Raw genomic sequence first — 110,809 nt, forward strand, 5'->3', positions numbered from 1 at the left:
GCGTCAGCGGTCAGGATTTCGCCGTTGAGCTTCGGTGGGGTCAGCGTCAGGCTGAAGTTGCCCTGGCTATCGGCAACAACTGTACCAAGGGTGACGTCGCCTTCACGGATGGTCACCGTGCTGCCTGCTTCCGCGATGCCGCTGATGGTACCGCCATCATTCGACACCACGAGGTTTCCAGGGGCAGACGGCGGCGTGGTGTCCACTACCAGTGTGAACGGGCTGGAGATACTGGTATTGCCGGCGGCATCCGTGGCGTGAACCGTCAGCGAATGCGGGCCGTCGGTGAGTGGGGTCGTTGGCGTAAAGTTCCAGCCGCCGCTACCGTCGAGGGTGGCGGTGCCGAGCAGGGTTTCGCCGTCATAGACGGTGATAACCGCATCAGCTGGCGCGGAGCCCTGTAGCAGCGGCTGGGTATCGTCCGTGGTATCACCGCTGCTGAGCGGCCCCTGAACGCCGCCGACATCATCGGTCACGGTAGCGATAGTCGCTGCTGGTGGCGGAGTGGTATCAACGGTAAAGGTGAAGCCCCCCGACGGGAGGCTTGTGTTACCCGCCGTGTCGGAGGCAACGGCGGTAAAGGTGTGAGCGCCCTCGACAAGCGGCGTGGTGGGAGTATAAGACCACAGACCGTTGCTGTTGGTTAGCACTGTGCCAATATCAGTACCGTCCAGGCGGATAGTAACGGTTGAACCTGGTTCAGCGGTGCCGGTGAGCGTCGGCGTCGTGTCGTTAGTGAGGCCATTCTGGCCCACGGTCCCGATGGTGGCCTGCACGTCATCAATAACCGCAACGATGACCGGCGCCTGTGGTGGAGTAAGATCCGGCGCTATGGCGGGTGCTGTCGGCCCCGTGTTGCCTGCCGCGTCGGTAGCGTCAGCGGTCAGGATTTCGCCGTTGAGCTTCGGTGGGGTCAGCGTCAGGCTGAAGTTGCCCTGGCTATCGGCAACAACTGTACCAAGGGTGACGTCGCCTTCACGGATGGTCACCGTGCTGCCTGCTTCCGCGATGCCACTGATGGTACTGCCATCATTCGACACCACGAGGTTTCCAGGGGCTGACGGCGGCGTGGTGTCCACGGTGAAGATGACAGGCTCTGAGGCCGTGCTCTGGTTTCCGGCGGCATCGGTTTCAATGACGGTTATCGAATGCGCTCCGTCCGGAAGCGGGCCGTTCGGCGTTACGCTCCAGGTGCCGTTGGGCTGCACCGTCGTGGTGCCAACCACCACGCCGTTATCGTAAATGGTGATGGTTCCGCCGGGCTCGCCGGTTCCCGCCAGGATCGGCAGTGAGGCATCGGTAGACATGCCCGACGTAATGGTTCCTCTAATTTGGCCCGTGTCGTCGGCTAGCACAATCGCGGAGGGTACTACCGGCGGGGTAACGTCGACCGTAAGGGTAAACACCGGTGAGGCTGGCCCGGTGTTGCCAGCGGCGTCGGTTGCCCGCACGGTAATCTGGTGAGTGCTTTCACTCAGGTCAACTGACGGGGTAAAGGTCCAGGTGCCGTTGCTGGCGACGACCGCCGTACCAATAGCGACTCCGCCGTCATAAATCGTCACGGTCGAGCCCGCTTCGCCGGTGCCGGTGAGCTGCGGGCGCTGATCGTTGGTGCTGCCGCCGTTGCTGACTGCCCCGGTCTGCGGGGCAATATCGTCCGTTACGTTGGTGATTGCTGGCGCATCGGGCGCGGTGGTGTCCGGTGCGGTAAGATTCGTGCCCGGGCTGGTATTCCCGGCGTTATCCGTCGCGGTGGCAGTCACCTGCTCGCCGTTGGTCAACGGTGTGCCGAGAGAGACGGTAAAGTTGCCGTCGCTGCCCGTTTTTCCTGTGCCAACGACATTGCCGTTCGCGTCTTTCAGCGTGATAGTACTGCCGGGTTCGGCGGTACCGGTGACCGTTTTGCCATCTGAAGAGAACTGAAGGCCGGAAGGCGCATTCGGCGGTGTTGTATCCGGATCGGCAGGATCGGCAGGATCGGCGGGTATGTTGGGGTTGGTGCTATTGTTATTGCCGCCATCACCGCCGCCACCGCCGCCGCCACCACCGGTGCTTGCCGCCGCCGCGATGCCGCCCGCTGCGACAATACCGCCCAGGGCCCATGGCCAGATGGCGGCGGCACCGGTGTCACTCCCGGAGGCTGCCAGCAGCACGTCCGTAGACGCGATAGATTCGTACGTGGCGGCTCCGGTCGGATCTTCAATCCACCATAATGCGCCGTTGCTGTCCTGCAGTACCAGCTGGCTCACGCCCTGCGCGTCCGTGACGTAGAAATTTTTAAGGGTGATCACCTCGCCAGAGTGCAGCGTAACCAGCAGATCGTTACCACTTCGCGCGAAGTGGGAGACGCTCGCTCGCTCGACATGAAGCTCAACGATTGAGGAATGGCTCAGCGTAACCTGTGTGCCTTCCGTGGTCGTTTCCACGCCAGTAAGTTTCGATATAACAGAGATTTGGCTCATTTAGGTATTACTCCAGCAGATGTATCATGAACGGCGAGCAAGACGAGCCATCTCTGCAGAAGGTAAAGGGCGCCCGGCGCAGTCGCTGTTATAACGCAGCACTGACCGTTGTTTTTAGCGCGCACGATGCCCGCCAGGATTCAGAGTGGCAACATCAGAGCGAATCTAATTTCTTATGAAAGAGAACCGTTTTTATTCGTGTTTTATGTCTTGTAAAACCCTGTAATTAATGGAGGAATCTGTTTTTGAGGATATAAAAATGATATAGACAGAAAACACGGGTTGTGCAAATTAAGCTTCCGTAAATAAGTGCGGAAACAATGAAGAGGACATTAATATATTGATGTTGTTAATAATTTGATTTGTATAACTATCTGTTTTGTATTGTTTTTATTTTTCCTTGTGATGTTGTTTTTTAATGTGGTTTACGCAGTATGATAATTGGTAGGGGGCACTATCAATATAATGTAAAACGTTATTGTTTAAGTGTGCTTAATATGCATTTAAGTTAGGGTAACGTTTTTGATATAAGATATATTATGTCGCTTGCGCAATAAAATATATTCTTATGCGGGGTTGAAATTCTGCTATCACGCGAATTAATAACGTTAAGGCAAGGATAAAATAACCTGATTCATTTCCATTGGGGCTACGACGTCAGCATGATTTTGGGACAGCAAAAAATTCACGGGGAGAATGAATAAAAATCGTCAGTCGGGCGTTTACTGACGTCACTCCCTTCTTACCCTGGAGCTTTATATGAGCACGACCTCGTTTCGTTTGATCCCGGTGCTGATTTTTTCCCTGCTGTCCCCTCTGGCGCTGGCAATGGGCAATAATAGTACCGAGAGCAAAACGCCCGATTGTCCTTCCGGACAGGTGTATGACAGCGCCACCCAGAAATGCGTGCCGGACAAGAGCAGCAGCCTCAGCGATCAGGATAAAACCAACTATGCGTACCATCTCGCGAAGAAAGGGGAATACCAGGCGGCGCTGAATCTGCTTGATTCGCTGAAAAATGGCAATACGGCTGAAGCGTGGAACTATCGCGGGTTCGCCACGCGCAAACTTGGCCGCACGGACGAAGGCATTGGTTATTACCAGCGCGCGCTGGCTATCGCACCGGATTATGCCAAAGCCCGGGAATATCTCGGTGAAGCGTGGATGGTAAAAGGACGTCCTGACCTCGCTAAAGAACAGCTGAAGGTGATTGCCGGTATTTGTGGCCAGTCCTGCGAGGAGTATCGCGACCTGCAGGCCGCCATCAACGGGCATCCGGAATCCTGATTTTCTCGTGGAGGGAAAACTCATCGCTACCAGTGAGGTTCGTCAACAGTTAGCCGCACACCTGTCGCGTCTCTGGCGCTATGGGCTGGTGTTGTCGCGAAACAGGGATGTCGCCGAAGAGCTGGTTCAGTCCACCTGCGTGCGTGCGCTTGAAAGGAGCAGCCAGTATACGCCTGGCACACGCATCGACAGGTGGCTGTTCGCGATACTGCACTCCATCTGGATCTCTGAGCTTCGGGCGCGACACGTGCGTCAGGGGCAGGGATTTGTGGCCAGCGACGATCTTCTGGCGCCGGACACCCGCGAACAGGATGAGACGCGCCTGCATTATCTGAAGGTGATGCAGCGTGTTAACGCGCTGCCTGAAGCCCAGCGCAACGCGGTATTTTTGGTTTATGTCGAAGGCTTTACCTACCAGGAAGCGGCGGAGACCCTGGCGGTGCCAATCGGTACCGTGATGAGCCGGCTGGCGACGGCACGGGCTCGGCTTGCCAGGTCTGCTGACGCACTGCCTCCGGTAAAGGAGAAACGCTCTTGAACTCGTACCGTTTTGCACCGCCCTATAACGACGACGCTATCGTGGCATGGATAGATGGCGAGATGTGCCGCGCCGACGCGCTGCATTTTGAAGAACAGTTGAAAAGTGATGAACGCCTCTCCGGGCGAACCGCCGAACTGATGAAAAGCAGCCAGGATTTCGCCGGGGCGTTTGCTTCTCTGCTGGATGACGCGCCTCTTCAGACAATGCAGGCGCGTCTGGCGGCGCTTCCCGATCCACAAGCCTCCACGCCGATCGGCGTCAGCAGGCGGGCGCTGATTGCCGCGTCGGTGAGTTTTTTGATGGTCGGCTCCGGGCTGGGCTACCTGCTGCGGCCCGCTTCCGCGCCAGCGGATGAGAACGCCCATATTCGCGACCTCGAAGCGCAATATATGTCCCTGTACAGCGTCGAGACGCTGCTGGATATGGACAGCGCAACGCCGGTCCTGCAGCGCGGGCTGGAACGAGCCGCGCAGGATATCGGCATGAAGCTGCACATGTCGCAGCTTGTCCTGCAGGGGGCTGAGCTGAAAATGGTGCGAATGCTGCGCTATGAAACTACCTCGATTGCGCAGATTGCCTGGATAAACGCCGACTACGGCCCGATGGCGCTCTGTATCTCTCCTGTTGATGAGAAGACGACGGCCTCTCTTCGCCAGGAGCAGCGGCACAGCATGAACCTGGTGTGGTGGCAGGATGCGGGCTACCAGTTTGTCCTGATTGGTCGCAATCCGCCGTCTCACCTGCGGGGAAACGCGGAGCAGCTACAGCGGCTCATCTCAGGATGACGGCACGTCGTTGGTCTTAATCGCAATGGCGATCGCAATACGATCGTCCACGACCAGCGCAAACTTATCCATCCCGTAGGCCGCGCGCGAGATCGCCGTCGTGGCATCCAGCGTGAGGGCCTGCGCGTGCGGGTCTTTCACGATGGCCTCCAGGATCACCGGGCGGGCAATGTTTCGCACGGTCAGCGTGCCAAACACCCTGAACCGCCCGTCGCCCTGGGCGACTACGCGAGAGCTGATGAACTCGATAGTCGGGTAGCGCTCAGATTCAAAAAACATATCGCTTTTCAGCTGCCAGGTGAGCAGCTTGTTTGAGGCCACGAGAGTCGCTACGGGAATGGTGACGTGAATATGGTCGTCGACGTCGTTTTCCGGGTTGAGCGTCACGGCGCCCGTCACGCCGCTGAATGTTGCCCAGGAGAGGATGCCGCCGAAGGCATGCCACGATAGTCGAATGGCGGTGTTATCGGTGTTGATGATGTAGCTCTTCGGGGCAGCCATCACCCACGGACAAACCAAAACAAGCACTATCACCAGGCGTCGCAGCATCTCAGGATCTCTTTTAGGGGGGCAGGGAGTAAACGCGTCAGCCCCGGGATCTATTCGGCTTTGTTGACTTTATTTCAACCGGAGCGCGATGACCGGACCTGGTGACAAGTGTAGCCTTGAGAGCGCAGAACAGGGGGGAATAAAAAAGGCCGCGTCTGCGGCCTTTCGAAGGGATTACTCAGTGACTTTCTTTTCCAGCTCGCTGGCACCTTCTTTGGTTTTGTTCCAGCCTTTCTCAGCGCCTTCTTTGGTGGCATCCCACCCTTTCTCGGTGCCTTGTTTGGTTTTATGCCAGGCCTTCTGGGAATCTTCGCTGACCTTGCTGCCCAGGCTCTCGCTTTTACCTTCCGCAGCATGCTTTTGTTTCAGCTTCAGCTCTTCACCTTTGTTCTGCTCTTCATGCAGTTTTTGCTTCGCCTCGTTGGCGTTTGCGTTCGCCGTAGCGACGGTATCGTCAGTTGCATGTGTGGTCGCAGCAAATACTGGGGAAGCCAGCAGAACGGCAGATAATGCGATAATTGTTTTTTTCATAATATCCTCATTTAACGTTATCGGTTATGAGCGTGATTCAGCATGGCACAGACGAAGCGGGGTGGCTTTAGGAAAAAACTGTAATGAGATCAATGTGCCTTGATGAGGGGAATTTCGGCTGAGGATTATCCAAAGGATAAAAAGCCTATTTCAGCAAGGGCAGCGAGGGTCAGGAGAATGAAGATTATGACGGTTATGGGTTTGTACATGGTGGGGTTCCTTCCGGGTTGGGGCGGCTAATCCGTAGCGCTGGGTGGTGTGGGTAATTTTGCACAGGAGGGGGGAGAGGGTGTTGATGTTTGTCAAAGCCAGGGGGTAACACTATAAACTACTGGCCTGTTGGTCGGTTTTTTTACAAAGATCGCGGTATACTGGCTTTGATTAGAAGGAGGGGAATGACATAGCGATAACGGAAGAAGCGTTGCTTAGATCTGGTTTCACAAAAGAAGAGCTGCAAAAACTTAAACGCTATGTGGATACTCAGTGTTCGACGCTGGATATTTTACTTCCTGCGCTTTCAAATCGGTTTAAAGGGACTGTTATACTTTCAGTCGTACTCACTGTTCTGTTCATACTGGCGGTATGCTTCGCTTCCCGAGAAAATATTATCTCATCAGGCGTTGCTGTGCTGTTTATCTTTGGCATCTTCTGTTGGATGACTCCTCTCAAATTAACGTATAAAGCCTGGCGTTTTAAGAGGGGCTATTATCAATAGACAGTAAGTCAAAAACAATTTTTGCGTTTATGCCATATCCGATGATTTTCATAGTAAGTTTTGGCCGACTCATTGAGTCCATTTTTCTGTAAAAATCTGAGCGCATAAAATAAAACAAACGCAAGGAGCCAGGTTTGCGAAGTAAACCAAATACGCTGTAAGCATTGGCAGCAAGGCTTACCGTTTTATACGCAGCCAGACCAGTCTCACCGCGAAATCCCATAAACCAGAGGGCCGTGTCATAATCTCATAAAGACTGCTTTATTGCCTTTACTGGTACGACTATGTCAGTCAGATATCGGAGTAATCGACGATGGCCAGAAATTTCTCCGAATTTACAGGACAATATAACGCATCGGGAGAACCCTCTTAGAACATTATTGTTCCTGCAAAAAATATCTAGCCTGCCTATACACGGCGCGATACTCTGTAATGCTTTGTCTTTTTTGTGAACAGGAAAAAGTATGCTTAGTACGTTACCCGATTTACACAGAAGTTTTGCAGAGCAACTCAAGCTGAAATTTCAGGCTGATTCGCGGATTCACTCCCTTCTCGCTGGCGGTTCGCTTGTTCATGGCGGGTTCGATAAATACTCCGACCTCGATTTTGTCGTTGTGGTAGACCCTCTCTACTATGACGAAATCCTGGCACAGCGTATTGTGCTCGCCGGAACACTGGGCCATCTGCTCCATGCTTTCACCGGAGAACATGTAGGAGAGCCTCGTCTGCTTATCTGCCTGTATGGCCCCGAACTATTCTTCCGGGAACAAGTGCTGGGACCTATGCTGTTCCGTCGTGCAAATCTTCCGCAACGTGGGGTTCGCCGCATTGAATTCCTCAGCATTGATCCTGATGGTCTGCTGACTTCCACGCTGGCAACGCACGATCGTGACTCCGTCAGCATGGCCATCAGAAAGGCTGTTGACGCTTATATCACTCTGCGGGCTGATGCGCTGCCGGAAAATATCGCAGACGATGAGGCACATTGGGCGGTCCTTGCCATGCTGAAAGCTGGAACCCGACCCTGAAAGGTTTTGGTCTGCTCCGCCCCCGCGTTCAGACGACCTTTGCTAAAAAATGGTCGTCTGAATTTCGGTTGTGAGGTTCTTACTCAATGCTTAGATTCATTTTCAATCTATCGAGAGGATATGAATATGAACTTTGCAGAACTCCATTATCAGCATGAGCCTCTTCTTATCGCCAACGTCTGGGATGCCGCCATTGCTGTCGCAGCGCAAAAAGCAGGCTATCAGGTACTGGGAACATCCAGTGCAGCTATAGCGTCCACACTGGGATATGAAGACGGGCAGGGAGTGCCGTTTGATGAGTTATTTTATATGGTCACTCGGATTCGGGCTGTCAGCAACCTGCCATTGAGCGTTGACATGGAAGCAGGATATGGTGATTCAGCCGAAGAGATAACAGCCAATTTGAGGCGCCTTGCTCAGACAGGCGTCGCAGGCGTTAACCTCGAAGACAGCAGAGCCATAAACGGGGTGCGTCAGCTCGACGATGTCTCTGATTTTTCCCGTAACCTGAGAACAGTATGCGATGCGCTGAGAAGCGAAAGTTACAGCCTGTTTCTGAACATCCGGACTGACACGTACCTTCTCGGGCATGAAGATGCGTTGCAGGAGACGATATTACGGGGTCAAAGATATAAAGCTGCAGGTGCTGACGGCCTTTTTGTTCCCTGCCTGACGTCAGAGAGAGACATCAGCCTCATTGCAGAGGCAACGGGTCTGCCTCTGAATGTCGTGTGTATGCCTAATCTTCCGTCATTCAGCAGGCTGAAATTGGCCGGGGCAAGCCGCATTTCAATGGGCAATTTTGTTCATTCAGCCATGCAGTCAACGCTGACTGATGTCATGCATGCGATCCGATCTCGTCAGACGTTTGAAGGACTTTTTGGTGATGAAAATAACCGATAAGAATTTGTGTGATATCTGGTATCAGGCATTACTTGAACGTGCTTCAGAATATACTGGCGTGTTTTTTGTGGGCGTCAAAACCACTGGCGTATTCTGCATTTCGGTATGCCGGGCGCGAAAGCCCAAACGCGAAAATGTAGAATTTTATAAAGATGCCAAATCTGCCCTGGCGGACGGCTTTCGTCCCTGTAAGGTCTGCAGACCTGCGGAAAATGCGCACAGCGCGCCATTATTCGTTGAGCAGGCGCTTGCGCTTGTCAGGCGCGATATCAAATCCCGTGTTGCAGACGCGGAGCTTCGTCAGCATGGAATCAGCCCGGAGCGGGTAAGACGCTGGTTTCAGCAACATCATGGCATCACTTTTCAGGCTTTCCAGCGAATGCAGCGGGTGAACGTTGCCCTGCAGGAGTTGAAAAGCGGACGAGCGGCGACTGACGTTGCGCTGGACAATGGCTATGAATCCCTGAGTGGATTTGGTTACACCTACAAGCGGCTTACTGGCGCAGCGCCGACTCAGGCAACTCAGGTGATAGTCATTCACCGGTTTACCACGACGCTTGGGCCTATGTTTGTCTGTGCGACAGAGCGGGGAGTCTGCCTGCTGGAGTTTACCGATCGCCGGATGTTAGAAACAGAATTTCGCGATATCCAGCGTTTATTTAACGCCAGAATTGTCACCGGAGAAAACAGCCATACCCGGCAGACAGTAAAAGAGATCAGCGAGTATTTTGCCGGAACGCGCCGACAGTTTGGCCTCTCTTTAGATGCTCCGGGCAGTGATTTTCAACAATCCGTCTGGCATGAGTTGCGTGCTGTTCCCTATGGACAGACCACACACTATCAGGCCATTTCACTACGGATTAATAAGCCAAATGCTGTACGCGCCGTCGCTGCTGCTAATGGTGCAAACCGGATTGCGATTGTGATCCCCTGTCACAGGATAATTGGAAAAGATGGCGCGATGACGGGTTACGGAGGGGGGATTTCTCGAAAAGAATGGCTCATTGAGCATGAGAGAAATAATGTTTAATGGCGTGATGCTCAACTGTAGCCGGAAAATTATACGGACTTCGCAGGACGTGTTGAGGGCACAAAAAAGCCCGCAGGGCTTACACCGTGCGGGCTTTCAGGACTTCATCGGATGACTCTGGTAATCACCGATGGAGAATTTTGGTGGCTGGCGTCCCTGTAACTGGTTTCTTATTTAATTGATTTATATTGTTATTTAATGTTTATTTTCAATTGAGGGTTCTATTTGGGGTTCAATGATGAAACCATTAAACGAAGCAGCTGAACACTTGACGTCAAACTGTGCCAAAAGATAACACATCAGCCAGTTCAGCTACCAACTCGAAGTTGAACTCACATCATCCGTGTCAGCTTTTCTTCCTTTAACCAGCCGAATGCGTTAGCGTCATTGAAACAGTTTCTCATGGTCATTGATGGAGAAGGTATGAAGGATAGGATCGTCGAAATACTACAATACACCCTGAAAAAAGATTCTGGTGAGGAGTTTCATCAGATCATGCATGAAGTCAGTGTTCCACTTCATACCCGGAACGGTATCGATGTGGTTGCGTACGGAAATTCTCTGCACGATGCTGACAGCTACTACCTCATACGAGCTTTTGAAAGTGAAGAACAGATGAAAAGCGTTCTTGAGGATTTCTACGCAAGTGCGGGTTGGCGCAATGGCCCACGAGAAGCAATCATCAGTCGAATTGAACTCAGTTTAAAATCAGTTCTATCACTACCACAAAGCGGTATTGATGGATTGAGATAAAGTGAGCAAAGGGGGATGCGCTGTTAAGTGGGTATCCTCCGCAGTACAGAATTTAAACTGAGTTATCATAATTGATTGATAAATATATATATTTTTAAAATCCTTTTTCCTCTACTAAAAATAGCACTTTTTGCTAAATCCCTCTAAGTCCCGTCTTGTAACAGCATTCAGACTATCCCTTTCTGATTTGTACAAAAAACATTCATTTACGCAATAATTCCGAAAAAACAGGTGTTGATTGTCATAAGCGATATTCGAATAATGACCTCATCAAAACAACGACGAGGAAATATATGAACGAAAGAAAAAGATTTATCCGTTTACCTGAAGTACTAAACAGAACTGGCCTTTGTAAGGCTTGGATTTATCGCCTGATTAGTCGCAATGAGTTCCCGGCCCAAGTAAAACTTGGTGAAAGAACAATAGCATTCTTAGAGAGTGATATTGATAAGTGGATTGATGAAAAGATTTCTTTATCACGTAATAAAGTAGCATAAAAATCATAATGGTTTCGGTACAGCTGGTTTATCTATTAACTAAAAATATAAATGTGGGAGGTTTTATGTAAATACAATCGCACTTAGCATCAGAATAAAAACAAAAAAATAACCCGCTCTCAAAATAATGCATGAAAATGTAGAGGGCTATACATCAAAAAAATATGGAGTAACTATATGAATACTGAAGAACTAAATAACATTAAGGACTCATCGACTAAAGTTTTTGCTGCTATGGCGAAGAATCTTTATATCACAGGAATACGTATATATAAAGAACAAGAAGAATATGAGGTATTGGCAGCCATAATGTTAGATAGTGATAGAACGGAGTCATATATTTTGCATGTTAAAGAATATCTGGCAAAACGCTTTGATGAACATATGGAAGAAGTGGGTAAAAGAGAAAGGCTTATCTATGTTGATATGGATAAAGTCATGTGTGAAATGAGATATGTTCATACTCAAGCATTACTTTTTAGTATGAGTTAACAACAGCGTATTCGGCCCCGAAAGGGGCTAATGAAAAAACACAATGAATTAAATAAGCATTTAACTATGAGGATATAAATATGTCTAAAGAAAAGATAGGTATTAATAAATCAACCGAACTGTTCTATGACCTTGCTTGTAGGTCGTTTACAGCAAGTTGGGAGATGTTCATGGAAGTCAATGGTGATGGAGACGCAAATGATTATCTGGATGATCCCGCTTTCATGAATCTATTTAATGTTTATATTATTGACCATATCCAGAACAACTTTGAAAGATTCACTGTCCAAGAAGGAAACAGTGGTGATATTAATCAAGTTGACTTTGAACTAGTCGCTGCCATGTTAGTTGAGTATTCAGGAAGCTTTAGAAAATAAGAACCAATCTTGCCCCGTAAGGGGCTAAACAAAAATATAAAAGGGAAATATAAATGACAAATAAAATATCTGTAGCAGTAAGTATGTTGTGCGAAGAAACCCCGAAAGTAATGAATATTATTCAAGAAAGCTTTGATATATTTGTTGCTCTAAGTGGGTATTCAGTAGAAGAAATCATAGAAGATAAAAACTTAGTTGATGCATTGAATCGACATGTTAATAACGATTTAGTCGATGAGTTAGATCTGGAATATGGCTCTGTAATCCTCAAGCTTGTTTATAAGAACCAATGCATTCCTAAATATTAACATAATAAGAGGATTAAAGATGAAAGAGATTATATTTAATAAAAGTGAAAAAGAAAAAACGAACTTATTGCTAACATCTTACAAGGATACTGTGATGAGATATATTCCATTTATGAAAAACATCCTGAAACAGCAATCGATATTTTTAATGATGGGTTCCTTTCAGGCATCACATATAATTTTTTGATTGCTCTTGAGATGAAGAAATACTCTATCAAAAATGATGTGTCTGATATCAATAGAAGAGATTTAAAAGCCACAATATTGTATTGGCATCAAGAACACATCATCGAACATGTTATGAAAAATATAAAACCTGATAAAAATCAAGATCCCATTTATTGGAGGTTAAAGTTCACATTGATTTGATATTAAAATATGATGAATATTCCCTCGTGCAGAGGGAAATAATCCTGTAAAGAATCGGAGATAAGCAATATGATTGATGAATTCCATGTTATGTATATGTACAAAAAAATCCAAGCTGAAGCGGCTACTACTGACATCAAAACACTGGAACAGCTTTTGAATAAGTTCCGTAAAGTTGTTGCGGAGCGCCGGGAAGAATACTATCAGGAGATTGGTGAGAAAAAGGCTCAGAAATTGAGAGCCAAGAGGTTACAACAGTTGCTTGAGAAAATGGGACATGATCGTATTTCACCAAAAGATTTATACAGATGATCATCAAATCTATATGGCGATATATTGTCCATATTAAATGTTTAATGAAATATTTTCTATTACTATACCAATGCTCATTCCTTAAATAAAATCTAGCTAATATGTAAGTCTGCATACAATAACTAAACTAAGATTATTCCTAATTATAGGTTATGGATAACTAACTGTTTTCGCGTGATAATATGAAGGAATATAATCAAACTGTTTCAGTAATTTTAACTCGATGATGATAAAGCGGCATTCAGTTGCCTGACGCGGGAGGGACTTTGCGATCCAATCGAACAAAACCACATATATTTCGGCTGACAAGTTCAGTTGGGGCTTGTGGTGCCAACGAAGTAAAAGAAGTTAAAAATCTACAGTTAATGTTAGATGCTGCAGGTTATACCTTGAGTACTGGGCGGCCTTTACCTGTGACGGGGCACTGTTCTGCTGATACTATTGAAGCCATACGCTGGTATCAATCGCTACTAAGAATGTCTCCAACAGGGCTTGTACAACCCACTGACATCTGGTTTATGGAGGCAATGCGCAATGCCTCAAGCACCGAATGGCGACCTAAGCATAGTGGAGGTATATTGACAGTTAAGGAAGGTCAGTTGACCTTTGACTACGAAGGTGTTGATTATATCACTGCAGTTGAACCTTTTCGACAACCATCCCGTATGCCGTGGTTCTCCCGCATTTTGCATCATCCTACCAATGATTCAGGTGTAACGTTGGGACGTGGTTTTGATATGAAGAAGCGAAGTGCCGGGGAAATACTCTCTTTGCTAAGACAGGCCGGGATTAAAGAGTATAAAGCACAGCTTTGTGCGCTGGCATCACATCTGTCAGGACACGAGGCTGATATTTTTATTGAAGTTTATGGCCCACTGGTAGGGGAGATTAGCCATTATCAACAGGTCAGGCTTTTTGAGTTATCCTATGCTGAAAAAGTCAGTTACGCTAAACACCTGTATCTAAAATTTTCAGCAAAAGTGCCATCACCTGTATCATGGGATAATATAGACCAGAAAATTAAAGATACTTTTGTTGATACCCTTTTTCAGGGGAATGTTACAGCCAGTGATATGGTAGCAATAATTGCTAAAAATGGCAGTAAACAAGATGTTATCACATATCTTAATAATGATATTTATCAGAAAAGAGATCCTCGCAGGTTAACTTTACGGTTGAATTATTTAAAATGAAAAAAATATTTTTTTTGATATCGTTACTTGCACTCCAGTTTAATGCAGTTGCTGACTCATTTCCAATGTTGAAAAATAAAGCTGTTGAAGATTGTGTCGCAAAATATAGTGAAGAGGACGATGAATGTCTTGGCTCTCTGAATGAGAAGACAAATGCTGAACTACAAAAAAGCTATAATGAAAAGTTTCATGAGTTAGAGGAAATGGATTATTCAAAGTGGTGGATGGGAAGTAAGGAACAAAAACAGAGTATGTTATCTGCTTTCAAAAAAAGCCAAGATGGGTGGGTTCAATATAGAGATAATTATTGCCAAGTTCTTACAACAAGTGAACAGGGGGGACATGCCTTTGGTGAGGTAATGCTGAGTTGCTTGATTAATATGAATAATAATAGAATTGCAGAGATAAAAATGACTAATCCGTAGTTGATTTATTTGTATTAGCTCTGGCATGAATTAATACAAATTATTGTCTCCGGGTTTGTTGTAACGATGGCAACTAAACCCGGATAACAGAGGCTATACATCTACAAATAGTTAGATCTCAAAGTCTTCAAGTTTTTTACCAGCCTCGATAGCTGCTGCTATCGATTTAGGCGTGGGTCCCTGACCCGTCCAAGTCTGCTCATTACCGTTTTAATCTGTATATTTGTATTTTGCCGGACGTGAAGTGCGTACCGATTTGGCTTTAGGTTGAGATGAACCAACTGCTGCGAGTAGTTCAGCAAGGTCAATACCATCTTCTAACAGTTTCTGGAGGAAGGCTTCCAATGATTCCTGTTCCAGCAATGTGATTGTTTTGGACAATCACTCAGTGCTGCTGTTGGGGATATAGTTTTACTATGCGTGTAAAAGAACATTCTATATCCTTGATGATCTTCTAATTAATATATAGAGAAAGGGCGAAGCCATGAGCGAAAGCTCATAAGAAAAGATCTGTTTTTCAATATGAAGTTTTAATTAAGCATAGGACAAAGTTTGTGTATAAAATGTCTTAAAAACTAAACCGCACATGAAGTGACAAGTAAGATCAATCATACCATTATTTCTTCATCGGCTATTGCCGATTTTTTTTTTGGATAAAATCATCCCTAACAGAGATGAACCCTGTTCCAGCAATGTGATTGCTTTGAGCAATCATGAAGTGCTGCTTCTTTAAATATATTTTTTCTATACATTTAAGAGCAAATGCTATATTTTTTAGTGCTAATACTGTTATAACATATAGGCTCATATATATCTTATTATGATTAAAAGAACAGAGATTGTTCCTTTTGGCTTTCCTCTAAAACATAGCAAATATCATTGTTAAAGTGTTAAATATATTTTACAGCGTTAGGGCGTAGCCGTGCGTCAGCACATGAGCTTCAGCTCATAGATGGTGGTGATTTTCAAAAAAAGATGTTAGTGAAATAGAAAGAGATGCTTCGCAATAAAAATAAATATTGCACTCAAAAAACTAATCATTTAAAATGTTGAAACCCTGTATGGCGATTATAAAAATCGCCCGGTTTCTTTTAATCCTATTAAGTATTATCTCTTACTTCTTGCAAAATTAAATTAAGAAAAAAACGGCCTGTAGCCCTTACGGCATAAGGTTTAGAACGAAAATATACGACTGACCGTACAGTCAGTGTTCCTGACTCTATAGTCAGTATTCCTGACTGCACGGTGAGCTTTCCTGACTTTGCAGTCAGTTTCTATGTCATTTTTAGCTTAAAAACGACAGTGCTTTAAAGTATCGTCACTGGAATAGTTGCGATTTTGAAAATATTTTCGCAAAAAAATATGCAAAAAACTTGATATCTTTTTTGTGCATGGTATTTAATTTATTATAAATAAAATAACAAGAGGTAATAATAAAATGAATGAAATAGACGTTGACTTGGATTTAGGATTAAATCCTTTTTGCTTTGAGACAGAGCTAAAGATTGAAACACGAAAGAAAAATCTGACCGTTTCAAGAGGCACAGAACTTATCGAAAAGAAAGACACTGGTAAAAGCTACTTCGCCAATATCGTCCATACACAAGAGGTCGATAAAGAAGAGTTCATTAAACTCTATACCTCTCAGATAAAAGCATACTTTGATCTCACGAAAACAGCATACAAAGTGTTTTTCATATTTTTACGAATATATCAGGATGCGATAGGCAAAGATCATTTCTACCTGAGCTGTAAAAAGGCAATGTCTCTTGCTGAAAAAATAGATCACTTTGTCTTGTCTGAATCTATCTTTTACAGAGGGATCAAAGAACTCATCGAAAAACGCATTATTGCTAAAACCAATGAGAAAAACTGGTATTTCATAAACCCTGCTATTGTCTTCAATGGTGATCGTGCTCGCTTTGTTTCAGAGATTATAAAAAAGAAAGAAGCAATGGAAGAACAACCCGAAAGCATAGTTGTCAATGGCGGCGGCAATAGCAAACTTAAAGACAAAAACAGGTCAATTGAAGCAGTCATGCAAGAAGTTAATAACCAAGAAGACATAGATTTGTTAATCGCAAGATTGCAGGCTAAAAAGTCTCAAGGGTTAGTGAAGAGTGAAAGTATAAATAAAATCCCTTCTGTAGAGAACACAAGTCTTGTGCCACCAGAAGAACCGTTAGATTGGGATAATATTTAGTGATCCATTAACGCGACTTCTCTGAACTTTTTATACACATATATTCATATTTTAAACGTTGGGATGTGCAAGATGAAATCCTTATTAAATTAAAAGAAGCCAGATAAACTGGCCTCTTCAGAGTATTGTAATAAATTTTTCGGAGTAATCATTTATTTACTTTTAAACAGTAATCAAAAATAAAGTCATTGTCAAATTAAATTATCGTTCTCTTGATTAATTCTATTTTATTTAATATATATTAATAAGGCATTGTATTTTTATTTAATCAGAAGAAGAAAATATGGTGAATAAAATGTAATAAATCAAAGGAGTATCACATGAATAAACTTAATAAAAACAAATGGCGAACAAATGTCTGTGTCCGCATTTTCAAAATAATCCTTCCCGCAACAATGTTAATTTCAGCAACCACAGCTAACGCAGCAGTCTGTAGCCCGGATGTCAGCTCATCATTAAAACAAGCGCAATATAACGCCATGAAGCAGGATGCGGCTCAGTTAGAGCCGGTAGCGAAGAATTTCATGGATAACATCAATCAGTCACTTGAGACGATTGGTTGTACGGACGCTTGGCCTGTGGGAAACCTCGGCATCAACCTGCCATCTGTGGATTCAATAATTAAAAAAACGAAGGAAGCAGCAATAAGTAAAGCCTGTTCGATTGCGAGAGAAAAAGTCACTCAACTGACCGGAAGTATATCCGAGAGTATTTCTATTGATATGCCCGTGATTGGGAATATCGCAAATGGAAGTGTTTCTACAGGAACTGGCTCTTCATCAGGATCGGGAGCAACCGTCAATGGAACCGATGTCTGGAGCAGCATCAGTAATTCAATGAAGTAAGAGACAAAGGAATGTAATGATGATAAATATAAATAAAAAAGAAGTATCGATATTATTAGCAATATTAGCTTTCCTGTTATTAACTCAGTCAGCTTATGCCGCAGATTTATTTACCGTCCCGGAGACAGACAAATCAAAGCTGTGGTTTCTGGATATCTTATTCCCGGAGAATTTAGCGGAAAGCCCCTTAGCCAGCACAATGACGATCCTCAACAGCGCTGTTTTACTGGTTGGTGGCATTTTAGCTGCCTACACACTGATTGCCGGAACCATGTCAACGGCACATGACGGAGAAATGCTGGGTAAGAAATGGTCTTCCATGTGGTTGCCCGTAAGAACTGCATTAGGCACGGCAATGATACTTCCGGCAGCAGGTGGTTTCTGTGCCGCTCAGGTTATGGTGCTGTGGATGATTAATCAGGGAGTCGGTCTGGCGGATACCGTCTGGAATACTTATGCCTCCAACCCCTCAGATGGAGCAGTTATCACAACATCAGCGTCTTATCAGGAACTTGACCGTATAGCGAAAACTGCTTTTATCAATAACGTCTGTATGTTGAAGGCAAGTGAGCTATGGAAGAAATCAGCAGCAGCCGATCCTTTTCCCCACGTTACGCCTGAGTTTGATATGACACTGGAGAAAGGTGCCTATTTATACACATACAGTTATGGAGCCAGCAATGCCGGTAATGATATGAATAAAAATTTACTGGTATCAAAGGCTGCCTGTGGAAGCATCACGCTTACAGACCCCAAGGCCAAAGCTTCTTATGATGAACGGGCTAAAGCTCAGGCTACCATTGCTGCTGGCGGCATGTATATGGCCTACATGCCACAGGATATAAAGACGAATATTTCAGATGTTATTGAGGCACACAATGCCGCATTCATCGGCCTTAATAACAGTATGAAAACGCTGGCTGAACAGTATGTCGCTGATAATAACATAGATATCCAGACCGGGATAAACAGCGCAACAGCCTCATATGTATCCATTATTGATACTGCAGTACGAACAGTTTTTTCCACTGGCGACCAGTGGGATGATTTCAAAGAGAATGTCCAGAAAGACGGATGGTTTATGGCTGGCGCATGGAGTATGAAACTGATCCGTGTGCAGGATGCGATTAATGGAGCTGCTCATAATCTTCCTGTAGCTGGACAAGCGACAATGGAATACGGCGATATATTCGATAACAGTCTGAACGCAATTATGGCAAAAGTGGCTCAGGATATGGCGAAATCAACGACAGCTTCAAGATATGCGAATGGTATTGATGCGCAAAACCGAACAGAAGCGAATACCAGTGGTAAAAGTGGCGCAGGTCCTAAAACGGATGATGCCGGGAAGATTGTTTCCTCTCTTCAGAGTGAAGCCAATAAGAGCATTTCTGGTGCAATGGCGGGTTTTCTCAGTTCCAGCGTTATTAATGGAAGAAAGCAAGGGAAAATTGTTTCATTTTCAACCGACACAACCGCTGCCAATTTACAGGCGATAAACCCGTTATTAGCCGTTAAAGGGCTTGGGGATACAATCAGTGCCGCTGGCTGGACGTTATTAGGAAGTTCTGCGGTTGTTGGCGCAGGTCTTGGCGCATGGACATCAGCGACTGCAAGCTGGGTATCAGGTGCATTTGGCGCTATGGGGATTGTTATGCCACTGGTTATCCCATTATGGATAGCTGGCGATACTTTAGCCGTCGTTATTCCTATGTTGCCTTACGTCATGTGGTTTGGTGTTTGTGTCGGCTGGATGATCCTGTGCCTTGAAGCAATGGTCGCAGCACCATTATGGGTAATAACACATTTACATCCAGACGGTGATGGCGTAGTGGGTCGTGGTGGCGCTGGTTATGGTCTGGTTTTATCGTTAACCATGCGTCCAGCGCTAATGATAACAGGATTAATAGCAGCCTATACGATGCTCCCTATCCTTGGTGGGATCGTCAATGAAACATTTTCCGGCGCGTTTGGCATGATGTCAGCCAATGCCGGGATAGGTATCATCGAGTCACTGGCGCTCATTGCTGTTTATATTGCGATGATGTTCACGGTAGTGAAGAAATCACTTTCACTGATTCACATCATCCCTGATGAAATTATGAAGTGGCTTGGTGTTCATGGTGGCCAGAGCATGTCGGGTTACGCACAGTCGGCATCAAAAAGTGTTGAAGGTGCTATGTTTACCAAAACCGTGTTGGATCAGGTTTCTCACGCCTCAAATGCGATGAGTAATCAGCTCAGGAATGCGCAAATCAACAAAGACCGTGAACAGCAACGTGAGCTTCAGCAGCATCAACAAGCTCAACAGGGGAAAGCACAGGCAGCTAATAAAGCCAATGATACGGGATCTGCATTCAGAACTCATATGAGTAATGCTGGCCCACTGGATCAGCAGGATGAATATCAGTCTCTTGAAAGTGCTAACTCGGCTTACAATGCGGCTGAGGCCGCAGATGCTGTTGGTGATACAGCAGGCGCAGCGGGTTATATGAATGTAGCTCAAAAGGCTGCTAACAGGGCTGTATCATTTGGTGAGCAGAACAGACCGTTACTGCCTATAAGTCTACAGGCCCAAGCTTCACCGATTGAAAGCTTTAAGGCTCCAGATAAAGGGAATGGTGGCGGATCTTCCGGTGGTAGTTCATCATCAAAAGAAGGTAATGATGGAATGTGATATTAAGAGGACTTCGGTCCTCTTTTTAATTGTTATCCTCTATACCATTTTTCCTACTGTCTTTTTCTAAATGAATGCCAGTGTTATCGAAATAGAAATGTTTAGAATGAATCGCTAACCAAAATTGTATATCTATGGAGATTGAGTTTGTAAGCATCTTTGATAGTATTTTTCTGATTATTGTATATGGTAATTTTGAATTTTGATCATAGATACAATCATAATACTTTAATCCTCCATAGCGGAAGAACCAATAATCCCTTATGCTACGTTTAGCCAATTTAATCGCATCGCAATTCCACCATGTATCCCAACGATATATCCATTCATCATTTAGTGCCCAACCATTAAAAAGATGATAGGTATGAGTGCTAAATGGCTTTGGGCTAATATTTTCTTTATTCATGACAAGACAATTTTTGAACGAATACTTCTCTATAGTGAACATGATACCTCCATCATTGGTGCTGATAACATTAATTTGGGGGATATTTGTTAAATGAACAACTATAGGAGTTTTATTTATATCTTCTAAACTAATCTCTTGTTGGAATCTGATCCCACATCCTTCGGCTTCAAATATTAATCTGAATGCAGAAATGTTGGATTTTTTCGTGCGAAAGGCGATTTTGGAACCTCCAGAAAAATTATCTGTTGAAGTGGAAAGGTATAATGAATATTCAATGTGTTCGTCTAAGGAATACCAATGAGTCCCCAGTAAGTGATCTTTAAGCCAAAGATCATGTGAGAACTGATATGTTCTTAACAAAAATAACCTAGTAATTATATTCCATAAGGGTTTAACGAGTTTTAAAAAACCTCCGACCAATGATATGCTAATCGACATATTAATCTCTCTGGACCGAATTATTAGCCCTTATCATACACAGAAAAAAAGCAAGATCAATTAGATATTTAAATAACACGTAATATTAATAGGATGCGATCCTCTTTTCTTGGATTGATATTTGACAGTCTATTATAAATTGATTATCTCCATAATGATATAACAAAAGGAGATGATAGATGAAGTTAGAATTTAGAGTTGGAGATAAAATACTGCTAGAACCAAAGTTTGATTTATATTCTTACAACGACCAACCAGACTTACTTATAGTGGATATTAAGGGGGTAAGTAGTGATAGGAAGACTGAATTTGAAGATTGTATAGATAGTAAAGACTATATTATAGCCATTGAAAATGGAGTTGTGGGTCTTCAGTTGGAAGATGTCATATATAGTTTTGATATGAAAAATTATATAATGGATTTTGTCTGTAAGCAGAAAGAAGATTTTTTCCATATATCATTTGTTTTTTTAGAACATGATGATAAGGTACGTAATGGTGAAATGACAATGATAAGGATGAAATCAGCATGAAGGTTGTTGGAAGAGGTATTCCGGCATTCAATACATTTATTGAGAAAAAAGATGGGGGCCAAAAGAAAAAATTTGATGAGAATAAGTTAGTTAAACTTAATATTAATGAGTCCACAAATACAAATGAATTATTAGATATTTTAAATGGTAATAGTAATATCATTTTTCCGAGTATAGATAAAACATTACCAATCATATTCTATGATTTTTCTGTATGGACTAAATTTAAAAGTCTACCTAATAAGTTTTTAGGAGGATTGGATACATCATATAAATCTAACAAAGAGTGTATCTACATCCTTGATAAAACATTCACAGCAGAACATGATTTTTATGATGGGCTAAATAAATATACAGAAAAGCCCATCGATATCAATATTGCTGCCAACATCACTTTGCTACATGAACTTGGTCATGCTGTTCACCATCAGACAGAAAAATTAAACGGTAGCTATCTTCATGAGGGAACAGAAGAGGCTAAGTTTATCAATGAATTAATGTCATTTGAAGAGTTGGTTATATCTCAGCATGAGTTCTCTGGGAAAATAGTAGAAACAGAAATGATCGCACGACAAGCTACACGCGAAGGTTATGCCGATCTATATTGTTGTATTCTTCTTGATAAATTATATGGAAGAGATAAAGCAGGATTCATTATCGAGGCTATTTCTGACTACATAGAAGCTATGAATGTGACAGAGCGATACTACACGCATGATAGCATTAATGCGTATTTAACATCTAAAAATAGCTTGTGTTTTAAAATTTTCAACGAAATTCATGGCTATATTTCAGATATTGTAAGTAAATGTGCAATTAAGAGTATAAATTCAGATTCTAGGAATTTTGTTTCGCATAGTAACTTTCTTGGCGTAATCAACAGTGTTTTTGGTATCAATGAAAATGATGTTAAACTAGCAGCTAAAAAGATAGAAGATAGATTTCCATTTATATGGGGGTATCGTGATAAACTTGTTCCTTGGCGTTTTGAGCACGGATACGAAGACGGAGAAAAATGGTTAGCTAACAGGGGCTTAAATAAAATGCAACGTGGTGTAAGGGCTGTAAAAGCAGTCATGGGAAATAAAGTGAATAACATAATTAATAATCATTATAGAAAAACTTCATTGATGATTTTATAAATCTGCGCTGTTTGATTTTTTTAATAACTACACACCTAAAAATCTATTCCAAATAATTAATTGTTTAAGCCAGTTTCTATTTTAATTATTTAACATTCTTTGGCATAATTGACAAGTTATTTTAAATTGATTAATTAGTAAATTGGGTGGTAACTAAAAGGAATGGTGATGAAAGTTAATAAATTTAAAGTCAATAAAGTAGAGGGGATATGTATAATATGTTTCACCATGTTATATGTAAACCCAGCAGCGGCTGTTTATCCAGTCACAAACTATACTCTGGATCCTTATTTAATGGGGCGTTCACCTCAATCTATGGGAAATGGTCTAATAGAGACACTGGTCTCTATGAATGATAAGCTGGCACAAGCAACCATAACAGCCAATGAGAATCAGAAGAATGCGGTTGTCAGTAATGCCAGTCAGGCTATCCAAGAACAGCGTATGAAAAATATCTTAAACAGAATACCTGATGCCAGCGCCTGTGAAGAAGTCACGAGCGCAGGTGGTCGTGGTGCAGCAGGATCGAATACAAGCTCAGCGAAAGAGGCTTTATCTGAAAACAGCGTTAAGATGTTTACGCAAGCAAATACCGGAATAAATGAGGCCAAGAAAAACATCATGGGCAGAGTATCAATAAATGTTTGCTCTGAAGATGATGTGAAATATAACAGAGGTGGGTGCAATACTATAGGTCAGTATCCTGATAAAGATAAGTCGGCATCAAGCCTAATTACACCACCATTATCTAAATCCGATGCATTGTCTAATAAGGTTTCGAATCAGTCCTATTCTGTTGAGCAGATTGAGGTTGCTGAAGCAGCAAAAAGAAATCTTATAGGGAACTTGCCCGTTGAACCATTGAAGAACAAAGGATTAGAAGACACAAATGAAGGTCGAGAATATTTATCTGCCTTTTCGAGCTTTGTCTCCAGAAGCACTGCTGGAACAAACGCCATTGATTCCGTACTGGCAATGAAAAAAGCAAGTAATGTATCAGTGAACTCCAGAGGAGCCAAAATAGGATCCACATTAGGTTCTACGCAGGGAGCAAACCTTGCTTGGTCAGATGCTTCCGTAAAAAACAAGTATGCGACCTTATTTCCCGGCACAACATTCCCGGATAATCCTTCAGAGTGGGAAATGTTAAGATATGAGATCTATTCACGCTATGCAGATACAACAGGCGCTGACGCTTGGCAGGTAAAAATCAGTAGTGCTGATGAAAAAGAAACTGCGCATGAGCAGGCAAGAATGCAGGCACTTGATTTAAGATTACAAATGCTTCAAATCGAAAGAACAGAAGACACAAATATTTTGCTTGCGGCTCTGTTAGGACAGCAACTGCAACCGGTTGATAAGCAAATGCTGAATAATTTAAAAACTAATGCTACAAGAGCGACTCAGGCAACAAAATAATTGAAAGTCATGGTAAAACCGCCAGCGATGGGCCAGCGGATTTGGTAGACATATGGTATGAAGATTACTTGATCTCGAAATCTTCCAGCGTCTTACCGGTTTCGAGCGCAGCAGCGATAGCACGAGGAGTTCGGCCCTGACCTGTCCATGTCTTTTCCGAACCATCGGTATCAACATATTTATACTTAGCAGGACGTGGGGCGCGTTTCGCTCCTGTCTTGGAAGAGGATGGGCTAACAGTTGAAAGCAACTCTGCCGGGTCTATGCCATCTTCCAACAACTTCTGACGGAATGCTTCCAGCTTGGCCTGTTTCTCTTCCTGCTGTTTTAGAAATGAGGCCTCTTCTTCACGACGTTCTTCTACAACGATAGTGAGTTTTTCTAACATCTCTTCCAAGGCTTCGAGTGTCAGTTCACGAGCCTGAGCGCGGAGAGTACGAATATTGTTGATGATCTTTAAAGCATCAGACATGCGATTTCCCTAATGTTTGTGGTAAAGAATACAAGCAATAACATCATAGTTTTAATCGTTCCTGTGCACAAAATCAATACATTATATGGTATAGACATTAGTTCCATCCTGAGTTCAAATTTTTTATTTGGGTTTGTGATTATCTTTAGCCGAGCGGGTTTCTTCAGGTGATATATTATCAATGCGATTTTTAAATTTCCTTGAAAATCTGTTTTTCTCAATGCATTTTTTCTCGGCCTCTTCCTGATTATTAATGTAGTATTCGATTGTATTGCCGTTATCCAAGTCATAAATGATAGAAATCAAGATATTAATATTCTCATCTCTACTGTCATGTGTAATGTCAAACTTAGATATTAGCTTTGATACAACAACGTAATTTGGATGCAAAGTAGTTGTCATGATGAGTATTCCATAAAATGGATGATTGATGTGTAGGCGTGTTTTTAGGAGATACAGCAGGTTAGTGTATTAATAAAATAAGTATAATGTAATGAACGAATAGTTAAATTCTTATTATGGTTTGTTTTTTACCTCTCTATTCGGAAATGGAAACTCAAGATAATCGTCAGCAAGATTATTATCTTTTATGGCATTCCACCATCTTTCTCTATAATCCTGTTGATTACATAAAATTCTTTGTCTTTGCATTTCATCAAGGATGAATTCCTTTTTATCCGGCCATTCCTCCTGAAGTCTGCGAACCGTTCTGAAGAGAATGTTTTTATGTAAAGCTACACGAAAGAAATTTTGTTTATATTCTTCAAGACGTTGCTCATAATCAGCCACAACCTTCTTATGGCTGTTGATTGTGTTATTCAACTGCATCTGTATTCTGCTAACCCTATCATTAGCCATAGATGCTTCAAACTGAGCCTGCTGAGAATCCAGCCTTGCCTCATTTGCTTGTCGGTAAGAATCTGCAATTTCTCTATTACGTTGTGCCGCATTGTAATCATAATTCCAAAATGGATTTTTTCCAGACATAAATGTACCTCGATATTAAATATTATATGTGTATATAATTAAACATTAATTCACTAAAAAGCAAATAATTCTATTAATTAATATCATTAGTCAGATATTTAATTTCCTTTTGTTTAATACTTCGTTTATGGGCCAAAGAAAATATGGTTATTAAATACTTCCACCCATTGCTCGCAAATATAATGTGCATGAGATGGAACCCTGAACGTCCAGACTGGTTTTAATACATCATCAGTCATAATACAGATCTCGGCATCATCGGATCTGCAATCAGGCAGCGAGTAGTTGATTTCCCTGATGTTGCTATATGGATATATAAATGTACTGTTCATATTTTTACGCAATGTCGAAGACATTACGTTTTTCTTTATATTATGGTTAAAGAGAAGAACCGAGCGTTGCATTAAATTAATGGTGAAGCCCGCCTGTTCGTATTCGTAAGACAAAGCAGCATTGCTGAACGAGTCAACAAAAGCGATTTTTTGATCTTTTTCGAAGATTTCCATGCTCATCCCTCGCTGTTTTACTGCTTTATCTCAGCCCAGCATAGTCGCCAGTGCCAGCATACTCAAGCAAAATGATCTGTAAAATCGATCGATAAATTTATATTGATAGTTTTTGTCGATTAAAAGCGAGCTATCGATCGATCTTTTAATTGATTTAATCGATCGATGTGTTAATTATGATAGCTTGTAACTATCATTTGTTTTGTATCGATCGATTTAAACGATGTGACGAACACTAAAAATAATTCAATTCTATCAATTGATTAGACGATAACTCCTGATCTATAGGTCAGTGCGCCGGGATTGGGGTATACGAATCTGACTAAATCCTTGAGGAATAAATGAAAGGACATAACTTCTTACCACTGGCGGTCTCTCTGGTGTTTCTTTCTGGCTGCCAGCAGCTCAACGATGGCGTGAATACAGTTAATGGGGCAATCAGTTCTTCGTTGTCTACAGTAGGTAAAGCGCTGGGGGGAACCGCCTCCACTCAAAGCCTTGGCCCGGAATCACCTGTGTCTGGCCTTGGCCCTGTCTGCAAAGACTATGAAGAAAACGCAATGGCAGCAGAGAAAAAATGGACGGGCAAAAGGATCGCTATCACCAATGCCACTGTTCTGGAAGTTACGAAGGGCAGAAGTGCCAGCGATATGATGACGGGAATGCCCAAATCTAACCCTAACTATTATCTGCTCTTTAAAACAGCCGATACAAGCTACTGCGGCGGGATGGTCTGGCTGGATTACTACTCTGGTATTGATGATGCAGTTCTTACCTATAAGAAAGGGCAGAAAGTCAGCGTCACTGGAACGGTAAACAATTTCGAAGTCCGTGGGTTCGCTACCGTCAACAACGCAGATATGCCAGTCCGTCTGGTTGTTCTAAGAAACGGTACGATTAACCATTAACTCTGGGATAACACGATGCGTAAATTTTTACTCGTGGCAGGTCTTGCTGCTCTTTTATCGGGATGCGGTGATAAAAGCGATTTTGAGAAAGCGATCAACGAGAAAATATCACAAGCAAAGCTTTGCTACTCGCTGCAGGACAATGACTTTGCATTCAATAAAGGTTTTCCAATTAAGGTTAACCGTGGCTACCGTTCTGCCGGATACAGTACCAGTGATGAAATCTTAAAAGGTCTGGCTAATCAGGGACTGCTTGATGTTTCTCAACAAGCTAATGGTTTCAGTAGTGTCGATGTTCTGGAAGTAACAGACAAAGGCCAAGAGGTTGAGTTTTGGGACCGTGAGAAAGGTGCCTGTGTCGGTCATCGGGCAGTTGCTGAAATCAAGGAATGGACCGAACCGGGAAACCGTAATCAGAAAGTTGTTCGCGTGTCTTATACATGGAAGTTGGCGGATGTTCCTTCATGGGTGGACAAAAAAGCGTTCTCTAGCGTCAAGGGCATGAATGAACCTGAAGATGGCCTGATTAATCTTGTTAAAACCAGCAATGGCTGGAAAGCGATTTAAGGGGGATATTATGGAAAACAATACAATTCAGTGTCCGTTTTGCCTGAAAGAGAGCCAGCGCGGTGTGCATGTATGCACAGGCTGCATGGCGACTGTTTTATATGGGGCTTATCCGCAGTGGTATGCTGCCGTAGCTATCTTACTGACATTTGGCCTGTCTATCCTGATCGGAATGTCTACAGGCATCGCGGGTGCTACTATCAGCCTACCAATAATTGCTATTATCAGTTTTGTTGCTGGCAAGGCGATCTTCTCTGACAATGTGGTGTTCAGGCGAAGAATGTAATGATTAGTTTTAAATTACATTAAAAATAATTATGTCAATAAATAAGGCAGCTCACTTTCAGTGAACTGCCTTATTTTAATTTAACGTAAGGATTCGCATGTTGATATTAACGTTTTAGCATATGAAAAAGCGGCTTCTCTCACTGCTAGTTCTGTGAAAGCAAACAACCAAACAACGGTCATACATAAGGAAAAAACAACTGTTGACCATTCACCAATATTGAATATTGATTCAATGCTATGGCTTGTTTCTATCCGAACATTCCAAGTTTGAATATTAGTTCTTACAAAGACCCACAGTAAACATATAAGGCTAATTACTATACCTATAACTTTCAGACCATATCCATTTCGACGAAATCCATAACTTATATTATCATTGAAAAGTAACGGGTATTTATTCTTGTCCCTTGTCGCATTTCTTAAAAAATTACCTGCGGCTGTATATATAGCATCAGCGCTGATGGGATCTTTATCTTCATCTCTTAGGGTGGGGAACTGTTGACCCATTTTGTTTGATAATATCTGGTGATAGCGAACAGTAGATATTGCATCAAAAGAATCATCATTATGCCGCAGTACTTGAGTTGATGGAATTCCTCCCCATTTTTTCCAGAGTTTTTTTTCCTTCATCTTTCCTCTACGCCTTGCTATATCGGAGAGTAAAAATAATCCACCGCACGAAAGTACCGAGATAAACCCTAGATGAAGTAAAGCTAAATTCTCTTGGTAGAGAGTCAAGACCATCACAACAAATGGTAAAATAGCAATAAGTGATGGATATAGGCGAGCATTACGTTCATATGGGTCAGTAAACTGGCTCAATGCTTTAACAAAAGATGTTGAGTTTAAGGAGTCAGTCATTCTTCTGCCTCAGTAGGATCATCATAAAAAGGAACGTATTCGAGTGGAACCCATCCATCACGTGCCTCCATGTTATAGTGATAGCGGATAGATTGACCTTTAGTTTTAGCGACTTCAAAACCTCTTCGCACAAACGCATTGGTTACAACTTTCTTAGGGTGAGTCGGAGCCTCTTTACCTACGGAAACGTAGGCCTTTCGGGTAGGATTTTGTCCTCTGCTTGATAATGGTTTTCCAATAATTAAATCTAATGTTTCTGTTGATACGTTGTGGCGACCACCGTGATGAGGGATCTGAACGAAAAATACTTCTTGGGGTAAATCAATACCTGAACCTTGTGCAAAGACAGCCGCTTCACGCAAAGATTTAATTCCAGCATCTCCTGTAAGCAAAAAACCTTTTTTATTTACTTTTGCAAATAAAATCGCGCTACTTTCATTTTCAGCAGAGGTTTTAACTGTTTCAGGGAGATATTCAAAATTCCATTTATCTACAAAAGAAGCAGCTAGACTTTTAATCTTATCATTAAAAGATTCCATACCTTCAACAATCACATTTGATTTTTTCTGTTCAGGCGATTTTTCGAATTCAGGAATCAATTCGCTAGTATAGCGAGCACGCAGTGGCGATAAAACTTTAAAAATACCTATCTGGCAATCAGCAAAAGGTTCAATAATAGGTATGTCCCTTTCTTCAGCTATTTTTTCTAGAGCATAAGCAGCTGACATTTTATCTTTTAATCTTTCAGCCAAACTATTGTCTGTTATTCTGCCATCATGAAAGAAATCACGTATTTCTGCGCTATGGGCCCAAGGACGATGCATCCATAGTTCTCCTACAGACATGTTCTCAAGCACATAGGCCAAGCCACCAGCATGATCATTGTCGGGATGAGAATTTACCACATAGTCAATATAATCCACACCGTAATATTTTTGTATATGTGCAACAATTTCCTTGCCGTAATCTTTGGTTCCCCCGTCATAAACCATCACTTTATATTCGTCATTCTCTCTCCAGCGAATAACGATCGCATCACCACTACGCTTGTTTTCGCCCACAGGCAAGAAGTCAACCTCGATACCATCTTTCATGAAAATCCTTATAAAAACTGTTGTTAATTGTCTTAAACTATGTAAGCCACGGTAAAATCATGGCTTATGCCTTATTCAGAAGATAGATATAGTCTAAATCTGAAAAATCAATAGGGCGATGAGTTCATTTTTTTATGGTTTTAGCCTGTGGTTCATACCTGAGCTTAAGGTATGGCGATCTCCTGCCAACTGAGAGCGTTGGTATGTAGTCAAGTTCACTATCAGGCTGTGCTGTTTTAACCAGACGGCTTGGAAAGCGCCTGACCTCATCGGGTGTAGGTTTGTAGTCATCCTTGTTAAATCTGGCTTGTCTTTCATACTCAACGCGTGATACATAGATGCCCTGAACCTCGTCAAAGACGTAGTTTTCAGCAATACGTTTATCATGTTCTTCACTGATAAGATCAATTTGGGATTTGTTTGTTTTAGCCCATACAAACTTCTGCTTGAAAAAATCTATGACAAGAGTTGTGAAGCGTTTAAAAATATTATCCTGACGGTGGAATAGCCTGTGTCCTCTTAACACGTTCAGGGGCGCTTCTGGATGCCCTGTTTGGGTTTTGAGAGGAGGATGTTTTCAGGATAGTATTTGTTCCAGAATCAGAAATACTGACTGATGGTTTCTTACCAGCAACGACCTTACTGACTTTTGTTTTATCACGGTAAGATTTAACGCCAAGCATACGAGTATGAGGAGTTGGTGCTACCAATACAGGTCTTTGATTCTCATCAGTAGAAGAGCCGGGGTGTGTTTTAGGTAATACAATCTCTTCTGGTTCAGCAAGATGTGTAATCGTAAAGCTTCTGACATCAACGACGATTTCAAGATCAAGTTCGCTGAATGTTTTGTAGACTTCAACTGCTTCCTGCTTGGCAGCATCACGAACAGCTTGTTCTGTGGCTCTTTGTTCCTGAGCCGCCTTACTACGCCATTTGGCACTGTGGATACGTTTCATTGCAGGGCGGTTCGTTTCAGTGGCTTTAGCAAGCCATAGCGCTTTTTCTTCATTATCTAAAGCTACTGCTGCTTTTTCTAAAGCTTCCTTGTGCTGGGCCTGAAGGGAACGATGATCAATACGTTCTGACGAACCAGCGGCAGCAAGGTAGCTGTTAGCCATAGCTGACCATGATTCACGCCATAAAACAGACATTTTTCTGTCGTTCCAGCTCCTTTCCTTTTTACCAAAACCTTCTGGTCCTATAGTTTTTAATGTCAACATAACGTGAGCATGTGGGTTGTCGCTATCAAGATCATGAAAAGCGATGTCGGCAATCATGCCTTTATCAACGAAATTTTTCTGGCAATACTCAAGGACAAGTTTTTTCTTGTTGTCATTGTTTAACTCGGCAGGAATAGCAACATCGAAATAACGAGCTGTTTGACCATTTTGCTGACGCTCGACTCGTTCAACTTCATTCCACAATGCTGTAGAATCTTTAACAATATGTTCTGGAGTATTAACAGGTGCTAATATGAAATGCCCGTACAAATCAGTACGGCGACTATAATCATAGGTATCACCTGTTCTTTCATCTGTGATTCTGCAACGAGCATGATAGGCAGCTTTCGCAACGGAAGATTTGCCCTCACTTCGTTTCACAATTTTAAAATCAAGATGAAAAATAGCCATACAATAAAAATAACCTCAATATAAATTTAAATATCAAACCAAAATATAAATCTCCAATGCGACTATGCTGGTTTTAGTTTTTCGCAAGAAAAACTCTGGTGTTGACGTTGACCTTGTTTCCGAAGGAAACGGTGTTAGCCTGCGGCAGGCAACCGTCGGTAGACCCCACACGCTCACGAAGTGAGTGTATAGGTGGGCATTGCTTTATTTTTATATCTCCTAAAGGAGCTAAAAATAACGACAATGTTTTAAGTTTTTCTATACTTAAATAATAACGCTAGTTTTAGGGGTTGTGAAATTAATAGGGGCAAAATCGGATAAGCGGTTGAGGTAGAGTAATAATATTAAATATTGGGTTTTTGGATAGTGCCCGAAAGGGCAAAATTAGTGTTTTCTCTCCCGCCGTAAGGTGGGAACGCGGAATTTGAGGTTAAATAGTGAAAATAAAAGATGCTTTAATGTGTCGTACAATTCATAGGTTAAGGTCAAAAATCAGAGGTTAAAAACAACAGGTAAAATGTTTTTCATTGATTTGATAAAATAAGTAACGCGGAGAGTATGTTATCCTTTTTATGGGTTTTATTTGGCAGAGATCTTTTCCCCGATTGACAGTTAAGCTATTCTTTGAAGAAACAATTGTCGCAGTGGTGTTTCTTTAATGACAATATCACCTTTCACAGTCAAAATACTTATTTCGATTAATGGTCGTAGAACCTCGATGATTATATGCCTTCTAAAAATAAGATGGCGATGAGGTAATTGAACGGTTTTTTTATTGGCAATTGCTTCTGCTTCTAAAGATATAAATTCAGGATCGAGAGGTAGGATGTCACTCATCTCATCAAATATGTTATAAACTGTAATGCTGCTTCCAGTTGATGCATTATCTATTATATTAAGCATGATGCTTATTACTAAAATTGACCATCTCTGGAACATCCAAAGGCTGGGTGATTCTTTCATTTCTTTGAGCATTTTAGGTAATTTTGGCCACTTCTTCTGTATGCTTGGTGTAAATAGGTCATTGCTTATAAGCCATTTGCTCCATGTGTTATAGTCTCTATTGAAGAGTTCATCTGTCATGTCTAAATACTCATATGAGCGATTTTTTAATCTATTGCTCATATAAATTGTTTGGGAGTTTATATGTATATTTTCTTTACATGTTTTAATGAACTGAGACCGTACTCGTTTTTTTTCTTTTTCAAGTGATGGATATTTCAACCAGCGCCATTGAGGTTTGTTACTATCTTCAGGATAGAATCTTATAATTACACTTCCATCAAAATCATCCATTAGATTCAAATCAAATTCATTTAGTAAATATATTATCCATATATGAAATTCTTTCCCTTTATGCAAGGTGTCTCCACGTAGGATAAAACAAGCATCGTTTTTTTGTATAAGCGATAGTTTATCAACGGCGCGATTCTTCTTTGCGTACAGGCAGAGGCTTTCAGTAAAAACCTCATTAGATTCTTCATAAGTTATAATCTCATGAATACTTGGCAGGAATATGGTTCTATTTTTCATTGTTTTGTTGATTGAATTTAGTGTGTTTTTTAATCTTATTGAACGTCTTTCATTTATTTCTTTTTCGACAGCTAACTCATGGCATTCAATCGCTTTAATACACTCAGAGTAATAAAACCATTCATTGGGTACTTGATTGTTTTTAATACGTTGATGCCATTCTTCTATCTCGATATCTTCAGAGTATTCGAACACTAACTCTACTGAATTTATTTTGTTATTTTTAAAGTAACGTACTTTTTCAGGTTCGCATTTATGTGTTACGCAGATCTCGACGATGTATAATCCAGTATCTGTGTTAAGGCAGACATCTGACACATAGTTTCCAATTCTGTGTTCTAAGGATGCGGAAAGTATTTTTGTTTTTATTAGTGGTGTTTTTAGCGTGTGGTTCTTATACACAAAAGTCATTTGAGGTATTGTTAATAGATCTAAGCCAATAAAATAATGTTGCATTGCTAAATGCAACTGTGTCATTCGGCAAGCACGATTCTCGATAAGATTCCTATGGGCGAAATGATGTTTTTTTAATTTCCCACCATTGCGAGCAATTAGTTCATCATTACATGACTTACATATGCAATTACACTTAGCTCCATTAGGAACATCATCAATATGCATAATCTGTTTTGTTTCTTTTTCCACTGCATATTCAATGATCAATACAAACTCCATTTCTTTACTATGACTGACTTATCTAGATTAAATCCTTGGATTATGTATGTCTACTGCATAAGGTAAAGCCATCCTTGGTTTTCTTGCCTTTATGTGATGTGGGCAAACTCAAATGGCCTGACCATGTCATTAATATTGGCACCTAAATAGATGCGCGGGATAGCAATCCATTTACAGCGTAAGGCTTTGGTGCTGTTTTCTCTGTCTGCCACGCTGTATCAGGTCCACGATGTATGCCTTTATGCAACATGTTACATGCCAGTCAGCGTAAGTGTAGCGATATTAGATGCAGCTATTTAGATAACAAATCCACCACTGCAACATCAGGAGGTGCTGATCAAGATGTTAGCCTAATAGTGTAAGTAATGTGAACGCTGTCGTTTTACTTATTGCATATCTGAATGATTTTTACTTTCCATATAACCATATAACCATATAACCATATAACCATATAACCATATAACCATATAGCCATATAGCCATATAGCCATATAGCCATATAGCCATATAGCCATATAGCCATATAGCCATATAACCATATGACATAATGAATTACCTATTGACCTATCAATGCTACCATATAACCATCAATATTGACTCCGATAGCCATCATCATTGTCTTTACCACTCGATTACCGGCACGACTATGAGATGCTGGTAGCATATGTTGAAAAAATGCTGGTTCTGTTTATGTGTAACGCTCTGTGCTGTGATAGCTCTACTTCAGAGCGGGCTAAGACCACGATTTTATAGACTTTTTGCCCTTCCTAAATTAGATTGGTTAGAAAAGTCAGTAGCGATTCATTAAGTAAGGGTGAGGTTTTCAATGGAACGTAATGTTTTGGGTCATGCTCAAAGAGAAATTTCAGGAGCAACCACATTCGGAAAATATGATTTTCAATATCATTGGGCCTTATGCAGAATAATTGAAAAGCATAAATTAAATTCTGACTATGCATTATTGATCGAATATCATGAGGATGTTGTTATCGCAGACTCATTGTATGGAAGTTCGGCAAAATTTGAATTTTTTCAAGTAAAAAATACTGGAAAACCTTTCACTTCTGACGCCTTAACCAAACGAGAGCAAGGTGCTGAGGGAGCTAAGAGTTCCATTCTAGGTAAGCTATTAAGCTCATGTATTGGTACAGACTATGAAGCACGCATTACGGAAATAGGTCTTGTGTCCTCCAGTGGTTTCTCATTTGAACAAAGAGATAAGAAGTTAAAATTAGACATTATAACTTCAGGTGATCTTAGTGTAGATTGCTTGTCGGGGTTAACTGAAAAATTAAAGGATGAGCTTGGAATAGCTCTCTTACCAGAAAATCTAAAGTTTATTGTTCCAAAAATAAAATTAGAGAACCAAGAAGAGTTTGTCATTGGTAGATTTGCTGAATTAGTAAATGAAATATTTCCAAATAGCCATTGTAATGCCGTTAATATTTATAGAGCAATAATCGATGAAATTCATCGCAAAGGACAGAATAGTTACGATTTTACTGTTTGGGAGAAAATGGTAGAGGATAAATCTCTCACATCTCATAAGGTAAAGGATGTTATAGCTGTTAATACAACAAGCCCAAAATTTGAAGACTTTGAGAAAGACTTTGAGTACTTAGCTAAAAATGATATGAAATGGAACACCTTGACTTATCGGAAGATTAATAAAAAAATAAAACAACTTTTCTTGCGCCGAATCGGACATTCGTCGGCTTTTGATATGAATATAATGAGAATAGTCCAGCAGGCGCTAAGTAGTGTTTCAGAAGAAGACTTTACAGAAACCCGTGATTACATTGAATCAGTTATTGCAAAATCTCAAGAGCTTAATATTGAAGATCAAGTGCCAGAATATGACGATATATTATGCGAGGTAATTTATAGTTTTTTAAAGGTGATGCATGAATAATATTGTAAGCAATAAAGATAACTATAAATTATTAATTCGGAATTTAAGGAACAAGAAAAATGAGAAGCTTGACATTTCAACGATTAGTTCTGATATCAGATTCGAAAAGACTTGCGAATCAGTTCTCGTTCAAGAAAAGATTGAATTTAATTACCGGAAAAGATAATAGTATTGGCAAGTCCACCCTTGCAAAAAGTTTACTATGGTCTTTAGGATGCGATCCTATTTTCGATGAAGAATGGAAATCAAATGACATTAAATCCATTTTATACTTTACTATAAATAACAAAGAGTATTTTTCATGTCGAGGAAGCCACTCAATAATTTTGGGAGCTATCGGTGATGAAGCTCAAAGATATATAAATATAACTGGTGATTTTTCGAAAGACTTCTCGGATCTCGTCAATTTCAAAATGAAGCTTCCTAATCGTGGTGATGGAAACTTAGAGATACCTCCTCCAGCATATTATTTTTTACCATTCTACATTGACCAGATAAAAAGCTGGAGTTCACCTTGGAATTCATTCGAGAACTTAGGGCAATATTCCAACTGGAAAGGTCCATTAATCAAATACTTTACTGGTTATCTTAAGCCTGAGCATTTTGATATTGAAGAAAATATTTATGAATATAGTGAAATCAAAAAAGAATCAGCACATAAAATAGAAAAATTTCAAAGCGCCGTTGAAGTTATAGTTGATAACTCGGTTGATTCGCCTATAGCTTTAGATAATAATGACTTCATTAAGATTCAGAATGAAATAAAAAATGAACTTTACGACTTGATCGATTACCAAACAAGACTTTATGATGCTCAGACTACTATCACCTCAAATATTTACGATCTAGAAAGTCAGTATGCGTTAGCCATTACTTCTGCAAATGAACTTGAGGAGGATTATAAGTTTGCGGTAGAATCCATACCTACTGATAATTTAGAGTGTCCATTGTGTGGCACTCTTCATGATAACTCACTACCTAACAGAGCGTTGCTTCTTTCAGAAAAGGACTCATTGCTTAATGAGGCAAATTCAATAGCATCTAAAATAGCGGAACTCAATTCTTCATTGAACTCATTAAATGATGACGCTCAGTTTATTACTAACGAAATCGAAAGGATAAATAAGAAATACATTACAGACGACGATGCAGTTGAAAAAGATCTCATTGCTCAAGTAATTGATACTATATCTACTGAAAACGTTTCAAAAAATATTAAAATTAAAATCGATAATGAAGACCTTAACATCAGCAAGGCCAACAGCTCCATCAAGGAGTTGAAAAAAGACCAGAAAAAACTTCTTTCTACCAAAGAAAAGGAAGAACTGAATTCGTCCTTTATGTCCAAACTGTTGGCAAATATTGAAGCACTAGGTTCGACAGGGATAAATCTTAGCAAAGTTAAATCACCCACTGATTACAAACAGTTGCTTGGTGGTGGTGCTGCTGAGGCTGCTAGGGGACTACTTGCTTATCAACTCTCTATACTACAACAAATTCATGGCGCTAAATCTTGCGTAGTGCCTCCTTTCGTTATCGATACACCCAACCAGCAGGAACAAGCGGGATACCGCTATGAAACTGTCATTAAAGAATTAATGCGTAGTGTTCCTCAGGATTATCAAATAATACTATGTGCAATGGAAAATGATGCATTAAATGAATTTAAACATGATGCTAATGTTATTGAGTTAAATTCAAATAGACTTCTAAATGCTTCATAATATAATTCTTTGAGGTCTGAATATAAATATATTCAGGCAATGGTTACAGGTCAAAGTGAGAAGGAATAAATAAGGTTAGCCACTCAATCTTCATATTAGATAATAAAAATAGGGGTGAAGTATGGTGAAAGGCCATCCTTGGCCTCTATTGTTATCTTTTTTGAGCAAATTCAAACGGCCTAACCATACCGTTTCGATTGGCATCAAGGAAATCAGCCCACCATTGCAGCATCAGGCGGCGCTGATCAAGGTACACGCAGCACGAACGCTGTTGCTTTCCTTGTGGTTCATTTGAAGCTCTGTAGCGTCTTGACTATAAACCTGAATTATATAGCTAGCTTGTGGTTACAATGACGATAAATGCCCTGTTAGATATCATTGTTCATTGCGTGTGATGTTTCTATCAGCTTAGTTATCCAACATGATTAGATTAGATTAGATTAGATTTGTATTTTTACCATAAACTGCGATTCCCTCAACTGCATAGCTAGGAAATAATACGCCAAGGCGATTTTCTTTTTTATGCCATCCCGGATGTACGGTCTCCATTAATATTTTTACATGTTCAAGGACTTTAGCATCAAGGCATAAAAGTATATAAGAAATGAAATCTTGGATCTTTTGATAATCATCTACAACTTTTTCAAATTCTATACCTCGTAATGTTGCTTTATAAGTATCATATTCTATGTCTCTAAATGTTTCAAATAACGGTGTCCTGTATTCAAAATAAATAGAGTCGAAAAGATAATTCAGTGGGTTAATATTCCCATGCAAGATTTCATTTCTTTTATTCATGATTGAATGAAAGTCTTTGCATGCTTGAATATGATTGTAGTCTACAGGTTGAGCAAATCCGATACAATTTTCATGCAAACAACTTACTCTTTCGTTAATACGCATTCTCAATATTTTGTCATAATTATTCTTGTCTTTTTTGATTTCTGGTTTAGCAAGCATAAATAATAAGAAATTTATAAATGATTCAGCATAAACAGGCAATAGCATGCTTATTGACAAACCCAATGAGGTTGCTTCTACATATTTATCTATTTTTTCTTTACTGTTTTTTTCCCATTGTTTGATAGCTTTTTTTGTTGGTTTCGTGCGTGGATCAAATCCAAGAGAATGCGGGATTTTGCTGATTGCTATTTTTTCAAGCTTTTCTAATTGAGATTCTATAACTTGCTTAAGTCTCTTAAATGGATTTACAAATAAGATCCAAGGTTCTAATGATTTTTTAAAGTTTGAAATATCCCTTCCATAGTTTTGAAAATCATTCTTTATATCAGTTAAAAGTTTCTCTTTGGCTTTTTTTTCATCTGATATGTCGAAGTTTTTCATTACTTCTATATAATATGTTCTGCAAAGAATTGTCAGTTGCTTATCTTCATAACTGAAGGTATAGTCCCAATGAATTAGGTTGTCAGAATCGTGATGATTTTTAAGAAGAGTAAATAAGCCATTAGGTTTTCCGAATCTTACATTAAAATAACAATAAAGGTCTACGGCTTTTATGTTTTCTTTCAATATCCAGATTGTTTTACTGGTAGCAATGATTTTTTTTTATTTAAAGCTTGAGAACTAAGTTCAGATGTTGGAATGATCTCAAGTTTGTTGATATCAATATTTGTTATCATTGTGAGTCCCTTGTCATGATCTTTATTTAATACGATTTTACCCTAACGTCTAACGAAGAGAGCTGGCTAAAAAATACTTCGTACAATCATCCATCCGCGCCACCCAAATCGCAGTAGGTTGACCTGAATCCATGCTGTATTTTCATTATCATGCCGCTAGAGCCTTAAATTTCTGCGTCTGAATATAATCACCCCACCATTGCATTAGTGTTGCCCGTTCTGCCAAATACTCGGCACGGTTATAAGCGGCTATGATCTCATCTTTCTTCGAGTGAGCAAGAGCCGCCTCAAGAACTTCCGTTCTGAACTTACCGGACTCCTCTGCTGCTGTTCTGGCGATAGAACGCATACCATGAGCTACCAGTTCACCACCGAATCCCATTCTGATTATGGCGGCGTTTGCTGTTTGCTCATGCATATGGCTGAGGGGAGCTTTGATGCTGGGGAAAACCCATTCTCGATGGCCGCTGATAGGACGCATGTTTTCAAGAATGCGAAGAGCTTCTTTACTTAATGGAACTTTATGAGGACGTTTCATCTTCATGAACTCTGCAGGAATGTTCCAAAACCTGTTCTCTTCATCAATATCGGACCAACGAGCACGAACAGCTTCACCGGGCCTTACCCACGTCAACAATTGCCATTCGATCAGCATACGAGTTTCTAATCGTATAGATGCGTTAGATAAAGCTACCATGAAACGAGGTAGTTCATCAGGTGGTAGGGCAGGCATGTTTTGCTTCTTAGGCTTACTGAAACGCTGAGCGAGATTGTCGGCAGGATTGAACTCTATAAGCTCTTCCGTGGCAGCATAGCGAAAAATTTCATTCAGGCGAGAAATGATGCGGCGTAGCGTTTCAAGCACTCCTCGTTGCTCAATTGGGTCTAGATGCTGCTTGAGCATTTTGGGGCGGATCTCTTTGATAGGAACATTACCCAGCGTTGGAAAGATGTTCCTTTCAAGACTACGCCAGATATCGTTAGCGTGGTCTTGCGAGAGTCCTGCTGTCTTCTTCTTCTCTTCTAACCAGCGTTCAGCAACTGCTTGCAATGTATTTTCAGTAGCATCTTTCAGGTCATTAGCCACTTTTTCATTATGAACTTGTGGGTCGATGCCGTTTGCGAGCAGTGACAGGTATTCATCACGCATTGCTCTAGCACGAGCAAGGGTAAGATGAGGGTAGTTTCCTAATTTTGTTTTTGTTCGTTTTTTGGTCGCTGGCACCTGATAGTTGAAATACCACACTTTCTTACCACTGGGCTTAACTCTCAACATCAAGCCATCGCCATCATACAGTGTTATCTCTTTGTTATCGTCTGTTGCCTTGGCCTTCTTGATCTGGGTGTCGTTGAGCTTAGTAACGATTCTTGCCATTTTTAGTATCCCATTTTTAGTAGCCTGAATGGTCGGGGTACTAAACAGGGTGTCATAACAAGTAGTTTCTAGCAATTCTCAGTAGACTTCACTGGACACGAAAAAGGCCGCAACCCTTGTGAGGTGCGGCCTTGGTAGCCTTTAGTAGACTTCGCTTTACTAAAAAGTGGTGGAGCTGGCGGGAGTTGAACCCGCGTCCGAAAGGTGTTTAACTCATTGAAAATAAAGAATTCTGTCACTGTGACAGGCATCAAGTGCATTTTACGTGCATATTGAGGTCTGTCTAACGTCCTGATTCTGTCCAACATTTTGAAATATTTACCCCGCTACAGCGCGGCTGAAATCGCGGTTTTACCGTCATATTCAGCCAGGTATTTACCGTAGTTGCGGAATATCATTTCCGGCCCTTTGTGGCCCATCTGTCCGGCAAGCCAGAAAAGGTTAACGCCCTGGCTAATATGCTTGGTGGCGAATGTGTGCCGCGTCTGGTACGGGTTACGGTAGCGCACGCCAGCTTTTTTCAGGGTCGGCACCCATGCTTTTTTACGGATAGCGTCGGCGTTCGCCCAGGGTTCTCCCGTTTTCGGATCGCTGAATATGAACTCACTTTTCATAAAGGTATATTGCTTCTGCGCCTGCAGGGCCGCCAGCGCCTCACTGTTCAGCTCCACCTTACGGGTACCGGCTTTTGTCTTGGTGCCTTTAAGTACCCCTACGACACTGGCCGCCTGAACGTGGGCTGTGTTCGCGATGGTGTCGAGATCAGGCCAGCGCAGCGCGCACAGTTCGGAGCTCCGCAGACCGGTATTGAAAGCAAAGCGGAACAGGTTTTCCCATTCCGGGTACCTGCAGCTCTGGTAAATAGCGAGGGTTTCCGCTGGCGTGAACGGGTCCACCTCGTAATCGTCGGCGCTTGGGCTGCTGTCGATCACGTGGTACCGGCTGGCGCTGACGAGGGTTACCGGGTTAATTGTCAGCAGGCCATCCGTAACCGCTTCATCAATGGCGCTGCGCAGAAACGAAAGGTTATTCCTGGTCGTTTTCAGCTTTGTTTTCCGGCTGGCTATCCAGTTTTTAAGGACCGCTGGCGTCAGTTCTGACACGTGGAGTTTATGCAGGGCTGACAGCGCCGACAGGCATTTTTCATAACCGTTGATCGTCGACGGGGACAGGTTGCGGTTCTGGCAGATTTTCAGGTACTCGTCCAGGTAAGACTTTATGTTTTTGGTTTTCTTCACCACCCCGAACAGCTCCAGCTTTTTGGAGTTGGGGAAATATTTCGCATATTCAAAGGTGCCACTGACGATCTGGTTTTGTATCTCCCCGAGCAGGCGCTCGGCGTACTTCACACCGCGCGCGTTTGCTTCCATTTTGGAGAGGGGCTCCCGGCACAGAACCCCTTTGTATGTGAACGTGATAACCAGAGTGTCGCCAGTTTTATGCTGGCGGATGGTTACTCCTCTTGGGAGAGATAATGATCCTTGTTCTTTCTTGCCCACTTTGAAACCTCCGTTAAGTCAATCCAGCGTTCTTTAACGCCATCGACTTTTAATACATGTACTCCCTCCTTCCATAACCCCCTTTGTATCCGTTTGTTAACGGCTTCTACCGTTTCCCCCGCGTCCCTGCAGTATGTAGAAAGGGGTACACAGTCAAGACTCATGGCTGACCTCCTGCCCGAAAGCCTGGGCATTTTCCAGTTCATTAGCGGCATAAATCAGGGCGTTGTGATGCGCGCGAAAACCACCATCAAGTTCGCGAGCAGCTCTGTCGCGCAAGATGTCGATCGCAGCCTGATAGTCATTCTGGTAATCGGCCGAACTGGCCGGCAGCTCCGCCAGCACCATCAACATGTTTTCCGGGTCGATGGGAATGGTGGCGAGCCCGAGCTCTTTGGCCTCAGCTGCTAAACGGGTCCAGCGTTCAATAATTTCAGTGGTACCTTTTTTCATGGCATACCTCAGAAACCTATCAAAAATTTATACTCAATCAGCGCGCCGAAAACGACGGCCACCAGCAACAGGCCAAACAGCATAGAGAGGAGGAAATACTTCATCGTGATGCCTCCCGAAAAACAGATCTGTACGCACGCAGCATGTCCCGAGACTTGCCGGATAAAACTGTTCTCATGAAGAACATCCCGCTACGGGTTGCTACGATTCCGGGGGTGTGTAGCAGCGTGACATCTACCACTCTGTTATGTTTACGGAACTCAAACAGTGTGCTTGTGATAACGATGTTCGCCACGGCGCCATAGTCCTGATGTTGAATTTTCATCTTCTGTCCTTCAGTTTGCTGTATCGTTCATGGCTCATTACTTCCCAGTTCTGGCCGCCGTCTCGGGACAGCAGTCGCCAGCGGCGATTAACCCTCAGGCTCAGGTTTCCGGAGCCGTGCATACGGCAGGGATGAATCCGCCTGGCCCTGAACTGGCGGAGTACATGGACCGCCTGCAGGTGTACCCACTCAGGAATTCGTATCGCTGTCAGGGCCATTGTCCTTCTCTCCTGCTGGTGGGGTGATCGTGTAACCGGCTTGCTCAGCCATCCATAAAAAAGTCTCCAGCGATGCTGTAACCTCGCCGTTCTGAACCGGGCGCGCGTGGATAACTTTCCCGTTCTCGATTGTCAGCACGATATTTATTGGTTCGTGCGTGATAATTGGTGTCTGGTCACTCATGGCTTGTCTCCGCTGTGACTGATTTTTGTTTCTTGGCAAACTCGACCAACTCAGCAATGAGATCGTCGATTAATGCTTTTCCGCTTTCTGTCAGGAACTCACCGCTGCCATTCACATCTACGGCGTTGCTGTAAATTCCTCTGATGGCTTTTACACCGTCGATATTCCCGTATTCACTGAGAGCCAGTTTTTCGAATCGTCTCAACAAACCATCAAGCAGTATTTCTGTTAATTCGACTGTGTTTATTCCACCCTTAGGCATATTAATAATGATGCAGGTGCTTCCGGTCTTACGCTGGTGGCGTAATAACGCAGCCTTTAAAATTCGTCGGCGATAAGTGTTAATTAAATTATCCATTTATTTAATCTCCCTTTGCGCATCTTCATTCGCTAAAACGATATTTTCTTCCTTCTCTGTCCAGTTATAAATCAAACTGGCTAGGTCATAAGCCAGACCTAAAAGGCCATCCAGTTGGTGACGGTCAAATTGTTCATGATGAGCGTGAATTGTTTGCATCAAGGCATTTAACTGCTCAGCTTTAACATTCACGCCTTGTATATCCTGGCGTTCTTCAATTGGCATTGTTTACCTCCCATATGCTTTTTTAAGATAAAGCCTGGCGATTACTTCGTAACCACACGCCGCATAAAGGCACGCTGTTCTATATGCCGCTTTGTCTTTGATGAAAGTCATATGAAGTGCCTCACAGCCAAAGAAGCGACAACTCTTCCATGAATACGTATGTCTTTTTGCTCACCCGAGTAAAGCGTGAAAGTTGGGTAATGGTGATTGTCAGAAATAATCTTTAGTGACCCGTCCAGCAACGGTTCTATTCGCTTGATGAAGAGGCAGTTACGGCCAAAAACATCGCCAGTAAAAACATAAATGCCGGGTGTAAGAACGCGGCCTCCACAATCAACAAAAGCTACAACCTCACAGGGTTCGATAGTCGGTTGCATTGAATCACCTTCCATCCTGCAGCTCTTAACTCTGTTTCCAAAATCATTAATATTGTCAGAGCCGAACAGCATTTGTGGTGTTTTAATTGGCTCGTTAAAAGAAAGTGAATTTTGCATTTTCATTTCCTCGGGGTGAGTTCGGTCACGCCATTTAAGGCGTTATATTTATTTCTATATTTATTTAATTAATGATCTAGCAGAAAACATATTTTTAATATCAGGATGCTCATCAATGATTTTTTTAGCTTCATCACAGGCATCATCATAGCTTTTGAAAAAATCAACTAATACGAAATAGTTTTCGTATCTTTGGTAAATCGCAAATTCTATCCAATCGATAAGATTGGTGATAAATTCGTAATTAGCATCGCCCTGATAGGGTTGCGCCGTTTTTAAATATACCCAATGGCTTCTGCTTTCTTTGATTTTTTTATGAATATCAAAGTGCCTATTACCCGTTACCGCTTGTGGATCTCTTTTCATTTCTCTGGCTCCGTCACTTGCCGATGAAATGAATAATACTAGATGTTTTAGTATCTGCAATACTAAAAGTATAGTTTTGTGGCGGGAATGGGCTTACTTATTGAAATGTAAAGAAATAAAAAAAACCTGTCAGGAGGACAGGTTTTGTACTGTTAGTAGCTTAATCAGAGCCACATCATAGCTTGAACAACGACACCTATGATCCTGCAATTGCCGTTGATTGGAATGAGAGGATATTGAGGATTCAATGGCTTGAGATAGGTTTTCCCGGCGTCAATTACCAGTTTTTTAAAGGTCGCTTCGTTTGCGTCGGTAAGCTTGGCAACTACTAAACTCCCATTGATTGGTTCTTTACCTGTGTCGACTAAAACGTACATACCTTCAGGAATGCTCATACCGACAGGAGAAGTCATTGAGTCACCCTGGACTTTCAACCAGAATCCTTGACCTTCAATGTGTGCATCCGAATCGTACCATTCATCAATGTCTTTTAGTGTGTACGGTTCTATAGCCTCACACCATGCCCCTGCACTTACCCAGCTAATGAGTGGGTATGTCCCACGTGGTTTGGCCGGGCCATGATAAGTAACGTTTGATACCTGAGATAACAGCTCAGCTTCTTTAGCAAGAGCTGGGCTGAAACTCGAAATCGGCTCATGAAGCAGTTTCGCAAACTTAGCTGCAACTGGAAGATTCAGTGGGTTTCTACCGTTCAGGTAATGACCGACAGCTCCCTGAGAAATGTCCAGTTCGTCGGCCATATCAGCTTGGGTGATGCCCAATTCTTTTTTCTTCGAGTCATACAAGGCCTTAAGGCGCGCTGCGTCTTGAAGCTGTTCTGTCGTCAATCTGCTTTTCTTTTCCATAGCCTGATTTAATACCAAAAGTTTGATTATGTCTCCTACCTATAGTACCCTTCATTTTAATACTTTTAGTAGTATTTAATCGTAGAGGACGTATGAACCAGATTACTCTTAAGGAATACGTGAAAGAGCACGGCCAGGTAAGAGCTGGCGCAGCGCTCGGAGTAACGCAAATTGCCATAAGCAAAGCATTAAGAGCCGGTCGGGAAATCTTTGTTGTGATTTCTGAGGAAGGGACTGTTTCAGCTTTTGAAAACAAAGCATTCCCATCTAAGCGGCGAAGCGATGAAACCAGAGCCTGAGTTACTCAGCATCTTACCTTCCGATTTTAGCCAAGCGGATGCCGAGTGGATTAAGCAGCAGATACTTAGCCTGACACCAACTGCACGACAAAAAGCTATCCAGCGTTATGCAGCTGTGTATCAGGAGACGTTTGAAGCTGAACCCGTTTCCTACCGCAAGGAGAACCGGGCAAGGCATGAAGCAAACACAAGGCTTCGCCTGTTTGTGAGAAATCAGGGCAGAGCTTTACAGGGGTATACCGCCGAACCTCCCCTGGCTGGAACGCAATCGCGCTCTTCATTGTTTCGGGTTTAAAGGTACCCGAACAGAAACAGGCTTAAAGGTGCCTGTTCAGGTTGGCAACCAACTGACCCAACTCCTCATATGTACTAGGTAAGTAGTACGTTTTTATGGGGAAGAGGGAAAGGGGGGTAAGGGGGGATTGGGTGTAGGGGCAGGAATAGGGTCTTTTCCAACAGGAGAGATCCATTGGTTAAGTAGATCACTGTCTTAAGGGCGCAATTAAAAAACGCCTGTATCAGCAAGGTAGTACAAAGCGCTCAGGCACTGAGAAACGAAAAGGGTTCTTCCTGGAAGAGTGATTTTTCAGAGGAGCTGAATCAGAAGGGAGGCTGGCAGCCTTTGGGGAGGCCACCAGCCATGTGAGGGGGAATCCATGAAAACCACATCACAAAATTATTATCTCATCAGCACGGGAGCAGCACAATGGAGCTGACGATCACGCCGAATTTTGCACAGGAACGAGCGCTAAACATGTTGCGCCGTGACTGGAAGGCAAACGACACCTTCATGGTGTATTCGCCAACCGGTAGCGGTAAAACGGGTTTGGCCGCCTTCATCGTTGCCGGGTTTGTCAGCCGTGGTATGCGCGTCCTGTTCTGTGCACCGTACACCATCCTGATCGGTCAGACGGCTAATCGGTTTGTGGAGTATGGATTACCGGGGGATGAAATCGGTTATATCTGGGCGGATCACCCGAACTACGATCCGGACCGGAAAATTCAGATTGCCAGCGCCGACACGCTTATTCGTCGTGTTTTTCCTGAAAATATCGATCTGCTGATTATCGACGAAGCACACCTGCGTAAAAAACGCATCCTGAAGGATATTGAACGTCTGCGCGGCAAAGGCGTAAAGGTGATTGGCCTGTCGGGTACTCCGTTTTCCCCGTTCCTGGGCAAATACTATGACCGACTGATTAAGCCGACCACCATCGGCGAGTTAATCCAGCGTGGAGATCTGAGTAAATACGAATTTTACGCGCCAACTAAGCCGGATCTGAAAGGTGTTAAAACCAAAGCATCGCTTGAGTACGGCAGCGATTACAACGAAACGCAGCTGGCTGAAATCATGTGCGGCTCTACGCTGGTGGGCGACATCGTACAGAACTGGCTGGAGAATGGCCGGGATCTGCCTACCATCGCTTTCTGTGTCAACGTAGCCCACGCCAATTACCTGACAATCCAGTTTAATTTGGCGGGTGTTAACGCTGAGGTTATGACCGCCGACACTCCAGTGGATGAACGCCAGACCATCATTCACCGCTTTGAAACCGGTGCAACGAAAATCATCGTTAGTGTGGGCGTTCTGGTGGCCGGCTTCGATAGTGACGTTCGTTGCATCATCTACGCCAGGCCAACAAAAAGCGAAATTCGCTGGCTGCAGGCGCTCGGGCGTGGCCTGCGCACCGCACCGGGTAAAGAGTCCTGCCTCATCTTCGATCATAGCGGTACCGTGCACCGTTTGGGTTACCCGGACTCAATCGAGTACGACGATCTTCCCGGTAAGTCTGACGGCATGGAGGAAAGCGCGCGCCGCGCAGCTGAGGAACGGGCCGAAAAACTGCCACATGAATGCTCTCAATGCCATTACATGAAGCCAGCTGGCGTCTATGTATGCCCGAAATGTGGGCATAAGCCGCTGGGCGGTGAGGACGTCGATACCGACACCGGCCGCAAACTCAAAAAGCTGGGTAAAAACCAGCATCAGCCCACGAAGGCAGAGAAACAGGCCTGGTGGAGTCAGATCAAATTCTATCAACGCCAGCGCGTATCGCAGGGGAAAAAGCCCGTCAGCGATGGCTGGTGCGCAAATACCTTTCGCGAACGGTTTGACGAGTGGCCTAACGGGTTGAGCGATTTCCCGATGGAGATCACTCCGACCGTCTCTAATTTCATCCGGCACAAATTGATTGCGTATGCGAAAGGGCAGGAGAAGGCCAAGCGCCTGCAGGAGGCATCAGGCACGGCAGCACCATCCTCAGTACAGCAAGCACAGAAAGCGATTAGCGACATTAAACAGCAGTTAGGAAAACGAGCATGAAGACGGCAGAAGCGGCAAAAGGTCAATGGGCAATGATTTTTGAGCACTTCGGGTTACCTCCCATTAATGCCAGAAATCACTTTAAAGGCGAGTGTCCGGTATGTGGTGCGCGGGGAAAGCTGCGTATTGATGACCGGGACGGCCGGGGAACATGGATCTGTACCTGCGGCAGCGGTGACGGAATGAAGCTTGTCACTCTGACACAAGGGAAGCCATTCAATGAAATTTGCAGGGAAATAGACCAGCTGATTGGTAATAACTTTACCCGCGAAGCCTTCCCGCGCACTTCAGATGCAGTAAGCGCCCGAGATCGGGTTCTGTCCAAATTTTCGAAACTGGTCAACCTGAAAGGAACTACCGGGGCGGATTATCTGCAGGCCAGGGGAATTTATCAGCTCCCACAAGAGGCGGTGAAGTTCAATGATAAACAACGCTACGGCGGTAAGGTTTACCAGTGTCTGTATTCACTCGCAACTGACGACAAAGGCGAGCTTTGCTATCTGCACAGAACCTTACTAGACGGCAATCAGAAAGCCCAACTAAGGGATTCTGCCGGAGCGAAGCGCCAGAAATCTCTTCAGGACGAAAGCTATCTGGATCATGCCCGTTCCGTCGCTATTCGCATGTTCCCGGTAGCGACGACCCTCGGAATTGCCGAGGGTATCGAAACGGCTCTTTCCTGCAAGCAGCTGTACAACGTTAACACCTGGGCCACCATGACCAGCGGATTCATGAAGAAATTCCGTGTTCCTGCAGGTGTGAAAAATTTGATTATTTTCGCAGATCGAGACGTAAACAGCGCCACCGGATTGGCTGCGGCCACCGAATGCGCCCATGCCAACTTACTGGCAAAAAATGACCTGGAAAAAATCAGCATCTACTACCCGGATAACGGGGATTTTAACGACATGCTCATGAACGGCGATCAGGTTCGTGAGGTGGTTTTCTTCAAGAAAAAGGCGGCTGCGTAATGCGTACTGATAACAACGAACATAAAGCACTATTCACCATCCCGACGGCAGCGCACAGCTCCGCCCTCGCAAACATCAAGCCTCTGCCCGAGCAACGGAGAATCACCGGGCATAAGCAAACTGACGCTTATCTTTGGGTGCTGGAGGTGATCCGTCTGAACGAACCCGCACATCTGGACGCAGCCGAAGCCGCACTGGAGAAAATTGAAATCTCCCCAAAAGAGGCCGAGGAACGTTACGCGCGTTATTTGCTGGCGAATGGTGGCGATCCTTTCCAGGTCGCTTTCGGTACCATCGGTATGGATAACCCGGCACGGGCAATCAGGAACGCCCGGGAGGACATCAAAAAAGCAGCATCAGTCAGGGCCACGTTCGGCAGCTATGAGGCAGCTCTCGAAGATGTGGAGGCCGAGCGAGTAATCAAGTCTTCCCCGAAATTTATCGACGATCACCTTTGGGGATGGACTCTGGCCGAGAAGAAAGCTGGCAGCATTAACGGCAGCCGTATGAACGAAATTGATGAACAGCGCCGGGCATTTGTTGAAGGCTATCGTGATGTACTGCCAGAGCCCAATACGCTTTCTGACGTTGTTCGTGAGTTTGTTTACTGGGACTGGCTCTACAGCGTTCGTCACACTGCAACTAAAGAACAGGGCTATGAATTTGGTTACTCCGAGCATCACGAATCCGTATATGACCGCGAGCGCTACCTTGAAAAATTGCTGGAAACCATCAAACCCGTGACGCGAGCTGAAGCTATCGAGGTATGTCGCTGGTTCCTTGAAAGTGAAAAGGGGCAATACATGGAGAACCACGGCGCAGCGGTGATTCTTAACCTGGTAGGGGAGTGTGAAGAATGAAACTGGAGGCATCACTAAAACACTTTAGCCCTCAGGGAATGCACATCAGCGACGACGTGAAAGGAACTTCTCCGGAGCGTATCACCGGCACTGATGTTATGGCGGCCATTGGTACCACCAGCAGCCGAGCGCGGTTTGGTCTGGCTGCCTTCTTTGGTAAGACCGGGATCAGCAAAAGCGATGAGCAGCTGGCAGTACAGGCTCTGGCGCGTCATGCAATGGAATCAGCGCCCAGGAATGTACGTAAAGCAGCAGCAGGCGAATTTGGCTGGTGTATGCTGACACTGGCACAATTCGCCTTTGCTGAATACTCCCGTTCAGCGGAAACCAGCGTGACGTGTCACAGCTGCAGCGGCAGCGGATTAACCTCTCAGTATGAGGATGTGATCAAACATCCTGGAGTCTTCAACTCTGACGGAATGGAAATCGTACCACCGAAAATCAAGTACGAACTGGTCAAGCGTAAATGCGCGGTATGTAACGGTAAAGGTGAGCTGCTGGCCCGATGCCGTTGCGGCGGTAAAGGTGAGGTGCTCGACCGCAAAGCCACAAACGAGCGCGGCGCGCCAGTGTTTAAAACCTGCGAGCGCTGCAGCGGAAATGGATTTTCTGGGGTGCCGTCTACTGCAGCCTATAAAGCGATACTGAAGCGAGTCCCGGATTTGCACGTCAGAACGTGGACACGTAACTGGAAACCGTTTCTGGAGGGACTTGTCGACGTCTGCTACAGAGAAGAACAAAAAGCAGACTCCGCGTTTCAGGACGTAACGAGCTTTCGTGATGATGTGAACAAAATTTAGCAAATTAGCCATGTTAAGCTTGATTTTGTCCGAACTTGTCATGTATGCTTCAAATCGTAGGTTATTGCGCCTACACGAAATCAAACCCGCCTCCGAGCGGGTTTTTTTATGGCCGTAACAGGGAAGAACATTGGGCTTATGGGCGTTCTGCGTCGAGGGCCACCCTTCGGGGGAAAGAGTGACGATAACCCGTCACAGTAGGCTCAGTGCTCTCCCCGTTACGGTTAATTGCAGTCCTCAGAGACAAGCCGAAGATAAGCATCGGCAACCGTAACCAATTACTCCCGAACCAGGTCAACACGAATGAATACATTCATCATTTGTGCGTCCGGCCCGTCTCTCAATAAATCAGATTGCCAACTGATCTCCGGATCGGGGCTGCCGGTTATTGCTGTTAACTCCACCTGGCGAGCCGTGCCTGATTGTGAATACATTTACGCGGGTGATCTGCGCTGGTGGGATGCAAACATCGATGTTCTGCCGTCCTCCGCCTCTCGCTGGACCTGTAATTACCGGGCTCATAAACGCTATGGGCTAAATCTGTTTGATACAGACACCCGGTGGGCCTTCAACTCCGGGCAGCGCTCAATTCTGTTTGCTGCCAGCCAGGGGGCGAAAAACATCATCCTGTTAGGGTTTGACTGCTCCATTAATGGCGGTAGTCACTGGCATGGTGATCACGTCGGACTGGATAACCCTACAGCTGAGAGTGTTACGCGATGGCGCGGGGAGTTTGCCAATACCGCCAGAGCGCTGACCGGTAAGGTGAATATTATCAACAGTAGCCGCCAGACAGCGCTTAAGTGCTTCCGGCGTCTCGGCCTCAATGAGGCTTTACGCGAGGTAGCATGTTAAACGTCCCTCTATTCATTGAAGGCATGCTGGGCATGGGTGACAACATCTACCAGCGTGCTTTCGTTAAGCAGTTGCCCGCTGGTACTTATATCCGGACAGCCTGGCCCGAACTGTACGAAGATTTGCCCGTTCTGCCCGTTCGCAGTTTTACAACGCTCCGCACGCAGCGAAAAAACGAGTACCGGACGCAGGCCGCTTTTCACCTGCCGCCAGATATGCGCCAGACAAAACGGATTTTCTACGGTCCGGATCATCTTCGGCGCGGTTCAATATTTGACGCGATGCGCCAGCAGTTTGGCACCGAGCCGTCTGAACTTGATTTGCCCTCTTACGGACCCGCTGAATTTACGTCTGAAAAGCCGATCGCGGTAATTCGTCCGGCAACTGTTCGCAGTGAATGGCGCAGTGATTCCCGTAATCCTGATCCAGATTACCTACTTCAGGCATCCCGATTACTGAGAAAGCATTTTTGCGTAATCAGTGTGGCTGACCTGCAGGAGGGGGAGGAGTGGTCAGTCGGTGAACTTCCCGAAGCAGATCTGCGTATGCACTCCGGCCAGCTCAACTTCAAATCACTGATGCGCCTTATTGAGCATGCCGCCGTGGTGGTTACGCCGGTGGGCTGGGCGCTTCCTGCTGCTATTGCCTATAAAACGCCAGTGTACGTCGTCGCTGGTGGGAGAGGCGGCCACAATGCACCGGAAATCGTAACCGATCCGGCGATGGACCTCTCCCGGGTTGGCTGGGCTATTCCCGACAATTACTGCCGCTGTGAAGCATGGGATCACCACTGCGACAAGCGGATTTCAAATTTCTCCGATAAATTCGAGGCCTGGCTCCATGAAGTCGTTTTATCAGGAACTGGAAAGCGGGCTGGTATTTCTACCGGAGCTCGGGATCGGACGCTATCCCGTTCCGGCATCACGCCCGTATGACGAGCAGTATTTCGCAAAGTATCAGCAGCTGGCTGACACCGAAACGGGCAGAGCTTTAACGCAATCCCGTATTGAACTGGTGGAGCGCCATTTTCACGGCCCTGTTCTCGACGTTGGTATCGGCGCTGGTCAGTTCGTCGCTACCCGACCGGGAACGCTTGGGTATGACGTTAATCCGGCTGGTATCGCCTGGCTGAACGAGCGGGGCGCATTCGCTGACCTCTACGCCAACAAGTGGCGAGCTCTTACGATGTGGGATGTACTGGAGCACATTGACGAGCCGGAACTGGCGGTACAGCAGGCCAGCGAGTACGTGTTCTTGTCGATCCCGATTTTCACTGATGCCGGAGACATTCTCCGCTCCCATCATTTCAGAAAGAACGAGCACATCTGGTATTTCACTGATGAAGGTATCAGGCGCTGGTTTGCAGAGCAGGGCTTCACCTGCGCAGAGCAAAACACAATCGAATGCCAGTTAGGGCGTAAAGGCGTCGCGTCGTACGCTTTCCGCAAAATTTAACTTCTTTTTTAACACACAGCACCCCGGACCCGGAGGTGTGGAATGCATCGTATGAATGACCAGTCAGGTAATGTAATTACCCAGTTTTTCGCGTGGCTGGCAGCTGTATCAGCGGCTCTGGGATTTTCAACCCAGGACATGGTTTTCATGTTTTTCGGTCTGATTGGCGTACTTCTTTCTCTGGCCTCTTTTATATCCGGTCGGCTTGACGCCAGAAAACTCCATAAAGAGGACCAGCGCCGCACTCAGTTGCTGGAAAAATATTTTGATGATGCCCGAAAGCTACCTCCTGCGGATCGTCCGGCAAGCGTCAAGGTTGTTACAGATGCCATTAACAGGATAAACGCAAATGCAAAATAAAAAGGCAGGTGCTGCGGGTATTGTTTGTTCAGTTGCTGCGATCATCGCGATAGTGCTCGGTAACGGGCATGTTCGAACCAATGAGCGCGGACTTGAGCTCATCGGTAACGCGGAGTCATGTCGTCGTGATCCTTATGTTTGCCCCGCTGGTGTGCTCACCGATGGCATGGGAAACACCCACGGCGTTAAACCCGGCACAGTTAAAAACGACCAGCAGATCGCGGCGGAATGGGAAAAAAATATACTCGATGCTGAATCATGCGTTAATCGGTATGCCAATGGCAGAAATCTGTCTGATGATACTTTCAGCGCTGTAGTATCGGTCACTTTCCGCGCCGGGTGCGGCAATATGCGGAGCTCGACAATGTTCTCGCTTTTTCGAAAAGGTGACCTTAAGGCGGCGTGCTACCAATTCCCTCGTTGGGTTTACGGTGGCGGTCGGGTTCTTCCTGGGCTGGTTACTCGCGCAGGTAAAGAAGAGGCTCTCTGCTTGGACGGTCTGAAATGATCACCTTTGCGGATATCAAAGCCGCATGGCGTTCGATAGCGCTGGTGGCCGTGGTGATTATTATTGCGGTGTTGTGCATCCTGCTGGCAAACAGTCGATCTGACGTCGCTACGCTGAAGAGTGATAACGACGTTCTGCGCAGTGACAACACCCTGCAGGGGACGGTTATCGCTGCTCAGGCTTTCAATTTCAACCGGTTTAACCAGGTGGCCGATAACGCCAGCCGGCTTAACTCACTGATTGATGCCAGTACCGATAAAACTGTTATCCAATACCGGGAGATCCTCCGCCGTGAAAAGACCTGCGATCTGCCTGTTCCTGCTGATGTCGCTGGTGGGCTGCTCAGCTACGCGAACAGTTTACGTGCCAGCGCAATGCTCACCGATTCCGGGAACGCTGACGCAGCCGGTGATAGCACCACTACCGCCAGCGCGCTGACCTATTGCCAGGCTGTTCTCTGGATCAAGCCGCTGCTGGCCGCTATCGAAAAAGCGAATAATCAGCTGGCTGGAATACGCCAGATCGAGAAGGACAGGCAATGATTATTGCCAGCATGACATTACAAAAGCCATTCACTGAGTGGCTTTGATAATGTTTTTTGAGTGAGGATTGTTCAGCATGGCTTCGATAAAAGAATCCACTGATGCCATTGGACAATCAAAATATTACGTCCACTGGAAGGATGAAAAATCCGGTCATGGACGCCGCCGCATTTTTAAGAATATTGATGATGCCGCACATCTTTTCTGGCAAAAACAGAATATCGAGCTGGATTGTCGAACTGCCAGCTGGACCGGAATAGACCATTCCTGGACTTTCCGAAAATTAATTCTGTTTTATCTGGGGTATCAGGCCGGCAAGCTGGAAAAAAATATCATTCGGTTGTCGTCATATACGAAATGCCGTCACGATCTACTCGCTGTAGACGGGCCGATACTGGAAAAAAATATTCTCCATATCAGCCATCGCGATATCGTTGATTCGGTTCGCACCGGCTGCCATCGCTGGATTCGTTCGGCTTTCTTCCTGCTGGTGGAAAAGCGGCTCATCACTTTTAACCCTGTTGACCGTCCCGCGCGCCGGAAGCGTCGACCCATCACCATACCGCCATCATCATCGGTCAGGGAGCTACTGAATAACGCGCCAGTTCGTGAGCGTATCGCGTGCTGGCTCGGGATTTGTGGCCTGCGCATCGGTGAGGCTCTGGCGGTTACTTATAACGACGTGTCAGCCGACTGGATCGACATCCGGGGGCATGTTGTTGACGGCGTTATACATGAGGGGCTGAAAAGAGGTGTGGAGCGCCGGGTAAGGATGCCGCGTGAGCTTTTCGCGTTGCTGGATAAAAGTAAACTCGGTACCTCTGAGCCTCTTATCTGCAACCAGTTTACCGGCGCATGCCTCGCTACCAGCTACGGCACTCAGGGGGTTCTCATCAGAACCCTGAACGACTATGGCATTAAGCGATTCCATCATCTTCGCCACTTTGCTGTATCTCGCCTGGCAAACAAAGGCGTCGATATTCTGAAGGTTTCCCGACTTATTGGGCATTCGAACATCAAAACCACAATGGACGTTTACGGTCACCTTTTCGGTGAAGTGGTGGAAATGGATTTGGACGACTGAGTTATCCACATAGTGGAAATATTAGGGCGATCCACTATCTCCCCATTCTGCGCGGCCTCCGGGCATCAAATCGCAGTTTTCCCGAAAAAAAGGATATGCCGCATTTTTACCCCCTCTGATATGCCGCACTTGGCACCAGAGAGGACGCGGCCTGCACGCCAGAATTTACCGCGTGATACGCCGCACCCGGATCGGAGAAATTGGATTTTGAACAAAAAATAATCACATTGACTTAGGCGGAAGTATGGCTCCTAAAAAAAGCTTCAGAAAAGCCTACGTCGGTATCGTTATGGACATGGCATTAGCCCGTAGCAAAATCAGCAATCGGATGGTTGCTCAGCGCTTAGGTGTGGACGAGACGACGATCCGTCGCTGGCGTAAAGAGAATATCGAGTTTGAGCGCGCTTTCACTGAGGCTCGCGAAGCTCTCAGAGAGAAAATAAACCGCGTCGCCGGTAAGAGCCTGGACGTTCGTAAACGGAAGGTTGTCACCACATCGCCGGATGGTGTGAAAACCACGATTGAAGATGTGCTGCCCACGCACAACGATATTGCTGTTTTCTCAAAGGTGCTCGGTCTTGGTACCAGCGTCTATAGCGAGGAAGAACGTCAGCGTGATGTGCTTCGCGAGGTGATGAAACATAAGGTAGCCGGGAAATACTCCGCGCTGGAGGCGGCGCAGCTGCTTGAGGCTGAGGGAGTGAAAGTTCCGGCAACCCTGCTTATGGAGCTGGGAGCACCGAAAATTTTCGAACCGTTCAACAATATGGACGAGGCAGCCAAAGCCGACGCGGCGAACCTGACCCCGCAGGAAGCAGCCGATATCTACAAAAAATACCTGGGCTGAAAATTGCAAAAACAGGCGTTTCGAACCGTAAAAACGCTATGCACTTTTTGACCCGTTTTATGCACGTTTTATTCATCCCGATTTGACCACTTTTCTGTTCAAAACAGAGGCTTCACGCCGTTTGCGTGATGGGTGCTGTTGCGCCAGTGCGGGTAACGACCATTATGTTAAATCGGAGCGTTTTTGATGAAATTAGCTTGTAAAAGGGGCGTGCCTGCCCCTGAGGAAAACACGAGCTTAAAAACCAGAGTTATCGCGAACTGGGGCCGTTGGGGCGTTGGTCTTGACTGACTGAATCCCGTTTAATGCAGCTTGTTTGCTTGAGTACATTTCACTCTGAGCGATAGTTTCGCCATTAGCCGCTTTGAGAACAAAGAAGTATTTCTGGCTAAGCAGGGTGTTACCGCTTTTCTTGAGTTCAAAATATCCCATTTCATATTTCCTGTTGAACCGTCGGTCGACGGCTAAATCAGTATGGAAGTATTGAAGAAATAAAAATCACTACCGGATCAAAATTATGCCGTTGCCGTTCCCATTTGACTTCCGCAAACCGGACTATACCGCCGTGTTTGAGTGGAGAATGGAGAGGCTGGAGCGGATCAGGAAAGCGCCTGAAATGCTTCCGGCGCTCCGTGAGTTCTACCGCACTAACCCGGCCCAGTTCATCATCGACTGGGGTATGACGACGGACCCGCGTAACCTCGACTATGGCCTGCCTGCGACCATCCCGTTTTTGCTGTTCCCCCGCCAGGAGGAATGGATTAACTGGATCATGGACAGGCGCGCCAGTCTTGAGCATGGACTGACAGAAAAAAGCCGCGAAATGGGGCTGAGCTGGACCTCTATCGGTCTGGCCTGTTCGCTTTGCCTGTTCAACAAAGAAATGGTGATCGGGTTCGGTTCCCGTAAAGAGGAATATGTCGACAGTACCGGCGACCCGAAAGCACTGTTCTGGAAAGCGCGTAAGTTTGTCGAGCTGCTGCCGGTAGAGTTTCGCGGTTCATGGAGTGACAAAAAACATGCTCCTTACATGCGCGTGGAGTTCCCGGAAACGGGCGCGGTCATTAAGGGAGAGGCTGGCGATAACATTGGCCGTGGTGACCGTACCACACTTTATTTCGTGGATGAGTCGGCATTCCTCAAACGGCCATTACTCATCGATGCTGCGCTCTCTCAGACGACCCGCTGCCGTATAGACCTCTCATCCGTCAACGGCATGAATAACCCGTTTGCCCGTAAGCGCCACAGCGGAAATATCCCGGTGTTTACGTTCCACTGGCGCGGCGACCCGCGCAAGGATGATGAGTGGTACCGCAACGAATGTCTGAAAATTGATGATCCGATTATCGTTGCTCAGGAGCTGGACCTGAACTACAGCGCATCCACAGAGGGGATTCTCATTCCTTCTGAATGGGTGCAGGCTTCCGTCGACGCGCATATCAAACTGGGTATTCAGCCCAGCGGCCAGCGCCTTGGCGCAATGGATATCGCAGACGAAGGGAAAGACAAAAACGGCTTTTCTTGCCGCTATGGCTTCCTTCTGCAGAACGTTCACGAATGGTCTGGCATTGGCAGCGACATCTACGCTTCTGTCGTTAAATCGTTTGGTTACTGTGACGATTACGGTCTGGATGAGTTCCGCTTCGATGAGGACGGTCTGGGTGCGGGTGCGCGTGGTGATGCTCGCGTGATAAACGAACTCAGGCAGGCTGAAGGCCGGGGAACAATCACAGCTACGCCTTTCCGTGGTAGCGGTAGCGTATTCGATCCGGAAGATGAAGCCGTTCCTGGTGATAACGGTAAAGCGGCGCGCCTGAATAAAGACTTCTTCGCGAACGCGAAAGCACAGAGCTGGTGGCATCTTCGCAAGCTGTTTCGTAACACCTTCCGCGCGCTGAACGGGATGGACTACAACCCCGACGAAATAATTTCGATAAGCAGCGAGATAGAAAATATTGACCGCCTGCTGATGGAGCTTTCACAGCCTACGTGGTCGAAAAACGCCGTCGGTAAAATCCTCGTGGATAAACAGCCGGAAGGCACAAAATCGCCGAACCTTGCAGACGCCGTAATGATTAATTACGCGCCGATGGATTCCTCTCTTGATACCTGGGCCAAACTGGCCGGAGCGTGACATGTCCCGAAAGAAACGCCAGAACGGCGCACAGCAGCCCGTTAGGACATCTGACGGGTACAACAATTTCACGGCCAAACTTGGCAGCGACACCAGAAACATACAGACGGGCGGAATGTACATGCCTGGGTACATCAGCCGTAACAGGGTGATGCTGGAGTTTGCGTATCGTTCATCGTTCCTCGTTGGTGCCGGTGTGGACGCGATGGCTGATGATATGACCCGCAAGGGGATTAACATCAGCTCAAAGCTGAAACCCGGACAAAAGGGCAAGCTCGAAACCTTCTGGGATGAGCTCGCTATATGGGATGGTCTTAACGATAACCTCAAATGGTCACGATTGTACGGTGGCGCGGTGCTAGTGGTCCTGCTTGAAGGGCAGGATATGTCCTCCCCGCTGAAACTGGATCGCATCAAAGAGGGGCAGTTTAAGGGCGTGATGAGCCTTGACCGCTGGATGGTTAACCCGAGTTATTACGATCTCGTTACCGATTACGGTCCCGATTTTGGGAAACCGAAATATTACAAGGTAATCACGAACCAGCAGGGGATTCCCCCCTGGAAGATCCACCATAGCCGCGTTATCCGCATGGAGGGCGATACGCTTCCTTTCCAGCAGGCCCAGACGGAAAATGGCTGGGGGATGTCTGTCGTGGAGCGTATTTTCGAGCGTATTGAGGCGTTTGATACTGCGACCGTCGGCACCACACAGCTGATCCACAAAGCGCATCTGCGAACCTACAGCATTGAAAAGCTTCGTGACATCCTTGCCAAAGGCGGTGATCTGGAAAAGTCGCTGATGAAGCACATGGACATGATTCGTGAGTTTCAGACCATCGAAGGCATGACCATGATGGACTCAAGGGATAAATTCGAGACTCACAGCTATACGTTCGCCGGTATCGCGGATGTCCTCCTGCGCTTCGCTGAGCAGGTTTCTGGCGCGACGGGAATTCCTCTCGTCCGTCTGTTCGGGCAGTCCCCTGCAGGTTTCAATACCGGCGACGGCGATCTGGAAAACTACTACAGCCGGGTTAACTCGCTGCAGGAGAGACGCTTACGCCGTCATATCCGCTGGCTGCTCGATATCTCCTGGCGTTCTCTGTTCGGTGAACCACTGCCTGACGATTTTACTTTCGAGTTTAACAAGCTCTGGGAGATGTCAGACGTGGACCGCGCAACGATGGCGAACAATGTGGTTACTGCACTCGGTACCGCCGTTCGTGACCTCGGAATGCCTCCGGCAGCCGCGCTTAACGATCTCAGGAACATTTCTGATGTGATTGGGATCGGTGGTTCTATCACTGACGAGGACATAGAAGATGCGAAGGCCCAGTGGGAGGAGGATGAACCTGAAACCATCCCTCCGCCGCCGTTCGGAGATCCAGTATCGAAAAAGCCTGTTGGCGATAGCAAACCAGATAGGGCAGATCGTCGATGGTACCTACGACGGTTCACAGGCCAGCGCTGACAGCATTTCGAAAACGCTGGTGGACTATTCCGAGGTAATCAGCGACTGGGCAGAACAGGTCGGGCGAAGGATGTTTGCCCAGGTCGAGCAGGAGGAATGGAACCTGTGGAAATCGGTATCAGAGGAAATCGGCGCTGGCCTGCGCGATGTGGTGGGTAATACCCCCGTCGGTCAGGTGGCGCAGGATATCGTGTATCGCCAGATTCAGCTGATGAAGTCCCTGCCGCTGGAAGCAGCCGATCGCGTGATGGACATACAACAGCGAGCAATGCAGGCGGTTATCACTGGCGAACGTCCGGACGAGCTCTACGAGATGATCATGGCCTCCGGTGACGTGGCCGCCAGCAGGGCGCAGCTGATTGCCCGTACAGAGATTGGACGAGCTACCGGCGCGCTGACGCAGGCCCGAGCGCTGTCGGTCGGCTCCGAGGGTTACTGGTGGCGCATCCACGGTGCTGGCACGCGCAAATCTCATCGAGGTATGAAGGATAAATTTGTGCGCTGGGATAACCCGCCGACGCTGGACGGTATGACAGGTCATGCTGGCTGCCTGCCGAACTGCGAATGCTGGCCGGAAGTCCAGATTCCACCGCCGAGAAAATGAAAAATACGGCTTTAGGTTGGTATTTCAGACGAACGGCAATACCCGCGAAATGTTATGAAAATGTTGTGTTTCAAAATCTCCATTTTCAGGCCAGATAACCGCTACTTTTACGGCTTAAAGGGGACATTTTAATCGAGTCCATTTTTGTCGGTACGTGTAAGAACCCTTATGTTAAATAGCCCGATATTTTGAGCATTTTTCCCATCTCACAAGGTCGCCTCCGGGCGGCCTTTTTGTTGTCCGTAATCGAGCAGGTAACCCATGAAATATTTCTTCACTACACGCCTGGGCGAAACGCGCTATCTGCAGGCGGACGGCTCTCTGCTGTGTAAAGACGTGCCGATCGCACGCACAGGGACGCAGGTCTATTTACCTGAGGAAATCGACCTCGAACCGGACGGCACCGGCACGGTGACAGTCTGGCGAACAGAAGACGAGGTGTTTTCCCCTGAGACGATGGCGAGCTTTGAGGGCGTAGCCGTCACGCTGGGGCATCCAGAGGACAGTCTGGGCAACATCGTTTTCGTGAACCCTTCTAACTTCGCAGAGCTAGCGCACGGACACATTCAGAACGTCCGGCGCGGCACCGGCGATAAATCGGATCTGCTCATTGCTGACGTGCTGATTAAACGGCAGGAAGCAATCGACGCGGTGAATTCTGGCCTGACCGATGTCAGCTGTGGCTATGACGCGCAGTACAAGCAGCTGGCACCCGGCAAAGGCAAGCAATACCAAATCACAGGTAACCACCTCGCTGTCGGCATCGACCGGGGGCGTGCTGGTGGCCGCTGTGCAATCGGGGATTCCATCCCATCAACAACAAAGGAGAAGCCTGTAATGTCATGGCTTAAAAAACTGGCTCAGGCCATTAAGACGAAAGATGAGGATGCGCTGGCAAAACTCATCGACGAAGCGCCGGATATGCCGTCTGATGGCATGCCTTCAATCCCCGGTTCCTCTATCACCATCAACATTCCTTCACAGGCCACCGCCTTGCCTGAAGGCAATCGCACCACCACAACGGACGAAGGCGATCCTAACAAAGACAAAACCGGCACGGGCGATGAAGAAATTCCAGCCTGGGCGAAAGCGTTGCTGACTCGTCTGGAAAAGCTGGAGGGTAAAACCACCGACGGCGATCCGGACCCCGGCAACATGACCACCGACGAAGACGAAGAAGAAAACCGCAAAGTGACGGGCGACGCAGCCTTTAAGCGCAACCTGATCGCCGATGCGGAAATTATCTGCCCTGGCTTCCAGCCTGCTGGTGATAAGAGTCTGAAGCGTCAGGTGCTGAATCATGCAATGCGCACCGGCGACAGCCTGAAATCGTTCGGCGTGGATGATTTCTACAAAGCGCCAAAGGCTACGGTCGACGCGGTGTTTACTGCCGCTGTGGCGCTGCATAAGGCGAAAAATCAGCTGACCCCGCTGAACAACATTACCCGCACCACGGACAGCGGAATCAGCACTAAGCACCTTTCCCCGGCAGAGCTGAACAAGGTCAACGCCGAATTCTGGGCAAAAAACAAATAAGGTAAATCATCATGGCAGGTACTGCATATTTAACGCGCATGCCCCTGGGCATTGCCGGGGGCGTTACCCGTCCTCGTGATCTCACCATCGAGCCGGTTAGCCTGGACCACACGAAGCAGTTCGCGTCCTACGGGCTGGTTGGTAAATACGTGAACGATAAATTCGTTCCGCTGGAATCTGGCGACACCATCAGCAAAGTGAAAGGGATTCTGGTTCGTCCGTTCCCGATCACCTCTGCTCTGGACCTTGCTTACATCGGTGTGACGGCTAATCAGGTTGGTGACAACCTGAAACGTGGTTACATCTGCGTAACTGCTACCGCAGGCAACGCGGCGACCGCGAAAAAGGGCGATCCGGTTTACGTTCGCGTGGCTGGTGGCACCACTCAAAGCCCGATTGGCTCCTTTGTGCTGTCTCCGGACTCTACCGCATCAAATACACCTCAGCTGCCAAATGCAGAGGTCATGGGGCCGGGTGAAGCCGACGGCCGTATTGAAATCGCTTATAACATCTGAGGGAATAATTAATGTTTACAATTGACAGAGCGACCATCGACTCCACCGGCGCGTTTCTCGTCGGCGAACTGGAGCGCATGGATCAGACGCTGAACATGCCTTTAGTGTCCTACAAATGGTCACGCGACATGCCGCTGCGCAGCGATATTTCTATCGCTGATGAAGTGTCATCCTTCACTAACACCGATTTCGTCGGCGTTGGTGGTCCAAACCCTAACGGTAAAAACTGGATCGGTAAAAAAGCGACTGCCATTCCTGGTATCGAACTCGATATTCAGCCTACCCGTAACAACCTCACCTTGTGGGGGCAAGAAATCAGCTGGACGGTACCGGAACTGGCTTCTGCCCAGAAACTGGGCCGTCCGGTTGATGTCCAGAAATACGAAGGCATGAAGCTGAAGTGGAACATGGACACCGACGAACAGGTTTATATCGGTGATAACGAGCTCGGCGTTGCTGGCCTGCTGAACCTGCCGGATGTTACTCCTGTTGCTGCAGCTGCAGCGTGGACCGCAACCACCGATCCGGATGTGATTGTCCAGGATATCAACCTGGTGCTGTCTGATGGCTGGGTTCGTTCTGGTTATGCGGTCTGCCCGGCAAAAATCGGCCTGGCACCGGAGCTGTTCGGCCTGCTGGCGAGCAAAAAGGTTTCCTCTGCAGGGAATATCTCCGTGCTGGAATACGTGAAGATTAACACCATCGCGTTCCAGGAAAACGGCACACCACTGGAGATCGTCTCCATGAAGTGGGCCTCCAAGCGTGGCGCTGGTGGCGCGCATCGTATCGTTGCTTACACCCAGGACGAAAAATACGTTCGCTTCCCAATGGTCCCTCTGCTGAACACGCCGCTGGAATATCGCGGCCTGCAGCAGTTGACCACTTACTACGGCAAGCTGGGCCAGGTGGAAACCCCGTATTCCAATACGATCTCTTACCTGGACGTTCCGGCGTCTTAACCTGAAACAGGCGGGGAAACCCGCCTTTTTTATGGAGCAAAAACATGAAATACGTTGTTTCCGGTGGCGCTACTCTCAGCTTTGCCGACGGTTCTAAATTTGAGCTGTCTCAGGGCATCCACGACAGTTCCTCTTTCCCGAAAGAAGTTAAGGACCACTGGGCCTTTAAAGCCTATGCGCGCCCGATTGACGAAGCCGACCTGGCGAACGAGCAGAGCAATGAAGACCTTTCCGCGAGCCTTGTTCTCCTGGCAGAAGAAAATAACACCCTGAAAGCGCAGCTGGCTGAGCATGAAAAAACCATTACCGCGCTGGGGAATGAAAACACAGACCTGAAAGCGCAGCTGGCAGCCGCTCAGGCACCAGCAGGCGGTAAACCTGCCGACAGCGCGAACAAAACCGATAACACCGGCGGGGACGCGAAAAATGCCAAAAAACAGCAGGCTTCCGACTAACGAGCAGTTCCGCACCGACTTTCCCGAGTTCGCCGATACAACCCGCTACCCTGACCCCTCAGTGAATTTCTATCTGGGGCAGGCCGATTCGATTCTGAATCAGGACGTACAGGGCGATCAGTTCGTCTACCTGGCCGAACTATTCACGGCTCACTATACGGAGCTGCGCGGCCGCACGCTGGCCGCCGCTGCCGCTGGTGGTGTGAACAGCAACGGCGCAGCAGGTGTCGTGTCCTCTAAATCAGTGGATAAGGTTTCAGTGAGCTATGACGTGTCCGGAGTAATTAACCCGGATGCCGGTTTCTGGAACAGTACCGCCTACGGGCGCGAGTTCTACTGGTGGTGGTCGATGTTCGGCGCTGGTGGCAGGCAGCTGCTATGAAAAGCGGGTTGACGGTTCGCGCTGACAACGCCGTGGCTGTTCTGGAATCCCTCCGGCAGCTATCCGGAATGGATGTGCTGGTGGGAATACCTGAGGACAAGGCAGGGCGTGAGGATGGCTCCCCGATTAATAACGCGGAACTGGGCTACCTCCACTCGACGGGTGCAACGGTGGAAATCGACGGTACAACGGTCACGCTTCCCCCACGTCCTTTTCTGGATATGGGGATCGAGGATTCAAAACCCCGAACCACTGCACACCTCAAGGCAGCGGCAACCGCCGCGCTGGAGGGGCAGACTGAAGCAGCAATGCGTGAGCTGGAAAGCGCCGGACAGATTGCCCGTGACGCTGCAAAAGCCGTTATCGGAGCTGGCGACAGATTGCACCCGCTTTCTGAGAAAACCCTCGAACGCAGACGGGCCGAGGGCATTCCCGGCGAAAAGCCGCTGTATGCCCACGGTTACCTGTTGCGCTCAATTAACTACGTCGTGAGGAAAAAATAATGCCTCTTCTCGATGTGAGCGATGTTCTTCTTGATCCCGACTTCATGGACACCAGTCTGGTTTGTCACCGGCAGGTTCAGACGGTAGATGAGGACAATTTCACGAAAAACACAGCTCAGGATATCCCATTCTCTGGCGTGGTGACGGTTGACCGTTCTCTGGAAGCCAGGCGAATGGAGGCTGGCCAGAACATCAGTGGCGCGATCCTCATCGTGACGCAGTTCAGATTAACCCAGGGCCAGCCCGGTACAGACAGCGCCCCGCGACTTGATGCCGATATCGTGAGCTATAACGGACGCGACTATCGAGTGACGTTCGTCGACCCGTACACCAGTTACGGTGCTGGATTCGTCCAGGCACATTGTGAGCTGGTGGACTTTAACGGAGGGACGCCAGTTGAGTAACGACAGCACCGCGCGCGGTTATCTGACGCCTGTCGGGGATAGCCCCCAGTATGACGAGGCGCTGGAGCGTGAAATCAGTCGGTGGATTCGCGGTGTTTCTGGCTTGCCGGCCGCGCTTGTTTTCCCCCGATTGACTGACCCGCAGCCGCAGATCCCCAACAACGGGGTAACGTGGTGCGGCTTCGGTATCACTACCGTTCCCCAGCCGTTAAGCCAGTCCGATGTTCAGGTTTCGGAAGAACAGTCCGAGCAATGGACGTGGGAACAGGTAACGGTGATTTGCTGCTTCTATGGCCCTCTGGGTGCCAATACTGCATCAACTTTCCGAGCCGGGATATTCGTCGAGCAAAACAACGCCGAGCTGAATCGCTCGGGGCTTTCGCTGGTGGAGGCCGGGACTATCTACAAGCTGCCCGAGCTCATTAATAACCAGTGGGTGAGGCGCTACGACCTCACCATCACGCTGTCCCGCAAAAACATTCGTACCTACAACGTCCGGACGCTGCAAGATGCGCCCGTCTCATTTTTCGGAGACTAAATTATGCCGCAGGGATTACCTGTATCTAACGTCGTTAATGTCGACGTGATCATTGGGCCGCGTGCGGCTACTGGTCGAAACTTTGGTTCACTGCTCATTCTCGGGAGCTCGACGGTTATCCCGGTTTCTGAGCGCATTCGCCTCTACTCATCCTCGGAAGATATCGGCACAGATTTCGGCGTGGATAGCCCGGAATATGAAGCCGCGACCGTGTATTTCTCACAGTCACCGAAACCTCAGCAGGTGTATGTCGGTCGCTGGGCTAAAACGCTGGTATCGGCTGAAAGCGGTTCGACGGAAACGCTGCTGCAGGCCGTGAACGCTGTACTGAATTACACGAGCTGGTACGGTCTGGGCGTAGCCGATGATGAAGAGATCGACGATGCCGACTGGCTGAGTGTGGCCGCCGCGATTGAAGCTTCCAGCCTCAGTCGAATTCTGGCAATTACCACTCAAGACCCGGAAGCGATTAACACGACATCCACAACCGATCTCGCCTATAAGCTGAAGGCGGCAAAATACGGTCGCACGTTTGTGCAGTATTCCACCAGCAGCAAGTACGCCGCGCTTTCTGCGTTTGGCCGGGCGTTTACGGTGAATTTCAACGGCAGTAACACGACCATTACCCTGAAATTCAAGCAGGAGCCGGGTATCACCTACGAGACACTGGATCTCAGCCAGGCTAAGGCGCTGGATACCAAAAACTGTAACGTCTACGTGTATTACGAAAACGATACGGCAATCCTGCAGCAGGGCGTCATGTCCAGCGGCGATTTCTTCGATGAGCGCCACGGGCTCGACTGGCTGCAGAACTACGTTCAGACCAACCTGTATAACCTGCTCTACACCAGCACAACCAAAGTCCCACAGACTGATGCAGGTGTTACGCGCCTCCTTTCTAACGTTGAGAAATCAATGGATCAGTCAGTCACGAACGGGCTGGTGGCTGCTGGCGTATGGAACGGTGGCCCGATTGGGCAGCTGGATTCCGGCGACACGCTGACAAAAGGCTATTACGTCTACGCGCAGCCGATTTCAGAGCAGGCGCAGGCAGACCGTGAAGCACGTAAGGCACCGGTTATTCAGGTGGCCTGTAAGCTGGCTGGCGCGGTTCATTTCGCTGATGTTCAGATCAACGTCGTTCGCTAAGGAGAACATGAATGGCTACTTATTCTTTTATGGACGTCACGGCGTCCCTCTCCGGCCCGACCGGCGAGATTGATCTGGGCTACGGTTCCGCCAGTTCAGAGGAGGGGATCACCGTTGCAATGGGCGGCCCCAAAAATACCATGACCATCGGCGCTGACGGCGAAGTGATGCACAGCCTGCACGCGGATAAAAGCGGCACGGTAACCGTCAACCTGCTGAAGACCTCGCCGACAAACAAAAAGCTGTCGCTGGCGTACAACGCGCAGAGTCAGTCCTCAGGTACCTGGGGAAACAACGTCATTGTGATCCGAAACAAGGTGAGCGGTGACATCATCACGGCGCGCAGCGTGGCGTTCCAGAAACAGCCGGATAACGCCAACGCTAAAGCCGGTAATACGATGCCCTGGGTGTTTGACTGCGGCAAAATCGACCAGGTTCTCGGAGAGTTTTAACAGATGGAATGCTCAATCAAAGGCCACGATTACCGCGTGGCAAAACTCAGCGTTTTTGACCAGCTGAAAGTGACCCGCAAACTGCTGCCGGTGCTGGCGGGCATGATGTCAGATTTCGGGAGCATTCGCTCCCTTCTGCCTGCTGATGGCAAAATCGACACCGTGAAATTCGATCAGCTGAAACCGGTGTTTGAAACCCTGCTCCCGCGTATCGCTGAGGAACTGTCTTCCCTGACTGAAGAAGATACCAACGCGATTATTCATCCGTGCCTGGCCGTGGTATCACGCAAGCACATGGACGGATGGACGCCGGTATTCAACAGCGGTCAGCTGATGTTCGATGATATCGACCTGCTGACCATGCTGCAGCTGGTGGCGCGGGTGGTCGCCGATTCACTGGGAAATTTTTTGCCCGTGAGCCCTACCAGCGCGACGCCGGGCCAGCCTCAGGGTTAACCCTCAACAGCCTGCCTGACGGGCTGTCTTATCTCCTTGACCCGGTTGACGCCGGGTTAATCCCTTATTACGCGCTGAAGGATGGATCAGTCGATCTGTGCGATATCGCGCTGATGAATGACCACCTGGCCGTTAAGGCAGACAACCAGCGCCGTATTGAGAAATGGAGAGAGGATAATGAACGCTGAGACTATTAAAGATTTCCTCGTCTCGCTCGGATTCGATATCGATGAAGCGGGCGCGTCAAAGTTCGACTCTGTTCTCGCCGGTACGACCGCAAATGCCATCAAAATGGGGCTGGCCGTCGAAGGTGCCGCGCTTACCGTGGTGGCCTTCACGGCTAAGATCGCCTCCGGTCTGGATAATCTCTACTGGGCGTCACAGCGCACCGGCGCGACGGTGCAGGGGATTCAGTCTATTGGCTATGCTGTTTCGCAGGTAGGCGGCAGCGTTGACGCGGCGCGAACCTCTCTGGAAAGCCTCTCCCGGTTTGTTCGTAACAATCCCGGCGCGGAAGGCTTCCTGAATCGCCTGGGCGTACAGACTCGTGACGCCAGCGGTAACATGCGTGACATGGCCGCTATCTTTACGGGTGTCGGCCAGAAGCTCAGCAGCATGCCGTATTACCGGGCTAACCAGTATGCGCAGATGCTGGGCATTGACGAAAATACCCTGATGGCGATGCGCCGGGGTGTGGGCGGTTTCTCCGGGCAGTACAGCGCAATGGCGAAAGCTATCGGCTTCAATGCTGACGAGGCGGCCAGAAGTTCCAACAAATTCATGACCTCCCTGCGCGAGTTCGGCGCGATGGCAGGCATGGCCCGTGACAAAATTGGCTCTAATCTTGCTGGTGGTCTGGCGGGTTCGCTGGACACGTTGCGCCGACACATCCTGGATAACTTCCCGCGCATCGAACAGACCCTGACGAAAGCCATAAAAGGCATTCTGGCGCTCGGGGACATTATCGGGCGGCTGTTCTTCCGGCTTATTGAGGGGACATCCAGCCTTATCAACTGGTGGCAATCGCTGGATAAGCAAACGCGGGAGCTGATCTCGTTGTTTGGCGCGCTGACGATTGCGCTGCGCATTCTGAACAGTACGTTCTGGATGTCGCCGATAGGCCTGATTACGGCGCTGGCGGCGGGAATTGCCCTCCTGTGGGAAGATTATCAGACCTGGAAGGAGGGCGGGGACAGCCTGATTGACTGGGGCAAGTGGAAGCCGGAAGTCGACGCCGCGCTGAAGATGGTTCGTGACCTTAAAACGACCGTTAACGAACTGGCGAAAGCGCTGGCGAAACTGCTCAATATTGACCCCAAATCATGGTCCCTGAAGTGGGATTTCAGCAACTTTATCGACCAGATGGGCGAGTTCAGCAAAATGCTGAATATGATCGCCGACCTGCTCAACGCCATTAAAGATGGCCGCTGGGCTGATGCCGCCAGCATCGGCAAACAGATGCTTAATCAGGGCAGCGAAAATCCGTCAGCGATGCCGATGGTAACAGACAGCGCCAACGGTACCGCCGACTGGATTAAAGAGCACTGGGGATTCGATCCTCGCAGCGTGGGCCGAACGGTGCGCGGCTGGTTTGGTGAGGATGACCCTGAACAGCTCGGCCAGTCAGTAAAGCGGCCACAGCCAACCAAAGCGGGCTCTGAGCTGCTGGGATGGATGCAGCCGATGCTTACCAACCTGGAACAGCTCTACCGGCTTCCGGAGGGGTTACTGCGCAGCGTGGCCATAACGGAATCGGGCGGTAATCAGTTCGCCGTTTCAGGCGCTGGCGCTAAAGGCCTGTTTCAGTTTATGGACGGCACGGCGCGTGACATGGGGCTGCGCGGAAACGATGTTTTCGACCCGGAGAAGGCCGCGCAGGCAGCCGCAAAGTATCTTTCACAGCTGCTGCAGGCTAACGGCGGTGACCTGAGCAAGGCGCTGGCCTCATACAACTGGGGGATCGGGAACGTGCAGAAGCACGGTATGGCCCTCATGCCTCAGGAAACCCGCAACTACATTCCGAAGGTGTTAAGCAACATGCCCGCGCCCGGGGCTCAGGTACAGCAACAGAACACTTATCACATTTACGGTGGTGGTGACCCGCGTTCTGTCGGTACCGAGGTCGAGCGTCGACAGCAGTCGGCAAACGCCCAGGTTATGCGCGGTAATCAAACGAAGGTGGGCTAATGGATATTCTCTCTACGCTCTTTCAGCAGCAGAGCCGAAAAATAGGGATGATTGTCCCCAGCGTGGTTGTTTCTGAGAAGCATACCGACACGCTGGAGATAACAGAGCACCCTGTCGAGGTCGGGGCCGCCATCGCCGACCATGCCTACAAAAAACCGTCTGAAGTGGTGATGGAGGTCGGTTTCGCTGGTGGCGGATCGTTGCTGGATTTTGCCAGTAATCTGACGGCCACCAGCTTACTGGGCCTGAGTCCCCAGCAAACGTATCAGGAGATTCTTGACCTGCAGGCGAGCCGTATTCCTTTCGATGTAGTGACCGGCAAACGGCTGTACAGCAACATGCTGATCCGCGCGCTGGAAGTGACGACAGACAAGACAACCGAAAACGTCCTGTCTGCCGTTCTCACCCTGAGGGAGGTTCTTATCTCGCAGACGCAGCAGATCTCCGTCGCGGATAAAACCAACATGAAGGATGGGGCCAGCACGTCGGCGGTACTGAATACCGGCAACAAAACCACAAAGCCGCCAAATACCTCGCTGCTGAAAAGCATCACGGGTAACGCGGCGTCATTACTGGGGCTCGGCTAATGGCAATTCAGGAAATCCCGCTGACGGCGGATAACCAGCAATTCAGCATCATCCTGGCTGGTACCACCTGGCGGATTAACATCACCTGGCGCGATCTGTACTGGATTATGGACCTGCAGAACGACAGAGGGGAGCCGGTAATCTCCGGTATTCCTCTCGTCACCGGCGCTGACCTACTGGCGCAGTACGGCTATATGGGGCTCGGATTTAAGCTGGTGGTGGTCTGTGACGACAGCACACAGGATTATCCGACGAAAACCGACCTGGGCGGCCGCAGTCATTTACTGGTATCAACGGAGTAAGTATGTCACAGAACTGGATGAGACATTTCGAGCTGCAGCTCGTGGACGAGAACGGGCAGGGTATCGAGCTCAGCGATTTTAAAGTGACCTTTACGATCGACTGGTTCAACATCAGCAGCGCGTCCCGGGTGGGAACGTTCAAAATCTACAACCTCTCGGCAGATACGGTGAACCGCATCACCGGGCAGGAGTTTTCTAAGGTGCGGCTAATTGCAGGTTACGACGGTATCGCGCCGGAGGTATCGGCAAGCGACGTCGGGACCGTACGTGAAGTCGACGCGGCGGCCGTGGGCCAGAGTGATGGCCGGAACTACGGTCTGATTTTTAGCGGCGAAATTCGCTACTCGGTCACAGGAAAAGACAGCCCCATTGATTCCTACGTCCTGATTCAGGCAGCCGATACGGATCTGGCGTTTGCCACCAGCATTACCTCGCAGACGCTGGCGGCCGGTTACACGGTCGCAGATGTGAACCGCGCGCTGATGAGAGACTTCGAGGCCAAAGGCGCGACCGAAGGCCTGACGCCTGAAATGCCTGCTACCGTATTCCCCCGGGGCCGGGTGCTGTTCGGCATGACACGGCATCTTATGGATAACGTGGCCGGGCAATGTGGCGCAACATGGCAGTTCGTGGACGGTCAGCGTCAGATGGTGGCGAATAACGAGTATGTTCACGACGCGATTGTGCTCAACAGCGCCACCGGGCTTATCGGTATGCCGCAGCAGACCATCGGCAACGGCGTAAACGTCCGCGCGCTGATTAATCCGAACATCCGGGTTAACGGGCTTATTCAGCTGGATCAGGCTTCTGTGTATCGCACCGCGCTGTCGAACAACGATATCGCTATGGCTGGTGGGCAGATCACCGACCAGAACACGGACGGAAATATCACGCTAAGCGGCACCACGGCGCAACCTGCCAGCATTGCAACGGATGGCGTTTATATTGTGCGCGGGATTATGTACACTGGCGACACAAGGGGCCAGGCGTGGTACATGGATATGATGTGCGAAGCGCGTGGCGCGGCGGATTTACTCTCGTCCTCAGCGCAGCAAAGGATATATTCATGAAGCGTATGAAGTTATTTCTGACAATTTCGTTACTGTTTTCCTGCTCTGCGGCTTTCGCTGATTTACAATGCGGCGGATACCGACTTCATGCAGCTGATAACGGCTGGACGAAAATCAACGGCGAGCAAGTTACATCTCAAAAAATCAAGTTTCTCGGTAAGAAGGACGATTGGAATAACGTTAAAACGGATATGGGGCTGATGCCTGCGCGTGACGGTAATAATTACGGTTTCGAATTTGTGAAGCGTGGAGGGAAATCGTTCCTCAATGTCCAATTGCTTCAAAATAGCATGAATGCTCCCAAGCTAATTGGTTCCTACCCATGTTCACAAATTAAGGGTGAGTGACCAATGATGAAAAAGGTTATTGCTGCTCTATTTTTATGCTCTGTTCCTTTTGCTGCTATTTCAGCTGTTAAAAACATAACGTTTAGTGATAGCGAAAAAGTCATGCTTAAGCATCTTTTTAAATATGACCTTCAACAATTCATCCATTCTGACGCCCATATGTTTTCTTATGAAACGGTGATTGTTTCCGCTGAAAAAATTGCAGAGGATTATGATGCAAATGAAGCGAGGGGCGACAGAGACTATAAGGGTAAACCCATTATCGTTTCTGGAACTGTCGAAAAAATTAGATCCACCATGGGCGATGTTCCAGCAGTAGAGCTAAAAACTAATGTGGGGATTAAGGGGGTTTCTTTATATTTCACTAAAGAAAACGAGAAGCTTGCGATTGATTTGAATAAGGGCGATAAAGTCAGTTACGCCTGTATAGGTGATGGCTCAGTATTAGGTGACCCTGTTCTTCGCGGGTGTCTGCCAACAGATGAATATGTAAATACAGCATCTGACGTTATGTATAAAGATTCAATGGCGATGCTGAAGGATATTAAAGACCCTAAATCAGACGCTAACACTTTTATTTTATTTACTAAAATGATTACAAGATTAACTGATGATTATAAATTGTGCGCAGCCACTGATGCGAAATGTATCGTTAATATAATTGATACAACACCTATGGAAAAACGAAAGGCTATGGCTAGGGAAATGTCCAAAGAACTTGGTGTCAATGTCAGCGTAAAATAGCTGTCATACCTTCGACCTCATAACCCGCCACCCGGCGGGTTTTTTGCTTTCTGGAGCCTACGAAATGGCAGTATCTGACCAGACCCGAAGCGGCGACCTTGCCGAAACATTCGAATCTGAGCGGGAAACCACAAAAAACCAGATCCGCGTCGCTTTGCCTGGCATCGTCCAGTCATTCGATCCTGACGCGGTGACGGCGGTTGTGCAGCCTGCTATCCGTTCGGTTGAAACTGATAACGACGGGAACCGCATTACCAAAAATTACCCGCTGCTGGTGGATGTGCCAGTGGTATTTCCGCGTGGCGGGGGATGCACGCTAACGTTCCCGGTGAAAGCCGGTGATGAATGCCTGGTGATTTTTGCCGATCGGTGCATCGATTTTTGGTGGCAGAACGGCGGGGTGCAGGAGCCTGTCGACGACCGGGTGCATGATTTATCGGATGCGTTCTGCATCGTCGGGCCGCAGTCACAGGCGCAGAAAATAAGCGGAATCAGCACCAGTGGCGCGCAGTTGCGCACTGATGATGGCGCTGCGTTTGTGGAAGTGGCCGCAGGTCATAGCATCACGGTTAAAACCCCCGGCGCGCTGACGGCGACAGCAGAAGGAGGAACCACGATCACATCACCCACTATCACGCTTAACGGGAACGTGACAATAAACGGGAATCTCTCTCAGGGTATGGGCGCAAGTGGCGGTACCGCGACGATGCTCGGCCCTGTCACGGTGACTAACGATGTAAAAGCCGGTGGTAAGAGTCTGATGACGCATACGCACGGCGGAGTACAGACCGGCGGCGGTAATACAGGAGCGCCAAACTGATGCGATACAGACGTGAAGACGCCGACGGTGATTACACCTTTGGCAGCGGCGATGATACCTGGCTGATTAACTCACCCGAGGCCGTGGCGCAGGCGGTAAAAACGCGATTCGAATTGTGGTATGGGCAGTGGTTTCTCGACACCACAGAGGGGACACCGTGGATTCAGTCCGTACTCGGTAAGCAGAAGCCGGAAACCTACAACCTGGCGATCCGTAAACGCATTCTCGAAACGCGGGGTGTTAAATCCATCCTCTCTTTCAATACGACAGTGAACACTACGACGCGCCGCGTCCAGTTCTTCGCTGAAATTGACACTATCTACGGAACAACGACAGTAACCAGCGAGGCATAAATGGCCCTCAATTTGGACACACTCGGCTTATCGGCAACGGTAACCGCTGAGGGGATCAGTGCGCCTGATTACCAGACGATACTCGATACCCTGACGAGCTATTTCCAGCAGATTTATGGCAGTGACGCTTATCTGGAGCCGGACAGCAAAGACGGCCAGATGGTGGCACTGGTGGCGCTGGCTATCCACGATGCCAACAATACGGCCATCTCCGTTTATAACTGCTTCTCACCTGCTACAGGTTACGGCGCAGCGCTGACCAGTAACGTAAAAATTAACGGTATCGCGCGCCGGGGGGCGACAAACTCCACCGTGGATCTCGTTCTGATCGGTACTGCCGGGACAACCATCACAAACGGTACCGTGAAAGACACGAATAACGTGATCTGGCGGCTTCCTTCCTCGGTGACGATCGGTGTCGGCGGTACCGTGACGGTAACTGCAACCTGTTCAAACAGCGGAGCGGTTGCGGCGCTGGCCGGGACGATTACCACTATCAACACACCGACCCGTGGCTGGGCATCGGTAACCAATCCGGCGGCGGCCACCGTAGGCGAACCGGCTGAAACCGACGCAGAACTGCGTATCAGGCAGGGACAAAGCGTCGCTCTGCCGTCACTCACACCGTTTGAAGGTGTCGACGGTGCGATCGCCAACGTTGCAGGCGTGACACGTCACAAGCTCTACGAGAATGATACTGGAGCTACCGACAGCAACGGGCTGCCGCCACACTCTATCTCGGCCATCGTGGACGGCGGGGACGTGACCGACATTGCCCAGACTATCCGGGGTAATAAAGGGCAGGGAACGGCGACCTACGGGACGACAGCTGTCACGGTACCGGACACCTACGGCAACCCACACGTGATCCGCTTTTCGCGATCTACTGATGTGCCAATTTTTGGACATATCACCCTGAAGGCATTCACCGGCTACACGTCGCAAATTGGCGTACAGATTCAGCAGGCCGTCGCGGATTACATCAACGGGCTGACGATCGGCGACGATGTGCTGCTGAGCAGGATTTATTCTCCGGCGAACCTCGGTGTAGTGAGCGGTGGCAACGCGCGCTACTACGACATACAGGAGCTGCTGATTGGCAAATCAGCCGGTAGCGTGGCGGCGGCAAACATCATCATCGCCTACAACGAATCTGCATCGTGTAAGCCTGAAAACATTGTTCTAACGGTGACGTCATGAGCAAGTACACAGACTTAATCACCAACTATCACGCCACGAAGCCGAAATTTTTTGATCACGTCGACCTGAGCACGCGGCCACTGATTGATATCACTACCGCCACCCGGGGGCTGGTGAGCGCTTTCGACATCGATACCGCTGTCGGCGTCCAGCTCGATACGCTCGGCCTCTGGATTGGCCGCAGTCGCATAGTCAGCCAGCCGATAAGCGGCGTTTATTTCAGTTGGGACACTGACGGGCTTGGTTATGACCAGGGCGTATGGCAGGGGCCATTTGACCCTGACGCAGGCTACACGACGCTTAGCGATGAAACCTACCGCATCGTTCTGAAGGCGAAAATCGCCATCAACAACTGGGACGGACGCAATGATTCGCTGCCACCCATCCTTGACGCTGCGACTGCCGGTTCTGGCCTGAAGATGCAGATCGTGGATAACCAGGACATGACCGTTTCTGTGTGGGTGTTTCCTGAAACCGATATTTCGGATGTTTCTCTGGAACTGATTGCCGCAATAAAGCAGGGATATCTGACGGTAAAAGCGGCCGGTGTGTGGGCTGGGGATATTCAAACACCCTCTGTGGAAACCCCCTCAGTGGGAAATCGTTTTTTTGGCTTCGACTTAGACAATGAATATATCGCCGGATTTGATGACGGCGCATGGGAGATGAAACTCTAATGGCTACTAATGAATTTAAACCGTTTGCCACCGGATCTGGCGCTAATGTTACCCCACAGAATGAGTGGGAGACACTTCCTGCGTTACTGACAGGATTTAGCAGCGGAAAGGCGAGCAGTGCTGAGGTAAATAAAGCAATCCGTCAGGCATCATTCATCGCATCGGCTCTTGCTCAGTTTGTAAGTGATAACGCCAACCTTAATGTTCTCGATGATGGCGATATTGCCGGGTTTACCAGTAAGCTGAAAAGCGCGTTTGCAAAGCAGTATTTATCACGAAACAACCCATTCGGTGATATCAAGGCTGATGGGGCAGTCAATGCTGCGAAAATTAATCTGGGTTTGCAGGCGTTTAATATTTCCAGCACCATTACGACCGTTTCAGCGCCTACATCCGGTGTGTTTTTGTACGTCGAAAATAATGGAAACTGGGGTGTACAGGACTCGGCAGGCAATCCACTTCCGTTGCCTGTTGCCGGAGGTGGTACGGGTGCCAATACGCTTTTGGGAGCACGGGTAAACCTCGGAGTTTCAGCATTCGGTTCCGATAGCACCCGCTCGACAGCATCTTCACCAAACGCAGCCGCCTATACCTTCATCACAAACTCAGGGGACTGGGGGGCGAGCAACAACAGTGGTCAGATAATACCTCTTGCTGTTTCTCGCGGGGGCACCGGAGCGACAGATTCAACCACAGCAAGAACAAATCTGGGGCTTAAAACGGCAGCTACTCGTGATGTGGGGGTGGGGAGCGGTCAAATTCCTGATATGGGTTCATTCCAGTTTTCAGCAGTAGCAAAAGGGTATGAAAAGCTGCCATCGGGTCAAATTCGCCAATGGGGAACGATTAGCATCCCAGCCGCAAATGCGAGCACAGATTTCGCTTTCGATACTTTCGCTATCCCATTCCCTAACGGCGTTCTTAATTGTCGAGCAAATGGCACGGCAACAACAACTAACACACCTTGCTTTGCAACTGCGGAAGCTATCTCAACGACACAAATCAGGCTTAAGGCAATTGCAATTGATTTGTCCAATAAAACTATTACGCAGGGAATGGCTGTTACTGTTGCCTGGGAAGCCATCGGAGCATAGAAATGTCAGAATATATCTACAGTGCAAAAAACAATGCATTTTATCCAGTCGATATGAAAGAGGATTATGTAGAAGCTGGCTCCTGGCCAGATGATGGGAAGGAAGTGACTGAAGAATGCTTCCTTGAATTTACGTCAGTTTCCCATTCCGATAAATACCGTGTTGCTGGAAAGGATGGACTTCCTGCATGGGAGGCAGTGCCAGACCCAACAAAGGAGCAGCTCATCGCTATTGCCGACGGTGAAAAAATGCGGCTTATCGGGCAGGCAAACGCCAGTATTAATATAAAACAATGGCCGGGGAAGGCGGCTATAGGGCGGCTCAAAGGCGATGAACTGGCGCAATACAATTTGTGGCTGGATTATCTTGATGCTTTGGATGCGATCGATACCTCGAAAGCACCGGATATCAGCTGGCCGATACCACCGGCAGGCTAAGCATAAATAAAAAGGCTGTCGGGAATATTCCGGCAGCCTTATTCACATCACAAACCAACCTGGCGGACAGTCGGGAACTCAGACACAAGCCACATATCGGCCTTTTCAAATATCGCTATTTTCCTGCCTCGTTGCACGAATTTTTTCAGCTATCCATTCTTCCACTTCCGTTGATACCCATCTTACTGACCTACCTATCTTAATGGGTTTTGGGAATTTGCCCGCGTTCATCCAACTGTAAATGGATCCCTTTTTGAACCCAACAGCTTTACAAACTTCTTTCAGATCCATCAAATATATGTTCAAGTTATGCTCTCCTCAGTGAATGATAAATGGACGTCTTCTTGGAAAAGCTAACATTGACACGAAAGGAAGCTGCCGAGCTCCTAGGTATCTCAAGGGGTACTGTAACGCGATGGGTTTTGGAAGGAAGGCTAAAGGCTTACCGTATAAGTGATAGTCCCAAGTCCCCACTTCTGTTTACACGCGAGGATTGTATGGCCGCATTGCAGGCTGTACCGGTTGAACCTGTGCGGCTGAGAGAAAGAGAAGTGAAGCGCGAAAAAGAAGAGTATTTCTCTCTGCGTCAGAAGGACGCGAGTAAGGAGCTGGATGCTCTGCTGAAAATTAGGACAGGTAAGGACAGGAAAGCTGAGTGAAAACCCGGCGCGGTGGCCGGGTTGGTTCTATTTCACTAATCTTAAGCCAGTTTTTTTGTTAATAGGATAAAGTTGTTCTATTTCATCATAATGTATTGAGAATACTTGCGACAATTCGCTTTCGTCATAATCAAGCTCTTGTTTGACGTGTTCAAATATCTCTTTTAACAATGTTGGCTTTTCATTATCAGGAGATAATTGTACTGGTTCATTGAGTCTATATCCGCGTGCAGACATCTGACGCCAGATATATTCATTTTGTCCCTGATTTAAATATCCTAAAGTTTTGGCTCTGAAAATTACGGAGGCCATTGAGGTTCTCCAGTAAGGCTTCAAGGTTGCAGCTTTTTCAATGCTCATATCACGAAGATAGGGAGATATGTCACGTTCAGGCATTAAAAATTCTGCTGCGAAAGCATCAGCTTCGCTCTCCATGTTTGGATTGGGCGATTTATGCATGACTAAATGGCCAAGCTCGTGCGCTAGTGTAAAACGATATCTGTCAAGTGGCTGATTTCTGTTGATGAAAATAATCGGTGGTAATCCTGGAAGGTTGTAGCTAACCCCAGATAAGCCAGTGTCATCCATGTCACACTCGATTATTAAGCATCCAGCTCTTTCAAGAACCTCGATCAAGTTTTTCACCGGACCTGCGGGCATATACCAACTTTTTCGCGTATTTCTTGCAATTTCAGTCGCATCACCGTTGTAGTCGTCAGGATCATATGAAGGTAATTCAAACTCTGGTTCAAAATCAACGAACTGAAGAAGTTTTCTAATGTGAGCTATTCGTACATTAATCTCTGCTATGAGGCGATCTAAAACCTTTATACCAACAGATGCTTTTTTTCTATACATTGGAGCCGCGCTGATTGGCCCACCGTATAAGCGTTCTGACATCGTAAAAAAACTTAGTGGGCATGATAATGCCTCAGAAAGTTTCTGAGCTTGTTCTGGTGTTACAGCTTTAAGTCCCTGTTCTATCTTCGAAAGGGTTCCTTGGGACATTCCCACTTTTTCTGATAAAACTTTTTGGCTGATTCCAAGCATTCTGCGGCGAAGCTCGATCATCTCATTTCTAATCAAAGAGAGAGATTCAGGAATTTGTGCCATCTTTGTTTACCACGTTTTCTTTTGCATGTTTGCGAGGTTTGATAACTTTTTTCGCGACAGTTTTAGCTGTCTCGGTTGTGCTTGGTTCAAATGTATGAGGAATTTCAGCAACATTATCGCCTTCAATATCTATTGCCCAAGCGACAAATTTGTCTTTTCTTTGAACAATTGCAATTTTGTCAATGTTGATCCCATCATCGTCTAAAACATACAGCAACTCTAAGCGAACTTCTCCGCCAAACATATCAATCTCTGGGTCATGATATTTCATAGCTGATTGAGTCTGAAGGTTGGAGGAAAGGAAGTTGGAGTCTGCCTTTTTAAACTTAATGAAGAATCTGTCATTAACTGCAAACCCTTGATTATAAGGTATTTTTGCAAACCTAATGCCTTTGTGTTCACCTGTTGAAAGTTCTTTTATCATCTCGAAAAAATAATCATTCCATACGAGATTTGCACGGACGCGCTTGTGCTGCATGCGAGGTGCTATTGGACCCGTAACCCAAGAGTTCCATGCAGCATGTACAGCTTTTCGCAACAGAGGGAAATAGGGTTCAAGTTCCAGCAACGCTTCTTCTTTAGAGATAAGGGACATAACTCGCACTCTGTTATTGATGATAATGATAAGAGTACCATCAACAACAAAAATGACAACAAAATATTCCTAAAAATATTCCTTAGCCGTTAACATATTGAATTCAAATGTTGTTTAACCAATGTTCCGACTCTTCAAACATCTCCTCCAGCATGCGGTTAAGCTTTTCCCGATCGCTTTTACTGGCATTGCTATTCAAGCCGTTCGCCTGCATCGGTTTCACCCTCACTTCGGCATCAGGGAAAATCTGGTGCACCCGCTTCGTCAGCTCGGCCAGAATGATATCTCTGGCCCCTTCTAGTCCTTCAACATTTCGCTTGTCATAAACCAGTTCAACGAACATAAAAGCCTCCGGAAAACCACTGTGGTTGTATACAGTATTTTTACTGTAAAAATAAACAGTGTCAAGGCGAGCGCAGCGCGAGGAATGGAAGTGTTTTTGTTACCCTTAGTTACAAATAGAAAAACCCCAGACTGCAAAATCTGGGGTTCTTTTAAAGTGCACGTGCATTTCACGTGCATATTTTTGTCTTTTCTCGGTCTGCGCACTGTCTGGTCAATGTCCGTAAGTGGCTGTTTTTATTGCCGCTGTCCGGTTGCAGTCCTATCAAAAGTGGTGGAGCTGGCGGGAGTTGAACCCGCGTCCGAAATTTCTACATCCTCGGTACTACATGCTTAGTTTGTCTTTACATTCGCACGCCAGCTGCGGACAGACACGCCACTAACGAACTAGCCTGATTAGTTTTAACGCTTCAACCCCAGGCAGGGCTTCCACGCGATCTCTTTTGGGTTTGACCTCTCTTTGATCCCCGTCTTAAGAGCGGAAGCTAGGGAGAGAGGGCTCTTAGCAGGTTATTAAGCTGCTAAAGCGTAGTTTTCGTCGTTTGCGACTATTTTTTTGCGGCTTTTTACGAGGCAAACCGCCCCTCGGCATGCACCTTGGGTTTCGCAAATCCCGTCGAATCCAGAATCAGCCCCAATAGTGTTGAACTGAGTATACCAGATTTCACTTCCTGGATACCAGCCCGGAACGCTAACTTATTGAATAGTACAATAAGTGTGCAGAATCAACGTCCTGCGTTTTTCATGATGCGCGCTTTGTCGAGCTGCCATTCGCGCTCTTTCAGGTCAGTACGTTTGTCGTGCTGTTTTTTGCCTTTTGCGACGCCGATTTTCACTTTGCACCAGGCATTTTTCCAGTACATAGAGAGTGCAACCACGGTGAAGCCTTCACGGTTGATACGGCCGTAAAGGGACTCAAGCTCACGCTTGTTCAGCAGTAGCTTGCGGGTGCGCGTTGGGTCACAGACGTAGTGCGAAGAAGCGACGGTCAGCGGCGTAAAGTTCGCGCCGAACAGGAAGGCTTCGCCATCTTTCAGGATCACGTAGCTATCGCCAATGTTGGCTTTCCCGGCGCGCAGCGATTTTACTTCCCAGCCCTGCAATGCAAGGCCAGCTTCGAATTCTTCTTCAATGAAATACTCGTGGCGAGCACGCTTGTTGAGCGCAATGGTCGCCGAGCCTGGTTTATGTGCTTTTTTCTTCGTCATAAGTGTCGTAAAGCCGTCGGTAATCTGATTTCAAAAAGTCACCTCATTGCGTCCTGTGAGGTCTAACGCGCTATCTTAGCACGAGATGAGGCTTAGCGTTTTTTTAACAGGTGATAAATGTTATTATTTGTCCGTTGTGTGACCATGGGAAATGCTATGCCTCAGATTAGCCGTACTGCGCTTGTGCCTTACAGCGCGGAACAAATGTATCAGTTAGTGAACGATGTTCAGTCTTATCCAGAATTTATTCCGGGGTGCACCGGGAGCCGCGTTCTGGAGTCCGGCCCGACGCAGATGACTGCTGCGGTGGATGTCTCCAAAGCGGGGATCAGCAAGACGTTCACCACCCGCAATACGCTGACCAGCAATCAGAGTATTTTGATGCATCTGGTGGATGGTCCGTTTAAAACCCTGATGGGGGGCTGGAAGTTTACGCCGCTGAGCGCAGACGCCTGTCGCATCGAGTTTCAGCTGGACTTTGAATTTACCAATAAGCTGATAGAGCTGGCGTTTGGTCGCATCTTTAAAGAACTGGCTTCGAATATGGTTCAGGCGTTCACCACCCGCGCCAAAGAGGTTTACAGTGTCGCATAAGATTGCTGTTGAAGTGGTGTACGCGCTGCTGGAGAAGCAGTATCTGCAGCGCGTAACGCTGGAAGAGGGGGCAACCGTTGAGGCGGCTATCCGTGCTTCCGGCATCCTTGAGCTTCGCAGCGATATCGACCTGGCGAAGAATAAGGTCGGGATTTATAGCCGTCCGGTGAAGCTGGGTGATGTGTTGAAAGAAGGCGACCGGGTGGAGATTTATCGTCCGCTGATTGCCGACCCGAAAGAGCTGCGTCGCCAGCGTGCGGAGAAATCTGGTAAGTAGCGGTTTCTTTCCCCGGTGGCGCTGCGCTTACCGGGGTTACGATTCTGCGCAAGAGTTCAGACACAAAAAAGGTGCTCAATGAGCACCTTTTTGCATTTCTGACTTCTGATTATTTGGTCAGGGCAGGTTTGTTGTCGATGTTGGTCAACACACCGGCGCTGCTGAAGGTCAGCGTCAGGGTCTGCTGGGTCGCATCTTCGTGGCCCGGCTTCTGACGGAATACATAGAACCAGGTGTTAGTGCCGAACGGATCGGACATCATCGGGGTTCCCAGTGTATAAGCGACCTGCTGTTGTGTCATCCCCACACGGATTTTGGACACATCGTTAGGGGTAAGGTAGTTCCCCTGGTTGATGTCAGGACGGTAAACCACTTTCTCCAGAGTGGAACAGCCTGCGGTCAACATCAGAAGAACCGCTGCGGCAGCGGTCAGCATTTTACAACGCATAGTGATTTGATTCCTTTTCGGGCCCGAGCAGAACGCGGCTCATATGTAATATGCCGATGATAATAGACCTTGCCCCACTTTGAAACCGGTCTGGCGGCGTTTTTGTTGTTCTGTATGACCCTGAGATCCCGAAAAAGTTTATGCCGCCAGCAGTTCTTTCGCGTTCGCGAGCGTATTACGGGTGACTTCGCTGCCACCGAGGAGGCGTGCCAGCTCCTGCAGACGCGCACGTTTATCCAGCGGCTTCATATGCGTTTCGGTCATTTCGCCGTCGGTTTCTTTGCTGACAATAAAGTGATGATGACCACAGCCCGCGACCTGCGGCAGGTGGGTGACACACATCACCTGCGTTGATTCGCCTAGCTGGCGCAGCAGTTTACCCACCACCGCTGCTGTTGGGCCGCTGATGCCGACATCCACTTCATCGAAAATCAGCGCCGGGGTTTCCATTTTACGCGCGGTAATCACCTGAATCGCCAGCGCAATACGCGACAGTTCACCGCCGGAGGCCACTTTGGAGATAGCCTGCAGCGGCTGCCCCGGGTTAGTGGTGACGCGGAATTCGATGCGATCCGCGCCTTCCGCCGTCAGGTGGTTTTCTTCAAAGCGAACATCAATAGTGAAGACGCCGTGCGGCATCGCTAGCGTGTGCATGCTGTTGGTGATGTGCTGGCTTAGCTCCTGGGCGTAATGCTGACGGATTTCATGCAGCTTTTGTGCTGTCGCCAGCGCCTGCTCATGGTGCAGGTTCACCGCCAGAGAGAGGGTTTCCTGCGAGTCAGCCTGATCGTCAAGCTGCTGCTGTTCTTCCAGCAGAGACTGATAGTAGTCCGGCAGCTCTTCCGGCGTGACGTGGTGTTTGCGCGCCAGTGAAATCTGACGGGAAATGCGCTGCTCCAGCTCAAACAGACGGTTCGGATCGAGATCCAGACGTTCACAGTAGTGGCGCAGTTCGTCACCGGCTTCGGAAATCTGAATCGCCGCTTCTTCCAGCATATCCAGGACGCCAGAAAGCTTGCTGTCCATGCCGACCAGTTCGGTAATCAACTGGCGGACGTTATACAGCTGGCTCTGCAGGTTCACGTCTTCGCCATCCGCCAGCAGGTTGAGTGCATTCTGGCTGGTTGAGAGCAGGTGGCCGCTGTTCGCCAGACGTTTGTACTCTTCGTCGATTTGCTCAAACTCACCCAGCTGCGGGTTGAATTCGTTCAACTCTTTAAGCTGGTACGCCAGCAGCTCCGCACGTGCGGCGCGCTCCTGGCTTTGCTGCTGGTGCTGGGCAAGTTCACGGCAGCTCTGATGCCACTGGCGATAGTGCTCTGCCATAAGCTGAGTAAGCGCGTACTCACCCGCATAGCCATCAAGCAGCGCTTTCTGCTGTTCTGGTTTAACGAGTTGCTGATGCGCATGCTGACCGTGGATCTGGATAAGCAGCTGGCCGAGTTCGCGAAGCTGGGAAAGTGGAACCGCCGTGCCGTTGATAAAGCCTCGGGAACGACCGTCGCTGCTGATCACGCGGCGAAGTAAACACTCACGTCCATCTTCAAGCTGGTTCTGCTCCAGCCAGCGCTGGGCGGCAGGGGTGTCTTTCAGGGAGAAACGGGCGCATAGGTCAGCGCGGTTAGCGCCCATGCGCACCATATCGCCCTCTGCGCGGCCGCCAAGGCACAAGCCGAGGGCATCAATGGCAATGGATTTACCTGCACCGGTTTCCCCGGTGATCGCCGTCATGCCGCTGTGGAAATCGATCTCAAGCTCACGAACAATGGCAAAGTTGCTGATGGTCAGTTGTGCCAGCATAATTGTTTTCCTGTATGAAAAACCATAACTGTGTTTTCATACAGTATAAACTGGTTTTATATACAGTAAAGTGCTGGATGCAAAATCAGAACAATTTTTTTGACCAGCCAAGCTTCGAGCTTAATGTATTGAAATAGCTGTAATCTTTCGGATGAATCAGATTCAGGTGGTAATCACACCGACGAATGAGGACATCTTCACCCTCCTGGATCGGCAGCGCGATCTGGCTGTCGCAGCTGATCTCCAGGTCGTTACGGCGGTGCGAGAAGCGCAGACGTATCGTGCTGTCGCCGTTGATAACCAGCGGGCGGGCGGAGAGCGTGTGCGGGAACATCGGCACCAGGGTAATGGCATCCAGCGAGGGCGTCAGGATCGGGCCGCCGGCCGAAAGCGAGTAGGCGGTTGAGCCGGTCGGGGTGGAGATAATCAGCCCGTCAGAACGCTGGGAGAAGGCAAAGATTTCGTCGATATAGACTTCGAACTCGATCATGTGCGCCACTTTACCGGGGTGAAGAACCACCTCGTTAATCGCGGTGCTGATGCGCTTCTGGCAGTCCTGCTGGCATACCTGCGCTTCCAGTAAAAAGCGTTTTTCGCTGATATAGTGGCCTTCCAGCACGTCGGCCAGCTGTTGTTGCGCATTGTCCGGGTCGAGATCGGTTAAAAAGCCGAGATTGCCACGGTTGATGCCGATGACCTTAATGTCATAACGCGCCAGCGTGCGGGCCGCGCCGAGCATGTTGCCGTCGCCGCCCACCACCACGGCGAGATCGGCCTGTTGGCCAATTTCCGCCAGCGTGCCGGTTTTGACGCTCTTGAGCTGCAGCTCCTGGGCAATCTGCTGCTCGACCATCACTTCATAGCCTTTGCTACACAACCAGCGATACAACATTTCATGTGTCGTTAGTGCGGTAGGGTGACGCGGATGCCCGACGATCCCAATACACCTGAAATGATTATTCATTTTCTGGAGGTCCTTGTGCCTGATGAATGATGACAATCTGTCTTGTTCCCTTGAATCCCGGAAACTGATCCCCATAATAAGCGAAGTTAGCGAGATGAATGCAGAAAAACGCGGAGAAATTCATGAGTAGTAAAGAACAGAAAACGCCTGAGGGGCAAGCCCCTGAAGAAATTATCACGGAACAGCACGATGAAGTTGAGGCTGTAGAGCCAGACGCATCTGCTGAGCAGGTGGACCCGCGCGATGAAAAAATTGCGAATCTGGAAGCTCAACTGGTAGAAGCACAGAATCGCGAACGCGACGGTGTTCTGCGCATCAAGGCGGAAATGGAAAACCTGCGTCGCCGTACCGAGCAGGACGTTGAGAAGGCGCATAAATTTGCGCTGGAGAAATTCGTCAACGAACTGCTGCCGGTCATCGACAGCCTCGATCGCGCGCTGGAAGTGGCTGACAAAGCGAATCCAGACAACGCGGCGATGATTGAAGGTATCGAACTGACGCTGAAATCCATGCTCGACGTGGTGCGTAAGTTTGGCGTGGAAGTGATTGCCGATACCGACGTTCCGCTGGATCCAAACGTTCATCAGGCGATTGCCATGGTGGAGTCAGAAGAGGTGGAAGCCGGTAAAGTGCTGGGCGTGATGCAGAAAGGTTACACCCTGAACGGCCGTACCATTCGCGCAGCGATGGTGACCGTGGCGAAAGCGTAATTTGCCATTTGTAGTACCGGGTGGCGGCGTTCGCCTCACCCGGTCTACAGCCTTACTCAGCGATACTCTCGCGCAGCGGTTTCACGGGCAGGACTTTAACCTGCTTAATCATATTGTCCTGCACGTCCAGGATATCAATATCGTACTGCTCAATGCGCACCCGCGTGCCTGCCGCCGGGATCTCTTCCAGCGCTTCCAGAATCATCCCGTTAATAGTACGAGCCTCATCTTCCGGCAAATGCCAGTTAAATGCTTTGTTGAGTTCGCGAATGTTCGCGCTACCGTCAATCAGCACCGAACCGTCGTTTTGCGGGGTAACCTCTTCCGCGAGGGAAGGTGACATTGAGGTGGTAAAGTCCCCGACAATCTCTTCCAGAATATCTTCGACGGTCACCAGCCCCTGAATATCGCCGTACTCATTGACCACCAGGCCGACTTTCTTCTTGTTGCGCTGGAATTTCACCAGTTGCGTGCTGAGCGGGGTTCCTTCCGGCACGTAGTAAATCTCGTCGGCGGCGCGCAGCATCACCTCTTTGGTGAACTCTTTTTTCTCGGTCATCAGACGGTAGGCTTCGCGCACGCGCAGCATGCTGATGGCGTCATCCAGCGAGTCGCGATAGAGCACAATGCGTCCGTGCGGGGAGTGCGTCAGCTGGCGGACGATGGCTTTCCAGTCGTCATTGATGTCGATACCGACGATTTCGTTACGCGGCACCATGATGTCGTTTACGCTGACCTTTTCCAGATCCAGTACCGATAACAACATGTCCTGATTACGCCGGGATATCTGCGAGCGGGATTCGTGAACGATGGTGCGCAACTCGTCTTTGCTAAGCGCGCTGCTGATGGTGACGTCTGCTTTAATACCGACCATACGCATCAGAATGCGGGTGACCATATTCAACAGCCAGACCAGGGGCATCATCAGGATCAGTAGTGGTGCCAGCAGGAAGCTGCTCGGGTAGGCGACCTTTTCCGGGTACAGCGCAGCGATGGTTTTCGGCAGCACTTCGGCAAACACCAGCACCACGAACGTCAGCACGCCGGTGGCAATCGCCACCCCGGCGTTGCCGTACAGGCGCATCCCGACGATGGTGCCGAGGGCAGAGGCAAGAATGTTGACGAGGTTATTGCCGATGAGCACCAGGCTTATCAGGCGATCCGGCTTGCGGAGCAGTTTTTCAACGCGACGTGCGGCACGGTTACCCTGTTTAGCACGATGCCGTAACCGGTAGCGGTTTAAGGTCATCATGCCGGTTTCCGAGCCGGAGAAATAGGCGGAGATGACCACCATGACGATCAGGATAACGATCAGCGTGGTGGTAGAGATGTGTTCCAGGGGGAACTCCTTTGTTTCTTAGCCAGCAAATTGCTGTATGAAGCGGCTGCCAAAATAGGCAAGGGTGAGAATGCCCGCACCCGCGACGTTGAACCAGACCACGCGACGACCGCGCCAGCCTTCATGATAATGGCCCCATAACAGGACAATATAGACAAACCACGCGATGATGGAGAGCACCGCTTTATCGATATTCTCTACGCTGAACAGGTTCTTCATGTAAAACAGGCCCGTGCAGAGCGTCAGCGTCAGCAGCACCACGCCCACCTGGGTGATGTGGAACATCTTACGCTCAATGACCATCAGCGGCGGCATCTCATGGTTAAACGCCAGCTTTTTGTTTTTCAGCTGGTAGTCAATCCAGGCGAGTTGCATGGCGTAAAGCGCGGCGATGATCAGCGTCGCGTAGGCAAAGAGCGACAGGCCGATATGCACCAGCATCCCCGGGGTAGCCTCCAGATGCGTAATGAATTCATTAGGCATAAAGGTGGCGAGAGCCAGATTGATCAGCGCGAAGGTATAGACAATCGGCAGCAGCAGCCAGCCGCGATTTTTAGACGCGACAATGGTCATTACCGTACAGATCATCAGGCTGACCAGCGAGCCGACGTTGAGGACGCTCAGGTTTTGCACGCTGCCGTCGCCGGGAATGATGCGTGATTCCAGCGCAAACGCGTGGCTAATCAGTGCGATCACCGCGGAAAGAATAGCCATGCGCCGCCAGCCGCTGTTTTTTTGCAGCAGTCCGGGAACGATCAGCGCGAGGCTGACAGAGTAGGCAACAAGGGCGATCAGTGCGAAAACAGGCATATAGGCATCGACAGTTGTCTTAATAAGAAAGAGAAGCAGTATAACGTTACGTGACGCCTGCTCCAACCGTTGCATAACAACAAAGGCGCCTTCATGTTATACTCCGGCAAAATTCTGTGTATGTGTCGCCCATGGCGGCCCAACGTTTCTACTCAGGCGAGAGACAATGTTTGATAATTTAACCGATCGTTTGTCGCGCACGCTGCGCAACATCAGCGGCCGCGGACGCCTTACTGAAGAGAACATCAAGGAAACGCTGCGCGAAGTGCGCATGGCTCTGCTGGAAGCAGACGTCGCGTTGCCGGTTGTTCGTGATTTTATCAACCGCGTAAAAGAGAAGGCGGTTGGTCATGAAGTTAACAAGAGCCTGACCCCGGGTCAGGAGTTCGTCAAAATCGTTCGTAATGAACTGGTTTCGGCGATGGGCGAAGAGAACCAGGTGCTTAACCTGGCGGCTCAGCCGCCGGCCGTGGTGCTGATGGCGGGCCTGCAGGGTGCGGGTAAAACGACCAGCGTCGGTAAGCTGGGTAAATTCCTGCGTGAAAAGCACAAGAAGAAAGTGCTGGTGGTCTCTGCGGACGTCTATCGCCCGGCGGCGATCAAACAGCTGGAAACCCTGGCGGAGCAGGTCGGCGTGGATTTCTTCCCGTCCGACGTGGCGCAGAAGCCTGTCGACATCGTTAACGCGGCGCTGAAAGAGGCGAAGCTGAAATTCTACGACGTGCTGCTGGTGGATACCGCCGGTCGTCTGCACGTTGACGAAGCGATGATGGACGAGATCAAACAGGTGCATGCCTCTATCAACCCGGTAGAGACCCTGTTCGTTGTCGACGCCATGACCGGTCAGGATGCGGCGAATACCGCGAAAGCGTTTAACGAAGCGCTGCCGTTAACCGGCGTGGTGCTGACCAAAGTGGACGGTGATGCCCGCGGCGGTGCGGCGCTCTCCATTCGTCACATCACCGGTAAGCCGATTAAATTCCTCGGCGTGGGCGAGAAAACTGAAGCGCTGGAGCCGTTCCACCCGGACCGTATTGCCTCCCGTATCCTCGGCATGGGCGACGTGCTGTCGCTGATCGAAGATATCGAGAGCAAGGTTGACCGCGCGCAGGCCGAGAAGCTGGCCAGCAAGCTGAAAAAAGGTGACGGTTTCGATCTCACCGACTTCCTTGAGCAGCTGCGTCAGATGAAAAACATGGGCGGCATGGCTAGCCTGATGGGCAAACTGCCGGGCATGGGCCAGATCCCTGACAACGTGAAAGCGCAGATGGATGACAAGGTGCTGGTGCGAATGGAGGCGATCATCAACTCGATGACCCTCAAAGAACGCGCTAACCCGGACATCATCAAAGGTTCCCGTAAACGCCGTATCGCAGCCGGTTGCGGCATGCAGGTGCAGGACGTTAACCGCCTTCTGAAACAGTTCGACGACATGCAGCGCATGATGAAGAAAATGAAGAAAGGCGGCATGGCGAAGATGATGCGCGGCATGAAAGGGATGATGCCCCCAGGATTCCCTGGCAGATAAATCGTGTTTAATGCTCAGTATCAAGATGCTGATTGCATTTTCCCCAGAAATCAGTAAAATTTTCGGGCTTTTAATATGACACCCGGGCTCCGTTCCTCGATGGGGCCCGGTTGTTTTATTCACACAAGAGGATGTTATGGTAACTATTCGTTTAGCTCGTCACGGCGCTAAAAAGCGTCCGTTCTACCAGGTTGTTGTGACTGACAGCCGTAATGCACGCAACGGTCGCTTCATCGAGCGCGTTGGTTTCTTCAACCCACTGGCCTCTGGCGCAGAAGAAGAAACCCGTCTGGATCTGGATCGTATCGCTCACTGGGTTGGCCAGGGCGCTACTGTTTCCGATCGCGTTGCTACGCTGATCAAAGCAGCAAATAAAGCAGCTTAATCTGTCACGGTGGTCATGATGAGCAATAAAGCACCTGTTGAACCGATCGTATTGGGAAAAATGGGTTCTTGCTACGGTATCCGTGGTTGGCTCAGAGTGTTTTCCTCCACTGAAGACGCTGATAGCATTTTTGATTACCAGCCCTGGTTTATCCAGAAAGGCGGTAAGTGGGAAGAGGTCGAGCTGGAAAGCTGGCGTCACCACAATCAGGACATCATCATCAAGCTGAAAGGCGTTGACGATCGTGATGCCGCGAATGCACTGACCAATTGTGAAATTGTCGTGGATTCGTCGCAGTTGCCACAGCTGGAAGAGGGCGACTACTACTGGAAAGACCTTATGGGTTGCCAGGTAGTCACTACCGAAGGCTACAGCCTGGGGAAAGTCATCGATATGATGGAAACCGGGTCAAATGACGTTCTCGTCATTAAGGCAAACCTGAAAGATGCATTTGGCATCAAGGAGCGGTTGGTTCCGTTCCTCGATGGACAGGTTATCAAGAAAGTCGATCTCACTACTCAAACCATTGAAGTAGATTGGGATCCTGGTTTTTAAATTCTCCGGATAAACGGTAAAAGACGGCGCTATGTGGATTGGCATAATTAGCCTGTTTCCTGAAATGTTCCGCGCGATTACCGATTACGGGGTAACTGGCCGGGCAGTAAAGAATGGCCTGCTGAGCATCCAGAGCTGGAGTCCTCGTGACTTTACTCATGACCGGCACCGTACCGTGGACGATCGTCCTTACGGCGGCGGACCGGGGATGCTAATGATGGTGCAACCCTTACGGGACGCCATTCACACAGCAAAAGCCGCGGCAGGTGAAGGCGCAAAGGTGATTTATCTGTCACCTCAGGGACGCAAGCTTGATCAAGCGGGCGTGAGCGAACTGGCGACGAATCAAAAACTGATTCTGGTCTGTGGGCGCTACGAAGGGATAGATGAGCGCGTAATTCAAACCGAGATTGACGAAGAATGGTCTATCGGCGATTACGTTCTCAGCGGTGGTGAGTTACCCGCAATGACGCTGATTGACTCCGTCGCCCGGTTCATTCCGGGGGTTCTGGGCCATGAAGCTTCGGCAACGGAAGATTCCTTTGCCGACGGGTTGCTGGACTGTCCACACTATACTCGTCCTGAAGTGTTAGAAGGGATGGAAGTACCGGCGGTGTTACTGTCTGGAAACCATGCCGAGATACGTCGCTGGCGTTTGAAGCAGTCGCTGGGCCGAACCTGGCTTAGAAGACCTGAACTTCTGGAAAACCTGGCTCTGACTGAAGAGCAAGCAAAGTTGCTGGCCGAGTTCAAAACTGAACACGCGCACCAGCAGCATGAACATGATGGGAAGGCGTAATACGCTCCCGAATATCAGTTTACCCAGGATAAGAGATTAAATTATGAGCAACATTATTAAGCAACTTGAACAAGAGCAGATGAAGCAGGACGTACCTTCCTTCCGTCCAGGTGACACCGTGGAAGTGAAAGTATGGGTTGTTGAAGGTTCCAAAAAACGTCTGCAGGCATTCGAGGGCGTGGTTATCGCTATTCGTAACCGCGGTCTGCACTCTGCATTCACTGTTCGTAAAATTTCCAACGGCGAAGGCGTTGAGCGTGTCTTCCAGACTCACTCTCCGGTAGTTGACAGCATTGCTGTTAAACGTCGTGGCGCTGTACGTAAAGCTAAACTGTACTACCTGCGTGAGCGTACTGGTAAGTCTGCTCGTATTAAAGAGCGTCTGAACTAAGATTCGCTTAAGCGACATCCTGTTAGAAAGGGCTGGCCGAAAGGCTGGCCCTTTTTTTATCCCATTGCACCTCTCGCGTTAACCCTTCTGTCATAAATCATTTACAATACGGCCTCCTGAGTGGAGGGGAAGTGGATAACGTACTGCATCAGCACAACTGGAAACGCGCAGCGGCATTGACCGCACTGTTTGCGATCCTGCTGATCGTGGTGGCGCCGCTGATCTCCGTCTCGTTGCAGAAAGATCCCATGAGCGCCATGCCGGGCATGCATCATGATATGAGCATGATGTCGATGGACGAGCATCATGGCGATATGCCACATTCCATACCTGTCGACCATGCGGAAGCCTGCGGCTACTGCGTGCTGTTAGCGCATGTCCCTGGCGTGATGCTGGCGCTGATCGTCCTGCTCAGCGTGGTGGTGCAGAGGCTTCGCGTTAAGTCGCCGCGCCAGGCGGTCAGCTACTGGCACTTTTTCCCCTGGCTTTACCCTGATACCCGCGCGCCGCCGCGGCAGTCTGCTTTTTCCCTTTAAAAATAAATCGATAACTTACTGCCTTAAAAAGGAAAAGTATGACTACCTGCACTCCGCGCGCGGCATGGGGAAACCTGCTGCGTCGTCTCCATTTCTACGTGGGGCTGTTTGTCGGCCCGTTTATCTTCTTCGCCGCGCTGACCGGTACGCTGTATGTGGCGACCCCGCAGCTGGAGAATGCGCTCTACCGGCACGTGCTACACACGAGTTCCGTGGGCGAGCCGCAGCCGCTGGCGGAACAAATTGCCGTGGCGGAAAAAACCGTTGGATCAGATGTGCGTTTGCACGCCGTGCGTCCCGGACTGGCTGAAGGCGAAACCACCCGCGTGATGTTTGCTGACCCGTCGCTTGGGCCATCGGAGAACCGGGCTATCTTTATTGATCCGGTAAGCCTGGCGGTGCTGGGGGATATGACGGTATACGGCACCAGCGGGATATTACCGCTGCGTCAGACCATTGATTACCTGCATACGTCTCTGATGTTGGGTGACGTCGGGCGACTCTACAGCGAGCTTGCGGCCTCCTGGATGTGGGTTGCCGCGCTGGGCGGTATTGCCCTGTGGTTTTATACCCGACCCAAACGGCGGATCAATAATCGTTTCCAGAATCGGCGTCGCCTGCACGTGACGTTGGGCTGGAGTCTGCTGGGCGGAATGCTGTTGTTCTCAGCAACCGGCCTGACATGGTCCCAGTGGGCAGGGGGGAACGTTGATAAGCTGCGGGCAGAGATGAACTGGCTAACCCCGCAGGTGAACACGACGCTTTCCGGCCAACATGAGATCGTGGATGAACATGCCGAACACTATGGCCATCACGGTGGAATGGGGATGCCGGAAATGGCGATGGATTTGACGCTGTTTGACGGGGTATTAAGCGCTGCCCGTAAAGCAGGGATTGATGCCAACAAACTGGAGATCCGCCCGGCGAAAACGGCGGATCGTGCCTGGACCGTGACGGAAATCGATCGCAGCTGGCCGACCCAGGTCGATGCCGTTGCGGTTGATCCTACTACGATGCAGGTCCTGGACAGAACCCAATTCGAGGATTTCCCGTTAATGGCAAAGCTGACTCGCTGGGGCGTGGATTTCCATATGGGGATCTTATTCGGGCTGGTGAATCAGCTGCTGCTTGTTGCGTTCGGCCTTGCCCTGTGCGTGCTGATCATCTGGGGGTACCGGATGTGGTGGATGCGTCGTCCGGCGCAATCGGTCGTGGATCCAGTGCAGACGCTTTGTCAGAGCTGGCTGGCGCTGTCAGGATGGGGAAGAGGGGTTACGGTGATAATCAGCGTACTGCTGGGGCTGGCCTTGCCGGTCATGGGCGTGAGTCTGGCGCTGCTTGTTCTGGTGGACTGGCTGCGCTGGCGAGCGGCAACCAGGGTGACGCTCGCCGAATCATCCGCTAAATAACCCTATGGCGTGCTGATAACCACTGCGACGCGGCGGTTTTCAGTGCGCCCTTGTGGGGTACTGTTGCTCGCAACTGGGTATTTTTGACCTAATCCCTGCGTGGTGAGATTGCTGCGCGGGATATTTGCGCCCTTAGCCCAGGCATCGGCCACGGCATTGGCGCGTTTTAACGACAGCGCTTCGTTGTAGCTTTCTTCACCGTAATTATCCGTGTGACCGTCCATTCTCGCGTGGTTCAGGCCGGTTTCCGCCAGGCGAGAGGCCATGGATTGGATCTGCGTTTCACTTTCCGGGCGCAGTCTGGCGTCATTTTTATCAAACAGGATAGCGTCCGACATACCAAGTGACCAGTCACCGTTCAGTTCGTTAAAACCATAAGACTTCATCGCCGTAATTTGCTCAGGAGTGAATTTGCCTTCCGGCGGCGACTGACAGCCTGCCAGAACCATTGAGGCCAGTACTATCGGCGCGAAGTAACGTTTTAACATAGTGTATCCTTTCTAACTTATTGTTTTCGTACGCTGGTTTTTAACCTGGTACATGTTGCGGTCAGCCCTCTCCAGTAATGCTTCCACGGAAGCATTTTCCCACGCCAGAGCAAAGCCAATGCTGAGTGACATTGATGCTTTTTGTCCGTTATGAAGATCAAACGGACGGATAAACTGCTGCGAAAGTGCAGCACAAATGTGTTGAACCTCAAGCTCAGAGTGCACGCCGTACAGCACCATGGCGAATTCGTCACCGCCAAGCCGGTATGCCTGGTGACGTTTGTCGCCAAACTCCATCATTCTGCTGGCGACTTCAATCAGCACGCAGTCTCCTGCCGCGTGTCCCCAGGTGTCGTTAATGAACTTAAAATTATCACCGTCGAGGAAGAGCAGGGCCGAGTTCGTTTTGGCAGAAGGGTCGTTCATTAAGGCCGCAATGCTGTTACGAAACGCTGCGCGGTTGGCAAGACCGGTGAGCGGGTCGTGCATGGCGGTACGCAACAGCTGGGCGTTTTTCGCCTGGAGCTTCAGTTGCCACTCCTCCATCTCATCCAGAAGGCTGTTGAAGTCTTCACCAAACTGGTGAAATTCTTCGATACGCCCGTCTTTCACCCGACGGGAGAAGTTGCGGTTAGTGCGAACGTCATGCACGACGTCGGTAATGTTTTGCAGGGCCGTGACCATCCCGTGATGCAAAGACTGGGTAATGGTGAGCGCGACGGCGGTAGCAAAAAGAATGCAGCCGGTCAGAACGGCAAACGACATCCAGATGAAATGGCTGATCAGGCTGTCACGCGCGGTAAGGCGAATTTCACCGATCATCGCGCCGTTATGCATGATGGGCTGCGCAACCGGTACGGGGAAAAGCCAGCGGCTGACCAATGCGCCCAGCGTGTCGTTGTTATCCTCCGGGTTCCAGGACCAGTAGGCAAACCGCTTTTTATGCGCGTTGATAACCTCGGCCTGGGCAAACTGGCCCTGTTTGCCCAGGGCTGCAAGCGTTTCGTTGGCCGCCAGCGAGTCGTTGAACACCAGCGAGGCTTCCAGGCTGTGGCTCATAGTGGCGCCGGTTAATTCGAGATTCTTTTGCGCGTATTGTTTTAAGGTTACGACGGAAGCAAAACAGAGCAACAGCCATATTAATGTCATCGTGATGATGACGCTTATCATGCTGTTTCGCCTCAATGTTCTTTTAAACGTCGGACGCGGCGTTGAAGTGAGATCTTTATCCATGCTGCTTATTCCGTGCAAGCATTAATACATCCGGATTGACTCTTACGCCACTGCGCGTCAGTGCATCCAGGTTGACGGAGAACCGTACCTGGCCGCGATCGATTATCAGGCAAAAGGCACTGCCAATTACACATTCCGGATTTTGCTCTGAGATTAATAGCAATGCTCTGCCCTGATATTGACTTATTAATTCAAGTTGTTTTGCCGGTGATTCAGACCCGAAATAAATCGCATCGCACGTCGCTGCCAGGGCTTCCTGATCGTTACGTACAATAACGGGAGTATAGGGTAACTCGCTATGCCCCTCATCGCCGCTGAGGGCGTGCGTATAGTGAGAAGTGGCGTAGACGCAGAGTTTAGGCTGGCCAGTAAGTGACGGCCATCGCGTATAGCTCACAATGCCTGAGACAATCGAGCGTACCGATTTATCCGTTTCCGTAAGCGTGCCTGCCGACGCAGGGCCCACCATAAGGAACAGCATTAACACCAGAGTGAGTCGGAAAAAAGAGATCAAGAATAAATTTCTCACCAGAATCCGCCACATCGCTCCGGAAATAGATGTCCTTAAGAGTTGCGGGCAGAATACCATTGTTTATCAGAGCCGTCATTATGTCAGAAATAGCCTGAGGCCAACCTAAGCTAAATCCTACTGTTGTTTATTTTCTGGTGGATAAAAATAGCCTTAATTCAGTCTGCTGGAACGCATACTTTCATCCATCCCTTTCTGCCATGACGCACGCAGTTTTGCCGCGTTTTCGACAGTATCGCAACTGGCAGGGAAAGATTTACCGGCTAATCCCCAGGCATGAATAAACCCTTCTTCGCAGACTTTCTTCTGACCATCGGCATAGCCGCGAAGATATTCACTACGATCAACATGTGTGTCGTTAAAACTATCGGCCAGGGCCTGGTTATCTTTAACCGGCAGGCCATTCATGGCGTCTTCTTTACCTGCATCAAACCAGGATGGGCTGGTCCAGTCGGGCTGGAAGGTGTAAGGATTGATCTGACAGCCCGTTAAAAACAGCGACAACAGCGCGAGAGCAATTGAACGCATAGCCATTCTCCTTTTTTCTTCAGCATAGCCTGGCTAAAGAAAATCTGTCTGTAATTTAAAGTTTACGTTTTTACCGGCTTATTTTTGCAATAAATTGGCTTGTGTAAACTAATGTGTACGTATTTTGGATTGAAATGTTTACTTTTTATGGTATCGTGGTTTCACCTCATTGAGGAAAACAACTATCGCAAACGAGCTTTACAGGATCGCCATCATGCAAAAAGACGCGCTGAACAACGTACATATCACTGACGAACAGGTTTTAATCACTCCGGATCAACTGAAAGCGGAATTTCCGCTGAGCGTCGCGCAGGAGGCTCAGATCGAGCACTCGCGCCAGACCATTTCTGACATTATCGCCGGCCGCGATCCGCGCCTGCTGGTGGTATGCGGTCCTTGCTCCATTCACGATCCTGAAACCGCCATTGAGTATGCTCGTCGATTTAAAGCATTAGCGGAGGAGGTCAGCGATAGCCTCTATCTGGTGATGCGCGTCTATTTTGAGAAGCCACGTACTACCGTCGGCTGGAAAGGGTTGATTAACGATCCGCACATGGATGGCTCGTTTGATGTGGAAGCAGGCCTGAAGATTGCGCGTCGCCTGCTGGTCGAGTTGGTCAGCATGGGGCTGCCGCTGGCAACCGAAGCGCTGGATCCGAACAGCCCGCAGTACCTGGGCGATCTGTTCAGCTGGTCCGCGATTGGTGCGCGTACCACGGAATCGCAAACCCACCGCGAGATGGCGTCGGGTCTGTCGATGCCGGTTGGCTTTAAAAACGGTACCGATGGCAGCCTGGCGACGGCGATCAACGCCATGCGCGCTGCCGCCATGCCGCACCGTTTCGTCGGTATCAATCAGGCAGGCCAGGTATGTCTCCTGCAAACGCAGGGCAACCCGGACGGCCATGTGATCCTGCGCGGCGGGAAAGCACCTAACTACAGCCCGGCGGACGTGGCGCAGTGTGAAAAAGAGATGGAGCAGGCGGGACTGCGCCCGGCACTGATGGTAGATTGCAGTCATGGTAATTCGAATAAAGATTACCGTCGCCAGCCTGCGGTTGCGGAGTCCGTGGTCGCACAGATCAAAGATGGCAACCGTTCGATTATCGGTTTGATGATTGAGAGCAATATTCATGAAGGCAATCAATCATCTGAACAACCGCGCAGTGCAATGAAGCACGGCGTCTCCGTGACGGATGCCTGCATCAACTGGGAGACGACCGATGCGCTGCTGCGTGAGATCCACAAAGATTTGAACGGCCAGCTGGCGACGCGTCTGGCTTAAGAGGTTAGTTATGGTTGCTGAATTGACCGCACTGCGCGATCAAATTGATGAAGTGGATAAGGCGCTGCTGGATCTGCTGGCGCGCCGCATGGCGCTGGTTGCCGAAGTGGGTGAGGTGAAAAGCAAATACGGCCTGCCGATTTACGTCCCGGAGCGCGAAGCCTCAATGCTGGCCTCCCGTCGTAAAGAGGCGCAGGCGCTGGGCGTTTCACCGGATTTGATTGAAGATGTTCTGCGTCGCGTGATGCGGGAATCCTATTCCAGCGAAAACGACAAGGGCTTCAAAACCCTTTGTCCGTCGTTGCGTCCGGTGGTGATTGTCGGTGGTGCAGGACAGATGGGGCGTCTGTTTGAAAAAATGCTGACGCTGTCTGGCTATCAGGTGCGCATTCTGGAAAAAGAGGGCTGGGCGCATGCTCCGGAACTCATGAAAGATGCCGGGATGGTTATCGTCAGCGTGCCGATCCACGTGACGGAGCAGATCATCGGAAAGCTTCCTCCTTTACCGAAAGATTGTATCCTGGTGGATCTGGCCTCCGTCAAAAATGGTCCGCTGCAGGCAATGCTGGCAGCACATACGGGCCCGGTGCTGGGTCTGCACCCGATGTTTGGCCCGGACAGCGGCAGCCTGGCTAAGCAGGTGGTGGTTTACTGCGACGGTCGCCAGCCGGAAGCCTATCAGTGGTTCCTGGAACAGATTCAGGTCTGGGGCGCGCGGCTGCACCGTATCAGCGCGGTCGAGCACGATCAGAACATGGCGTTCATTCAGGCGCTGCGCCACTTTGCGACGTTTGCCTACGGTCTGCATCTGGCGGAAGAGAACGTGCAGCTTGAACAGCTGCTGGCACTCTCTTCACCTATTTATCGTCTGGAGCTGGCGATGGTCGGGCGACTGTTTGCTCAGGATCCGCAGCTTTACGCGGACATTATTATGTCCTCCGAGAACAACCTGGCGCTCATCAAGCGTTACTATCAGCGCTTTGGTGAAGCCATTACGCTGCTGGAGCACGGAGACAAGCAGGCGTTTATCGACAGCTTCCGCAAGGTCGAGCACTGGTTTGGCGATTACGCGCAGCGTTTCCAGAGCGAGAGCCGGACGCTGTTGCGCCAGGCAAATGACAGTCGCCAGTAATGCGATGATGTATATACTGAAAGCCAGCAATGCTGGCTTTTTTTATTTTGGGGAACTGTCATGGCCGAACCGCAGCTGCTGTTGAATTACACCGGGCATCTGCCTGAATGCCCGACATGGAGTGCAGAAGAGCATGCGCTCTACTGGGCCGATATTCTGGAAGGGGAGATCCACCGCTACCATCTGCCAACGGCAGAACACACCGTGCTCTCTTTTCATGAGGAGGTGGGCTGTTTCGCGCTGCGCGAGCGCGGCGGATTTATCGTCGCCATGCGTAATGGTATCTGGCTTACCGATAAGCATGGCCTCCTGCAGCGCAAGGTGTGCGATAACCCCTCTAACCCGCAGCTTGCACGTTTTAATGATGGCGGCACCGATTCTCTGGGGCGGTTCTACGCGGGCACGTTTTGGGGGCCGGGAGATTACAACGGTGCCCTGCTGATGCGCATCGACAACACCCTGGAGCCGAGAGTGATCCAGTGTGATATTCACGGGCACAATGGTTTAGCGTTTAGTCCGGATAAGCAGTGGATGTTTACCTCAGACACGCCAAACGGCGTTATTTACCGTACGCCGCTTGATGAACAGGGCGAACCCGGCAGGCGTGAGGTCTTTCGTCAGTTTAAAGAGGGCGAAGGGATACCGGACGGCGCGGCGATGGATGTGGAAGGCTGCTACTGGAGCGCGCTGTTTGACGGCTGGCGTATTGCGCGTTTTTCTCCGCAAGGAGAGCAACTGGAAGAATACCGCATGCCGGTACGTTGTCCGACGATGGTCTGTTTTGGCGGCGATGACATGAAAACGCTGTTTATTACCACCACGCGGGAAAATATGGATGCGGAGGAGGTGGCGAAGTATCCCCTCTCCGGCGCCATCTTCACCCTGCCGGTGAGCGTGGCAGGGATGAAGAAAAGCCGCTTTATCGAACGTTAGATCGGATCGACCGGGACGACGTTTTCGCTTGGATAGCAGCCCAGTACTTTCATGGAACGCGTGATCTCGCCCAGTTCACGCAGGGCTTTCTGCATGGAAGCAGACTCGAGGTTGGCCTGGATATCGAGGTAGAACATCTCTTCCCACGGGTTACCGTGGATTGGGCGTGATTCCAGCCTGGTCATGATCAGGTTGTGGTTACGCAGCACCAGCAGGGCTTCAACCAGCGCGCCAGCCTGTTGGCCGGTGGCCATCAGCAGCGTGGTTTTGGCTGGCACCTGGTCTGACACATTGATTGCCTTGCGGGCCAGCACCACGAAGCGGGTGATATTTTGCGTCTGGTTCGCCAGGTTGCGTTCCAGCACCTGTAAACCATACAGCGCGCCGCCCGCTTCGCTGCCGAGTGCAGCGACGGTTGAGGAGTTAGCCTGCGCCACTTTTTCCATCGCCGCCGAGGTGCTTTCGGTGTACTCAATTTTCCAGTTCGGATAGCGGTTCAGGAACTGGCTGCACTGCTGGAACGGCTGCGGATGACTGTAGACCGTTTCGATCGTGCTCAGGTCGGTTGAGCCGGAGACCAGCACGCAGTGATCGATAGGGATCGTCAGTTCGCCAACCAGCGATAGGCTGGTATGCTGCAGCAAATCGTAGACGTCGTTGATGGCGCCGGAACTGGTGTTCTCAATAGGCACGACGGCGTAATCCGCCTGGCCGGTCTCAACCTGATTAAAAATGTCGGCAAACTTCGCACAGCCGCTCTCGATAAATTCTTCGAAATGGCGTGCGGCATACTGACGTGCGGCCAGGTGAGAATAAGAGCCCTTCGGACCGAGGAAGGCGATACGCGCAGAGTGCGGATTGGTTTTGTTCAGATGCTGCTGGAGTAATGCTTGCTGGGTGAGAACGGAATCTTCGATGATAAGCTGGAACAACCGGGTGATGTAGTGGGCATCAAGATGATGCGCTTTCCCGAGCTGGATCAGACGCTCCAGCAGATCGCGCTCGCGGTCGATATCACGTACCGGGCGATGGGAATCCAGCTTGGCTTTGCCCACTTCAACGGCAAGGGCGCGGCGTTCGGCCAGCAGCGCCAGTAATTTCTCGTCCAGCGCGCTGATTTTTACGCGCAGATCCAGTAACGGGTTTTCCGGTGTCATAGTGTTGCCTGTCTCATTTTATCGTTATCAATAAAAAAGGCCCCCCGGTGTGGGAGGCCTTGTTGTTCGTCTTCGCATTCTTTATCACACGACGAAACGCCTCCCAGTCAGGGGAAGGTAAAAAAGAATGCGAAGAAGAACGGCGTGAGTTTCATAAAGTCATCCTGTGATTGATACCGTTAAAGTACCCGTACTGTTTTCACCCTGTCAATAAAAAACAAAAAACGCGCCCGAAGGTGCGTTAAAAGGGGCTGTCAGATAAGGCGCTCAACGTAGGATCAATACGTTACGAGCGCCTTATTGTGCCTAATACACCCTAAAATGACCTAGTCGGTGGACATTATGTGGACGCGCCCACGCATAGGGTTAAAGCGTATGGCATCGGTCAAATAGTCGGGTGCAAAGTGCGCATACACCATTGTTTGTTCAATTTTCGTATGCCCCAAAATCCTTTGCAGCGTGATTATGTTGCCGCCATTAATCATGAAGTGGGTCGCAAAAGTGTGGCGGAAAACATGAACTGCCTGACCTTTTGGGAGGTCAGGTTTAATTTTGCGCAATACCTTGCGTACGCGATCATAACTTGTATCGAACAGCCTCCCGGATTTTCTCGTCAGAATGTAATCGGCAACTTCCTGAGATATCGGAACGGTGCGGGCTGGTCCGGTTTTTGTCTTCACAAAATTAACCCTGTTCTTGATCACATTCCTGCCATCCAGCTTGCTGGCCTCCCCCCACCTTGCCCCTGTGTTGAGGCTAAGAACGACAACACGGCGATCATCATCCGTGAGTTCACTGGAACTCAGAAGCACTTGTGTTTCCTCTTCTGACAGAAAGGCCATTTCTGTATTTTCCAGCCGTAACTTGCGTACGTTATGGAAGGGGTTATCGTGATGGAACTCTTCCATATCAATCAGGAGTGTAAACATGCTGGATATAACGCAGAAATCTCGGTTAACCGTTCCTGCTGATACTCCGCTATGTAACCTGTCAGCGCGATACTTCATCAAAAAGTTGCGGGTCAGCTCGTACACACGCGGTTCACCCATTTCACGATTGATTTTCTCCAGGCGTTTTCTGTATGAATCGCCGTAATTGTGGTTCTTCCCGTGGTAGCTCCACCATAACGAAATCAACTCTGAAACAAGTCTTCTGTCCGCAGGTTTGTCCTGCCATTCTTTATCGTGAAAGTTTGTCAGTACGTACCGCTCGTACGCCTGCGCTTCGGCCTTCCTGTCAAATTTGCGTCGGATCCTTCTTCCTGAGGTTCCGCGCGGTCTAACGTCCACTTCAAAACGACCATCATCAAGCTTCTTAATCGACATAGCGAAGCCCTCCGATGTATGAATCATTATGTAAATTTTGCGCTAACGCATAGAAAAAACAGATGTTTAACCAGTTTTCTGGACGGAGCGGGGTGATGTTGTGTTGTCGTGCCCATCAGGGGAGAGAGACGGGGATACCTGCCCCGCGATTGGTGCAGTTTTATCTGTCATTAACCAGAGTGTGTATTTTTCAAACATTGGTACCTCAATAACACTTTCTAAAACTTCTGCTCGTGCTGGCTGATGGCCAGTTTCATATTTTTTAATCGTCCCGAGGGCAACACCAGTAAGCTCTGCAAAAGCTTTCTGAGTCAGCCCCTCTGCTTTCCTAATCGTCCGGAGTTTATCCGCATAATTTCTTGACATGGTTCTTGTGTCGCAACTATGATTGGTTCTTGAGAAAGAACCTTGAAATGAAAACCCTAGTACGCCCTAAAGCGCCCTAGGAACCCAAACTAACGGAGGATACCACAGATGAAGGAGCCAGCAGAAAACGCGCTTTCAGACCTGGTAACGCCAGAGCTTTTTGCTGCTTATATAGGCAAAACACCTGCAGCAATTCGCAAAATGGCCATGGCTGGTAAATTGCCAGTGATACGCATGAAAGACCCTCTGAACCCATCAAAAAAAGGTGGGGAAATTTATATTCATCGGGGGGAATGGGATGCATATGCAGCGCATTTAGCTCAGATTGCCCCACCTGAATGGCATGACTGGAAGAATCGTTTATTCACGGCCGATAAAAGTGCTCGTTAGTAAAATAAATATGATTGGGTCTTATCATGAAAACTAAATACGCCACTCTCATTCGTAGTTTGCTGCAAAATTATCATGCTCAGGCAAAAGCCATAGATAAAGAAACGTTCTCTGTCCACAGCGACGGATTACAGTTAATGGAATTGAATATTCAACTGGCGAAATGCCTTGAGGGAATAACATCTACTGCTCGTTTTAATAATGATAGTGATGATTTTGAAGAACTTCACAAAATCACACTTATGGTGTTTGGTGGGAATATACCAACTGAAAATAATATTTCCGGGCTTATGTCGCTGGCGACTTCCGCATTGAAAAGTAATAACTCGCATCTTAAACCTGTGGCAGCCACCCCACGTTAAGGAACCGATATGAAACATTTAATGATTGACCTTGAAACTATGGATAATAAACCAACTGCGGCTATTACCTCTATTGGTGCTGTCTTTTTCAATCCGGAAACTGGGGAAATGGGCGAGCAGTTTTACCAGCGCGTAAGTCTGGACAGTTGCGTAGAGCATGGCCTGACCATGGGGGCTAGTACGGTGCGTTGGTGGATGCGTCAGGACGAAGCGGCGCGCAACGAAATTCTGAATGAAGATTGCCTGGATTTATCGTTGTCATTAGCGAATCTCGAAGCATTTGTGACGGAGCACTCCGACCCGTCTAAAGTGCAGGTGTGGGGCAATGGCGCAGCGTTCGACAATGTTATCCTCCGCAATGCGGCAGAAAAATGCGGATTTAGTGAACCATTGTGGTTCTTCTGGAATGACAGGGATGTCAGAACAATTGTGGAGCTGTCCAAAAATCTTGGGCTGAACGTCCATAACATTATCCAGTTTCAGGGTGTAAAACATCACGCCTTATATGATGCCATTCATCAGGCTAAAATTGTTTCTTACGTCTGGATGTATCTCGTAAAAATAGCCAGTGTGAAATAACGATGATTACAGTGACCTCTCATGCAAGTGAAAGTGTCATTAACAAGGCATTTTCAGTGCTGTCAGAATATTACAATGGCAAAAAGGTATATCAGGTCATAAAACCGCATCATTATTTTTCTGTGCATGTCTCTTATCGCTGGCGATTGCTGAGCAAAGATAAGGGGCGGCACTGGGAGTTAATGACGCATGAACGATATAACAAACAATACCGAATATAGTTTTTGCCTTTAACACCTTTTTATATCTGGATTAATTATGAATGCCACAATACAGCAGGACGTTGTGCGCCGGCTCGTTCAGGATTTTGAATTCAAGGAACGGGATAAATATTTGCAGCAGGGCGTATGCCCTAAATGCCGTAAACGCGAATTATTCACCAGCATAGAAAAGCCCTGGATCCTGAAGTGTGGCCGCGAAAACAACTGCGGCCATCAGGTGGTTGTTAAAGAGCAGTATCCGGAAATCTTTGAGGACTGGTCAAAGCGCTATCAGGCCACGCCTGAAACCCCACACGCTGCCGCAGAGGCGTATCTGCGAGAGGCGCGGGGGCTCGATACTGAGCCGCTCAAGGATTGCTTTACCCAGGGCGCGTTCGTCAGAGACAACATGGGTTCGGCAACAGTCAAATTTAAGCTGGCGTGTGGTGCGACGTGGGAGCGCATCATAGACCAGCCGCAGCGCTTCGGTAAGCAGAAAGCGAACATCAGAGGCAGCTACGTTGGTCACTGGTGGGTTCCGCCGTCCGTGAACCTGCTGGAAGTGAACGAAATCTGGATCACTGAGGGTATTTTCAACGCGCTGAGTCTGTGCCAGTCGGGTTTACCTGCTGTGGCCACGCTGAGCAGCAACAATTACCCACTGGCGGCGCTGGATACCCTGGCCAAAGAGCTGGGCGAGAAACCCCGCCCACGCCTGATATGGGCGTTTGATGGTGACAGAGCCGGCACTAAACACACTCTGGCCTTTGCTGCACGTAGCGAGGAAGCCGGCTGGAAGGTTCGCGCGGCGCAGCCGGTGAAGTCATCCTCCAATCTGGACTGGAATGACCTGTTGTTACGTGGCCGGTTCAGCAAATCGGACATCAAAAATTATCGCTACTATGGCGATATTCTGCTGGCGAAAAGCCCAACGGAGAAAGCGCTGCTCATGCATCAGCATAATGAGTGGCATTCGTTCTATTTTGAGCATAACTCCCGCATGTACTGGTTTGAGCTGGATCTGGATCGGTACATGCGAGCCTATGAGCGAATCACCAATACCGGTACTGAAGTGGTGATGGAGTGGGAAGCCAAAGAACGGGCGGTTAAAGAGTCAGGGGGCGTGACCGAAATAGCCAACTGCTGGCTGACGCCGCTTTACTTTCAGCGATCTGAACCTACGGACGAGTCCTGGTATTACGTGAAGGTCAATATGCCTAACCGGCCAGCCGTGAAAGACACCTTCACGGCCAATCAGCTCACCAGCTCCGCCGAGTTCAAAAAGCGATTGCTGCACATCGCCAAAGGGGCGGTATACACCGGCAGTACCAAACAGCTGGATAAGTTCATCCAGATGCGTCTCCCGGAAATCAAAGAAGTTAAGACGCAGAATTTCATCGGCTACAACAAAGATTATGCTGCCTGGTTGTTTAACCGTGTGGCCGTGTGTGAAGGCCGGCTGTATGAGATGAATGACGAGGATTATTTCGAAATCAACAGCGCCAGCGTCAAGAGCCTGAGCCTCACACCGTCGCTGGATCTGAATCCGAAGCTGAACGAATTTACCACGGGTTGGGTTGACGATATCTGGACGGCATTTGGTGAAAAAGGGTATGTGGCGCTGGCGTTCTGGCTGGGGTCGCTGTTTGCTGAGCAAATCCGCGAGCGTGACAAGTCTTTCCCGTTCCTTGAAATTGTGGGCGAACCCGGCACAGGTAAATCCACGCTGATTGAATTTCTCTGGAAGCTCGCCGGCCGTGAAGAATATGAAGGGTTTGACCCGTCAAAATCGACCGCTGCCGCGCGCGGCCGTAACTTTGCACAGGTCGGAAATCTGCCGGTTGTATTGATTGAAGGGGACCGCACCACAGATAACGCCAAACAACGCGCTTTCGACTGGGACGAGCTGAAATCACTGTATAACGGCCGCGCCTCCCGTGCCGTGGGTATCAAATCGAACAATAACGAGACCTACGAGCCGCCTTTCAGGGGCAGCATAGTGATAGCACAGAATGCCGACACGGACGGCAGCAAGGCGTTTCTGGAGCGTATTATCCATATCTATACCGACAAACGTGGCCAGTCCATCCAGACCCGCTATGCCGCCGAACGCCTTGAGCAGATACCTGTCAGCCAGGTATCCGGTTTTACGCTGCTGGCCACCATGCGCGAAAAAGAAATCATGGAAGCGTTTGGCCGGGGCTACGAACGCGCCCGTGGTGAACTGGAGACTAATACCAATATTCGCCATATTCGTGTCGCCAAAAACCACGCGCAGCTGGTCGGTTTACTGGAAGCGCTGGCGCTGGTTGTGCCGGTACCGGTGGAACGTATTGAGAAGACCCGCGAGGCCATTACCGCGCTGGCCGTGGAACGTTGCCAGGCACTTAAAAAGGATCACCCACTGGTGCAGGAGTTCTGGGAGCTGTTTGACTACCTCGACGAACTGGCACCGCACGGCATTAACCATTCCTCTGATGAAGGGGAAATTGCGGTGAACTTTAACCATCTGGAAGAGGTTGCCGCTGCACACCGGCAGCGTATTCCGTTTACGTTAACCGAGATTAAAAAGCTGCTTAAAAACGGCAATGAGCGCCGTTTTATCGACACCAAAACTACGCGCAGCATGGTGAGTGAGCGTCACAACCGCGGCAAAGGTGAAATGCAACGAATGCCGGAAACCTTCCGGTGCTGGATTTTTAAACGAAACTAAATGCGTTGTGTTTATCTCTTGCATTTGAAAAACTGTGACATAATGATGAAAGATGTTATGTCGCAGCTTTCGAACTGTATGTTATTATCCGCTTATCAATAACTCTGCTTATATAAACAATGGTTGGTATACATAAAATGAGTGAAACTTTAAATAAAGTTTTGGATGCGGCCAAAGCAGTCACAACAGAGCCAGTAATGAATGTCGTTAATCAGAGGTTGTCCAATCCTTTTTTTCTATGTTTTATATCCTCATGGATAATCTGTAACTGGGATCGCGTTTTATTAATATGCTTCTCGCTCAGTCTGAGCATGGAGCAACGTATTGAAACAGTAAAAGCATTACCATCAAATACTGTTTTTTGGGGGGTTAGTATCCCTCATGCACATACATTTTGGTATCCATTTATTATTTCTATTATATTTGTTGTTGGTACTCCATTTCTCACATATGTTGTCGATATAATACAAAATGAAGTTCTTACGAAAAAAAACACTAATGATAGTAAAAGAAAACAAGACGTTTTGGATTTGAAAATCAGTGAGATCAGCAAAAATGTTGAGTATGAATATGCTGATGCAAAAGCACGACTGAAGGCTGAGAACGCAAATAAGGCGATCGAATACAGTACAAATGCTATCGAAGATAAATTTAATGATATGCAGGTAAAAGTAAGGGATTTGAGTTTTTCAATAAAAGAAAAAGAAAAAGAAATTGAGGCTCAAAATGTTTCTTATGTCCAAGCATCCTCTTCATTGTTAAAGATAAGAGAGGAGTTGGAGTTAAAGGGCAAAGAGTTGGTGGAGCTAAATTCTAAAATCATATCTAATCAAAAGAGATTGGATGGTATAAATCAAAAGATATCTAGTTTTACACTTCCTTTTACAAACCCCAGTTTGGGTTCGTTAGGTTCTCTAGACCCGTTAAATGTCTTGAATGTTGAAAATATACAGAAATTTGGTAAGGAAATACAAGATCTCCAGTTATCTAGTCAAATGCAGGATGACCGTGTTTCTAAGTCAGTCGATTCTAAGCTAGTTCAAAAAGCAGAATCCAAAATTTCTGATTTAACATCTAATAGGGAGGATAAAAAGGAGATAATTATAAAGAAACCAAAAGGCACCTAAACGGTGCCTTTTTTATGCAACTAGTCCGGCCTTTAATAAATCCAGAGTCATTTGCTTCTGTTCAGGTGAGAACGAATTGAGGATCGTCTGCACCATCAAGTCCCCGGTTTTGGCACTGGGACTTAACGTGTGCGAGAACGTCAGATTAAGTACGAAGGTATGACCACATTCCACGTCAGAACAGGCGCAGTAAATATCTGAAATATGAGGGTGCTTGGGATTCGTCTTTTTGATAATCGCCTTTGCCCCGCACTCCGGACATTTTACTTTTAGTACCCGCATATTCCGCGCTCCATCAACCTGAAAACGCCTATATTTTAGCCTTTTTGGGGGCATTAATCACCTTCCAGCTCGCTGTCTTTCAGGAAATTCAGGTACAAATGCTGCGGAATATCGCTCTGGCCAGCAATCGCCGCCGCAAACATGCGCTGAATAGGTAAAATTTCAGCCTTACGGTAGGTTTTAGCCGCTTTCTCAATATCTCCCATCACTGCGCCGTTCGTCGGGATAATTCCCGCCAGTCCGGCCGGGAAGCGATGCGCGGTCAGCACGTCCTGGGCGCTGATGCTCTTGATGTTCTGGAACTCATCTTTGGCGCTGATATCGCCAATCGGGATAAATTTGATGCCATCCGGATCGCCTTTGGGGATGTTCACGAACATAGTGCTGAAGTTCCCGATCCCCTTCGACTGTTCCAGCTTGCTGATAATCTCTTCTTCCACTTCGTCGGTCATGTTCGGGTCATTGGAATAGATGATTCCCCCGGTGTGAGCGCCGTTGTGGTAGTAGCGACGGCGGAAGATTGTCGCCTCACCGTTCAGCAGTGCGGAGTGAATGCCGCTGATGTAGTCAGGCAGGCCATAGACCGCCTGCTGCGGATCGTACTGTTTCAGGAAAATGATATCTTCCGCCGGATAGATCATCGGTTCAGCCTGTTGCAGTACGACGAATTCGCCTGTTTTACGCTGGCGGGTGTAGAGCGCCGGCAGCGGATACAGCGCCACCACATCCCCCCATCCGTTACGCACTTTCAGAATGGCCACATCACCGAACGTCAGCCAGTCGAATACGGCAGCGCCGAGCTGCTCATGCGTCAGCCCGCCATTCTCATAGTTAGCCGTCACCATGTTACGGCGGGCATACAATACACCGCCGTGCTGTGCATTCAGATTAACCAGCTGCGCCAGTGCCAGCCGGTCAATCGGCAGCGTCCAGTGCTCTGCCTCGTTGTCGTACCAGACATCGGTATAGTTTGTGCCGGTGGTCAGGATGGGTTCAGGTTTACCCAGGCTGATAAGGCTCATATGACGCGGTTTAGGGGCGCTGTGGCGCTCCCGGAATTTGCGTTTCTTCATGCTGCTTTCCCTAAGTTTCCCCAGCGGGATTTACGCTGGTTTCCGTAATTAAGTGGTTCATTGTCGATAGCGTGGGCGATAGCCCAGAAACTGTCTGCGTGGCCTGTCTCTGCTGTGCGGTCAGCGACGAACGTCATGGCGTTGCCGCTGGCCGTGGACGTGCGGCGGATGGTCATAAAGCTGGCGGCGATTTCCGTCTGCTCCTTATCCCATTCCACGCGGCCGTCTTCGATAACGTCGATCATCTTCATCACCAGGCGGTTTTTGGTCTCGACGCCGTAGCGGATAGCGACAGTCTGGCGCATGGCAAAGTGCTGAACGTCTTCATAGACACCGCTTCCCAGCCCGGTGATATCAATGCCGATATAGGTCATGTTGTACTGGCCAAACAGCTTTTTAATCTGTGCCGCCTGCCACTTCCAGTTCATCCCCTGCCAGTGAAAGACCCGGAGTACGCGGAAGTTTTCAACGGCCAGTACGGGAGGCGCGACAATCACAAAGGTGGACGTGTCGCCGCTACGTGCCGGGTCATAGCCCGCCCACACCTCGCGGTTGCCGAACGGCCGGGGCAGGTTTTCGTCATGGTCTTCCCAGGTGGCAGGATCCACACAGCAGCGCTCAACATGGGAAAACGAAAATACGCTGTCCTTACTGTCCACAAACACGCACATGTAAAGCATGTTGAACGTATCGCGGTTGTAGCGGTTGCGTAGCTTCTCGATGCTGGCCAGATTAAAACCGCCTGCGATCGCGTCTTCCATCGTGATGATGTAGCGCCACTGACCGTCTGGGCAGAGGCGTCCGCCGTCACGCAGCTGCTTCTCTGTCGGAAATTCGACCCGGGCGCGTTTTTTGTCGCCGCGCTTCCATTCTTCCCCCGTCCAGAACGGGTACGCCTGGTGGGTTTTGCTGCTGGGCGTGGAAAAGTAGGTGGTGCGCCATTTGTCGTGCGTGGCCATCGCACTGGCCACTTCGTTAAGT

132 protein-coding genes, 1 other RNA gene, 5 pseudogenes and 1 other annotated feature (1 of these 139 cut by a window edge) are annotated in these 110,809 nt (G+C 48.3%); of the genes and pseudogenes, 87 read left to right on the top strand and 51 right to left on the bottom strand.

Annotation, left to right across the window (positions count from 1 at the left end; genetic code table 11):
* Positions 1 to 2,462: Ig-like domain-containing protein (locus FU672_RS16695; RefSeq protein WP_148244101.1), on the bottom strand; the 2,462-nt coding region annotated here is incomplete at its 3' end.
* 759 nt (positions 2,463 to 3,221) lie between these two features.
* On the opposite strand from FU672_RS16695, the gene FU672_RS16700 reads away from it, so the two are divergent.
* Genes FU672_RS16700 through FU672_RS16710 form a run of 3 tightly spaced genes read left to right on the top strand, consistent with a single transcriptional unit; the run spans position 3,222 to position 5,075 of the window.
* The gene (locus tag FU672_RS16700; RefSeq protein ID WP_148244102.1) at positions 3,222 to 3,749 is read left to right on the top strand and encodes a tetratricopeptide repeat protein; all 528 of its coding nucleotides are present in this window, start codon (positions 3,222 to 3,224) and stop codon (positions 3,747 to 3,749) included.
* A gap of 7 nt (positions 3,750 to 3,756) precedes the next feature.
* Entirely contained in the window at positions 3,757 to 4,287 is a 531-nt protein-coding gene (locus FU672_RS16705) for a sigma-70 family RNA polymerase sigma factor (protein WP_148244103.1), read from the top strand.
* Complete coding sequence (locus FU672_RS16710; RefSeq protein ID WP_148244104.1) at positions 4,284 to 5,075, top strand: anti-sigma factor family protein; 792 nt, start codon at positions 4,284 to 4,286, stop codon at positions 5,073 to 5,075. The genes FU672_RS16705 and FU672_RS16710 overlap by 4 nt, the downstream gene beginning before the upstream one ends.
* On the opposite strand, the gene FU672_RS16715 is transcribed toward FU672_RS16710, so the two are convergent.
* The 3 genes and pseudogenes from FU672_RS16715 to FU672_RS16725 all read right to left on the bottom strand — a co-directional run.
* A complete protein-coding gene (locus FU672_RS16715) occupies positions 5,067 to 5,624 on the bottom strand; it encodes a YceI family protein (RefSeq protein ID WP_148244105.1) in 558 nt (185 codons plus the stop codon). The two genes, FU672_RS16710 and FU672_RS16715, sit on opposite strands and share 9 nt — an antisense overlap.
* Positions 5,625 to 5,798: 174 nt before the next feature.
* Entirely contained in the window at positions 5,799 to 6,155 is a 357-nt protein-coding gene (locus tag FU672_RS16720; protein WP_148244106.1) for a KPN_00521 family repetitive protein, read from the bottom strand.
* 692 nt (positions 6,156 to 6,847) lie between these two features.
* Positions 6,848 to 7,102, bottom strand: a pseudogene (locus tag FU672_RS16725) (DUF4225 domain-containing protein); the annotation flags it as partial.
* 232 nt (positions 7,103 to 7,334) lie between these two features.
* Here FU672_RS16725 and FU672_RS16730 point away from each other — a divergent pair.
* From FU672_RS16730 to FU672_RS16785, 12 genes and pseudogenes are all read left to right on the top strand, one after another.
* On the top strand, positions 7,335 to 7,898 hold the full coding sequence (locus FU672_RS16730; protein WP_148244107.1) for a nucleotidyltransferase domain-containing protein: 564 nt from the start codon (positions 7,335 to 7,337) through the stop codon (positions 7,896 to 7,898).
* A gap of 126 nt (positions 7,899 to 8,024) precedes the next feature.
* The gene (locus FU672_RS16735) at positions 8,025 to 8,801 is read left to right on the top strand and encodes an isocitrate lyase/PEP mutase family protein (RefSeq protein WP_148244108.1); all 777 of its coding nucleotides are present in this window, start codon (positions 8,025 to 8,027) and stop codon (positions 8,799 to 8,801) included.
* Complete coding sequence (locus FU672_RS16740; protein WP_148244209.1) at positions 8,785 to 9,831, top strand: bifunctional transcriptional activator/DNA repair enzyme AdaA; 1,047 nt, start codon at positions 8,785 to 8,787, stop codon at positions 9,829 to 9,831. Before FU672_RS16735 ends, FU672_RS16740 begins: the two co-directional genes overlap by 17 nt.
* Positions 9,832 to 10,254: 423 nt before the next feature.
* The gene (locus tag FU672_RS16745) at positions 10,255 to 10,584 is read left to right on the top strand and encodes an NIPSNAP family protein (protein WP_148244109.1); all 330 of its coding nucleotides are present in this window, start codon (positions 10,255 to 10,257) and stop codon (positions 10,582 to 10,584) included.
* A 293-nt stretch (positions 10,585 to 10,877) separates the two neighbouring features.
* Positions 10,878 to 11,081, top strand: coding sequence for a helix-turn-helix transcriptional regulator (locus FU672_RS16750; RefSeq protein WP_148244110.1), 204 nt, complete (start codon positions 10,878 to 10,880; stop codon positions 11,079 to 11,081).
* A gap of 177 nt (positions 11,082 to 11,258) precedes the next feature.
* Positions 11,259 to 11,573, top strand: coding sequence for a hypothetical protein (locus tag FU672_RS16755; RefSeq protein ID WP_148244111.1), 315 nt, complete (start codon positions 11,259 to 11,261; stop codon positions 11,571 to 11,573).
* An 80-nt stretch (positions 11,574 to 11,653) separates the two neighbouring features.
* Positions 11,654 to 11,950, top strand: coding sequence for a hypothetical protein (locus tag FU672_RS16760; RefSeq protein WP_148244112.1), 297 nt, complete (start codon positions 11,654 to 11,656; stop codon positions 11,948 to 11,950).
* Between the two features lie 53 nt (positions 11,951 to 12,003).
* Positions 12,004 to 12,258: a hypothetical protein gene (locus FU672_RS16765; RefSeq protein WP_148244113.1), complete on the top strand. Its 255-nt coding sequence runs from the start codon at positions 12,004 to 12,006 to the stop codon at positions 12,256 to 12,258.
* A gap of 19 nt (positions 12,259 to 12,277) precedes the next feature.
* Positions 12,278 to 12,627: pseudogene (locus FU672_RS25145) on the top strand (hypothetical protein).
* A gap of 69 nt (positions 12,628 to 12,696) precedes the next feature.
* Entirely contained in the window at positions 12,697 to 12,939 is a 243-nt protein-coding gene (locus tag FU672_RS16775) for an H-NS family histone-like protein (protein ID WP_148244114.1), read from the top strand.
* Between the two features lie 266 nt (positions 12,940 to 13,205).
* Positions 13,206 to 14,132, top strand: a complete 927-nt coding sequence (locus FU672_RS16780) for a DUF8812 domain-containing protein (RefSeq protein WP_148244115.1) — start codon at positions 13,206 to 13,208, stop codon at positions 14,130 to 14,132.
* A complete protein-coding gene (locus tag FU672_RS16785) occupies positions 14,129 to 14,557 on the top strand; it encodes a lysozyme inhibitor LprI family protein (protein WP_262349023.1) in 429 nt (142 codons plus the stop codon). The genes FU672_RS16780 and FU672_RS16785 overlap by 4 nt, the downstream gene beginning before the upstream one ends.
* A gap of 111 nt (positions 14,558 to 14,668) precedes the next feature.
* Here FU672_RS16785 and FU672_RS16790 read toward each other — a convergent pair.
* Positions 14,669 to 14,911, bottom strand: a pseudogene (locus tag FU672_RS16790) (H-NS family nucleoid-associated regulatory protein); the annotation flags it as partial.
* A gap of 1,084 nt (positions 14,912 to 15,995) precedes the next feature.
* Here FU672_RS16790 and FU672_RS16795 point away from each other — a divergent pair.
* From FU672_RS16795 to FU672_RS16805, 3 genes are all read left to right on the top strand, one after another.
* Complete coding sequence (locus FU672_RS16795; RefSeq protein WP_148244116.1) at positions 15,996 to 16,760, top strand: hypothetical protein; 765 nt, start codon at positions 15,996 to 15,998, stop codon at positions 16,758 to 16,760.
* A 320-nt stretch (positions 16,761 to 17,080) separates the two neighbouring features.
* Positions 17,081 to 17,605, top strand: coding sequence for a hypothetical protein (locus FU672_RS16800; RefSeq protein ID WP_102351121.1), 525 nt, complete (start codon positions 17,081 to 17,083; stop codon positions 17,603 to 17,605).
* Positions 17,606 to 17,621: 16 nt separating this feature from the next.
* Positions 17,622 to 20,282: a DotA/TraY family protein gene (locus FU672_RS16805; protein ID WP_148244117.1), complete on the top strand. Its 2,661-nt coding sequence runs from the start codon at positions 17,622 to 17,624 to the stop codon at positions 20,280 to 20,282.
* Between the two features lie 25 nt (positions 20,283 to 20,307).
* Here FU672_RS16805 and FU672_RS16810 read toward each other — a convergent pair whose 3' ends face one another.
* Complete coding sequence (locus FU672_RS16810) at positions 20,308 to 21,129, bottom strand: hypothetical protein (RefSeq protein WP_148244118.1); 822 nt, start codon at positions 21,127 to 21,129, stop codon at positions 20,308 to 20,310.
* Positions 21,130 to 21,308: 179 nt separating this feature from the next.
* Between FU672_RS16810 and FU672_RS16815 the strand changes: the two genes are divergently transcribed.
* The 3 genes from FU672_RS16815 to FU672_RS16825 all read left to right on the top strand — a co-directional run bounded on the left by FU672_RS16815 (position 21,309) and on the right by FU672_RS16825 (position 24,223).
* Complete coding sequence (locus tag FU672_RS16815) at positions 21,309 to 21,662, top strand: hypothetical protein (protein WP_148244119.1); 354 nt, start codon at positions 21,309 to 21,311, stop codon at positions 21,660 to 21,662.
* Positions 21,659 to 22,804, top strand: a complete 1,146-nt coding sequence (locus FU672_RS16820) for a hypothetical protein (RefSeq protein ID WP_148244120.1) — start codon at positions 21,659 to 21,661, stop codon at positions 22,802 to 22,804. Before FU672_RS16815 ends, FU672_RS16820 begins: the two co-directional genes overlap by 4 nt.
* A 168-nt stretch (positions 22,805 to 22,972) precedes the next feature.
* Positions 22,973 to 24,223, top strand: a complete 1,251-nt coding sequence (locus FU672_RS16825; RefSeq protein WP_148244121.1) for a conjugal transfer protein TraW family protein — start codon at positions 22,973 to 22,975, stop codon at positions 24,221 to 24,223.
* 64 nt (positions 24,224 to 24,287) lie between these two features.
* Here FU672_RS16825 and FU672_RS16830 read toward each other — a convergent pair whose 3' ends face one another.
* From FU672_RS16830 to FU672_RS16845, 4 genes are all read right to left on the bottom strand, one after another.
* The gene (locus FU672_RS16830) at positions 24,288 to 24,695 is read right to left on the bottom strand and encodes an H-NS family histone-like protein (protein ID WP_148244122.1); all 408 of its coding nucleotides are present in this window, start codon (positions 24,693 to 24,695) and stop codon (positions 24,288 to 24,290) included.
* A 123-nt stretch (positions 24,696 to 24,818) separates the two neighbouring features.
* Positions 24,819 to 25,097 (bottom strand): hypothetical protein, encoded by a 279-nt coding sequence (locus FU672_RS25150; RefSeq protein ID WP_262349024.1) that lies wholly within the window; start codon positions 25,095 to 25,097, stop codon positions 24,819 to 24,821.
* A gap of 114 nt (positions 25,098 to 25,211) precedes the next feature.
* Positions 25,212 to 25,682, bottom strand: a complete 471-nt coding sequence (locus tag FU672_RS16840; RefSeq protein ID WP_148244123.1) for a hypothetical protein — start codon at positions 25,680 to 25,682, stop codon at positions 25,212 to 25,214.
* A gap of 125 nt (positions 25,683 to 25,807) precedes the next feature.
* A complete protein-coding gene (locus FU672_RS16845; RefSeq protein ID WP_262349025.1) occupies positions 25,808 to 26,188 on the bottom strand; it encodes a hypothetical protein in 381 nt (126 codons plus the stop codon).
* A 341-nt stretch (positions 26,189 to 26,529) separates the two neighbouring features.
* Here FU672_RS16845 and FU672_RS16850 point away from each other — a divergent pair, with 341 nt between their 5' ends.
* The 3 genes from FU672_RS16850 to FU672_RS16860 are packed head-to-tail and all read left to right on the top strand — an operon-like array spanning position 26,530 to position 27,949.
* On the top strand, positions 26,530 to 27,096 hold the full coding sequence (locus FU672_RS16850; protein ID WP_148244125.1) for a hypothetical protein: 567 nt from the start codon (positions 26,530 to 26,532) through the stop codon (positions 27,094 to 27,096).
* Between the two features lie 15 nt (positions 27,097 to 27,111).
* The gene (locus FU672_RS16855; protein WP_148244126.1) at positions 27,112 to 27,663 is read left to right on the top strand and encodes an SEN1982 family lipoprotein; all 552 of its coding nucleotides are present in this window, start codon (positions 27,112 to 27,114) and stop codon (positions 27,661 to 27,663) included.
* Positions 27,664 to 27,673: 10 nt separating this feature from the next.
* A complete protein-coding gene (locus tag FU672_RS16860; RefSeq protein WP_148244127.1) occupies positions 27,674 to 27,949 on the top strand; it encodes a hypothetical protein in 276 nt (91 codons plus the stop codon).
* 80 nt (positions 27,950 to 28,029) lie between these two features.
* On the opposite strand, the gene FU672_RS16865 is transcribed toward FU672_RS16860, so the two are convergent.
* The 4 genes and pseudogenes from FU672_RS16865 to FU672_RS16880 all read right to left on the bottom strand — a co-directional run bounded on the left by FU672_RS16865 (position 28,030) and on the right by FU672_RS16880 (position 33,733).
* Positions 28,030 to 28,812, bottom strand: a complete 783-nt coding sequence (locus FU672_RS16865; protein WP_148244128.1) for a hypothetical protein — start codon at positions 28,810 to 28,812, stop codon at positions 28,030 to 28,032.
* Positions 28,809 to 29,906: a ComEC/Rec2 family competence protein gene (locus FU672_RS16870; protein WP_148244129.1), complete on the bottom strand. Its 1,098-nt coding sequence runs from the start codon at positions 29,904 to 29,906 to the stop codon at positions 28,809 to 28,811. The genes FU672_RS16865 and FU672_RS16870 overlap by 4 nt, the downstream gene beginning before the upstream one ends.
* A gap of 124 nt (positions 29,907 to 30,030) precedes the next feature.
* A pseudogene (gene mobQ / locus FU672_RS16875) lies at positions 30,031 to 31,537 on the bottom strand (MobQ family relaxase).
* Positions 31,538 to 32,149: 612 nt separating this feature from the next.
* Positions 32,150 to 33,733, bottom strand: a complete 1,584-nt coding sequence (locus FU672_RS16880; RefSeq protein ID WP_148244130.1) for a competence protein CoiA family protein — start codon at positions 33,731 to 33,733, stop codon at positions 32,150 to 32,152.
* An 838-nt stretch (positions 33,734 to 34,571) separates the two neighbouring features.
* Between FU672_RS16880 and FU672_RS16885 the strand changes: the two genes are divergently transcribed.
* Complete coding sequence (locus FU672_RS16885; protein ID WP_148244131.1) at positions 34,572 to 35,657, top strand: DUF4297 domain-containing protein; 1,086 nt, start codon at positions 34,572 to 34,574, stop codon at positions 35,655 to 35,657.
* Positions 35,658 to 35,716: 59 nt separating this feature from the next.
* Positions 35,717 to 37,381, top strand: coding sequence for a synaptonemal complex protein 1 (locus FU672_RS16890; protein ID WP_148244132.1), 1,665 nt, complete (start codon positions 35,717 to 35,719; stop codon positions 37,379 to 37,381).
* A 151-nt stretch (positions 37,382 to 37,532) separates the two neighbouring features.
* On the opposite strand, the pseudogene FU672_RS16895 reads toward FU672_RS16890, so the two are convergent.
* The 14 genes and pseudogenes from FU672_RS16895 to FU672_RS16960 form a co-directional block, all read right to left on the bottom strand.
* Positions 37,533 to 37,702, bottom strand: a pseudogene (locus tag FU672_RS16895) (tyrosine-type recombinase/integrase); the annotation flags it as partial.
* 114 nt (positions 37,703 to 37,816) lie between these two features.
* The gene (locus FU672_RS16900) at positions 37,817 to 38,725 is read right to left on the bottom strand and encodes a hypothetical protein (protein ID WP_148244133.1); all 909 of its coding nucleotides are present in this window, start codon (positions 38,723 to 38,725) and stop codon (positions 37,817 to 37,819) included.
* A gap of 444 nt (positions 38,726 to 39,169) precedes the next feature.
* On the bottom strand, positions 39,170 to 40,396 hold the full coding sequence (locus FU672_RS16905) for an integrase domain-containing protein (RefSeq protein WP_148244134.1): 1,227 nt from the start codon (positions 40,394 to 40,396) through the stop codon (positions 39,170 to 39,172).
* Positions 40,397 to 40,722: 326 nt separating this feature from the next.
* Positions 40,723 to 41,895, bottom strand: coding sequence for an Arm DNA-binding domain-containing protein (locus FU672_RS16910; protein ID WP_032625797.1), 1,173 nt, complete (start codon positions 41,893 to 41,895; stop codon positions 40,723 to 40,725).
* The gene (locus FU672_RS25155; RefSeq protein ID WP_000050710.1) at positions 41,850 to 42,059 is read right to left on the bottom strand and encodes a hypothetical protein; all 210 of its coding nucleotides are present in this window, start codon (positions 42,057 to 42,059) and stop codon (positions 41,850 to 41,852) included. Before FU672_RS25155 ends, FU672_RS16910 begins: the two co-directional genes overlap by 46 nt.
* A complete protein-coding gene (locus FU672_RS16920) occupies positions 42,049 to 42,348 on the bottom strand; it encodes a hypothetical protein (protein ID WP_023150190.1) in 300 nt (99 codons plus the stop codon). Before FU672_RS16920 ends, FU672_RS25155 begins: the two co-directional genes overlap by 11 nt.
* 100 nt (positions 42,349 to 42,448) lie before the next feature.
* On the bottom strand, positions 42,449 to 42,673 hold the full coding sequence (locus FU672_RS25160) for a hypothetical protein (RefSeq protein ID WP_127732071.1): 225 nt from the start codon (positions 42,671 to 42,673) through the stop codon (positions 42,449 to 42,451).
* Positions 42,670 to 42,891 (bottom strand): ParE family toxin-like protein, encoded by a 222-nt coding sequence (locus FU672_RS25165; protein ID WP_126817214.1) that lies wholly within the window; start codon positions 42,889 to 42,891, stop codon positions 42,670 to 42,672. Before FU672_RS25165 ends, FU672_RS25160 begins: the two co-directional genes overlap by 4 nt.
* Positions 42,863 to 43,075, bottom strand: coding sequence for a hypothetical protein (locus FU672_RS16935; protein ID WP_045354491.1), 213 nt, complete (start codon positions 43,073 to 43,075; stop codon positions 42,863 to 42,865). Before FU672_RS16935 ends, FU672_RS25165 begins: the two co-directional genes overlap by 29 nt.
* Complete coding sequence (locus FU672_RS16940; RefSeq protein WP_047028406.1) at positions 43,068 to 43,433, bottom strand: hypothetical protein; 366 nt, start codon at positions 43,431 to 43,433, stop codon at positions 43,068 to 43,070. The genes FU672_RS16935 and FU672_RS16940 overlap by 8 nt, the downstream gene beginning before the upstream one ends.
* Complete coding sequence (locus FU672_RS16945; RefSeq protein WP_148244135.1) at positions 43,434 to 43,658, bottom strand: hypothetical protein; 225 nt, start codon at positions 43,656 to 43,658, stop codon at positions 43,434 to 43,436.
* Positions 43,659 to 43,765: 107 nt separating this feature from the next.
* On the bottom strand, positions 43,766 to 44,152 hold the full coding sequence (locus FU672_RS16950) for a S24 family peptidase (protein ID WP_148244136.1): 387 nt from the start codon (positions 44,150 to 44,152) through the stop codon (positions 43,766 to 43,768).
* 60 nt (positions 44,153 to 44,212) lie between these two features.
* Positions 44,213 to 44,518, bottom strand: a complete 306-nt coding sequence (locus FU672_RS16955) for a hypothetical protein (protein ID WP_148244137.1) — start codon at positions 44,516 to 44,518, stop codon at positions 44,213 to 44,215.
* 164 nt (positions 44,519 to 44,682) lie between these two features.
* Entirely contained in the window at positions 44,683 to 45,384 is a 702-nt protein-coding gene (locus FU672_RS16960; protein ID WP_103142036.1) for a LexA family protein, read from the bottom strand.
* Positions 45,385 to 45,476: 92 nt separating this feature from the next.
* On the opposite strand from FU672_RS16960, the gene FU672_RS16965 reads away from it, so the two are divergent.
* The 14 genes from FU672_RS16965 (at position 45,477) to FU672_RS17030 (ending at position 56,288) form a co-directional block, all read left to right on the top strand.
* On the top strand, positions 45,477 to 45,683 hold the full coding sequence (locus FU672_RS16965) for a Cro/CI family transcriptional regulator (RefSeq protein ID WP_060569205.1): 207 nt from the start codon (positions 45,477 to 45,479) through the stop codon (positions 45,681 to 45,683).
* On the top strand, positions 45,667 to 45,978 hold the full coding sequence (locus FU672_RS16970) for a hypothetical protein (RefSeq protein WP_148244138.1): 312 nt from the start codon (positions 45,667 to 45,669) through the stop codon (positions 45,976 to 45,978). Before FU672_RS16965 ends, FU672_RS16970 begins: the two co-directional genes overlap by 17 nt.
* Positions 45,979 to 46,389: 411 nt before the next feature.
* Positions 46,390 to 48,006, top strand: coding sequence for a DEAD/DEAH box helicase (locus tag FU672_RS16975; RefSeq protein ID WP_063132038.1), 1,617 nt, complete (start codon positions 46,390 to 46,392; stop codon positions 48,004 to 48,006).
* Positions 48,003 to 48,977 (top strand): toprim domain-containing protein, encoded by a 975-nt coding sequence (locus FU672_RS16980; protein WP_032666054.1) that lies wholly within the window; start codon positions 48,003 to 48,005, stop codon positions 48,975 to 48,977. Before FU672_RS16975 ends, FU672_RS16980 begins: the two co-directional genes overlap by 4 nt.
* The gene (locus FU672_RS16985; RefSeq protein ID WP_148244139.1) at positions 48,977 to 49,837 is read left to right on the top strand and encodes a helix-turn-helix domain-containing protein; all 861 of its coding nucleotides are present in this window, start codon (positions 48,977 to 48,979) and stop codon (positions 49,835 to 49,837) included. The genes FU672_RS16980 and FU672_RS16985 overlap by 1 nt, the downstream gene beginning before the upstream one ends.
* A complete protein-coding gene (locus tag FU672_RS16990; RefSeq protein ID WP_148244140.1) occupies positions 49,834 to 50,637 on the top strand; it encodes an antitermination protein Q in 804 nt (267 codons plus the stop codon). Before FU672_RS16985 ends, FU672_RS16990 begins: the two co-directional genes overlap by 4 nt.
* A gap of 303 nt (positions 50,638 to 50,940) precedes the next feature.
* Positions 50,941 to 51,492 (top strand): motility associated factor glycosyltransferase family protein, encoded by a 552-nt coding sequence (locus FU672_RS16995; RefSeq protein ID WP_148244141.1) that lies wholly within the window; start codon positions 50,941 to 50,943, stop codon positions 51,490 to 51,492.
* On the top strand, positions 51,486 to 52,427 hold the full coding sequence (locus FU672_RS17000) for a hypothetical protein (protein ID WP_072205394.1): 942 nt from the start codon (positions 51,486 to 51,488) through the stop codon (positions 52,425 to 52,427). Before FU672_RS16995 ends, FU672_RS17000 begins: the two co-directional genes overlap by 7 nt.
* Entirely contained in the window at positions 52,333 to 52,947 is a 615-nt protein-coding gene (locus FU672_RS17005) for a methyltransferase domain-containing protein (RefSeq protein ID WP_047343655.1), read from the top strand. The genes FU672_RS17000 and FU672_RS17005 overlap by 95 nt, the downstream gene beginning before the upstream one ends.
* A gap of 42 nt (positions 52,948 to 52,989) precedes the next feature.
* On the top strand, positions 52,990 to 53,307 hold the full coding sequence (locus FU672_RS17010) for a hypothetical protein (RefSeq protein WP_311776069.1): 318 nt from the start codon (positions 52,990 to 52,992) through the stop codon (positions 53,305 to 53,307).
* Positions 53,297 to 53,815 (top strand): lysozyme, encoded by a 519-nt coding sequence (locus FU672_RS17015; protein ID WP_047343654.1) that lies wholly within the window; start codon positions 53,297 to 53,299, stop codon positions 53,813 to 53,815. Before FU672_RS17010 ends, FU672_RS17015 begins: the two co-directional genes overlap by 11 nt.
* Entirely contained in the window at positions 53,812 to 54,357 is a 546-nt protein-coding gene (locus FU672_RS17020; RefSeq protein WP_047343653.1) for a hypothetical protein, read from the top strand. The genes FU672_RS17015 and FU672_RS17020 overlap by 4 nt, the downstream gene beginning before the upstream one ends.
* Before the next feature lie 76 nt (positions 54,358 to 54,433).
* Positions 54,434 to 55,441 (top strand): tyrosine-type recombinase/integrase, encoded by a 1,008-nt coding sequence (locus FU672_RS17025; protein ID WP_148244142.1) that lies wholly within the window; start codon positions 54,434 to 54,436, stop codon positions 55,439 to 55,441.
* 244 nt (positions 55,442 to 55,685) lie between these two features.
* On the top strand, positions 55,686 to 56,288 hold the full coding sequence (locus FU672_RS17030) for a hypothetical protein (RefSeq protein ID WP_032625746.1): 603 nt from the start codon (positions 55,686 to 55,688) through the stop codon (positions 56,286 to 56,288).
* Positions 56,289 to 56,525: 237 nt separating this feature from the next.
* Here the strand turns inward: FU672_RS17030 and FU672_RS17035 are convergent, their stop codons facing one another.
* A complete protein-coding gene (locus FU672_RS17035; RefSeq protein WP_045269837.1) occupies positions 56,526 to 56,720 on the bottom strand; it encodes a YegP family protein in 195 nt (64 codons plus the stop codon).
* An 85-nt stretch (positions 56,721 to 56,805) separates the two neighbouring features.
* On the opposite strand from FU672_RS17035, the gene FU672_RS17040 reads away from it, so the two are divergent.
* The 27 genes from FU672_RS17040 (at position 56,806) to FU672_RS17170 (ending at position 77,664) form a co-directional block, all read left to right on the top strand.
* The gene (locus FU672_RS17040; protein ID WP_148244143.1) at positions 56,806 to 58,422 is read left to right on the top strand and encodes a TerL protein; all 1,617 of its coding nucleotides are present in this window, start codon (positions 56,806 to 56,808) and stop codon (positions 58,420 to 58,422) included.
* Between the two features lies 1 nt (position 58,423).
* The gene (locus FU672_RS17045) at positions 58,424 to 59,893 is read left to right on the top strand and encodes a DUF1073 domain-containing protein (RefSeq protein ID WP_148244144.1); all 1,470 of its coding nucleotides are present in this window, start codon (positions 58,424 to 58,426) and stop codon (positions 59,891 to 59,893) included.
* Positions 59,894 to 59,963: 70 nt separating this feature from the next.
* A complete protein-coding gene (locus FU672_RS17050) occupies positions 59,964 to 60,497 on the top strand; it encodes a phage head morphogenesis protein (protein ID WP_148244212.1) in 534 nt (177 codons plus the stop codon).
* 261 nt (positions 60,498 to 60,758) lie between these two features.
* Positions 60,759 to 62,033, top strand: coding sequence for a DUF2213 domain-containing protein (locus FU672_RS17055; protein ID WP_148244145.1), 1,275 nt, complete (start codon positions 60,759 to 60,761; stop codon positions 62,031 to 62,033).
* Between the two features lie 11 nt (positions 62,034 to 62,044).
* Positions 62,045 to 62,548, top strand: a complete 504-nt coding sequence (locus FU672_RS17060; protein WP_148244146.1) for a structural cement protein Gp24 — start codon at positions 62,045 to 62,047, stop codon at positions 62,546 to 62,548.
* An 11-nt stretch (positions 62,549 to 62,559) separates the two neighbouring features.
* Positions 62,560 to 63,507, top strand: a complete 948-nt coding sequence (locus FU672_RS17065) for a DUF2184 domain-containing protein (protein ID WP_016247459.1) — start codon at positions 62,560 to 62,562, stop codon at positions 63,505 to 63,507.
* A gap of 44 nt (positions 63,508 to 63,551) precedes the next feature.
* Positions 63,552 to 63,962 carry an STY1053 family phage-associated protein gene (locus tag FU672_RS17070; RefSeq protein ID WP_148244147.1) on the top strand — a complete coding sequence of 137 codons (411 nt, stop codon included), beginning with the start codon at positions 63,552 to 63,554 and terminating at the stop codon, positions 63,960 to 63,962.
* Positions 63,934 to 64,344 (top strand): DUF4054 domain-containing protein, encoded by a 411-nt coding sequence (locus FU672_RS17075; RefSeq protein ID WP_032625727.1) that lies wholly within the window; start codon positions 63,934 to 63,936, stop codon positions 64,342 to 64,344. Before FU672_RS17070 ends, FU672_RS17075 begins: the two co-directional genes overlap by 29 nt.
* Positions 64,341 to 64,847 carry a hypothetical protein gene (locus tag FU672_RS17080; RefSeq protein ID WP_109844761.1) on the top strand — a complete coding sequence of 169 codons (507 nt, stop codon included), beginning with the start codon at positions 64,341 to 64,343 and terminating at the stop codon, positions 64,845 to 64,847. The genes FU672_RS17075 and FU672_RS17080 overlap by 4 nt, the downstream gene beginning before the upstream one ends.
* Positions 64,847 to 65,251 (top strand): head-tail adaptor, encoded by a 405-nt coding sequence (locus tag FU672_RS17085; protein WP_148244148.1) that lies wholly within the window; start codon positions 64,847 to 64,849, stop codon positions 65,249 to 65,251. Before FU672_RS17080 ends, FU672_RS17085 begins: the two co-directional genes overlap by 1 nt.
* Positions 65,244 to 65,789, top strand: a complete 546-nt coding sequence (locus tag FU672_RS17090; protein WP_148244213.1) for a phage neck terminator protein — start codon at positions 65,244 to 65,246, stop codon at positions 65,787 to 65,789. The genes FU672_RS17085 and FU672_RS17090 overlap by 8 nt, the downstream gene beginning before the upstream one ends.
* 3 nt (positions 65,790 to 65,792) lie before the next feature.
* Positions 65,793 to 66,938 carry a DUF3383 family protein gene (locus FU672_RS17095; protein ID WP_148244149.1) on the top strand — a complete coding sequence of 382 codons (1,146 nt, stop codon included), beginning with the start codon at positions 65,793 to 65,795 and terminating at the stop codon, positions 66,936 to 66,938.
* Between the two features lie 11 nt (positions 66,939 to 66,949).
* A complete protein-coding gene (locus FU672_RS17100; protein WP_000257260.1) occupies positions 66,950 to 67,390 on the top strand; it encodes a DUF3277 family protein in 441 nt (146 codons plus the stop codon).
* Positions 67,391 to 67,393: 3 nt separating this feature from the next.
* On the top strand, positions 67,394 to 67,846 hold the full coding sequence (locus FU672_RS17105) for a phage tail assembly chaperone (protein ID WP_016247451.1): 453 nt from the start codon (positions 67,394 to 67,396) through the stop codon (positions 67,844 to 67,846).
* A 23-nt stretch (positions 67,847 to 67,869) separates the two neighbouring features.
* Positions 67,870 to 68,034 carry a DUF6889 family protein gene (locus FU672_RS25170; protein ID WP_023229521.1) on the top strand — a complete coding sequence of 55 codons (165 nt, stop codon included), beginning with the start codon at positions 67,870 to 67,872 and terminating at the stop codon, positions 68,032 to 68,034.
* A complete protein-coding gene (locus FU672_RS17115; RefSeq protein ID WP_148244150.1) occupies positions 68,024 to 70,033 on the top strand; it encodes a transglycosylase SLT domain-containing protein in 2,010 nt (669 codons plus the stop codon). Before FU672_RS25170 ends, FU672_RS17115 begins: the two co-directional genes overlap by 11 nt.
* A complete protein-coding gene (locus tag FU672_RS17120) occupies positions 70,033 to 70,620 on the top strand; it encodes a phage baseplate protein (protein WP_148244151.1) in 588 nt (195 codons plus the stop codon). The genes FU672_RS17115 and FU672_RS17120 overlap by 1 nt, the downstream gene beginning before the upstream one ends.
* Positions 70,620 to 70,922, top strand: a complete 303-nt coding sequence (locus FU672_RS17125) for a phage baseplate plug family protein (RefSeq protein WP_148244152.1) — start codon at positions 70,620 to 70,622, stop codon at positions 70,920 to 70,922. The genes FU672_RS17120 and FU672_RS17125 overlap by 1 nt, the downstream gene beginning before the upstream one ends.
* Positions 70,923 to 70,924: 2 nt before the next feature.
* The gene (locus FU672_RS17130; protein ID WP_148244153.1) at positions 70,925 to 71,992 is read left to right on the top strand and encodes a hypothetical protein; all 1,068 of its coding nucleotides are present in this window, start codon (positions 70,925 to 70,927) and stop codon (positions 71,990 to 71,992) included.
* A complete protein-coding gene (locus tag FU672_RS17135) occupies positions 71,989 to 72,339 on the top strand; it encodes an STY1065/STY2022 family phage-derived protein (protein WP_063927897.1) in 351 nt (116 codons plus the stop codon). The genes FU672_RS17130 and FU672_RS17135 overlap by 4 nt, the downstream gene beginning before the upstream one ends.
* Before the next feature lie 3 nt (positions 72,340 to 72,342).
* The gene (locus FU672_RS17140) at positions 72,343 to 73,083 is read left to right on the top strand and encodes an OB-fold protein (RefSeq protein WP_063931071.1); all 741 of its coding nucleotides are present in this window, start codon (positions 72,343 to 72,345) and stop codon (positions 73,081 to 73,083) included.
* A gap of 64 nt (positions 73,084 to 73,147) precedes the next feature.
* Entirely contained in the window at positions 73,148 to 73,903 is a 756-nt protein-coding gene (locus FU672_RS17145; protein WP_148244154.1) for a Gp138 family membrane-puncturing spike protein, read from the top strand.
* Positions 73,903 to 74,256, top strand: coding sequence for a contractile injection system sheath initiator (locus tag FU672_RS17150; protein ID WP_023325694.1), 354 nt, complete (start codon positions 73,903 to 73,905; stop codon positions 74,254 to 74,256). The genes FU672_RS17145 and FU672_RS17150 overlap by 1 nt, the downstream gene beginning before the upstream one ends.
* Positions 74,257 to 75,456, top strand: a complete 1,200-nt coding sequence (locus tag FU672_RS17155) for a baseplate J/gp47 family protein (RefSeq protein ID WP_148244155.1) — start codon at positions 74,257 to 74,259, stop codon at positions 75,454 to 75,456.
* A complete protein-coding gene (locus tag FU672_RS17160; protein ID WP_148244156.1) occupies positions 75,453 to 76,133 on the top strand; it encodes a baseplate wedge 1 family protein in 681 nt (226 codons plus the stop codon). The genes FU672_RS17155 and FU672_RS17160 overlap by 4 nt, the downstream gene beginning before the upstream one ends.
* The gene (locus FU672_RS25400) at positions 76,133 to 77,227 is read left to right on the top strand and encodes a gp53-like domain-containing protein (RefSeq protein WP_187360822.1); all 1,095 of its coding nucleotides are present in this window, start codon (positions 76,133 to 76,135) and stop codon (positions 77,225 to 77,227) included. Before FU672_RS17160 ends, FU672_RS25400 begins: the two co-directional genes overlap by 1 nt.
* Positions 77,228 to 77,229: 2 nt before the next feature.
* Positions 77,230 to 77,664 (top strand): tail fiber assembly protein, encoded by a 435-nt coding sequence (locus tag FU672_RS17170; RefSeq protein ID WP_148244157.1) that lies wholly within the window; start codon positions 77,230 to 77,232, stop codon positions 77,662 to 77,664.
* Positions 77,665 to 77,769: 105 nt separating this feature from the next.
* Here the strand turns inward: FU672_RS17170 and FU672_RS17175 are convergent, their stop codons facing one another.
* A complete protein-coding gene (locus tag FU672_RS17175; protein ID WP_072170923.1) occupies positions 77,770 to 77,955 on the bottom strand; it encodes a helix-turn-helix transcriptional regulator in 186 nt (61 codons plus the stop codon).
* A 41-nt stretch (positions 77,956 to 77,996) separates the two neighbouring features.
* Between FU672_RS17175 and FU672_RS25575 the strand changes: the two genes are divergently transcribed.
* Positions 77,997 to 78,323, top strand: coding sequence for a helix-turn-helix domain-containing protein (locus FU672_RS25575; protein WP_148244158.1), 327 nt, complete (start codon positions 77,997 to 77,999; stop codon positions 78,321 to 78,323).
* Between the two features lie 27 nt (positions 78,324 to 78,350).
* Here the strand turns inward: FU672_RS25575 and FU672_RS17185 are convergent, their stop codons facing one another.
* From FU672_RS17185 to smpB, 5 genes are all read right to left on the bottom strand, one after another.
* The gene (locus tag FU672_RS17185; RefSeq protein WP_148244159.1) at positions 78,351 to 79,436 is read right to left on the bottom strand and encodes a helix-turn-helix domain-containing protein; all 1,086 of its coding nucleotides are present in this window, start codon (positions 79,434 to 79,436) and stop codon (positions 78,351 to 78,353) included.
* Positions 79,420 to 80,031: a hypothetical protein gene (locus tag FU672_RS17190; protein ID WP_016240199.1), complete on the bottom strand. Its 612-nt coding sequence runs from the start codon at positions 80,029 to 80,031 to the stop codon at positions 79,420 to 79,422. The genes FU672_RS17185 and FU672_RS17190 overlap by 17 nt, the downstream gene beginning before the upstream one ends.
* 103 nt (positions 80,032 to 80,134) lie before the next feature.
* A complete protein-coding gene (locus FU672_RS17195; RefSeq protein ID WP_148244160.1) occupies positions 80,135 to 80,374 on the bottom strand; it encodes a DinI family protein in 240 nt (79 codons plus the stop codon).
* A 271-nt stretch (positions 80,375 to 80,645) separates the two neighbouring features.
* Positions 80,646 to 81,009: a transfer-messenger RNA gene (gene ssrA / locus FU672_RS17200) on the bottom strand.
* A gap of 89 nt (positions 81,010 to 81,098) precedes the next feature.
* Entirely contained in the window at positions 81,099 to 81,581 is a 483-nt protein-coding gene (smpB, locus tag FU672_RS17210; protein WP_063956759.1) for an SsrA-binding protein SmpB, read from the bottom strand.
* A gap of 156 nt (positions 81,582 to 81,737) precedes the next feature.
* Between smpB and FU672_RS17215 the strand changes: the two genes are divergently transcribed.
* On the top strand, positions 81,738 to 82,175 hold the full coding sequence (locus tag FU672_RS17215; protein WP_024908332.1) for a type II toxin-antitoxin system RatA family toxin: 438 nt from the start codon (positions 81,738 to 81,740) through the stop codon (positions 82,173 to 82,175).
* A complete protein-coding gene (locus FU672_RS17220; protein ID WP_148244161.1) occupies positions 82,165 to 82,452 on the top strand; it encodes an RnfH family protein in 288 nt (95 codons plus the stop codon). Before FU672_RS17215 ends, FU672_RS17220 begins: the two co-directional genes overlap by 11 nt.
* A 109-nt stretch (positions 82,453 to 82,561) precedes the next feature.
* Here FU672_RS17220 and bamE read toward each other — a convergent pair whose 3' ends face one another.
* From bamE to nadK, 3 genes are all read right to left on the bottom strand, one after another.
* Positions 82,562 to 82,900 (bottom strand): outer membrane protein assembly factor BamE, encoded by a 339-nt coding sequence (gene bamE, locus FU672_RS17225; protein WP_023308883.1) that lies wholly within the window; start codon positions 82,898 to 82,900, stop codon positions 82,562 to 82,564.
* Positions 82,901 to 83,038: 138 nt separating this feature from the next.
* Positions 83,039 to 84,700: a DNA repair protein RecN gene (gene recN, locus FU672_RS17235; RefSeq protein WP_148244163.1), complete on the bottom strand. Its 1,662-nt coding sequence runs from the start codon at positions 84,698 to 84,700 to the stop codon at positions 83,039 to 83,041.
* 85 nt (positions 84,701 to 84,785) lie between these two features.
* Positions 84,786 to 85,664: an NAD(+) kinase gene (gene nadK / locus FU672_RS17240; protein WP_008502500.1), complete on the bottom strand. Its 879-nt coding sequence runs from the start codon at positions 85,662 to 85,664 to the stop codon at positions 84,786 to 84,788.
* A gap of 122 nt (positions 85,665 to 85,786) precedes the next feature.
* On the opposite strand from nadK, the gene grpE reads away from it, so the two are divergent.
* On the top strand, positions 85,787 to 86,374 hold the full coding sequence (gene grpE / locus FU672_RS17245; RefSeq protein ID WP_148244164.1) for a nucleotide exchange factor GrpE: 588 nt from the start codon (positions 85,787 to 85,789) through the stop codon (positions 86,372 to 86,374).
* A 52-nt stretch (positions 86,375 to 86,426) separates the two neighbouring features.
* Here the strand turns inward: grpE and FU672_RS17250 are convergent, their stop codons facing one another.
* Complete coding sequence (locus tag FU672_RS17250; protein ID WP_148244165.1) at positions 86,427 to 87,713, bottom strand: HlyC/CorC family transporter; 1,287 nt, start codon at positions 87,711 to 87,713, stop codon at positions 86,427 to 86,429.
* 18 nt (positions 87,714 to 87,731) lie between these two features.
* A complete protein-coding gene (locus tag FU672_RS17255; protein ID WP_014884879.1) occupies positions 87,732 to 88,523 on the bottom strand; it encodes a cytochrome C assembly family protein in 792 nt (263 codons plus the stop codon).
* Between the two features lie 166 nt (positions 88,524 to 88,689).
* Between FU672_RS17255 and ffh the strand changes: the two genes are divergently transcribed.
* The 7 genes from ffh to FU672_RS17290 all read left to right on the top strand — a co-directional run bounded on the left by ffh (position 88,690) and on the right by FU672_RS17290 (position 94,126).
* Positions 88,690 to 90,051 carry a signal recognition particle protein gene (ffh, locus tag FU672_RS17260; protein ID WP_014884878.1) on the top strand — a complete coding sequence of 454 codons (1,362 nt, stop codon included), beginning with the start codon at positions 88,690 to 88,692 and terminating at the stop codon, positions 90,049 to 90,051.
* A 136-nt stretch (positions 90,052 to 90,187) separates the two neighbouring features.
* Positions 90,188 to 90,436: a 30S ribosomal protein S16 gene (gene rpsP, locus FU672_RS17265; protein ID WP_022649067.1), complete on the top strand. Its 249-nt coding sequence runs from the start codon at positions 90,188 to 90,190 to the stop codon at positions 90,434 to 90,436.
* Positions 90,437 to 90,451: 15 nt separating this feature from the next.
* Positions 90,452 to 90,991, top strand: a complete 540-nt coding sequence (rimM, locus tag FU672_RS17270) for a ribosome maturation factor RimM (RefSeq protein ID WP_029741020.1) — start codon at positions 90,452 to 90,454, stop codon at positions 90,989 to 90,991.
* A 31-nt stretch (positions 90,992 to 91,022) separates the two neighbouring features.
* Positions 91,023 to 91,790 (top strand): tRNA (guanosine(37)-N1)-methyltransferase TrmD, encoded by a 768-nt coding sequence (trmD, locus tag FU672_RS17275; protein ID WP_003863138.1) that lies wholly within the window; start codon positions 91,023 to 91,025, stop codon positions 91,788 to 91,790.
* A 43-nt stretch (positions 91,791 to 91,833) separates the two neighbouring features.
* Entirely contained in the window at positions 91,834 to 92,181 is a 348-nt protein-coding gene (gene rplS / locus FU672_RS17280) for a 50S ribosomal protein L19 (RefSeq protein ID WP_002914145.1), read from the top strand.
* 131 nt (positions 92,182 to 92,312) lie between these two features.
* Positions 92,313 to 92,717 carry a DUF2946 domain-containing protein gene (locus tag FU672_RS17285; RefSeq protein ID WP_148244166.1) on the top strand — a complete coding sequence of 135 codons (405 nt, stop codon included), beginning with the start codon at positions 92,313 to 92,315 and terminating at the stop codon, positions 92,715 to 92,717.
* Positions 92,718 to 92,755: 38 nt separating this feature from the next.
* A complete protein-coding gene (locus FU672_RS17290; RefSeq protein WP_148244167.1) occupies positions 92,756 to 94,126 on the top strand; it encodes a PepSY-associated TM helix domain-containing protein in 1,371 nt (456 codons plus the stop codon).
* A gap of 2 nt (positions 94,127 to 94,128) precedes the next feature.
* On the opposite strand, the gene FU672_RS17295 is transcribed toward FU672_RS17290, so the two are convergent.
* From FU672_RS17295 to FU672_RS17310, 4 genes are all read right to left on the bottom strand, one after another.
* The gene (locus tag FU672_RS17295; protein WP_148244168.1) at positions 94,129 to 94,614 is read right to left on the bottom strand and encodes an OmpA family protein; all 486 of its coding nucleotides are present in this window, start codon (positions 94,612 to 94,614) and stop codon (positions 94,129 to 94,131) included.
* A gap of 12 nt (positions 94,615 to 94,626) precedes the next feature.
* Positions 94,627 to 95,847, bottom strand: coding sequence for a diguanylate cyclase DgcN/YfiN (dgcN, locus tag FU672_RS17300; protein WP_148244169.1), 1,221 nt, complete (start codon positions 95,845 to 95,847; stop codon positions 94,627 to 94,629).
* Positions 95,840 to 96,391: a regulatory sequestration protein YfiR gene (gene yfiR / locus FU672_RS17305; RefSeq protein WP_262349026.1), complete on the bottom strand. Its 552-nt coding sequence runs from the start codon at positions 96,389 to 96,391 to the stop codon at positions 95,840 to 95,842. Before yfiR ends, dgcN begins: the two co-directional genes overlap by 8 nt.
* A gap of 138 nt (positions 96,392 to 96,529) precedes the next feature.
* Positions 96,530 to 96,904, bottom strand: a complete 375-nt coding sequence (locus FU672_RS17310) for a DUF2799 domain-containing protein (RefSeq protein ID WP_148244171.1) — start codon at positions 96,902 to 96,904, stop codon at positions 96,530 to 96,532.
* A 214-nt stretch (positions 96,905 to 97,118) separates the two neighbouring features.
* On the opposite strand from FU672_RS17310, the gene aroF reads away from it, so the two are divergent.
* The 3 genes from aroF to FU672_RS17325 are packed head-to-tail and all read left to right on the top strand — an operon-like array spanning position 97,119 to position 100,254.
* Positions 97,119 to 98,189: a 3-deoxy-7-phosphoheptulonate synthase AroF gene (gene aroF, locus FU672_RS17315; protein WP_126329449.1), complete on the top strand. Its 1,071-nt coding sequence runs from the start codon at positions 97,119 to 97,121 to the stop codon at positions 98,187 to 98,189.
* A 10-nt stretch (positions 98,190 to 98,199) separates the two neighbouring features.
* Positions 98,200 to 99,321, top strand: coding sequence for a bifunctional chorismate mutase/prephenate dehydrogenase (gene tyrA, locus FU672_RS17320; protein WP_148244172.1), 1,122 nt, complete (start codon positions 98,200 to 98,202; stop codon positions 99,319 to 99,321).
* 60 nt (positions 99,322 to 99,381) lie between these two features.
* A complete protein-coding gene (locus tag FU672_RS17325; protein ID WP_148244173.1) occupies positions 99,382 to 100,254 on the top strand; it encodes an SMP-30/gluconolactonase/LRE family protein in 873 nt (290 codons plus the stop codon).
* Here FU672_RS17325 and pheA read toward each other — a convergent pair.
* From pheA to FU672_RS17345, 4 genes are all read right to left on the bottom strand, one after another.
* The gene (pheA, locus tag FU672_RS17330; RefSeq protein WP_148244174.1) at positions 100,251 to 101,411 is read right to left on the bottom strand and encodes a bifunctional chorismate mutase/prephenate dehydratase; all 1,161 of its coding nucleotides are present in this window, start codon (positions 101,409 to 101,411) and stop codon (positions 100,251 to 100,253) included. The two genes, FU672_RS17325 and pheA, sit on opposite strands and share 4 nt — an antisense overlap.
* 30 nt (positions 101,412 to 101,441) lie before the next feature.
* Positions 101,442 to 101,567, bottom strand: a sequence feature (Phe leader region).
* Entirely contained in the window at positions 101,519 to 101,566 is a 48-nt protein-coding gene (gene pheL / locus FU672_RS17335) for a pheA operon leader peptide PheL (RefSeq protein WP_100249759.1), read from the bottom strand. Its footprint overlaps the feature before it by 48 nt.
* Positions 101,568 to 101,737: 170 nt before the next feature.
* Complete coding sequence (locus tag FU672_RS17340; protein ID WP_187360823.1) at positions 101,738 to 102,736, bottom strand: phage integrase; 999 nt, start codon at positions 102,734 to 102,736, stop codon at positions 101,738 to 101,740.
* A 66-nt stretch (positions 102,737 to 102,802) separates the two neighbouring features.
* Positions 102,803 to 103,102 (bottom strand): helix-turn-helix domain-containing protein, encoded by a 300-nt coding sequence (locus FU672_RS17345; RefSeq protein ID WP_148244176.1) that lies wholly within the window; start codon positions 103,100 to 103,102, stop codon positions 102,803 to 102,805.
* A gap of 108 nt (positions 103,103 to 103,210) precedes the next feature.
* Between FU672_RS17345 and FU672_RS17350 the strand changes: the two genes are divergently transcribed.
* From FU672_RS17350 to FU672_RS17375, 6 genes are all read left to right on the top strand, one after another.
* Positions 103,211 to 103,492, top strand: coding sequence for a Cox family DNA-binding protein (locus FU672_RS17350; RefSeq protein WP_148244177.1), 282 nt, complete (start codon positions 103,211 to 103,213; stop codon positions 103,490 to 103,492).
* 26 nt (positions 103,493 to 103,518) lie between these two features.
* Positions 103,519 to 103,854, top strand: a complete 336-nt coding sequence (locus FU672_RS17355) for a hypothetical protein (protein ID WP_148244178.1) — start codon at positions 103,519 to 103,521, stop codon at positions 103,852 to 103,854.
* 9 nt (positions 103,855 to 103,863) lie between these two features.
* A complete protein-coding gene (locus tag FU672_RS17360; protein ID WP_148244179.1) occupies positions 103,864 to 104,433 on the top strand; it encodes a 3'-5' exonuclease in 570 nt (189 codons plus the stop codon).
* Positions 104,434 to 104,435: 2 nt separating this feature from the next.
* Positions 104,436 to 104,654, top strand: coding sequence for a ParE family toxin-like protein (locus tag FU672_RS25580; RefSeq protein WP_086626628.1), 219 nt, complete (start codon positions 104,436 to 104,438; stop codon positions 104,652 to 104,654).
* 37 nt (positions 104,655 to 104,691) lie between these two features.
* Complete coding sequence (locus FU672_RS17370) at positions 104,692 to 107,346, top strand: toprim domain-containing protein (RefSeq protein WP_148244180.1); 2,655 nt, start codon at positions 104,692 to 104,694, stop codon at positions 107,344 to 107,346.
* A gap of 137 nt (positions 107,347 to 107,483) precedes the next feature.
* Complete coding sequence (locus FU672_RS17375) at positions 107,484 to 108,473, top strand: hypothetical protein (RefSeq protein WP_187360824.1); 990 nt, start codon at positions 107,484 to 107,486, stop codon at positions 108,471 to 108,473.
* A gap of 12 nt (positions 108,474 to 108,485) precedes the next feature.
* On the opposite strand, the gene FU672_RS17380 is transcribed toward FU672_RS17375, so the two are convergent.
* The 3 genes in view from FU672_RS17380 to FU672_RS17390 are tightly spaced (each overlapping or abutting the next) and all read right to left on the bottom strand, a layout consistent with a single transcriptional unit that may run on beyond the window.
* Positions 108,486 to 108,809 carry an Ogr/Delta-like zinc finger protein gene (locus tag FU672_RS17380; protein WP_148244181.1) on the bottom strand — a complete coding sequence of 108 codons (324 nt, stop codon included), beginning with the start codon at positions 108,807 to 108,809 and terminating at the stop codon, positions 108,486 to 108,488.
* Positions 108,809 to 109,828, bottom strand: a complete 1,020-nt coding sequence (locus FU672_RS17385) for a phage portal protein (RefSeq protein ID WP_148244182.1) — start codon at positions 109,826 to 109,828, stop codon at positions 108,809 to 108,811. Before FU672_RS17385 ends, FU672_RS17380 begins: the two co-directional genes overlap by 1 nt.
* Positions 109,825 to 110,809, bottom strand: the 3' portion of a protein-coding gene (locus FU672_RS17390; RefSeq protein ID WP_148244183.1) for a terminase large subunit domain-containing protein. It continues 800 nt past the right edge of the window; 985 of the gene's 1,785 nt are visible here — the last part of the coding sequence; the start codon falls outside the window, past its right edge — the gene reads right to left on this strand; it ends in the stop codon at positions 109,825 to 109,827. The genes FU672_RS17385 and FU672_RS17390 overlap by 4 nt, the downstream gene beginning before the upstream one ends.

Origin of the sequence: Enterobacter asburiae (assembly GCF_008080435.1) — a bacterium.
GTDB classification, from domain to species: Bacteria; Pseudomonadota; Gammaproteobacteria; order Enterobacterales; family Enterobacteriaceae; genus Enterobacter; species Enterobacter asburiae_C.

Coding starts and splice junctions, on each gene's coding strand:
- FU672_RS16970 (WP_148244138.1), top strand. CDS start 45,667: ATGAAACCAGAGCCTGAGTTACTCAGCATCTTACCTTCCGATTTTAGC.
- smpB (WP_063956759.1), bottom strand. CDS start 81,581: ATGACGAAGAAAAAAGCACATAAACCAGGCTCGGCGACCATTGCGCTC.
- FU672_RS17140 (WP_063931071.1), top strand. CDS start 72,343: ATGATGAAAAAGGTTATTGCTGCTCTATTTTTATGCTCTGTTCCTTTT.
- FU672_RS25400 (WP_187360822.1), top strand. CDS start 76,133: ATGGCTACTAATGAATTTAAACCGTTTGCCACCGGATCTGGCGCTAAT.
- FU672_RS16785 (WP_262349023.1), top strand. CDS start 14,129: ATGAAAAAAATATTTTTTTTGATATCGTTACTTGCACTCCAGTTTAAT.
- FU672_RS17175 (WP_072170923.1), bottom strand. CDS start 77,955: ATGGATCTGAAAGAAGTTTGTAAAGCTGTTGGGTTCAAAAAGGGATCC.
- FU672_RS16920 (WP_023150190.1), bottom strand. CDS start 42,348: ATGAAAAAAGGTACCACTGAAATTATTGAACGCTGGACCCGTTTAGCA.
- FU672_RS16990 (WP_148244140.1), top strand. CDS start 49,834: ATGAAACTGGAGGCATCACTAAAACACTTTAGCCCTCAGGGAATGCAC.
- FU672_RS17290 (WP_148244167.1), top strand. CDS start 92,756: ATGACTACCTGCACTCCGCGCGCGGCATGGGGAAACCTGCTGCGTCGT.
- FU672_RS17050 (WP_148244212.1), top strand. CDS start 59,964: ATGTTTGCCCAGGTCGAGCAGGAGGAATGGAACCTGTGGAAATCGGTA.
- FU672_RS17145 (WP_148244154.1), top strand. CDS start 73,148: ATGGCAGTATCTGACCAGACCCGAAGCGGCGACCTTGCCGAAACATTC.
- FU672_RS17085 (WP_148244148.1), top strand. CDS start 64,847: ATGCCTCTTCTCGATGTGAGCGATGTTCTTCTTGATCCCGACTTCATG.
- FU672_RS25155 (WP_000050710.1), bottom strand. CDS start 42,059: ATGAGTCTTGACTGTGTACCCCTTTCTACATACTGCAGGGACGCGGGG.
- FU672_RS16735 (WP_148244108.1), top strand. CDS start 8,025: ATGAACTTTGCAGAACTCCATTATCAGCATGAGCCTCTTCTTATCGCC.
- FU672_RS17045 (WP_148244144.1), top strand. CDS start 58,424: ATGTCCCGAAAGAAACGCCAGAACGGCGCACAGCAGCCCGTTAGGACA.
- FU672_RS17355 (WP_148244178.1), top strand. CDS start 103,519: ATGAAAACTAAATACGCCACTCTCATTCGTAGTTTGCTGCAAAATTAT.
- FU672_RS17185 (WP_148244159.1), bottom strand. CDS start 79,436: ATGGCACAAATTCCTGAATCTCTCTCTTTGATTAGAAATGAGATGATC.
- FU672_RS16860 (WP_148244127.1), top strand. CDS start 27,674: ATGGAAAACAATACAATTCAGTGTCCGTTTTGCCTGAAAGAGAGCCAG.
- FU672_RS16850 (WP_148244125.1), top strand. CDS start 26,530: ATGAAAGGACATAACTTCTTACCACTGGCGGTCTCTCTGGTGTTTCTT.
- FU672_RS16825 (WP_148244121.1), top strand. CDS start 22,973: ATGAAAGTTAATAAATTTAAAGTCAATAAAGTAGAGGGGATATGTATA.
- FU672_RS16820 (WP_148244120.1), top strand. CDS start 21,659: ATGAAGGTTGTTGGAAGAGGTATTCCGGCATTCAATACATTTATTGAG.
- rplS (WP_002914145.1), top strand. CDS start 91,834: ATGAGCAACATTATTAAGCAACTTGAACAAGAGCAGATGAAGCAGGAC.
- FU672_RS17295 (WP_148244168.1), bottom strand. CDS start 94,614: ATGTTAAAACGTTACTTCGCGCCGATAGTACTGGCCTCAATGGTTCTG.
- FU672_RS25575 (WP_148244158.1), top strand. CDS start 77,997: ATGGACGTCTTCTTGGAAAAGCTAACATTGACACGAAAGGAAGCTGCC.
- FU672_RS17150 (WP_023325694.1), top strand. CDS start 73,903: ATGCGATACAGACGTGAAGACGCCGACGGTGATTACACCTTTGGCAGC.
- FU672_RS17360 (WP_148244179.1), top strand. CDS start 103,864: ATGAAACATTTAATGATTGACCTTGAAACTATGGATAATAAACCAACT.
- FU672_RS17135 (WP_063927897.1), top strand. CDS start 71,989: ATGAAGCGTATGAAGTTATTTCTGACAATTTCGTTACTGTTTTCCTGC.
- FU672_RS25160 (WP_127732071.1), bottom strand. CDS start 42,673: ATGAAAATTCAACATCAGGACTATGGCGCCGTGGCGAACATCGTTATC.
- FU672_RS16730 (WP_148244107.1), top strand. CDS start 7,335: ATGCTTAGTACGTTACCCGATTTACACAGAAGTTTTGCAGAGCAACTC.
- FU672_RS17170 (WP_148244157.1), top strand. CDS start 77,230: ATGTCAGAATATATCTACAGTGCAAAAAACAATGCATTTTATCCAGTC.
- FU672_RS16995 (WP_148244141.1), top strand. CDS start 50,941: ATGAATACATTCATCATTTGTGCGTCCGGCCCGTCTCTCAATAAATCA.
- FU672_RS17040 (WP_148244143.1), top strand. CDS start 56,806: ATGCCGTTGCCGTTCCCATTTGACTTCCGCAAACCGGACTATACCGCC.
- FU672_RS16900 (WP_148244133.1), bottom strand. CDS start 38,725: ATGAAAAACTTCGACATATCAGATGAAAAAAAAGCCAAAGAGAAACTT.
- ffh (WP_014884878.1), top strand. CDS start 88,690: ATGTTTGATAATTTAACCGATCGTTTGTCGCGCACGCTGCGCAACATC.
- FU672_RS17025 (WP_148244142.1), top strand. CDS start 54,434: ATGGCTTCGATAAAAGAATCCACTGATGCCATTGGACAATCAAAATAT.
- FU672_RS17010 (WP_311776069.1), top strand. CDS start 52,990: ATGCATCGTATGAATGACCAGTCAGGTAATGTAATTACCCAGTTTTTC.
- FU672_RS16905 (WP_148244134.1), bottom strand. CDS start 40,396: ATGGCAAGAATCGTTACTAAGCTCAACGACACCCAGATCAAGAAGGCC.
- FU672_RS17070 (WP_148244147.1), top strand. CDS start 63,552: ATGAAATACGTTGTTTCCGGTGGCGCTACTCTCAGCTTTGCCGACGGT.
- FU672_RS17370 (WP_148244180.1), top strand. CDS start 104,692: ATGAATGCCACAATACAGCAGGACGTTGTGCGCCGGCTCGTTCAGGAT.
- FU672_RS16945 (WP_148244135.1), bottom strand. CDS start 43,658: ATGCCAATTGAAGAACGCCAGGATATACAAGGCGTGAATGTTAAAGCT.
- FU672_RS16755 (WP_148244111.1), top strand. CDS start 11,259: ATGAATACTGAAGAACTAAATAACATTAAGGACTCATCGACTAAAGTT.
- FU672_RS16845 (WP_262349025.1), bottom strand. CDS start 26,188: ATGGAAATCTTCGAAAAAGATCAAAAAATCGCTTTTGTTGACTCGTTC.
- FU672_RS16810 (WP_148244118.1), bottom strand. CDS start 21,129: ATGTCGATTAGCATATCATTGGTCGGAGGTTTTTTAAAACTCGTTAAA.
- FU672_RS17155 (WP_148244155.1), top strand. CDS start 74,257: ATGGCCCTCAATTTGGACACACTCGGCTTATCGGCAACGGTAACCGCT.
- FU672_RS16985 (WP_148244139.1), top strand. CDS start 48,977: ATGCGTACTGATAACAACGAACATAAAGCACTATTCACCATCCCGACG.
- bamE (WP_023308883.1), bottom strand. CDS start 82,900: ATGCGTTGTAAAATGCTGACCGCTGCCGCAGCGGTTCTTCTGATGTTG.
- FU672_RS25165 (WP_126817214.1), bottom strand. CDS start 42,891: ATGGCCCTGACAGCGATACGAATTCCTGAGTGGGTACACCTGCAGGCG.
- FU672_RS17190 (WP_016240199.1), bottom strand. CDS start 80,031: ATGTCCCTTATCTCTAAAGAAGAAGCGTTGCTGGAACTTGAACCCTAT.
- FU672_RS16975 (WP_063132038.1), top strand. CDS start 46,390: ATGGAGCTGACGATCACGCCGAATTTTGCACAGGAACGAGCGCTAAAC.
- FU672_RS16865 (WP_148244128.1), bottom strand. CDS start 28,812: ATGACTGACTCCTTAAACTCAACATCTTTTGTTAAAGCATTGAGCCAG.
- FU672_RS16980 (WP_032666054.1), top strand. CDS start 48,003: ATGAAGACGGCAGAAGCGGCAAAAGGTCAATGGGCAATGATTTTTGAG.
- tyrA (WP_148244172.1), top strand. CDS start 98,200: ATGGTTGCTGAATTGACCGCACTGCGCGATCAAATTGATGAAGTGGAT.
- FU672_RS17080 (WP_109844761.1), top strand. CDS start 64,341: ATGAAAAGCGGGTTGACGGTTCGCGCTGACAACGCCGTGGCTGTTCTG.
- FU672_RS17310 (WP_148244171.1), bottom strand. CDS start 96,904: ATGCGTTCAATTGCTCTCGCGCTGTTGTCGCTGTTTTTAACGGGCTGT.
- pheA (WP_148244174.1), bottom strand. CDS start 101,411: ATGACACCGGAAAACCCGTTACTGGATCTGCGCGTAAAAATCAGCGCG.
- FU672_RS17020 (WP_047343653.1), top strand. CDS start 53,812: ATGATCACCTTTGCGGATATCAAAGCCGCATGGCGTTCGATAGCGCTG.
- FU672_RS17160 (WP_148244156.1), top strand. CDS start 75,453: ATGAGCAAGTACACAGACTTAATCACCAACTATCACGCCACGAAGCCG.
- aroF (WP_126329449.1), top strand. CDS start 97,119: ATGCAAAAAGACGCGCTGAACAACGTACATATCACTGACGAACAGGTT.
- FU672_RS16935 (WP_045354491.1), bottom strand. CDS start 43,075: ATGAGTGACCAGACACCAATTATCACGCACGAACCAATAAATATCGTG.
- FU672_RS17060 (WP_148244146.1), top strand. CDS start 62,045: ATGGCAGGTACTGCATATTTAACGCGCATGCCCCTGGGCATTGCCGGG.
- FU672_RS16760 (WP_148244112.1), top strand. CDS start 11,654: ATGTCTAAAGAAAAGATAGGTATTAATAAATCAACCGAACTGTTCTAT.
- FU672_RS25580 (WP_086626628.1), top strand. CDS start 104,436: ATGATTACAGTGACCTCTCATGCAAGTGAAAGTGTCATTAACAAGGCA.
- FU672_RS17015 (WP_047343654.1), top strand. CDS start 53,297: ATGCAAAATAAAAAGGCAGGTGCTGCGGGTATTGTTTGTTCAGTTGCT.
- dgcN (WP_148244169.1), bottom strand. CDS start 95,847: ATGGATAAAGATCTCACTTCAACGCCGCGTCCGACGTTTAAAAGAACA.
- FU672_RS16815 (WP_148244119.1), top strand. CDS start 21,309: ATGAAGTTAGAATTTAGAGTTGGAGATAAAATACTGCTAGAACCAAAG.
- yfiR (WP_262349026.1), bottom strand. CDS start 96,391: ATGTGGCGGATTCTGGTGAGAAATTTATTCTTGATCTCTTTTTTCCGA.
- FU672_RS17255 (WP_014884879.1), bottom strand. CDS start 88,523: ATGCCTGTTTTCGCACTGATCGCCCTTGTTGCCTACTCTGTCAGCCTC.
- FU672_RS16830 (WP_148244122.1), bottom strand. CDS start 24,695: ATGTCTGATGCTTTAAAGATCATCAACAATATTCGTACTCTCCGCGCT.
- FU672_RS16955 (WP_148244137.1), bottom strand. CDS start 44,518: ATGAAAAGAGATCCACAAGCGGTAACGGGTAATAGGCACTTTGATATT.
- FU672_RS16800 (WP_102351121.1), top strand. CDS start 17,081: ATGAATAAACTTAATAAAAACAAATGGCGAACAAATGTCTGTGTCCGC.
- FU672_RS17380 (WP_148244181.1), bottom strand. CDS start 108,809: ATGCCCCCAAAAAGGCTAAAATATAGGCGTTTTCAGGTTGATGGAGCG.
- FU672_RS16720 (WP_148244106.1), bottom strand. CDS start 6,155: ATGAAAAAAACAATTATCGCATTATCTGCCGTTCTGCTGGCTTCCCCA.
- FU672_RS16965 (WP_060569205.1), top strand. CDS start 45,477: ATGAACCAGATTACTCTTAAGGAATACGTGAAAGAGCACGGCCAGGTA.
- FU672_RS16890 (WP_148244132.1), top strand. CDS start 35,717: ATGAGAAGCTTGACATTTCAACGATTAGTTCTGATATCAGATTCGAAA.
- FU672_RS17100 (WP_000257260.1), top strand. CDS start 66,950: ATGGCTACTTATTCTTTTATGGACGTCACGGCGTCCCTCTCCGGCCCG.
- FU672_RS16950 (WP_148244136.1), bottom strand. CDS start 44,152: ATGCAAAATTCACTTTCTTTTAACGAGCCAATTAAAACACCACAAATG.
- rpsP (WP_022649067.1), top strand. CDS start 90,188: ATGGTAACTATTCGTTTAGCTCGTCACGGCGCTAAAAAGCGTCCGTTC.
- FU672_RS17055 (WP_148244145.1), top strand. CDS start 60,759: ATGAAATATTTCTTCACTACACGCCTGGGCGAAACGCGCTATCTGCAG.
- rimM (WP_029741020.1), top strand. CDS start 90,452: ATGATGAGCAATAAAGCACCTGTTGAACCGATCGTATTGGGAAAAATG.
- FU672_RS17130 (WP_148244153.1), top strand. CDS start 70,925: ATGTCACAGAACTGGATGAGACATTTCGAGCTGCAGCTCGTGGACGAG.
- FU672_RS17005 (WP_047343655.1), top strand. CDS start 52,333: ATGAAGTCGTTTTATCAGGAACTGGAAAGCGGGCTGGTATTTCTACCG.
- FU672_RS17075 (WP_032625727.1), top strand. CDS start 63,934: ATGCCAAAAAACAGCAGGCTTCCGACTAACGAGCAGTTCCGCACCGAC.
- FU672_RS17375 (WP_187360824.1), top strand. CDS start 107,484: ATGAGTGAAACTTTAAATAAAGTTTTGGATGCGGCCAAAGCAGTCACA.
- FU672_RS17385 (WP_148244182.1), bottom strand. CDS start 109,828: ATGAAGAAACGCAAATTCCGGGAGCGCCACAGCGCCCCTAAACCGCGT.
- trmD (WP_003863138.1), top strand. CDS start 91,023: ATGTGGATTGGCATAATTAGCCTGTTTCCTGAAATGTTCCGCGCGATT.
- FU672_RS16960 (WP_103142036.1), bottom strand. CDS start 45,384: ATGGAAAAGAAAAGCAGATTGACGACAGAACAGCTTCAAGACGCAGCG.
- FU672_RS16805 (WP_148244117.1), top strand. CDS start 17,622: ATGATGATAAATATAAATAAAAAAGAAGTATCGATATTATTAGCAATA.
- FU672_RS16765 (WP_148244113.1), top strand. CDS start 12,004: ATGACAAATAAAATATCTGTAGCAGTAAGTATGTTGTGCGAAGAAACC.
- FU672_RS17345 (WP_148244176.1), bottom strand. CDS start 103,102: ATGTCAAGAAATTATGCGGATAAACTCCGGACGATTAGGAAAGCAGAG.
- FU672_RS17095 (WP_148244149.1), top strand. CDS start 65,793: ATGCCGCAGGGATTACCTGTATCTAACGTCGTTAATGTCGACGTGATC.
- FU672_RS16715 (WP_148244105.1), bottom strand. CDS start 5,624: ATGCTGCGACGCCTGGTGATAGTGCTTGTTTTGGTTTGTCCGTGGGTG.
- FU672_RS16700 (WP_148244102.1), top strand. CDS start 3,222: ATGAGCACGACCTCGTTTCGTTTGATCCCGGTGCTGATTTTTTCCCTG.
- FU672_RS17115 (WP_148244150.1), top strand. CDS start 68,024: ATGAACGCTGAGACTATTAAAGATTTCCTCGTCTCGCTCGGATTCGAT.
- FU672_RS17325 (WP_148244173.1), top strand. CDS start 99,382: ATGGCCGAACCGCAGCTGCTGTTGAATTACACCGGGCATCTGCCTGAA.
- FU672_RS17030 (WP_032625746.1), top strand. CDS start 55,686: ATGGCTCCTAAAAAAAGCTTCAGAAAAGCCTACGTCGGTATCGTTATG.
- recN (WP_148244163.1), bottom strand. CDS start 84,700: ATGCTGGCACAACTGACCATCAGCAACTTTGCCATTGTTCGTGAGCTT.
- FU672_RS16750 (WP_148244110.1), top strand. CDS start 10,878: ATGAACGAAAGAAAAAGATTTATCCGTTTACCTGAAGTACTAAACAGA.
- FU672_RS17035 (WP_045269837.1), bottom strand. CDS start 56,720: ATGGGATATTTTGAACTCAAGAAAAGCGGTAACACCCTGCTTAGCCAG.
- FU672_RS16740 (WP_148244209.1), top strand. CDS start 8,785: ATGAAAATAACCGATAAGAATTTGTGTGATATCTGGTATCAGGCATTA.
- FU672_RS17120 (WP_148244151.1), top strand. CDS start 70,033: ATGGATATTCTCTCTACGCTCTTTCAGCAGCAGAGCCGAAAAATAGGG.
- FU672_RS17125 (WP_148244152.1), top strand. CDS start 70,620: ATGGCAATTCAGGAAATCCCGCTGACGGCGGATAACCAGCAATTCAGC.
- FU672_RS17195 (WP_148244160.1), bottom strand. CDS start 80,374: ATGTTCGTTGAACTGGTTTATGACAAGCGAAATGTTGAAGGACTAGAA.
- FU672_RS16870 (WP_148244129.1), bottom strand. CDS start 29,906: ATGAAAGATGGTATCGAGGTTGACTTCTTGCCTGTGGGCGAAAACAAG.
- FU672_RS17105 (WP_016247451.1), top strand. CDS start 67,394: ATGGAATGCTCAATCAAAGGCCACGATTACCGCGTGGCAAAACTCAGC.
- grpE (WP_148244164.1), top strand. CDS start 85,787: ATGAGTAGTAAAGAACAGAAAACGCCTGAGGGGCAAGCCCCTGAAGAA.
- FU672_RS16745 (WP_148244109.1), top strand. CDS start 10,255: ATGAAGGATAGGATCGTCGAAATACTACAATACACCCTGAAAAAAGAT.
- FU672_RS16855 (WP_148244126.1), top strand. CDS start 27,112: ATGCGTAAATTTTTACTCGTGGCAGGTCTTGCTGCTCTTTTATCGGGA.
- nadK (WP_008502500.1), bottom strand. CDS start 85,664: ATGAATAATCATTTCAGGTGTATTGGGATCGTCGGGCATCCGCGTCAC.
- FU672_RS17065 (WP_016247459.1), top strand. CDS start 62,560: ATGTTTACAATTGACAGAGCGACCATCGACTCCACCGGCGCGTTTCTC.
- FU672_RS17350 (WP_148244177.1), top strand. CDS start 103,211: ATGAAGGAGCCAGCAGAAAACGCGCTTTCAGACCTGGTAACGCCAGAG.
- FU672_RS16940 (WP_047028406.1), bottom strand. CDS start 43,433: ATGGATAATTTAATTAACACTTATCGCCGACGAATTTTAAAGGCTGCG.
- FU672_RS17000 (WP_072205394.1), top strand. CDS start 51,486: ATGTTAAACGTCCCTCTATTCATTGAAGGCATGCTGGGCATGGGTGAC.
- FU672_RS16885 (WP_148244131.1), top strand. CDS start 34,572: ATGGAACGTAATGTTTTGGGTCATGCTCAAAGAGAAATTTCAGGAGCA.
- FU672_RS25150 (WP_262349024.1), bottom strand. CDS start 25,097: ATGACAACTACTTTGCATCCAAATTACGTTGTTGTATCAAAGCTAATA.
- FU672_RS16795 (WP_148244116.1), top strand. CDS start 15,996: ATGAATGAAATAGACGTTGACTTGGATTTAGGATTAAATCCTTTTTGC.
- FU672_RS16840 (WP_148244123.1), bottom strand. CDS start 25,682: ATGTCTGGAAAAAATCCATTTTGGAATTATGATTACAATGCGGCACAA.
- FU672_RS17215 (WP_024908332.1), top strand. CDS start 81,738: ATGCCTCAGATTAGCCGTACTGCGCTTGTGCCTTACAGCGCGGAACAA.
- FU672_RS17340 (WP_187360823.1), bottom strand. CDS start 102,736: ATGTCGATTAAGAAGCTTGATGATGGTCGTTTTGAAGTGGACGTTAGA.
- FU672_RS16775 (WP_148244114.1), top strand. CDS start 12,697: ATGATTGATGAATTCCATGTTATGTATATGTACAAAAAAATCCAAGCT.